The following is a 115,343-nucleotide window of genomic DNA, read 5'->3' as shown; positions in this document are numbered from 1 at the left end:
TTTAGCGCCACGGTCTCCGTGGCGCTTTTTTTTGCCCGTCGTTTTCCTGTCGCAGGCCGGCAAGCCCGCCACCAGGGCCCGAACGCCGCGGTTGCGCCACAGCGAAGTCTACCGCGTCGCCAGCCATCCTCCCCCGAATCGCCGCGTCGTTCGGCGCCGGACCCTCGTTTCCGTCATTTCGATCATCGGCTGGCCGCGCCGCCGGCATGCCCGCGCGGTGTGCGCCGATCGTGCGGCAAACGATGCCCCCGTTCGCCGGGGACCCCCTATGCAAAAGTAGGAGGGTGACCCATCCCGGCCTTGCGCGCGCGTCCGCAGAATGCCGGTACGGGCCGTGAAAGCTTCGCGGCCCGCGTCTGCAGCAGAGCATGACGTCCAGCGCGTGTCGCTGGCGGACCCCTTGGATGGAGGTCATATGTTCAGTACCCGCGCGTGTTGCAGCAGTGTGGCGGCACTGTTGCTCCTGATGTGCGCTATTCCATCGTTTGCCCAGTCGTTTCGCGTCCAGTGCCCGTCGACCACGCCGTCCCACCCGACCGCGCTGGCGCCCGGGGTCGGCGAACCCGCCTACACGAAGCCGACCTATACCGGCCAGAATTCCACGTCGACCGGCGCCGTGAACGGCGCGATCAAGTGCCAGCAGATTTCGGGTGGGGACGGCTACGCCACGATGGCCAATGGCGTGCAGACCTACCTGTTCGCGTTCGGCCCGCTGTCCGGGCTCGCGGACATCAAGGCCGGGCTGCCCGGCACGGAGCTCGCGTCGGTGTTCAACACCGTCGGCGACCCCAGGACGGACCCGACCTACAACGGCGCGGTCGGCCTCGCGCCCGATCCGGATGCCGGCGGCGCACTGACCGGCCACGTCGATCCGCGGCCGATCATGGACATCGGCGTGATGAACGGCAACCAGCCGGCGCCGATGATGGCGATCGACGAGGACGACGAGTTCTTCCTCACGCTCACGAACGTCGGGATGATCATGCGCCCGGACCTGTTCGAGCGGCACACGGTGCACTTCCACGGTTATCCGAACGCGTCGTCGTTCTATGACGGCGTACCGGACGCGTCGGTCGCGATCAACATCGGCGCGAGCTTCACGTACTACTATCTCGCGCCGGATGCGGGCACCTATTTCTGGCACTGCCACATCACGCCGCCGGAGCACTTGCAGATGGGCATGGTCGGCCAGATCTACGTGCGGCCGCGCCAGGACCGGGTGCCGAAAGGCCTGTCCCTGTACCAGGCGCTGGTCACGCAGCAGTCGGACCTGCGCACGCGCTGCGGCAACGACATTCTGTGCTCGACGCCGCTGCCGAAGCAGAACAACGGCCTCGTGCGCGCGGCCAACGCCAACATTCCGGCGACCACGCCGGAAACGCTGTCGCTCTACGCGTACAACGACGGCGACGGCTCGACCGCGTACGACGTCGAGTATCCGATCCAGATCCACGGCTTCGATCCGAACTTCCACTTCGTCGGCATGACGTTCAATCCGGAGCCGTTCACCGACATGAAGGACAAGTTCTTCCTGCTGAACGGCCGCAGCTATCCGGACACGGTGACCGAAGGGGCGATGTCGACACCCGCGTCGGACAGCACGATGCATCCGTCGCAACCGCTGTCGACGCTGATCAACATTCCGGCCGGCGGCCGGGCGCTGTTGCGGATCTCGGATCTCGATGTCACCGAATACCAGACGCTGGCATCGCTCGGCATCCCGATGCACGTGGTCGCGATCAATGCCCGCCTGCTGCGCGACATGGCCGGCAACAACCTGGCCTACGACACGAACTCGATCACGCTCGGCGGCGGCGAGTCGCTCGACCTGATTCTCGACGCCAGCGACAAGACGAAATACCACTCGGGCCAGATTTTCTATCTGTACACGCCGAACCTCGATCACCTGTCGAACGATCAGGAAAACTTCGGCGGCCTGATGACCGAGGTCCACATCTGCCGCACGGTGGATCCGGTCACGAAGCATTGCACTCTTTGAAGACCGGGGCCTGCCCGTGTCATCGGGCGGGCCCGGCCGGGAAGTCCTGCCCTAGGAGAAAAGCCGTGGGACACATCACTCATCATGCGTGGACCGCGACGCTCGCCCGTCTCGGACGGCTCGCGCGCGTCGGCGTCGCGACGCTCGCCGCGTTGCTGTCGATGCACGCGCAAGCCGCGGCGCCGGGCATCACCGGCAAGGTATTCAACCTCACTGCCCAGGAGGCGCGCATCACCCAGCCCGATGGCACGAGCGTTTATTCATGGGGCTACGGCTGCGCAGCGACCAGCGCGACGCCGCTCGTCTTCTCGCCGTCGACGATTACCGGCGCGACCTGTCCGACGATGCAGATTCCCGGTCCGACGCTGATCGTCAGGCAGGGCGACATCATCACCGTGACGCTCACCAACAACCTGCCGGCGGCGGCCGGCAACACGTCGATGCTGTTTCCCGGCTTCGTCGTGTGCACGGGCACCTTGAGCCCGGACGGCAAGACCTGCAGCGGCACCTCCGGCGTTGCCGGGCTGCTGGCGCAGGAAGCGCAGCACGGCGCGACGGTCACCTACTCGTTCGTCGCGGCGACGCCGGGCACGCATACGTACTACAGCGGCACGCAGGGCGACCTGCAGATCGAGATGGGGCTGTACGGCGCGATCATCGTGCTGCCGAATACGGCGGTCAACACGGCGGGCTGCATGGCGCTGCCGGATTCGGGCAGGCCGTTCGGCCAGCACGATTTCCGCAACGCTGTGGCGGCATACGACAACAGCGCCGCCTGCTACGATCGTGAGTATCTTTTTCAGTTCTCCGAAATGGATCCGCGCATCCATCAGCAGGCGGAGCAGCAGGTCGCCGCGAATACGTCGTGCACCAAGCCGACCGGCTGCATGACCGTCGAGACCGAGCCTTATCACCCGGCGTATTTCATGGTCAACGGCCGCTCGATGCCGGACGACATGGATCCGAACTACGCGCCGCAGTACCCGCACCAGCCGTATAACGGCAACCCGCACATGCATCCGGGCGAACTGGTGCTGCTGCGGATCATCGGTACCGGCCGCTGGCAGCATCCGTTCCACGAGCATGGCAATCACGTGCGCGTGCTGGCGCGCGACGGCAACCTGTTGCTGAGCCCGGCCGACCCGAACCACCCGGCGAATCCGCGGCTGCCGGCCGGCCCGCTGCTGTTCACGACCACCACGACGCCCGGCGCCACGATCGACGGGATTTTCTACTGGACCGGCAAGGGCCTGAACTGGGACGTCTACGCGCACTACGCGGGCGACGGCTCAGTCTGCGTGCCGGACGCGAACGGCTACTACACGACGGCGTCGAATCCGCCGGCCCCCCGCGACGCGCCGAATTACTACGAGTGGTGCCAGGACCACGGCAAGGCGCTCGAGAAGGCGCCGTTCGGCAAGGTCGGCAGCGGCGGGCCGGTCACGTTGCCGGACTCGAACATCCTGACGAACGGCTTCTGGTATGGCGGCAGTCCGTATCTCGGGCCGGACGCGACCGTGCGTGCGACGGCGCCGACAGGCACCTCGCCGCCGAGCAACACGATCTTGAACCCGCCGGCGACGGAAGCAGGCTTCGCGTTCATGTGGCACTCGCATAACGAGCGCGAGATCACGACGAACAACATCTTCCCCGGCGGAATGATGATGATGATGCTCGTTGATCCTCCGGTATTTCCGATCGACGAATCCAATTAGGGGTGGGGAGAAAGGCGATGAGATCCACCAAGCTCACGGCGACGTTCCTTGATCTGTTCAAGGCGGGGGTCGCGGCATCCATCTTGCTGACGGCAGGCGAGGCATGTTTCGCGCAAGCGGTCGTCAATCTCACGGCGAAGGCGTCCACGGCGTTGATGCCGGACGGACAGTCCGTGCCGATGTGGGGCTACAGCTGCACGCCGGCCGGCGTCGCGGCGGCGCCAGCCGTGAATGCCACCTGCGCGGCCGCGAACACGACCGCCGGCGCGAACTGGTCGCCGGTGGTGATCACCGTGCCGGCGGGGCAACTGCAGATCAACCTGACGAACAACCTGCCGGCGCCCGTGCCGACCTCGCTCGTAATCGTCGGGCAGTTGGGCGGCGGTCTCGGCGACAAGCCGACGACCATGCCAAGTCCGGTCCATCCGACGCAGACCGCCACGACCTGGCCGATCGTCACCGCGACTTCGACCGCGCCGATGGCGTCGTTCGTGCCGCCCGCGCAAGGACCGCGCGTCGAGTCGTTCGGGACCGAGGTGCCGGCGTCGACCGATCCGAAATCGCACACCACGCTCACCTGGCCGAACCTGAAGCCCGGCACCTATCTGCTGGAGTCGGGCACGCATCCGTCGATCCAGGGGCCGATGGGCCTGTACGGCGTGCTGGTCGTGAAGAGCCCGGCCGTTGCCAGCTCGACGTGCGCATCGACGAAGCTGGCGTATCCGAATTCGGCGTCCTGCTATGACGCCGACGTGCCGCTCGTGATGAGCGAGATCGATCCGGTGCAGAACGCGGCGGTCGCCGCGGCCGTCGCGACCAAGGGCTTCAGCGAAACTGCCGCGTGGTCGGGTCAGCCCGGCGGGTGCGGCGACTCGAAGTCGATCACGTTCGGCACCTGCTATCCGCCGGTGGTGAACTACGATCCGCGCTATTACCTGATCAACGGCGTGGCCTTCGATCGCACCAACCCGAACGCGTCGGCGTTCCGGCCGAGCGTGAACGTGCCGCCGTCGACCGGGCAGGTGCTGGTGCGCCTGGTGAACGCCGGCCTGCGCATGCACGTTCCGGCCGTGGTCGGCGCGCAAACCGGCAATCCGTCGGTACCCGGGTTCGCGCTGGTCGCCGAGGACGGCAACGTGCTGCCCGGCACGCAGCGCATCCAGAACTCGGTGTTCATGGCTGCAGGCAAGACCTACGACGTGATGGTGAACGCGCCGGCCGCCGGAGCGATGCCCGTGTACGACCGCGAGCTGAGCCTGTCGACCAACAATCTGCGCGACGGCGGGATGCAGGCCTACATTGCGGTCAACAACGCGCAGCCGTCCGCGACCGCCGGTATCGGCGAAACGCCGACCGCCACGGGCGCGAACTACTACTTCGTGCCGGGCACGACACTCGCCGTGTCGGATCCGGCCAAGGGCGTGATCGCGAACGACTCCGGCGTCTACGGCGTGAAGGTCCAGACGCCGCCTGCCAGCGGCACGCTGAAGCTGAACACGGACGGTACCTTCACGTACCTGTCGAGCAGCGCGACGAACGACAGCTTCGTCTATCAGTCGACGAACGGCACGCCGCCGGTGACGGCGAAGGTGACGTTGACCGCCTGCACCACGAGCAACAAGTGCCTGTCGATTCCCACGGCGGGCAATGCGAGCTTCTCGAGCAACATCGCGTCGCAGGTTCAGATCGGCGCGCCCGGCGTGCTCGCCAGCGCGAGCGATCCGGCCGGGCTGCCGCTCACCGCGCAGATCGTCGCGTCGAGCGCGAAGAACGGCACCGTGACGCTGAACCCGGACGGCTCGTTTACCGCGATGCCGACGACGCCGCCGATGGCCGGCGCATCCGCGCAGACGATGTCGTTCCAGTACAAGGTCACCAATACGCAGAACCAGACCAGCGCGAACGCGGGGACCGTGACCGTGACCTTCAATCCCGGCAGCGGGCTCGTCGTGAACGTGATGGATGCGCCGAGCATGGCGCCGGATGCGGTCGCGCCGAACAAGATGGTCAAGCTCACCGACTATCGCTGGATCATCGAGGAAGACCGCACGATGCAGATCGATCCGGCCTGCCAGGTGAACTCGGCGACGTCGCGGCCGGCGAACTGCCCGCCGCTGCCGGTGCCGAGTCTCGGCACGAACTTCCATACGAGCTACATGCCGGTGGTGGCGGCCGGCTGTGTCGGCACCGTCGCGTGCGAATCCGGGCAGACCGTGTACGACCCGGTCTCCAACACGCACCTGCCGACCGTGTGCGACGTCGGCAACGGCGCGTGCCGCACCGGCACCAACGTTTCGCAGCAGACGCCGGTCGATCCGAAATACGTGGCGCTCGATCCGACCAAGCATTACTACATCTCGATCCTGCCGGGCGACGCGGGCAACACGTTCGTGAATGGCGGCGGCGTGCCGCCCGCCAACACCACGCGGCAATTCAGCATCGCGCTCGACTGCCCGTCGGGCCCGAGCGGCGCGGATTTCGCGCCGGGCACCGGCAAGTGCGGCCACAGCATGGGCGGTGCGCCGATTTCGCCTGCGCAGATCGCGGCCGCGAAGGCCGGGCAGACCGCGGTGGGCCAAGCCGGACAGCTCAACGTGCTGCTGACGGAAACCCCGTACCAGACTGCGAAGCTGTCGGTGTTCGTGTTCGAGGACGATGCGCCGCTGAACGGCGAAGTGGATGTCAGCGGCGGGACCGACGGTTTCGGCACCGCGCGCGAGCCGGGCCTCGGCGGCTTCGAGATCAAGCTCTGGGACGACGCCGGCGGCACCGGCGACCCGACCGGGCAGATGACCTACGACATGTTCAACATGCCGCTGTCGAATTCGCTGCAGGGCACCATCGACCCGCTCACCGGACTCAATGCGTGCCCGATCACGACGGCGACCGACGGCCTGGTCGGCATGATCCCGACCTGCCCGAAATTCGAATCGGACGGCAAGACGCTGTCGCCGCTGGTCGGCCAGGCGGTCATCGCCAACCTGATGCCGGGCCGCTACGGCGTGATCGCGACGCCGGCGGCCGACCGGATCGGTCGCGGCGAGGAATGGCTGCAGACCAACACGCTCGACGGCCAGAAGGCGCATGACGCGTTCATCAAGGTCGGCGGGCCCGCGTACTTCCAGGAGTTCGGGCCGGCCGGCTATCACGTGTCGATCGGCTTCGCGAATCCGAAGACGATCAACGCGCGGCGCACCAACGCGGCCAAGACGGGGCTGTGCGACACCGGCGCGTGCCCGAACACGCTCACGGGCCGCGTGACGAACCTGCACTACGGCCGTCCGCCGAACGAGAATCTGTACAGCAGCGGGTCGCACGATTCGCTGGCGTTCTCGCAATGCTACGTGAGCGTCGGCGATCCGGACGGCGAGGATTACGGCTTCACGAAGTGCGACAGCCAGGGCCGCTTCACGATCAGCGGGTTGCCGAGCGGCACGACGCGCATCACGGTCTTCGATCAGTGGAACGACCAGATCGTCGACGGGCTGGCGAAGGCCGTCCAGCTGCCTGCGGCCAACGGGAGCACGACGGTCGACGTCGGCGATCTCGCCGTGCTGCAGTGGCAGACGAACCTCTATACGCGGACCTTCATCGACCTGCACGGCGACGGCATCTCGCACCCGGACGATCCCGGCATCGCGCTGGCGTCGACCAACCTGCGGTTCCGCGACGGCAGCTTCTCGAGCTTCAACAACACGGACGGCAATGGCTACGCGCCGTTCAACGAAGTGTTCCCGTTGTTCAACTGGTACGTGGTGGACGACGACCAGACGCGCTACAAGTCGAGCGGCACGCACGTCGTGTACGACGCGGGCGGTCCGGTCGACAGCACCGGCGTGCCCGGCAGCGGCAACTCGACGATCGCCGGGAATTTCGCGAACACGGTCGAAACCTTGCCCGTGCCGCCGAACCTGCGGGTGCCGGGCGCGCGCTACTGCGCGGACGCGGATTGCACGTCGACCGGCAGCGGCTCGACGGGCCGGGTCGATCCACCGTGGGTGAACTCGGAGGCATGGCAGGGTTTCTCCGGGCAGAACTCGTTCATCGAGTTCGGCAAGACGCCGTTCGCGAAGGGCGAGAACGGCGGGATTCGCGGCGAGGTGATCTATGCGTCGACGCGGCCGTTCGACGATCCGACGCTGCTGATCCACACGAAGTGGACGCCCAACGTGCCGAACGTCACGGTGAACCTGTATCAGGAGGGCACGGCCACGGACGGCACGACCAACCTGACGCTGGTGGACACGACCAAGACGGCGAGCTGGGACGACTGGGCGCAGGGCTTCCGCGCGGACGGCGTGACGCCGAACATGAACTGCCCGGGCCAGGATCCGAACGACCCGTTCTACTTCACGCTGAAGAACAGCACCAACTGGCTCGATCCGCTACATCGGCAATTGCCGGCGAACGCGCAGTTCAAGTGCTACGACGGCATGCACGTGTTCAACCAGATCCAGCCGGCGCCGTATGACGGGATGTACAAGTTCCCGAGCGTGACGGCGACGGACGCGAGCGGCAAGCCGGTCGCGTCGAACTGCACGATCTGCGTCGGCAAGAACCCCGTCGACGGCACGCCGATGCTGCCGGCCGGCAAGTACGTGGTCGAGATCATCGTGCCGCCGGGCTACGAACTGGTGAAGGAGGAGGACAAGAACATCCTGATCGGCGACAACTTCATCGCACCGGTGACGCAGCAGTTCGGCGGGATCGGCGCGATCTTCATCCTGCCCGACCAGGCCGCGGTGAACTCGACGTACAACAGGAACAACGCACAGAACATGACCACCGACCTCGGTTCGACGCCGCACGGCGAAGGCGACACCGGCAGCGTCGAGCGGTTCTGGCCGTGCGTCGGCGAACTGCGCATCGTGCCGGACTACATCAGCCTGTTCCCGGGATCGAAGGAAGTCGCGCCGTTCGCGGGTGCATCGCGGCATCTGTGCGATCGCAAGGAGGTGATGCTGACCGACGAGGAATCGGTGCTGGCGAAGTTCTGGATCTTCAGCTCGACGCACGTTGCGGCGCACTACACGGGCTTCATGCTCGACGACTTCTCGTCGGAGTTCGACCCGTATTCGCCGCAGTTCGGCGAGAAGTTCGCGGTGCCGAACGTGCCGGTCTCGTTCAAGGATTTCTCCGGCAACGAAACCTCGCGCACTTATTCGGACCAGTGGGGCATCTACAACGGGCTGACCTTCTCGACCTGGGAAGTGAACCCGCCGAACCCGACCGGTTATGCGCCGACGATGATGGTCACGTGCATGAACGACCCGGGCCCGATCCCCGATCCGAATCATCCGGGCAAGATGATGACCGATCCGCTGTACAACCCGGCCTACAGCCAGTTCTGTTACGAGATTCCGTTCATGCCCGGACAGACGCAGTACATGGATACGCCGGTGGTGCCGGTGCAGGCGTTCGCCGACGGATACAACCAGCCCGACTGCGCGTATCCGGATGCGACGCCGGCAATCTCGAGCGTGACCGGCGATGCGATCGGCGCGGGCGCGGGCCCGTGGGTCAGTGCGCCCGGCAAGACGCTGACGATCAAGGCGCTGGGCGACCAGCAGGTGCCGAACCACGCGTACACGGGGCCGAGCCAGAGCGCGGCGCCGTTCAACCAGAAGTTCATCACGCGCCACTACGGCTTCGGCGGCACGCAGGGCACCGGTACGGTCACGATCGCGGGCGTCAAGGCACCGGTCGTGTCGTGGAGCGACACGCAGATCGTCGTCACCGTGCCCGACCTGAGCATTCCGACGCTGCCGGGGCTGACGGCGCCGTCGACCTGCACGATCCAGCAGATGGGCGCGCCGGCGACGCAGTGCGGTGAGCTCGTGGTCACGGCCGGAAACGGCAAGCGCTCGATCGACGCGATCACGGTGACGGTCGGCGGCAAGACGCCGACCTACGTCGGCGGCGAGAACGGCGCGAGCAACGCGCTGCAGACCGCGATCGACAATGCGAGCGCGGGCGACATGATCGTCGTCGGCCCGGGCACGTACAACGAGATGCTGGTGATGTGGAAGCCGGTGCGGCTGCAAGGCGTCGGCGCCGGGTCGGTGACGGTCAACGCGAACACGCATCCGTCCGGCAAGCTCGATCCGTGGCGCAGGCTGATCTCGTGCCTGTTCGGTACGTCGCTGGACGGCGGGATGATTTCGGCCGCGTACGACCCGACGAAGCCGATCTCGCCGACCAACAACCCGTACGATCCGTCAGGCAGCTATCAGTGCTCGACGCAGATGCAGGGGCACGCGGATCCGATTCCGTTCGAGCCGACGGTCGGCTGGGACGGTACGCTGAACGGCAACCTGGGCGAGCTGCTGATGGAGCCGTCGCTGCTGGGCGCGTATGAAGGCGCGGGCATCACGGTGCTGGGCAAGGGCGTGAAGCCGAGCGCAAACTGCACCGCGAACGGTGTCTGCACGCTGCTGACGCGGCACGACTGCACGACGGATCCGAACAACCCGAACTACAGCAACTTCCTGTGCAACCCGTCGCGCATCGACGGGATCACGGTCACCAACAGCTCGCAGGGGGGCGGCGGGATCTTCCTGCACGGCTGGAACCATTACACGGAGGTCTCGAACAACCGGGTGACCGGCAATGCCGGCACGCTGTCGGGCGGCATCACGGTCGGCCAGGTGGAAGTGCCCGACGGCAACATCGCCGCGGACGGCGTGACGCAGCTGCCGTTCATGTACAACACGTTCGTCAACGTTCATCACAACGCGGTGACGGGGAACGCGTCGTACGGCGACGAGATCAACTCGACCACGCCGTCGTCGGCAGGTGGCGTGACGCTCTGCTCGGGCGCCGACTACTACAAGTTCAACTACAACTGGGTATGCGGCAACATCAGCAGCGGTGACGGCGGCGGCGTCGCGCACTTCGGGTTCAGCTACAACGGCGACCTGTCGCACAACGTGGTGCTGTTCAACCAGAGCAACAACCCGACGTTGCCGACGTACGGCGGTGGCATCATCGCGCAGGGCGTGCCGCCCGACGGCACGTTCTGCGAGAACAGCCTCGTCGACGTCGACTGCGCGCCGCAGCTGTCCGACGGCATCGGCCCGGATCTGGTGATCGACGGCAACCTGATCATGGGCAATACCGCGGAGAGCGGCAAGGGCGGTGGCCTGCGGCTGCAGAGCGTCAACGGCACGGACGTGCAGCGCAACCTCGGCAACCCGAACAAGTGGTACAAGGTGCGCGTGATCAACAACATCATCGCGGACAACGTGGCCGGCTGGTCGGGCGGTGGCGTGTCGCTGCAGGATGCGGTGCGCGTGGACTTCATCAACAACACGGTGATCGCGAACGATGCGACGGCGTCGGCGGGCGTGCTGTTCAATACGCCGGCCGCGTCGCAGTCGAACGTGCCGCCGCCGGGATGCACGAGCAGCCCGAACAGCGCGGACTCGACGTGCACGAGCTTCATCGAGGCCTCGACGCAGCAGCCGGCCGGGCTGGAGACGACATCCCATACGCAGAACCTGCTGGCAGCGTTCGTGCCGCCCGCGAATTTCAGGGGGAACGTCAGGTGTCCCGCGGATGAGCCGAACTGCACGAAGTTCTCGAACCCGGTGCTGACCAACAACCTGTTCTGGCAAAACCGCTCGTTCTACATCTCGGTGAGTTCGCAGCCGAACCCGAACATCCCCGGCGTGCAGAACGCGGTCACGTTGAACCCGGTCCTGAACCAGCAGGGGAAGTCGACAGGCTTCTGCGTGACGGGCGGCACGACCCCGCCGTTCTATTGGGACATCGGCGCGTGGGGCGACACCGGGCCTGCCAATCATCAATCCGGGCTGACGATGAATCCGCAGCATTCGATCATGACCAGCACGGCGGGCTACGCCACGACCAACATCGCGGCGGATCCGCAGACGGTGGGCCAGTACTGCAACGGGTCGCGGGTACCGCCGGAAGCCGGCGGGAACGGCTTCGCCGTGCCGCCCGGGATCGCCGACGCGGTGCTGCCGAATCCGCTGTTCGGGTTGATGCCGACGGCCACGCCCGATGAAGGCAACCAGTGGATCAACATGTCGTATGGGCCGCTGTCGCTGTTCAACGAGGCGCTCACGCCGGGCAGTGCGGGTTACAACGTGATGATGGGCAACTACTCGATCAAGGGCACATCGCCGGCGATCGGGGCGGCCACCGGGCGCGGCGCACCGAATCACGACATCTTCGGCACGCCGCGGCCGCAAGGCAACGGCTACGACATCGGCGCGGTCGAGTACGTGACGCCGGGCCTGCTGGGCGGCCTGCTCGGCGGCGGGCCGACCGATCCGCTGGCGTTGGGCGGGAACCAGCCGGCCGGCGTGGCGGGTTTGCTCGCCGGGCTGCCGGGCGCCGGTGGGATCCAGGGCCTGCTCAACGGCCTCCAGCCGCTGACGCAGATCCAGGCGCCGGCGTTGCGGCGGCCGCTGGCAGGCGCGCCGCGGCTCGCACCGGCGGCGCGGCCGCGGCCGGCCGGTGCGCTGACGCAGTCTCCGGCGCTCGCGCGGCCGCCGTCGAACGTGCTGCTGCAGGCCCGACCCAGACGCCGCCGCGCAATCGCACGCAGACGCAGACCCGTACCCAACCGGGTACCGCACCGCGCCCGCCGGCGCCGATTCCGGCGCAGGCGGCACCCCGCCACGCTCACCGGGCGCTGCGGTGAAACGGGCCGCGTGGCGCACGGCAGCGGCGCTGCTGCTCGCGGGCGGCGCGTGCGTTGCCGTGGTGGTCCTGCCTCGGCCGGCCGCGGCCGGGCAGGACGCGCCGGCCGAGGCCGCGCACCGGCGCTCGCCGTACGTGCCGGTGAGCCTGCCGCGCGAGGCGAAGGCCTATTACCAGATGGGGAAGGGCATCGACGACCTGCACGTGCGCAGCACCGCGTCGGGCAACCTGATCCGCTTCAGCTACCGCGTGGTCGATCCGGACAAGGCGCGCCTGCTCGCCGACACGAAGTCGACCGTCTACCTGTACGGAGAAACGAGCCACGCGATGCTCGTGATTCCGGTCATGGACCAGATCGGCGCGCTGCGGCAGACCGGCCAGCTGATAGCCGGTCAGGAGTACTGGATGGTGTTTTCCAACAAGGGAGGGCCGATCAAGCGCGGCGAACGGGTCAGCGTCCTGATCGATTCGCTGCATATCGACGGGCTGGTGGTCGAGTAATCACATAAACGCGTGCCGTCGCGCATCGGCAACGGGCGGCCTGCATGCGGGGAGAGCAGTCATGAACCGGTTTCTTTTCAAGTCGATTTCGGCGGCGTGCGCCGCCGTCTTTCTGACTTTCGGTCAGGCCGCCTTCGCGGCCTCGGCGGCGGGGAATGCACAGGCGGCATCGGCCGCGCACATGGACGCGGCGCAGATCGCCGCGCGCAATGCCGCGGCGCGCGGCGGGTTGCAGGCGTGGCGGGCGGTGTCGACGCTCAGGATGACCGGCCAGCTCGATGCGGGCGGCAAGAAGAACGTGAAGCTGCCGTTCACGCTGACGCTGAAGCGTCCGCGCAAGAGCCGGCTCGAGATCCAGTTCGAGCAGCAGACCGCGCTGCAGGTGTACGACGGTTCGCAGGGCTGGCTCGTGCGGCCGTACCTGGGCCGCAACGACGTCGAGCCGTATACGCCGGCGCAGCTCAAGTCGGCCGCGTCGTCCGCCGAGCTCGACGGCCCGCTGATCGACTACGCGAACAAGGGCACCACGATCGAGACGCTTGGCACCGAGCAGGTGGAAGGGCACCGCGCGTACGTGTTGAAGCTGACGATGAAGGACGGCGCGACGCGGCGCCTGTGGGTCGACGCGTCGAGCTTCCTCGAACTGAAGATCGACGGCGAACCGCGTGTACTGGACGGCAAGACGCATAGCGTCGCCATCCTCTATCGCGATTACCGCAAGGAGAACGGGCTCGTCATGCCGCACACGCTCGAGACCGTCGTGAGCGGCGTCAGGCAGACGCACCGGATCACGATCGAGCACGTCGCGCTCAACGAGACGGCCGACGACGCGCTGTTCGGCAAGCCGCCGCTCACCGTCGCCCGGGTGGCGAGCCACCCGACGGACAGCCCGACGAGGTGACGGCCATGGGACGAATCGGATCGTGGGTGCTCGCCGGCTGCGCGATGGCGGCCCTGTGCGCGTGCGGGCAATTGCCGGGACAGGGCCTGACCGCGGACCAGGTCGTCGAGAAGAACATCGCGGCGCGAGGCGGCCCCGATGCATGGCGCAAGATCCAGACGATGGTCTGGTCGGGCCATGTGGACAGCCCGAACGCGCCCGTGCGCGACATGCCGTTCATCCTCGCGATGAAGCGGCCGAACAAGACGCGCTTCGAACTCACCGTGCTGAACCAGAAGGCCGTGCGCGTGTTCGACGGCCGCGAAGGCTGGAAGCAGGGCGCCAGCAGCGGGGCGAGCCTGCGGCCGTATACGCCGGGCGAGCTGACGTCCGCGCGCGACGAGCAGGTGATCGACGGGCCGCTGGTCGACCATGACGCGAAGGGCATCGGCGTGGCGCTGGACGGCGTCGAATCGCTCGGCGGTCACGACGCGTACCGCCTCGCGGTGAAGCTGCCGTCCGGCGCGATGCGCCACGTGTGGATCGACAGCCATACGTTCCTGGACGTGAAGGCCGACCGCGTGGTGCGCGGGCCCGCCGGCCCGATCACCGTGGAAGTGAACTACAGCAACTTCAAGCGCGTCGACGGCCTGCAGATTCCGATGAAGATCGAGAGCGGCACGGCCGCTGCAGCGACCAAGGACACGCTGTTCATCGACAAGGTGTCGCTGAATCCGCCGCTCGACGACGCGATCTTCGCGCGGCCGGCGTCGCCGGGCGGACGCCGTCCGGTGGCGATCGATGCGAACGCGTGGCCGATACTGCCCGGGGTCGGCGGGCCGACGGTACGGCCATGAACGGCATCCGGGGGCGGCTGAGCGCCCTCGCGGGGGCGTGCCGGCCTGCGTCGCGCAGGCGGCTGGCGCGGTGGATGCTGCTGGCCGCGCTGGGCGCGAGCGCAGGGCAGGCGATTGGCGAAGAGCCAGCGCCCGCCGTGCCGACCGCGGCCGCTGCACCATCTGCATCGGCCGAGCCGGCGGACGCGGACGCGGGCGAGGCGATCTACCGGCGCGGCATCCTCGGTTCGGGCGCGCCGCTCGAAGCGGTGCATCAGGACGGCGTGCGTCTGCGCGGCGCCGCTGCCGCCTGTATCAATTGCCACCGGCGCAGCGGCCTCGGCTCGAAGGAAGGCAACAATACGATCCCGCCGATCACGTGGCGCTACCTGGCGCATCCTCGCGCGCAAACCGGCGAGGATCTCGACATTCCGTACGTGCCCGGCATGCGCACCGATCGCGAACCGTACACGGAAGACCGGCTCGCGCGGGCCGTGCGCGAAGGGCTCGATTCGGAAGGCCGGCCGCTCGGCAGGCTGATGCCGCAGTACGCGCTCGACGATGCCGACATGGCAGCGTTGAGCCGCTATCTGAAACGCCTCGACCGGCGCAGGCTGCCGGGCGTGACCGACACGATGCTGCATTTCGCGACGATCGTCACGCCCGATGCGGACCCGGTGAAGCGGGCGGGCATGCTCGACGTCCTGCAGCACTACTTCGCGGACAAGAACGCGTTTCCGTTCGGCGCGACGCCGCCGCTGCGCTCGACGCGAAAAATGATGTTCATGGTCAATCGGCGCTGGGAGCTTCATGTGTGGTCGCTCACCGGGCCGCCCGACACGTGGCATGAGCAGCTCAGGCAGTATTTCGCGCGACAGCCGGTGCTGGCCGTCGTGTCGGGGCTCGGCGGCAGGAACTGGGCGCCCGTTCACGACTTCTGCGAACAGCAGGCCGTGCCGTGCCTGTTTCCGAACGTCGAGGTGCCGGTCGAGACCGATCACGATTTCTACTCCGTGTACTTCTCGCGCGGCGTGCTGCTCGAGTCGGACCTGATCGCGAAGCGCATCCTGGATGAAGCCGCGGCGCGGCCGGTGAAGACGGTCAGGCAGGTCTATCGCGCGGGCGACAACGGCGAGCGGGGCGCCCAGGCGCTGGCCGCCGCGCTGAAGGCGCACGGCATCGCGGTGTCGAATCGCGCGCTTGCGCCTCACGAGGATGTCGCACATGCGTTGCACGGGATGCCGCGCGACGATGCGCTCGTGCTGTGGCTGCGGCCGCCCGACCTCGCGGCGCTCGAGCATGTGCCGCCCGCGTCGGACACGGTGTTCATGTCGGGGCTGCTCGGCGGGCTCGACAGCACGCCGCTGCCGACGCGCTGGCGCGGCGTGACGCGCGTCGCCTATCCGTTCGACCTGCCCGAGGGGCGGCGCGTGCGCGTCGACTACGCATTCGGCTGGTTCACGATCCGGCACATCCCGATGGTCGCGCCGCAGGTGCAGGCCGACACGTATCTCGCATGCGGCCTGCTCGCCGAAACGCTGAGTCACATGGTCGATGCGTTCGTGGGCGAGTATCTCGTCGAGCGCATCGAGGACATGCTCGAACGTCGCATCCTGACCGGCTACTACCCGCGCCTGACGCTCGCGCCCGGGCAGCGCTTCGCGTCGAAGGGCGGTTATATCGTGCGGTTCGCCGGGCCGGATCGCGCGAAGCTTGCCGCCGACGGAGGCTGGATCGTTCCCTGAGCGGCCGCGCGCGTCGAGATGGAGTAGGAATCAGACCGCGAATGGAGGAAGTCTCCCCATGCCGGGTCTCGCGGGCGCTTCGCACAATGAAGGCATCGCGCGACGTTCCGGCGCAGCGCGGGCCACACGGCGTGAGGAGGGAAACCGCCATGACAACGTTTCTTGTCGGGCATGACACGCGTCATCGCTGGGCGCATCGCGGCGGGATGGTCGTGATCGCGGCGCTCGCGCTGCTGCAGGCGTCCGTCGGGCAGGCGCTGCCGATCTTCGCGCGCCAGACCGGGCAAAGTTGCGTCGCATGTCACGCCGGCGGCCAGTTTCCCGAACTGACGCCGTACGGGCGCATGTTCAAGCTGAACGGTTATACGTTGGGCGAGCGCACGATTCCGCTCGCGGCGATGGCCGTCGCCGACATGAGCAAGACGCGAGCCAACAGCGACGCCAGCGGCAATCCGGTCACGCCGAAGAACGGCCTGCCGATCTTCGACTTCGCGAGCGTGTTCCTCGCCGGGAAGATCACCGACCATCTCGGCGGCTTCGCACAGTTCACCTATGCGAACTACGATCATCAGGATGCCAACGGAAAATGGAAAGGCTGGTGGGCATCGGACAACACCGACTTTCGCTTCGTCGACCGGATCATGTCTCCGGCCAACGATCTGATCCTCGGCCTGACGCTGCACAACAACCCGACCGTGCAGGATGTATTCAATACCGCGCCGGCCTGGAGCTATCCGTATATCGGCTCCGCGATCAGCCCGGTGGCCGGCGTTCCGGTCACGCCGATCATCGAGGGCGGTCTCGCGATGCAGGTCGTCGGCATGGGCGGGTACCTGTACTGGAACAAGACGGTCTATGCGGAGCTGACCGCCTACAGCACGGCCGACGGCATCTGGTCGTTCCTGAGCAAGGGCAACCACGCGGGCAACCCGGACCACCCGCAGGTCTATCTGCGCGGCTACAACCCGTATGCGCGCATCGCGCTGACGCGCGAATGGGGGCCGCACAGCCTGATGGTCGGCGCGTTCGGGCTGAGCGTCAACGTCTATCCGAACGACCCGAACAGTTTCCCGATCTTCGGCACGGGCGTGACGCGCTATCGCGACTACGGTTTCGACACGCAGTACCAGTACCTGCTGGAGCCGCACACGATTACCGCGCAGGCGCGCTACGTGCGCGAGAACATTCACGATCCCAACAACTTCGTCGTGAGCGACAACACGGCGGCGAACCTGAATTCGTTGCGGCTCAAGGCGTCGTACATCTACCAGGCCAAGTACGGCGTCAGCCTGTCGTTCTTCAATACGACGGGGACCGCGGACAGCGCCGCCTATGCGGCAAGCGCGAACTTCCATCCGAATACGCAGGGGTGGACGCCGGAAATATTCTGGATACCTGATCAGCACGTGCGAATCGGTATCCAGTACACGCACTTCACCAAGTTCCTCGGCGCGACGACCAACTACGACGGCAACGGACGCAATGCAAGGGACAACGACACGCTGTTCATCTATCTATGGCTGGCTTCATTCTGACACCCGGCGGGGCGACGGACATTGCGGCAGGGAGAGCGCTGACATGAACAAGGTGACCCATTTCGCTTGGCTTGCGCTGGTGCTGGCGGCATCGGGTTGTCACGACCTGGAGCGGTCGCGGGAAGTCGACAATCCGGCCGTGTCGGGCAAGACCATTGCGTTGCAGGTGTGCTCGAACTGCCATGGCGCGACCGGCGTGTCGGTATCGCCGATGTTTCCGAAGCTCGCCGGGCAACGCAAGGAATACCTCGTCGACCAGTTGACCGACTTCAAGCATCACGCGCGCGCCGATCCGAATGCGAAGCGCTACATGTGGGGCTTCACGCATCTGACCGATGCGCAGATCGAGCAGCTCGCCGATTATTTCTCGAGCCAGCCGGCGGTGCTCGGCGAGGTCGGCGATCGCTTGCTGCTCGACATGGGCAAAGCGATCTTCGTGTCGGGACTGCCGGACAAGGGTGTATCGGCCTGTGTCGGATGTCATGGCCAGCATGGCGAGGGCATGACCGGGTTCCCCCGGCTCGCCGGCCAGCACGCGGACTACGTGATGAAGCAGCTGAGGGTTTTCCGGGAAACCGACACGCGGCCACGCGGCGCGATCATGAAGTCCGTGTGCGCGAACATGACCGAACAGGACATGCGCGCGGTCGCGGCCTATGTCGAGGCCTTTCCGCCGGAAGCCGACGCACCGGCGAGCCCGTCGGTCGAGCAATGAGCCGCCGGCGCCGAACCGGCGTCACATGCGGCAGGTGCCGCGGGGCGGGCAGACGAGCGGCGCCGGCGGCGATCGTTTAGGTGTCTCGTCTCCCCCGGGGCGGGGCGCCTCTTTTTATTTGCATCCGATGGTTCCATCCTGGTGACGCTCATGAAAGCCATTCAATCGTCCCGCGGCGGCATGATGTCCGTTGCCGCGTCGCTGTATCGGCTGCCTCGACGACTTCGCGCGCCGGCCGCGGTTCGCGCGTGCGGGCCGGGCGACGACCGTCCGTTCCTCGCACGCCTGTCGGTCATCGACTGGCTGTTCGCCCTGGCACTCGTGGTCGGCGCGGGCTATGCGTTCGTGCATTACAACGAACACATGAATGACTACGACAAGGCGGTGATGATCGGCACCGTGCCGGCGCTCGTCGTGCTCGGCTGGCGCTGGAAGCCCGCGCGGCTGATGATGGCGTCGATCCGACCGCGAGACCGCGCTGCGGATGTGGACCGAATACGTGACGTGGTTCTCGAACGAGGTCGGCAAGAAAGGGCGCATCGCGGTCGGGCAACTGGCCGACGTGGTCGTTCCGGATCGCGATTTCTTCGCGTGCGCCGAGGACGACATCGCGGGCACGACCGCACTGCTGACCGTGGTGGGCGGCAAGATCGTGTGGGGCGCGGGCCCGTTCGCGTCGCACGATGCGCCGATTCCGCCCGCGATGCCGGACTGGTCGCCGGTGCGTGAGTATGGCGGCTACGGCGGTTGGGGCGCGACGCAGCGCAGCGGCGCACCGCTGCAACGCGCGGCGGCCGCCGCGATGTGCGGCTGCGCGAATGCATGCAACGTGCACCAGCATGCGCACGCGAGTGCGTGGGGCAGCGCATTGCCGACGTCGGACGCGAAGGGCTTCTGGGGCGCGTTCGGCTGTTCGTGCTGGGCGGTCTGACATGTCGACGACGATCGGCCGGTACAGCCCCGCGTGGATCCGTGTCCTGCTCGCGCAGCCGTGGGTCGGCGCGCTGGTCCGGCTTGCACTCGTTTCCGCCTTTGTGATCGGCGCGTCGCGAAGGCGCTCGACTTCGACGGCGCGGTCGCGAGCAGGCGCATTTCGGCCTGCACCCGCCCGCGCTATGGGCTTGCGCTGGCGGTTGTCGTCGAGATCGGCGGTTCGCTGTGCGTGTGTTTCGCCGCTTCACGTGGCTCGGCGCCGGCAGTCTCGGCATGCTGACGCTCGTCGCGATGCTGGTGGCGAACGACTTCTGGAACCAGACGGGCGCGGCGCGTTTCATGGCGCTCAACGGTTTCTTCGAGCACCTGGGCCTGATTGCAGCGCTCGTCCTCGTCACGATGCTGGGCGATGCCCGGGATACGCAAGGGGACGGTCGCGCCTGAGGGCATGAGCCGCGCATTGCGACGGAACGCAGATTCCATCACCAGGCGGCTTTCCCCGTTGCGCCTTTGAAAGAGGCGCAACGGGGATTCCTTTGCGCGACGCGTTGCAGGCGGTGGGGCAATTTGGGGCACGCGCGCCGTTGCCCATCGTGCTCACCGGCGAAATCACTTTTGATCTGAAATCACGAATCGGCGGCCGATTCCGTCGCCAGCCTTGTCGGGCGGGGCCGCCGCGCGAACGGACCCTCCGGACGCGATATCCGCCCACCCCTTCAGACCACGTTTTAGACCTCCAGGGACTCAACTTTGTCGAATTCCGTCTTGGACAGACTTAACCCGTCTGCCTAGACTGAACTCGCTTTCCCTCACCCCTGGAGAAAATGATGAGTCTCAAAGACACGCTGCCCGGTAACAAGATCCTTGGTTTCGGTACTGCCCCGCTCGGCAACATGTTCCGCAACATCCCCGACACGGAAGCCGCGGCCACCGTCGAAGCGGCATGGCAACACGGCATCCGCTATTTCGATTCAGCCCCGTTCTATGGCGCCGGCCTCGCGGAAATCCGCCTCGGCGACGCGCTGGCGAATCACCCGCGTGACGAATACGTGCTGAGCACGAAGGTCGGCCGCGTGATCCTCGACGAAGTCGAAGACGTGTCGGCGCGCGATCTCGGCGAGAAGGGCGGCCTGTTCGAACACGGCCGGCCGAACCGCATCGTCAACGACTACACGGCCGACGCGACGCTGCGTTCGATCGAGGACAGCCTGAAGCGTCTGCGCACCGACCGCCTCGACATCGTCTGGGTGCACGACATCGCACAGGACTTCTACGGCGACGAATGGCTCGCGCAGTTCGAAGTCGCGCGCAAGGGCGCATTCCGCGTGCTGAGCAAGCTGCGCGAAGAAGGCGTGATCAAGGCGTGGGGCCTCGGCGTGAACCGCGTCGAGCCGATCGAGCTCGTGCTCGACCTGTCCGAACCGCAACCGGACGGCATGCTGCTCGCCGGCCGCTACACGCTGCTCGATCACGAGCGCGCGCTGCAACGCGTGATGCCGGCGGCTGCCGCGCAGAACGTCGGGATCGTCGTCGGCGGCCCGTACAGCTCGGGCGTGCTTGCAGGCGGCACGCACTTCGAATACCAGAAGGCTTCGCCGGAAATCCTCGCGAAGGTCGAGCGCATCAAGGCGATCGCCGCGCGCTACGACGTGCCGATCAAGGCCGCCGCGCTGCAGTTCTCGATGTCGCATCCGGCCACCGTCGCGGTGATTCCGGGCGCGAGCCGTCCGGAGCGGATCGCGGAAGACCAGGCTGCGCTGAACGTGGTGATTCCGGCCGACTTCTGGCGCGAAATGCGTGAACAAGGTCTGATTGCGGCCAATGCGCCGCTGCCGACCGATCGTTGATCCTGAAAGGTGATGACATGGCACAGGCCAATGCAAGCATCGAGATCGCGGCTTCGGCCGACACGGTCTGGACACTGATCGGCGGCTTCGGGTCGCTGCCCGACTGGCTGTCGTACATCCCGGCGAGCGAGCTGAGCGAAGGCGGTCGCGTGCGCAGCCTCGCGAACCCGGACGGCGATGCGATCGTCGAGCGGCTGGTCGCCTTCGACGACGCGGCACGCAGCTACACGTACGCGATCCTCGAAGCGCCGTTCCCGGTCGTGAACTATCGCTCCACGCTGCGCGTGCGCGAGAACGGCGCGAACGCGGCGACGGTCGAGTGGTCGGGCACGTTCACGCCGCACGGCGCGACCGACGACGAAGCGATCCGCCTCTTCCGCGGCATCTACGAAGACGGTCTCGCCGAACTGGCGAAGCGGTTCGCGGCGTGACGGTGTCGTGGCTTAGCGGCGCGATCGCGTGACGGTGTGACGATGTCGCGCGCGGTGAACGGGTGCCGGTCGTGCCGGCACCCGCCGGCGCCGTGCGTCGTGGCGGGTTTTCATCCGTGACGACGCGCGGCACCCGCGCCGCCGCGCGTGCATCGTCAATCGTCGTATGAACGTGCCGGGCGGTCGTCGGCGTTGCGGTTGCACCGTTCGTCGTCCGGCCGCCGCGGCGGCATGCGATGGACGCGGAACCCGCCCGCATGCGGTGGCGGGGCAACGACCGATAACGCGCGGTTATACCGGTATCACATCCTGTCAATTGTCGCGCGGGGGCGGACTCCGTATGCTGGCCCATTGCGCGGCTTTCCGGCGCATTTCGGACGTGCGCGTCAGTCGGTGCGCCGCCGGCACGCGCTGCGCGGGCGCGCGCGCACGGCATTCCAGGAACAAGGCAGATGAACCTGAACATTGAAGGCCGCTGGGCGCTGGTTTGCGCAGCGAGCAAGGGGCTCGGCAAGGGGTGCGCGCAGGCGCTCGTCGCCGAGGGCGTGAACGTCGTGATCACCGCGCGCGGCAGCGACGCGCTCGACGCGACCGCCCGGGAACTGCGCGCGCTCAATCCTGCCGTCACGGTGATCGCGGTGGCCGGCGACATCACGACGAGCGCGGGCCGCGCGGCGGCGCTCGCGGCCGCGCCGCACGTCGACATCCTCGTGAACAACGCGGGCGGCCCGCCGCCGGGCGACTTCCGCGAATGGACGCGCGACGACTGGATCGCCGCGCTCGACGCGAACATGCTGACCGCGATCGAGCTGATCAAGGCGACCGTCGACGGGATGACCGAGCGTGGCTTCGGCCGCATCGTCAACATCACGTCGAGCGCGGTGAAGGCGCCGATCGACGTGCTCGGCCTGTCGAACGGCGCGCGCACGGGCCTGACCGGCTTCGTCGCGGGCATCGCGCGGCAAAAGCGCATCGCGACGCGCAACGTGACGATCAACAACCTGTTGCCGGGGCTGTTCGACACCGATCGCCTGAAGAAGGCGACGGATGCGTCGGCGAAGGCGGAAGGCAAGGATTACGAAGCGATGCGCGAAGCGAAGCGGCAGGCCGTGCCGGCCGGGCGCTTCGGCTCGGCCGACGAGTTCGGCGCGGTGTGCGCGTTCCTGTGCAGCGCGCACGCGGGCTACCTGACGGGCCAGAACGTACTGCTCGACGGCGGCGCGTATCTGGGTACGTTCTGATCGTTCGAGGCGCCCACCGACGCACCGACGATGCGGCTCGACGGCAATGCACCGTTGTCGGGGCCGGGTGATGCGAGCCCGGCATCGAGCGCCCCGCCGCACGGATTCGAACAGCCCGGCCCATTCACGGCGACGCGACAGGCGCGCCGGCACGACAAACAACACACAACACCTATGCGAGCCCGTGATCGCACGGCGTTCGCCCCCGATCCATCGACAGAGGAAACGAACATGACACTCGCAGGCAACCTGCTGATCGGCTCGCGCGCACGGCGCGGCACGAACGGCGACACATACGCGGTCAACGCATCCAGCGGCGAACGCATGGCGCCGGCCTTCGGCGGCGCGAGCAGCGTCGATCTCGATGAAGCATGCGCGCTCGCCTGGGCCGCGTTCGACACGTATCGCGAAACGCAACCCGACGCGCGCGCGACGTTCCTCGAGACGATCGCGGCGAACATCCTCGCGCTCGGCGACGAACTGGTCGAGCGCTGCGTCGCGGAAACGGGCCTGCCGCGCGCCCGCGTCGAAGGCGAGCGCGGCCGAACGGTCGGCCAGCTGCGGATGTTCGCCGACGTGGTGCGCGCGGGCGACTACCTCGACGCGCGCATCGATCCGGCGCAGCCGGCACGCCAACCGGCGCCGCGTCCCGACCTGCGCCTGCGTCATATCGGCCTCGGGCCGGTCGCGGTGTTCGGCGCGAGCAATTTCCCGCTGGCATTCTCGGTCGCGGGCGGCGATACGGCGTCCGCGCTCGCGGCCGGCTGCCCGGTGATCGTGAAAGCGCACCCGGCGCATCCGGGCACGTCGGAACTGGTCGGGATCGCCGTGCAGCGGGCGGTGAAGACGTGCGGGATGCCGGAAGGCACGTTCTCGCTACTGTTCGACACCGGCCTCGAGATCGGCCAGGGGCTCGTGCGCGATCGGCGCATCAAGGCGGTCGGCTTCACCGGTTCGCGCCATGCCGGCACCGCGCTGATCGCACTTGCGAACGCGCGGCCCGAGCCGATCCCCGTGTACGCGGAAATGAGCAGCATCAATCCGGTGCTGCTGTTCCCGAACGCACTCGACGCGCGCGGCGACGCGATCGCGCAGCAGTTCGTGCAGTCGCTGACGCTCGGCGCCGGGCAGTTCTGCACGAATCCGGGGTTGATCCTCGCCGTGGACGGGCCGGCGCTCGAGCGCTTTACCGCCGCGGCGGCGGAGCGGCTCGCGCAGGCCGCGGCGGCGACGATGCTCACGCCGGGCATTCACCAGGCCTTCGAGCGTTCGGTGGCCGCGCTCGCGCAGCATCCGCAGGTGCGCACCGTCGCGCGCGCGCATGCGCCGGCCGGCGCGAATCAGGGGCAGGGCGCACTGTTCTCGACGAGCGCGGATGCGTTCCGCGAGTCGAAGGCGCTGCATGAGGAGATGTTCGGCGCGGCGTCGCTGATCGTCCGCTGTCCGGACCTCGACACGATGCGCGATCTGATCGAGTCGCTGGAAGGGCAGTTGACGACGGCGCTCCATATCGACGAAGCCGACTACGCCGCCGCGCGCACGTTCCTGCCGGCGCTGGAGCGGCGCGCGGGCCGCGTGCTCGTCAACGGTTTCGGCACCGGCGTGGAAGTCGCGCATGCGATGGTGCACGGCGGCCCGTATCCGGCCACCGCGGACGGGCGTACGACGTCGGTCGGCAGTCTCGCGATCCGTCGTTTCCTGCGGCCGGTCTGCTATCAGGACATGCCGGAGGCGCTGCTGCCCGAGGCGCTGAAGACATCGAATCCGCTGGCGATCAACCGGCTGATGGACGGGAAGGTCACGCTCGCGAACTGACGCGCGAGCGGGGGGAAGCCGGCATCAGGTATCGCGCATGCAATCGCATGCGGACCGATGCCGGCTCGATCGATTTCAGCCGGAATCGTGTGGGGGGATGCGGACGGCATGACGGATTCCCTGTCTTTGCCGGCGATTGCGTCGATCCGGATCGCGAGTCTTCATGTTGAGGCACGGCGACACGGCGACACGGCGACACGGCCGCGCCATTCGATGTGCGGGCAACGACGCCGCGCGCGGCGCGCGTCGCGAGCACACCACGCGCGCCCCGTCTCGTCACTTGACCGTCGCGACCACATCCTCGCCGGTCAGAATCTCGCGGAACACGCCGACCAGCGGCCGCAAGTTGACCTTGTGCCACGCGGCCCACAGCGGCGTGCGATAGCTGAACCACGGCAGCTCGCGCAGCACGACGCCTTCCGGCACCTGGTGACGCAGGCTCTGCTGGATCATCGTCACGCCGAGCCCGGCGGCGACGAGCCCGAGCGCGGCGAGCGGCTCGCTCGCCTCGACGGAAATATCCGGCGAGAAACCGGCCTTCGCGCACGCGGCGACGAACGCGCCGTGACGCGGCGCGCTTTCCTGCTGCGTGACCCCGATCCACGGCTGCGTCGCGAGGTCGTCGGCGACGAGCGTCTTCTTCTTCGCGAGCGGATGGCCTTCGGGCAGCGCGAGCAGCATCGGGTCGTTCAGCACGCGCATCGATTCGAGTTCCGGATCGTCGGGCGCGGGCGGCTCGGTCACGAGCGCGATGTCGAGACTGCGCTCGCGCAGGCCTTCGAGCTGCGCGGCGGACGTGTAGTTGTACAGCGCGATGTGGACGGCCGGGCGGTCCGCGCGCAACGTCTTCAGCGCGCGCGGCAGCACGCCCGAGTGCGTGGCCGTTTCCAGGTAGCCGATGCAGAGCCCGCCTTCGTCGCCGCGACCGAGCCTGCGCGCGAGCGATTCCAGCCGGTGCGCATGGCGCAGGAATGCCTGCGTCTCGCTGAGGAACGTGCGGCCGTCGCGCGTCAGACGAATGCGCTGCTGGCTGCGTTCGAACAGCGTCAGCCCGAGCTTTTCCTCGAGCTGCGCGATCTGGCGGCTGAGCGGCGACTGCGAAATGTGCAGCCGTTCGGCGGCGCGGCCGACGTGTTCTTCCTCCGCGACCGCGATGAAATATTGAAGCTGGCGGATGTCGAGCATATAAGACCTCGTGGGACTCAAGTTTGATGAATTATGTCTTGGACAGACATAACCATGCAACCTAGACTGGACGCACTTTTCCGTGACCTGTGGAGAAATGCATGCGTCTCAAAGCCACGCTGCCGGCCGACAACACGCTCGGTTTCGGCGCCGCCCCCCTCGGCAACATGTTCCGCGACATCCCCGACGACGAAGCCGCCGCGACCGTCGAAGCCGCGTGGGCGCGCGGGATCCGCTACTTCGACACCGCGCCGTCGTACGGCGCGGGGCTGGCCGAGTCGCGTCTGGGCGACGTGCTCGCCGGCCATCGGCGCGACGACTACGTGATCAGCACAAAGGTCGGCCGCGTCGTGCTCGACGAAATGGAAGACGCGAGCGCGCGCGACTACGGCGAGAAGACCGGAATCTTCGCGCATGGCCGCGCGAACCGGCTCGTCAGCGACTACACGGCCGACGCGACGCTGCGCTCGATCGAGGGCAGCCTGAAGCGCCTGCGTACCGATCGGCTCGACATCGTGTGGGTGCACGACATCGCGCAGGACATCTACGGCGACGAATGGCTCGCGCAGTTCGAAGTTGCGCGCAAGGGCGCGTTCCGCGTGCTGGGCAAGCTGCGTGAAGAAGGCGTGATCGGCGCGTGGGGGCTCGGCGTGAACCGCGTCGAGCCGATCGAGCTCGTGCTCGATCTCGACGAACCGCAGCCGGACGGCATGCTGCTGGCCGGCCGCTATACGTTGCTCGATCACGAGCGCGCGCTGCAGCGGGTGATGCCGGTGGCAGCCGCGCTAGGCGTCGGGATCGTCGTCGGCGGCCCGTACAGCTCGGGCGTGCTGGTCGGCGGCGCGCACTTCGAATACCAGAAGGCTTCGCCGGAAATCGTCGCGAAGGTCGAACGCATCAAGGCGATCGCCGCACGCTACGACGTGCCGGTCAAGGCGGCCGCGCTGCAGTTCGTGCTCGCGCATCCCGCGGTCGCGTCGGTGATTCCCGGTGCGAGCCGTCCGGCGCGCATCGCGGAAGATGTCGACGCGCTGAACGCGACGATTCCCGCCGACTTCTGGCGCGAGATGCGCGAGCAGGGGCTCGTCGCCGCGAACGCGCCGCTGCCGATCGCTCGCTGATCGGGCCGGTCGACGCGAGTCGATAAAAAATGCCCGCGCAAGCGGGCATCGTCGGGACGGTGCGGTGCGGCGCGCCGTTCGGGCGCGCGCTTGGTCGTTCAATTAGAATCTCTAACAAAATGGACGGATTGGGCTGCCAACCTGTCGCACGCTCTGCTCACCACTTCGTTGTTTCGCTGACGACGAGACCATGGCAAAACCGATACTCGATGGCGCATTGCGGTCACTGATCCAACCGCTGCGATATTTCGTGCGCGAATGACTGGTTTAGCACTTGCTTGCCGTTGCGGTCATCGCTGACAAAGGCTACGACTCGAACGCCTTTGTGGCGAGTATCCACTCTCCGCGTGCGAAGGCCGTCATCCCGCTTCGCTCGAACAGAAAAACCAAGCGTCGCTATAGCCGCGTGCTGTATCGGATGAGCTTTATCGATGATCGCTCTGCCCCTGAACAAGCCGCTTGACTTCCTCGATCACCTCGTCTGCCAGCGTCTCGGGTACGCCCCAGTAATCGAAGATACCGCCATCCGCATGATTCTGTCCGCACGTCACAAATACGCCGGTGCCAAATCGATTCTTGAGATGGGTAGCCAGCCAGCCAACGAAGCCACTATTGTCTGCCCCTGCCGGGAAGTGGAATCGAAAGATGCCGAACTGTTCCTGGTGTGAGCCGTCACTCGGCACAAGCTGACTCCACACGTTGTCGTCTCGCACCAAGGCAAGTGCGTCGGCCCGCACAGCGCTTGGGAATTGATCCAGCGGAAATTCAATGAACGTGTACGTGCCGGAGTAAATCCGTAGGCGTGCCTCGGTGATGACTCGTCGAAGGCGACGCTCAGTTTGTTCGACGGTCTCACGTGAAATATCAACCATGTCTACTCCGAGAATGAGGCGGTTACAGGTCAGATCATCAATGCAAGCAGAAACGAACTTCATCCTACCAGCATGTGACGCAATCACCGGCGAATAGTCGCCCGAACCGAGCGGACCGGATGACCCGACAACCCGCACAAATGTAAACAGACCCTGGAGCTGCCCGGAGCAGGCGTTTGGCGGACAAACAGGTCGCTCAACATCACCCTGCACTCGAATCGTCGATCGCGGCCTGCGCCTGTCTTGTCATTCCGACTCCGACTCCGATGGCGAGGCGACGAAGCGCATGCCAGCCAAGCCTGTGGAGCCGGCTACTGCTGCATCACGGCGCCTGCGCTGGCACCGATGACAAACAACGTGCCGATACTTTGCAGCAGGGTCATGGGCTGCCCGAGTACCGCAAATCCGATTGCCGAGGCAATCGCAGGCTCGACGCTCATCAGGATGCCAAACGCCGACGCCGTCATGCGCCGTAACGCAATCATCTCCAGAACATAAGGCAAGAGCGGGACGAGCACGGCGAGACCGGCAGCGTCGATCAATTGCCCGGCCGGAAAATGCCCGCCGCTTTCTGCGAGGCCGAATGGCACGGTCACGAGCGCCGCGACGATCAGCGACGTGGACAGGCCTTGCAGACCATCGAACAGCGACCCGACGCGCTTCATCATCAGGATGTAGGCGGCCCATCCGAGCGCCGAGCCGAGCGGGAATACGAGCGCCGCAACGGGCACGATCCACATGTCGTCCTGGCGCGCGAGCAGCACGATTCCTGCCAGGGCGAGCGCGGGCCACGCGAGCATCCGGATCTTGCGTACGCCGATGGTCGCGACGCACAGCGGCCCCAGAAAATTGATCGCGACCGCGAGCCCGAGCGGCACGCGCTTGACCGCCTCGAAGAAGCACAGTGTCATGCAGGCCATCGCGCAGCCGAGCGCGATGGCGGCGATCCAGCGCTGCCGGGAATAGCGCCGGACGGGCGGGCGCACGATCACGGCCAGCGCGAAGGCGGCGAAGCACAGGCGCAGCCAGGTCGTGCTGAACGTTCCGTACTCGATCATCGCGGGCCGCGACAGCGCAGCGCCGAGCTGGACGCTGCACATCGACACCACGGCGAACCCGGGTGCCAGAGCCGCCTGGAAGCGTCGTGTCCGCGACGCGCCAAAGGCCGCATTCGCCGTGAACGCGTCGCGCGCAACCGGTGTGGAAGCGGTCGTGTGCCGGCCGGCCCGGATGCTTCCGGTTTCTTCGTTCATGCAGTGCTCCATGATGGCGATGCGGCGATGTTAACCACGCATGTTCGTTTGGTATAAGCTCGAATTTTTTATGGGCGCTTCAAGAATATTTATGGCTCGGGATCTCGACAGCGGCTTGTTGCGCACCTTTCTGATCGTGGTCGAAACCGGTAGCGTGAGCGAGGCGGCGCAGGCGCTGCATCGCACGCAGGCCGCCGTCAGCATGGCATTGCGCCGGCTGGAAGAATCGGTCGGGCAGCGCCTGCTCGAACGTTCGCCACGCGGCATCAAGCCGACAGCGGCGGGCAGCGTGCTGCTGCCTTACGCGCAGCGCATGCTCGACATCGGGATCGCGGCGCGCGCTGCGCTGAATGCAGGTGAGATTTCAGGGACGGTCCGGCTCGGCCTCCTCGAGGACATCGCTGTTGGCCATCTGCCGCACACGCTGCGTGATTTTGGCGCGTCGTTCCCGAATGTCGCCGTGGAGATCGTCGTCGATTCGAGCAAGGCGCTGTCGCAGGATTTCATGAATGGCTCGCTCGATTTCGCGATCATCGACCCGACGTTCATCCATGCGGAACCGCTCGTGCGGTGGCGGCATCCGCTGTTCTGGGCGGCTGGCCTTGCGTATGACGGAGATGTCCGCCACGGTCCATTGCCGTTCGTCGCATTCGGCGGTGCGTGCCCGTGGCAAGACAGGCTGTATGCGTCATTGCGCGATGCTCGGGTCGCATGGAAAGTCATCTGCACGAGCACGAGCCTGGCCGCCATTCAATCCGCAGTCGAGGCAGGGCTGGGGGTCACGGTCCTGCTCGAATGGAACGTCCGGCGCGATTCGATGCGCGTGCTCGATCCGGCTGCCACCGGATTGCCGCACCCGCCATCGGCGGAATTCGGCTTGTTCAGCCATGCGGATGGCAGCGATCGCATGTCGGCGGTACAGGCCTTGCAGCGCTTTCTCCTTCGCGAGTTGCGCGATGCCGCAACGCTCCAGGAAGCGCTGACACAATGAGTTTGGAAGCCGTCGCCAGCAGATGATGCAAGCGGCGATCTTCATGAACGCTTCGTGGATCGCCGCGAGGCGTTCGAACCGGATGCGCAGTCGCCCGAAGTTGTGCAGCCAGGCTGTTGCCAGTCGCGCAGTCTGCGCCAGCAGCTCATGCCCGAGCCGCAGCCCGTTTCCTGCGGAAGCATTTTCCAGGAAATGCCGGACTGCGGCACGAACAGAATGCTGGTCAGCACCCCGGGTATCGCGCGCGACGTGGTTTCGGTGGTTGCAGCATCGGTTGGATCAGTGACCACAGTTCGCCATCGAGTATCGGTGTTGCCATGACCTCCTCGTCAGCGAAACAACGAAGAGGTGAACGGCGCGTGCGGCAGGTGAGCAGCCGCATCAGTTCATTTTGTCGGAGCTTCCTAGCCGTGCGTGCGCGGCCGGTAGTCGATCAGGCTGGAGAACACCGCGATCAGCACGGCCATCGCGACGAAGAACAGCAGCGCGAGGAAGTACGAGCCCGACCACTGGACGATCAGCCCGATCAGGATCGGCACCACCACGCCGACCATGCTGCCGCAGAAGTTCATCGTGCCGCCGAGCACGCCCGCGCGCTCGGGGCCGCCGACGATCGCGGGCAGGCTCCAGTACATCCCGCAGAAGCGGATGAAGAACATCGCGATGCTGAGCAGCAGCACGACCGCATTGGCGTTCGCGATGTACGCGGCGGCCAGGATGCACGCGGCGGCGATCAGCGACGAGCCGCTGAACATCGTGCGCATCACGAGGTTCGGCGACGCCCCCGACGCTTTCCAGCGGTCGCCGATGGTCCCGCCGATCAGTTCGCCGACGAAGCCCGACATGAAGATGACGAACGTTGCGCCGCCCGTCGTCGCGATGTTGAAGCCGTAGGTCTTGTGCAGGTAGCTCGGCATCCACGTGAGCAGCCCGTAGAACACCGCGAGGATGCAGCTGTAGCCGGCGAACATCGCGAGCACCGAACGGTCCTTCACGAGTTCGCGCAGCGGCACGCGTTCGGCCGCGGCCTGTGCCGGCGGGTTCGCGTGCGTGATGTGCTCGAGCTCGGCCGCGTTGACGCCCGGATGCTCGGACGGATGGTTGCGGATATAGCGCCACACGAGCACGCCCACCAGCATCGTGCCGATACCGGCGATCACGAATGCGATGCGCCACGAGCCGAACCACGCGATCAGCGCGGAGATCAGGATCGCGCCGAGCGCGCTGCCGAGCGGTGCGCCGCCGTCGACCAGCACGGCGCCGCGGCCGCGCTCGTGCGGCGTGAGCCACGAGCCGATCAGCTTCGCGCCGGCCGGAAACACCGGTGATTCGGAGAAGCCGAGGCCCATGCGCGTGAGCATCAGCAGCAACCAGTTGTGCGAGGCCGCACCGAGCGCCTGGAACGCGCCCCACGCGAGCGTCGCGGTCGCGATGATGCCGCGCGTGTGATAACGGTCGAGCATCACGCCGACCGGGATCTGCATCAGCGCGTACGACCAGAAGAACGCGCTGAGCATTAGCCCTTCGAGCGCGGGCGACAGATTGAATTCCGGCGCGATCAGCGGCATCGCGACCGACAGCGACGCGCGGTCGATGTAGTTGATCGCGACGAGCAGCAGCATGAGCAGGAAGATGCGCCAGCGGACGCTGGTCGGCCGGGCCGCCGCGTCGAGCGACGCCGATGCGGCAGGGGAATGCGAGAGGGGCATGGTTGTCTCCGTCGTTATGGTTGCGGTGCGATGACGCGTTCCGTGCAGCGACTGTAGGGCGGCCGCCGCGTCTTGCCTAATGACGCTTCGTGATCGCGTGATAACCAAACGGCGCGGCGTGCGGGGGAATAAGCGGCCGTTATCGGGCGATCCGGTTTTTTCATTACCGGCGGCGATCGGCCGCTTGTAGTGTCTGGTGCGGAGACTTCACACGGAGAAAGCACCATGAACCCATTCCAATACTTCTTTCCCACCACGCTGAAATTCGGCAACGGCCTCGCGCGCCAGGCCGGCGAACTGCTGAAGCCGCTGTTCAGCGGAAAGCTGCTGGTCGTGACCGACGAAGGCCTGATCAAGAGCGGCGTGCTCGAAGGATTTCTCGCATCGCTGCGCGACGCGGACGTTGCGTACGCAATCTTCTCGGGTGTCGAGGCGAACCCGAGCACAGCGGTGCTCGACAGCGCGCTGACGTTCCTGAAGGAGCACCGCTGCACCGCGGTGATCGGCGTCGGCGGCGGCAGCAGCATCGATACCGCGAAGGGCGTGGCCGCGATGGCGACCAACGGCGGCACGATCCTCGATTACGAGGGCTACAACAGGATTCCCGACGAACCGCTGCCGATCTTCGCGATCCCGACCACGTCGGGCACCGGCAGCGAGTGCACGGCATCGACGGTGTTCACGAACCAGGAAACGCTGTTCAAGACCGTGATCGTCAGCCACAAGATTTTCCCGAAGCTCGCGATTCTCGATGCGGAACTCACGCTGAAGTTGCCCGCGCCGATCACGGCGGCCACCGGGATGGACGCGCTGACCCACGCGATCGAATCGTACGTGTCGAAGCAGGCGAACCCGGTCAGCCAGTCGCTCGCGCTCGGCGCGATCCGCCTGATCGGGCGCAGCCTGCGCACCGCGTTCTACGTCGGCTCCGACCTCGCCGCGCGTGAAGACATGCTGCTCGGCTCGTTCCTCGCCGGCGTCGCGTTCTCGCAGTCGAAGCTCGGCAACGTGCATGCGATCTCGCACACGATGGGCGGCGTGTTCAACATTGCCCACGGCATCGCGAACGCGGCGCTGCTGCCGTACGTGATCGACTTCAACCGCCCGGCGTGCCCGGCGCTGTTCCGCGACATCGCGGAAGCGCTCGGCGGCGACGTGGCCGGCCTCGATGCGGAAACGGCCGCGCGCGCGCTGGTCGAGCAGATCGTCGAACTCAATCGCGCGCTCGCGATTCCGTCGAACATCCGCGAACTCGGCGTCGATCTCGCGCACCTGCCGCAGATGGTGGCCGACTCGATGCGCAGCGGCAATGTGCTCGTCAATCCGCGCCTGACGACCGCGCGCGACGTCGAAGCGATCATCCGCGCCGCATACGCCGGCGAGATCTGATCGCGCGGCGCTTCATGCGCGCGCCTCCGATTCCCCGATTCCCCGATTCGATTCAACCAGGAGCAGTCATGTATTACGAAATGCGGACCTACACGGTCCAGATCGGCAAGATGAACGAATACCTGCGGCACTTCGAGAAGGAAGGCCTGCCGGTGATTTCCCGCTATGCGACGCTGGTCGGCTGGTGGTACACGGAAATCGGCGAGCTGAACCAGGTCGTCCACATCTGGGCGTACGACAGCCTCGATGACCGCATCAAGCGGCGCACCGCGCTGTACGAGGATCCGGACTGGCTCGAGAAGTTCGTGCCGAAGGCGTTCCCGATGCTGGAAAAAATGGAGTCGAAGCTGCTGCGTCCGGCCGCGTTCTCGCCGATCAAGTAGGCAGCGGCTGCTGTAGCGTCTCGACGAGCATGCGCGCACCGGGTGTCAGGTGCGCGAAGGTGCGGGCCACCACGCCGAACGGCTCGTCGAGCGCGGGGATCGCGACCGGCAGGCACGCGACGAGGCCGAAGCGCTCGCCGAACTCGGCGACTTCGCGTGGAATCACCGCGACCAGTTCCGGGTTCGCCTGCAGCAGCGTCAGCGTCGCGAACGTCGACGCCGTCTCGATCGGATAACTCGGCACCTCGATGCCGGCATCCGCGAGCGCGCGTTCGAGCGCGAGCCGCATCGGCGTGTTGACCGGATACGCGACCCATTCCGCGTCGGCGAGATCGCGCAGCGTCAGCGCGTCGCGTTCGGCCAGCGCATGCGTGCGCGCGGTCACGACCGCGAGCGGTTCGGACTGCAGCGGGATAGAGTCGTAGGCTTCCGGGCGCCGGTTGTTGCCGTTGCGGCAGATCGCGAGATCGATGCGGCCGTCGTCGATCAGGGCGAGCAGGCTCGCGCTGGTGCCTTCGACGATCTCGACCGACAGGTGCGGCTGGCGCCGGCGCAGGTCGGTCAGCGCGCGCGTGAGCAGCGGCACCGCGCCCATGATCACGCCGACGGCCAGATGGCCGCCATGCCCCTGCGTGATCGCGAGCACTTCGGTATGCAGGTGTTCGAGGTCGCTGTAGATGAGGCGCGCATAGCGCGTGACGCAGCGGCCGAGGTCGTTCGCGACGAGGCCTTTCGGCTGCCGCTCGAACAGCGGCATGCCGAGGATGTCCTCGATCTCGCGCAGCACCTTGGTCGCGCCGGGCTGCGAGATCGCGATTTCTTCGGCGGCCTTGTGCAGCGAGCCATGGTTTTCGAGCGCGATCAGCAGCTTGAGCTGCTTCAGGCGAAGGCGCGACGCGATGTTCGCGAGAGAGGGAACGGCCAGCGGTTTCATGGCGACGACCAAACCGAAAGCGGCGATTATAGCCCTGCCGGGCCGAAAACGATCTTGAGGATCGCTAATGCAGAACCGGTTCACGCGCGTGCGGCGAAGCGGCCCCGCACGCGACGCGGCCCGTGATGTCCGTCGTCAATTCCCGTACATGTCGAAGTCGAAGTATTTCGACTGGATCCGGTTGTACGTGCCGTCGCCGCGGATCTGCGCGATCGCGCGATTCAGTGCGTCGCGCAGGTCCGCATCGGCCTTGCGCACGCCGGCCGCATCGCCGTTGCCCATGATCTTCGGGTCGAACACGACCCCGCCCGCGAACGAGAAGCCCTTGCCGCGCGGCGTCGCCAGGAAGCCGAGCTGGCCCTGCACCGCATCCATCAGCACGCCGTCCACGCGGCCGGTCACGAGATCCGCATAGGCCTGGTCGTAGCTCGGATACGGCACCACCTCGACCTTCGCCGCCGCCCATTTTTCGCGCGCGTAGGTTTCCTGGATCGTCCCCTGTTCGACCGCGACCCGCTTGCCGGCGAGCTTCGCGGCGTCGGGCAGCAGCCCGGAGCCGGTGCGCGCGATCAGGCGCGTCTGGTTGCGGTACAGGCGATCGGTGAAGTCGATCTGCTGGCGGCGCTGTTCGGTCGCGGCCATCGACGACAGGATCACGTCGAACTTGCGCGCCTGCAGCCCGGGAATCAGCCCGTCGAAGCTGCTCGACACCCACACGCATTTCGCGTTGAGCTTCGCGCACAGTGCGTTGCCGAGATCGATGTCGAAGCCCTGCACGCTGCCGTCGGTCGCGGTCGATTCGAACGGCGGGTAGGTCGGGTCGACGCCGATGCGGATCGTCGTCCATTCCTTCGCCGAGGCGAGTGTCGCGAAGGCCATCGCGGCCGCGGACAGCAGGATCGTGATGCGCGTCTTGTTCTTCATGGTCAGGCTCCGTTCGTGTGGGCAAGCGTGGGTGTGCGCGGGCCGCGCTTCAGCTCGGGAATTCGCCGCGCCGGAAATCGTTCGACAGTTCGAGGGTGTCGGCCATCTCGCCGACGGTGACCGGTTTGATCGGCGCGCGGATCCGGTAATGGCCCACGTCGCCGACGCCGCGCTGCTGCACGTCGGCAATCAGTTCGCCGACCGTCGTGCCGCACCAGCGTCCCTGGCACGGGCCCATCCCGCAGCGCGTGAATGCCTTCATCTGGTTCGGCCCCTGGCAGCCGAGCGCCGCGAGCGCGCGGATCTCGCCGGCCGTGACCTCCTCGCAGCGGCAGACGATCGTGTCGCCGTCGGGGCGGCGCAGCGCGGCGGGCGGCGTGTACAACGCGTCGAGTAGCGGGCGCACCGCGAGATGGCGGCGCCACGCACGCAGCGCCGGGCGCTCGCGTTCGGCTTGCCGGCGACGATCGAGTGCGCCGAGCGCGGCCGCGATGTCGAGCGCTGACACTTCGCCCGCGCGGGCCGCGGCTTGCGCGCCGCCGATGCCCGCACCGTCGCCGGCGATCCATACCTGCGCGACGCTGCTGCGGCCGCGTGCATCGCAGGTCGGCCGCCAGCATGCCGCGCGTTCGTCCCATTCATGCGCGCAGCCGAGCGAGCGGGCGAGTTGCGTCGATGGAATCACGCCTTGATGCAACAGCACGAGCGACGTATCGAGCGATTGCACGATGCCGTCCGCGTCGCGAAAGCGGATGCGTTCCGCGCGGCCGTCGCCGTCGATACCGATATCGGTTGCGCCGCGATGGACGGGAATGCCTGCGGCGCGCACTGCGCGCAGCATGCGCCAGCCCTTGAGCAGATAATCGGCGCCGCGCAGCGCCGGCAGCGCATGCGGGAGCGCGCGGCGCCACGCATCGCGCGGCGTCGTGTCGACCAGCGCGCGCACGCGCCGGCCCGCATTCAGCAACTGCGCGGCGAACAGCCACAGCAGCGGGCCGCTGCCCGCGAGCACGGTGTCGGCCGCCGGCGCGAGCCCCGCCGATTTCAGCAAGGTCTGCGCGGCGCCGACGCCCATCACGCCCGGCAGCGTCCAGCCGCGCACCGGCCACGGGCGTTCCTGCGCGCCGGTCGCGATCAGCACCGCGCGTGCGCCGATGTCGAGCGTGCCGCCCGATGGACCGCTCTGCGTGAGCATCGCGACCGGCTCCGGTTCGAACGCGACCTGCCACACCGTGCTGCGCGGCAGATACAGCGCGCCGCTCGCGAGCAGGCCGTCGACGAGCGGCCGGCCGGCCGCGTAATCCTTGCCGAGCCAGCGCGCGAGATCCGCGGGCGCGTCGGCGACGTTGCGATAGATCTGGCCGCCGGGCGCGCGGCCCTCGTCGGCGACGACGACCGACAGCCCGGCCATGCGCGCGGCCGCGGCCGCCGCCATGCCGGCCGGCCCGGCGCCGACGATCAGCAGGTCACACTGGCGGCGCGTCATGCGAGCCTCGCCTTGCCGTGCATCGCACGCACCTGCATGCCGTCGTGCACGGGCGTCATGCAGCCCTGCACGTTCGGCACGCCGTCGACTTCGACGAGGCAGTCGAAGCACACGCCCATCATGCAGAACGGGCCGCGCGGCGCGCTGCTCACGGCGCTCGCGCGGCAGGCGAGGGTGCCGGCGGCGAGCAGCGCGGCCGCGACGCTGTAATGGGCGGGCACGTCGTGCGGCGCGCCGTCGATGTGGATGCGCACGCGTTCGCGCGTCGCGGCGTCGGGGACGATGGAATCAAACATGCCGGGTAGCCGTGGGCGCGGCGAAGCGCGCGGTGTTGAAGGCGGACAGGTCGGCGGGCGCGGCGGCGCCCGCGATCCACGGCGCGACGAGATCGGCATGCGCGGCCGCGAGCGTCACGCCGCTGTGGCAGATCGCGACGAACGCGCCGGGATGCGTGGCCGACGCTTCGTAGACGGGCAGGCCGTCGGGCGTCATGATGCGCAGCGCGCCCCACGCGCGCACGACGCGCGCCTGCGCGAGCGCCGGGAACGCGGCGCGGGCGCGGCGCGCGATATCGACCATCGCGGGGCGCGTCTGGCCGTCGTCGAAGCCGACGTCTTCCGCCGAGTCGCCGAGCAGCACCGAGCCTTCCGGCGTTTGCCGGACGACCAGCGTCGGATAGTCGAGAAACGGTGCAAGCCGCTCGGTGACCATGATCTGGCCGCGCAGCGGCGAGATCGGCGCGTGCAGGCCGACCATCGGCGCGAGCCGCGCGTTGTCGAGGCCGGCCGCGAGCACGACGCGCCCGGCCTCGAGGCGGCCTTCGCGCGTGTCGATCTCGAAGTGTCCGGCGCGCGGACGAATCTCGTCGACCGCGTTGCGCGGCAGATAGACGCCGCCGCACTGCACGAACGCCTGCAGCATCGCGCGCAGCGTGTAGAGCGGATTCGCATGACCGTCGTTCGGCGACCACAGCGCGCCGGCCAGAGCCGGCGACGCGGCGGGAATCCGCTTGCGCAGCGCGGCCGGATCGAGCACTTCGTACGACAGCGCCGCATCCTGGCGATGCAGCGACGCGAGCAGAGCGGTCGCGCTGGCCAGCTCGGCGTCGTGCTCGAACAGTTCGATGCCGCCCGGGCGTTCGAACCCGCAGTCTACGCCGGTCTCGCGCCGCAGTTGCGCGGCGAACGCGCCCCAGCGCGCGGACGATTCGCACGACCAGCGCGCGTAGGGCAGGCAGCGTCCGCCCTTGCCCTGCACCCACACCAGCCCGAAGTTGCCGCGTGCCGCGCGAAACGCGATGTCGTCGCCGTCGCACACGGCGACGCGCTTGCCGAGGCGCGCGATGCCCCACGCGAGCGCCATGCCGACGAGGCCGCCGCCGGCCACGACGACGTCGAAGCCGCGCACGGTCATGTGCGGCTCCGGCGGCATCGGGTCGATGTTTGCGTGTTATGGGGCATGGTGGCGCGGTTCCTTGCGTGTATGACGTTGCTGAACCGATGTTCGGGCAGGCAAAATAGACTGTCCAATACAGCTTGATCAACGATCCATAATCCAGTGTTATGACCATGCCTTCACTCAGGATTCGTCAGATCGAAGCATTCCGCGCGGTAATGCAGCGTCATACCGTCACGCGCGCGGCGCGCGATCTGCATATCTCGCAGCCGGCCGTGAGCCGACTGATCGCCGACCTCGAGGATCGCGTCGGCTTCGTGCTGTTCGAGCGCCAGCAGGGGCGCTTCACGCCGACCGCGCAGGCGCGCGTGCTGTACGAGGAAGTCGAGCGCGCATTCGTCGGGCTCGATCGCGTCGCGCAGGCCGCCGAGCAGATCCGCGCGATGCGGCGCGGCACGCTGCGCGTGGCCGGCTCGCCGGCGGTCGCACTCGACCTGCTGCCGGAACTCGTCACCCGCTTCGCGGGTGCGCATCCGGGTGTCGACATCACGCTGCTTGCGCACAGCGCGTCGACGGTCGTCGACAAGGTTGCGTCGGGGCAATGCGACGTCGGGCTGATCGCCGAGCCGGTGCCGCATCCGGCGGTGCGCGGCGAGCGGCTCGCGGAAAGCGCGATGTGCTGCATCGTGCCGCGCGGGCATCGGCTCGCGCGCAAGCGCGTGGTGCAGCCGGCCGACCTGCGCGACGAATCGTTCATTTCGTTTCCGCCGAGCTTCGAGGCGCGCAGCGCGATCGACCGCGTGTTCGTCGAGGCCGGCGTGTCGCGCGTGCTGTCGATCGAGGCACAGTTGTCGCAGACGATCGTCGCGTTCGTCGCGAATGGTGCGGGCGTCGCGCTGATCGATCCGGTGACGGCCGCGTATGCGGGCCATCGCGTGGCCGTCAAACCGTTCGAGCCGGCCGTGCCCGATCACTTCTACCTGGTAACGTCCGCGTCGCAGCCGCTGTCGATGATCGGCGACGCGTTCTGCACGGATTTGCGGGAGGCGTTTGCGCGAATGCGGGATCGGCGCGACGCATGAGCGGGGAGAGCGGGGGAGCGGATCGCGATTGCGCCGCACCGATTGGGCGTTACCGGTCGATCATGCATGGCCCATATCGCAATGCAGGCGGGTGTTTGCCCACACGTAGCGGAGTGTTCGGCGTGTTGCGGTTGCTCGGGCGAGCGCACAAGCGAGCGTAGGGTGCCACTACGCTCGCTTCAGCGCTCATTGCGAGCGGCTTCATCGACGCGATGACGTGCATTGCCGAAGCACATGATCGGCGCTCGATGAGTGTGTTGCCGCTGATCGAGCCGCGGCGTTATCCGGAATGGTTCATTCCTGAATCAGGAATCGATTCCGGTTCTTGGCATCCTTGATCCATGCGGGCGCGCGGCCACGGCCCGACCAGGTTGCGCCAGTCTTGGGATCGCGATACTTCGCATTCACGGTCGCCGGCTTTTTTGCCGCCGCTCGATCCCGACGAACACCGAAGATGTCTTTTTCGGTAATTCCGTACTCCGCGACCTTGGTACGGATGTCTTCGATTACAGCCTGGAGCTCGGTGAGACGGGCGGTTTCCGCTTTCTCCGCCAGTGCGTCCATTTGAGCCTTCAGTTCCTTGTATGTAGCCATGCTTTCCTCCGCGGGTTGTACTGCAAACATGATATGCGGCTTTTTGCCGAAATGATAATGATTGGCTATGCCTAATTCGCCAAGTTTAAAGCAAATTGAACTTTGGATCGCCCTTGCCTTCGGCGCGAGGAACTGTCCGGCTATCGAATTCTATTTTCATATGATGTGAGTTTCGCTACCGATCGCACTGCCTACGACTGGAAATCGGCGATGAATCCGTTTGTCATCATGCTCGGCGAGCAATTCACGCCATCGTCACGACAAGCAGATCGATCATGAATGTCACCAAAAGCGGAGCAGGACCAGAAGGCTACAACATAGTTACCGAATGGCAACGGAAAGCCGGCAATAACGTCGCGAAACGAAAGATGATCTAAAGAGGACACCTGGTTTATGAACTCCGCCAAAGGCGGCGGGGCGGCTGCGCTTACTCGAACGGCGGGCTTTCGTGCTCTGTTGGCGAAATTGCTTTACGAACGGGGCCCGGATTTCGCGCTCAAGGTTCTTGTGGTGACCACGACGCCGGGTTGGGAAGAAAACAGACGAGCGCAAATTTGCGACATCCTTTCAGATGAGGCGAGGCTTGCGGTTATTCAGCGTATGGCGGCAGCGCAGCAGCCTGAAATCGTAGACCAGACAGCGTCCACAACGGAGATTGACGAAATTGCGAGATTTGCTCTGGAATTCCGGATCGAGTCGAAGCGTTTAAGGCAGGGTGCGGCGAAAACGCTCCGTACGAGGATCTTATCTTCCGCCGGCGATCGATTACCTCGCTGTCAGACCGCGTGATCAACCGCTTTTCCCGTGCGTTTTCGCAGCCACGTTGCGGCCGATGATCGTCCGAGAGGGCGGGCATACCCTACATCAGGTAGCAGGACGCGATCGGCGGAAAGCTTCCGCCGAGCCCGTCCTCGCCGTTCATGTACTCGGCGCGTCACGCGATCGAGCGCGAGGAACGCGCGGCACCTCCCGCGCGCGGGCGGGACGATCGTACGCGTTGCCGCTCGAGTTCGGACTCGTGCTTGCGCTCGTGCTAATGCACACGCACACGCACACGCTCAGGCGAGCGCGGTATCCGTGGTGCGAGAAGCCGACACGCCGGCCCCGCTGGACGAAGACGTACCGGCCAGTGCAGCGCCGGCCAGACGCCGATAGCGCGCGAGCGCCCACAGCGGGAAGTACGCGGTATAGCCGTGATACTTCAGATAGAAGATGCGCGGAAAGCCCGGCGCATTGTGCGAGCGGTGCCACCAGAAGCCGTCGTCCTGCTGCACCGATTGCAGATACGCGATGCCGCGTTTCACCGAGTCGGATTCGCAGTCGCCGAACGCCATCTGCGCGAGCAGCGCCCACGCGGTGAAGTTCGACGTGCTTTCGCCCGCATTGGTGCCGGCGAGCGCCGGGTCGATGTAGCTGTCGTTCGTCTCGCCCCAGCCGCCGTCCGCGTGCTGACGCGCGCGCAGCCAGGCCAGCGCGCGGGCGATGTACGGCTGCGCCGGGTCTTCGCCCGCGAGCGCGAGCCCGGCCAGCACGCTCCACGTGCCGTAGATGTAGTTCGTGCCCCAGCGGCCCCACCAGCTGCCGTCGGGCTGCTGCGTGCGCTTCACGTAGTCGATCGCGCGCGCGAGCGACGCGCGGTCGGCCGCGCGCTTCGTGACACCGAAGCACAGCAGCACGCGGCCCGATACATCCTCGGTCGGCGGATCGAGCAGCGCGCCGTGATCGGCGAACGGGATCGCGTTCAGGTACATGCGGTCGCAGTCGGCGTCGAACGCCGCGAAGCCGCCGTTGCGCGATTGCAGCCCGCGCATCCAGTCGAGTGCGCGCGCGACGCGCGCCGCATACGGGTGCGAGCCGTCCGCGTTGCGGTGCGTGCGGCCACGGCGGTCGAGCATCGCGGTGACGACCGCGGTGTCGTCGATGTCGGGGTAGTACGGGTTCGCATACTGGAACGCCCAGCCGCCCGGTTGCGTGTCGGCGGGCGCGTTCTCGATCCAGTCGCCGCGCAGGTCGTTCACCTGGCGCTCGGCGAGCCAGTCGTATGCGCGGGCGATGCGTGCGTCGAGTTCATTCAGTGAGCCTGCCGGCTCGCCGGCGTCGGGCGCGGCCACGCCACGCGCCTGCTCGAGCGCCATCGTGCTCCACGCGGTGTCCCATACCGGCGACAGGCACGGCTGGCAGTACACGCTGCCGTCGGGCCGCGTGACCAGCAGCTTTTCGAGCGCGTTCTCGCAGTCGCGGCGCAGCGGATGATCGTCCGGGTAGCCGAGCACGTCCATCATCTGGTAGCTGTACACGATCGGCGGAAAGATCCCGCCGAGCCCGTCCTCGCCGTTCATGCGCTCCGCGCACCACGCTTCCGCATGCCGGATCGCACGTTGCCGCAGGCGTTTCGGCAGCAGCGGCTCCACGTGACGCACCACGCGATCGAGCGCGAGGAACGCGCGGCGCATCCCGCGCGCGGGCGGGAAGTACTGGCGCTCCTGGTCGGGCGGCGTGACGAACAGCTCGGGGATCGCGATGTTGCGCGGGTTGCGCGCACGCGCCTTCAGCGAGCACAGCACGAGCAGCGGCACCATCGTCGTACGTGCCCAGTACGCGACCTTGTACATCGAGATCGGCACCCACTTCGGGAACAGCACGAATTCGACCGGCATGAACGGCGCCGCGCGCCACGGCACCTGGCCGAAGGTCGCGAGCAGGATGCGCGTGAACACGTTCGCGCGTGCCGCGCCGCCGAGCTTCAGGATCGCGTCGCGCGCGCGGACCATGTGCGGCGCCTGCTCGCTGTCACCGGCGGCCTTCAGCGCGAAGTACGCCTTCACGCTGCACGACACGTCCGGATCGCCGTCGACGTACAGATCCCACCCGCCATGCGTGTCGAGCCGCTGGATCGCGCGCAGGTAGCGCGCCATCTGCTCCTGACGCGCGTCGTCGATCTTGTCCATGAAATGCATCATCAGGATGTATTCCGCGGTGATCGTCGCGTCGGATTCGAGTTCGAAACACCAGCTGCCGTCGGGCTGCTGAAGACGCATCAGCGCGTCGCGGCCGCGGGCGATCGCGGTGTCGAGCGCGGACCAGGGAGAAGGGGCAGGTTTGTTCATGCGGCGGATCATACCATCCAGCCGGAATGTTTATATCGAGACCGCGGGTGCTAACATCGCCGCCATGAAGAAACGCCCCGAACCCGCTTTGCACGACATCCCCGCGCCCGTCGACACGGCCGAACCGGCCGGCCCGCAGGCGTCCGGCGCACCGGCTGTGCCCGGTTCCGCGCCCGGTTCCGTGCCTGATTCCGCGCCCGTCGCCGGCGTGCGGCGTAAAAAGGCGCCGGAACAGGTGCGCGCGCAACTGCTGGAAGCCGCGTCGGAAATCGCGACCCATCACGGCGTGGCCGCGTTGACGCTCGACGCGGTTGCCGAGCGCGCAGGCGTGACGAAAGGCGCGCTGCAGTATCACTTCGCGAACAAGCAGGGCTTGCTCGACGCGCTGTTCGGGCAGGCGACCGAGCGCTTCGCGACGCAGATGGCCGCACGCCGCGCGGCCGATTCGCACGGCGACGGCGCGGCGGCGCGCGCGTATCTGCATGCGGTGCTCGACACCGCGCAGCCGGCCGCGAGCACCGACGTGCTGCGCGTGCTGGTCGCGTCGATGATCACCGAGCAGGAGACGCGTGCGCGCTGGTCGGTGCCGATGCGCGAGTGGACGCGGCCGGACCCGGTGCCGCTCGAACGGGCGGCGACGCTGATGATCTGCCGGCTCGCGGCCGACGGGCTGTGGATCTCGGAACTGCTCGACAGCGTGGAGATTTCGGCGGAACTGCGCGCGGAGATCGTCCGGCAACTCGACCGGATGACCGCGGCCGAGCCCGCGGGCACCGGCACGATCAAGGGTGAGCGCGGCCGGCGCCGCTGAGTATTCAGTCGCCGAACAGCGCGACGAGATTGGCAATACGCCGCACGCCCGTCTTCGCGAAGACCGCCTTGATCTGGCTGCGCACGGTGCGGATCTGTACGCCGTTGCATGCCGCGTGCTCGGCCGGCGCCAGGCCGCCGGCAATGCCGGTCGCGACGGCCGGTTCCGCGCGGGTGAGCGAGAACGGACGCCGGTGCCGGTGCGCGCGTCGCGCACGAAGCAGTTCGCCGCTCGCGCGTCGGCTAGCGCCATGAGGGCCTCGAGCGCGACGTCCCATGTTCGCGATCGACGGCGGCCGTGCAGAGCGCCGCGATCGACTCGTCGGCCGCGCAAATCCTCGCGTCCCCGTTCCCCGTTTGCCGCACGCGCTACGTTGCGCGTGTTGCCGCATCGCGTTTGCCGGATCTGGCATGCCGGCGTGTCGCACGGATGCGGTGCGATCGACTTCGGCAGGCATCCTCAATTTTGGGGATGCCGCCGCGACGCAGAGTGTCTACGATCGGCAACGAAGAGAGGGGCCATGGACGTGATGCGTGCGGTACGACATCGATCCGACGATATGAAGAAAATCGTCGTGCTGCCGGGTGTTTTTCTGACATACGACGCGCGTACCGTGAAGCGAAACGAGGACGACGCGTCGAGCGAAAGGACCATGCGGCGATGCGCCGATGAAGACAGGCCGGGTGCTGTGTTTCGGGGAGTGGCAAGCACATGCTGACGAGAGACTATGTGGAGCGCGAGCTCTCTCATATCGAGAGAATGGTCGCGCTGCTGGAAAGCGATGCCGATACCGGCGCGGCGGTGATGCCGGTTGCGATGCGCGTGAGTCACCCGAGTTACTGGCGCGAGCGGATCGAGGCGCTGCTGGCGATCCCCGGCATGCCGCGCCATCTGACGAAGCTCGGCAATGCGCTGCTCGCGAAGATCGACGGGATGGAGTCGCGGCCGGCGCCGGCGAAGCCCTGAACGGATGGACGCGCGCGGCCCGGGCCGTGCCGCGCGCGCCCGCCTTTATCCATTATCGAGATAGTCCGTATTCCGGATATCGCGTTGCGGGATAGCACGCGTCGCCGCCACACTTGCGCAAAATCAATCCCAACCGGAGACATTCATGCGTACGCAAGTCGGCATCATCGGCGCTGGGCCCGCGGGCCTGCTGCTTTCCCATCTTCTTCATCTGCGCGGTATCGAGTCGGTCGTGCTCGAGTCGCGTAGCCGCGAACAGATCGAATCCACCATCCGCGCCGGCGTGCTCGAACAGGGCACGATGGACGTGCTGACCGAATCGGGCGTCGGCGACCGGATGAAGGCGGAAGGCGCGCTGCATCACGGGTTCGAACTGGCATTCGAAGGCAAGCGCCGCCGCATCGATTTGACCGAACTGACCGGCAAGGCGATCACCGTCTATGCGCAGCACGAGGTGCTGAAGGATCTCGTGGCCGCGCGCGTGGCGGCCGGCGGCGCGCTGTACTTCAACGTGTCCGGGACGACGATTGCCGGCATCGAGACCGATGCGCCGTCGATCCGTTTCGTGCACGACGGCGTCGAACAGACGCTCGACTGCGACTTCGTGATCGGCTGCGACGGCTCGCAGGGCGTGTCGCGCACGATGATCCCCGCCGCCTTGCGGCAGGACTACGAGCGCGTGTTTCCGTTCGGCTGGTTCGGCATTCTCGTCGAGGCGCCGCCGTCGTCGGACGAGCTGATCTATGCGCGCCACGAACGCGGCTTCGCGCTCGTCAGCACGCGCTCGCCGAACGTGCAGCGCATGTATTTCCAGTGCGACCCGAAGGATTCGGTCGACCAATGGTCCGACGATCGCATCTGGGCCGAGATGCACGCGCGCGTCGACTCCGCCGATGGCCGGCAGGTCGTGGAAGGGCGGATTTTCCAGAAGAACATCGTCGGCATGCGCAGCTTCGTGTCGACCACGATGCAGCACGGCCGCCTGTTCCTCGCCGGCGACGCTGCGCACATCGTGCCGCCGACCGGCGCGAAGGGCCTCAACCTCGCGGTGTCGGACGTGCGCATCCTGACGTCCGCGCTGCAGGCGTTCTACGACGAAGCGCGCACCGACCTGCTCGACGCGTACAGCGAAACCGCGCTGCGCCGGATCTGGCGCGCCGAACACTTCTCGTACTGGATGACGCGCATGATGCATCGTCTCGACGACGCGTCGCCGTTCGAGCAGCGTTTGCAGGTGGCCGAACTCGAGCACGTGACGACGTCGCGCCCGGCGGCGATGGCGATGGCCGAAAATTACGTCGGCGCGGTCGCGGTCTGACGCGCGGCGATCGAGCCGGCTGTTGCGGTCGCGGCGTTCGGGAGCCGCGATTGCGCGCATCGCCCGCACCGCGCCCGTTCACGAGCGGCCCGGCATCAGGTCGCGATGGGCCGCTTCCCTGAACTCGCCCGGCGTCAGGCCGGTCTGCTTGCGGAAATAGCGGCTGAAGTATGCGCTGTCCGCAAACCCCATCTCGTGCGCGATCTGCTTCACGCTCAGATTCGAATAAACCAGATCGCGCTGCGCTTCGCGAATCAGATGCGCGTTGACGACCGCCGTCGTCGAGATGCCCAACTCCTCCCGGCACACGCGCGCAAGCTGCGCAGCCGTCACGCCGAGCCGGTCCGCATAGAATTCCACCGGCCGATGCTCGCGAAAATGCGTGTCGATCAGTTCGCGAAACCGCCGCAGCAACGTGGCGCGCCGATCGGTGCCGGCATGCGACGGCGCGGCCGCGAGATCGCTCAGGCGCGCGACATGCACGACCAACGCCACCAGCAACGCCATCCCGGCCGCGCCGCGCCCGCGTGAGGTGCTGCGGAATTCCTGTTCGAGCAATGCGAACAGCGGCATCAGCATCGACGCGCTCGCGTCCGGCTCCCTGACCGGAATCACCGCCGCGCGTTGCAGGATCGACAGCGCGCCCGGCGCGGCGGTCTTGACCAGCGTTTCGAGCGCGCGCTGCACGACCGTGATCACGAGGCCGTCGATCTGCGGCGAGAACTCGAACGCATGGACCGTCTGCGCGGGCAGCAGCACGAGGCACGGCGGTGCGAACGTGTGCTTCCCGCTCTCGATCACGACATGCCCCTGCCCGCCGCGGATGTACAAAATCTGCAATAGCGCGTCGTGACGGTGCGCGGCGATATGCCAGTCGTTCGGCTGGCTGCGCTCCGGTATCCATTCGAAGTTGAACGCGTCGTACCAGGGCGGACGCGCCGATTCGCCATACAGATCGTAGTTAGGGATTCTCCTCATGCCGCACGGCCTCCTGTGTACAAATTGTCCTGTTGCTTGCGGCGTTTGTCCAATTTTCGCGCAATGCGCGCTTCTATACTTTTCCCATCGACGTAGCGCTTGCCACTGACGCAGCGCGCGACGTTCGGGTAGCGTGTGCCGGATCGAGCCGGATCTCTCCAGCCTATTTCAAAAGGATACCTAATGATATCGCAAGCGAACACTCAACAGCAGGACTGGCTTCGTCTCGACGGGCAGGTGTGCGTCGTGACGGGGGCCGCGGGCGGCATCGGCGCGTCGATCGTCGAAACGTTCGTGGCGGCCGGCGCGCGGGTCGCGCTGCTCGACCGCGACGCGGACGGCACCATCGCGATCGCCGAGCGGCTGCGCGCGGCCGGCGGCGACGTCGTCGCGATCGGCTGCGATATCGGCGACGCCGCCAGCGTGACCCAGGCCGCCGAACGCGTCGAGCGCGATCTCGGTCCCGCCGACGTGCTCGTGAACAACGCCGGCCTGTTGCGTGCCGGCGGCATCGAGAGCATCGGCCTCGACGCATGGAACGCGATGCTGCAGGTCAATCTCACCGGCTACATGTTGTGTTCGCAAGCGTTCGGGCGCGCGATGCTCGCGCGCGGCTCGGGTGCGCTGGTGCATGTCGCGTCGATCGCGGCGCGCCACCCGCAGACGTACAGCGGCGCCTACAGCGCGAGCAAGGCGGCGGTCGCGATGCTCGCGCGGCAACTGGCGGCGGAGTGGGGGCCGCGCGGCATCCGCAGCAATACCGTGTGCCCGGGAATGATCCGCACGCCGCTGTCCGAGTCGTTCTATGCGAGCGGCGACATCGAGGCACGCCGCAGCGCGATGACCGCGAGCCGCCGCATCGGCCGGCCCGACGACATCGCGAACGTCGTCGCGTTTCTCGCGAGCCCGCGTGCGGCATACGTGAATGGCGCGGAACTGGGGGTCGACGGCGGCCTCGACGCGATGCTGATGGATCTCGTGCCGCGGCCCGGCTACGACGCCGGTGCCGGCGCACGCTGATTCGGCGACCTTGCCGTGCTGCACGCACGACGCGCAGCGCGAGCCCGGCGACGCACAGTTATTCAAGAGATGGAGGAAGACATGATGAACGATCAGCAGCGTTCGAAGCACGTCACGTGCGATCTGCTCGTGATCGGATCGGGAGCGGGCGGCCTGTCCACCGCCATTACCGCGCGCAAGGCGGGGCTCGACGTGATCGTGGTCGAGAAGGAAGCATGTTTCGGCGGCACGACGGCATTTTCCGGCGGCGTGCTGTGGATTCCCGGCAATCGCCATGCGCGCGCAAACGACGTGCAGGATACGCGCGAAGCGGCCCGCACGTATCTGCGCGGCGAGACGGGCGCGTTCTACGACGATGCGGCGATCGACGCGTTTCTCGAGCACGGCCCGCGCATGCTCGATTTCTTCGAGCGCGAGACTGACGTGAAATTCGTGCCGACGCTGTATCCCGACTATCACCCGGACATGCCCGGCGGCGTCGACATCGGCCGCTCGGTCGTCGCCGCGCCGTACGATGCGCGCGGGCTCGGGCGCGATCTCGAGCGCCTGCGTCCGCCGCTGAAGACGATCACGTTCATCGGGATGATGTTCAATTCGTCGAATGCGGACCTGAAGCACTTCTTCAACGCGACACGCTCGCTTCGGTCGGCGTGGTACGTGACGAAGCGGCTTGCCGCGCATCTGAAGGATCTCGCGCTCTACCGGCGCGGCGTGCAGATCACGAGCGGCAACGCGCTCGCCGCGCGCCTCGCGAAGTCCGCGCTGGATCTCGGGATTCCGATCCTGACGAACACGCCCGCACGCGAACTCGTCGCGGACGGCGCACGCATCGCCGGCGCGACGGTCGGGGCCGACGGCGCGACGTATCGCATCACCGCGCGCCGCGCGGTCGTGCTCGCGAGCGGCGGCTTCTCGCACGACGTCGCGCGCATCGCGCGTGCTTATCCGCACGTGGCGCGCGGCGGCGAGCATGTATCGCCGGTGCCGGCCGGCAACACCGGCGACGGCGCGACGCTCGCCGAGCGCGCGGGCGGCCGCGTCGAGATCCGCTATCCGCAACCGGCCGCATGGATGCCCGTCTCGCGCGTGCCGCTCGGCGACGGCCGCTTCGGTGTGTTTCCGCATCTGCTCGATCGCTACAAGCCCGGCGTCATCGGCGTGACCCGCCGCGGCACGCGTTTCACGAACGAATCGAATTCGTATCACGACGTCGGCGCCGCGATGATCGCAGCATGCCAAGGTGAGACCGAGACGGCGATGTGGCTCGTGTGCGATCACGCGACGATCCGCAAATACGGGCTCGGCTTCGCGAAACCCGCACCCGTGCCGCTCGGGCCGCTGCTGCGCAACGGCTATCTCGTGCAGGGGCGCACGCTGGCCGAACTCGCGCAGCGCGCCGGCCTCGATGCGGCGAATCTGGAAGCGACCGTGCGGCGCTACAACCGCGAAGCCGCGCGCGGCGAGGATCCCGAATTCGGCCGCGGCACGACGTCGTTCAACCGTTATCTCGGCGACGCCGACCATCGTCCGAATCCGTGCGTGGCGCCGCTCGGCGACGGGCCGTATTACGCGCTGAAGGTCGTGATGGGCGACCTCGGCACCTTCGACGGCATCCGGACCAACGTGGTCGGCCAGGTGCTCGCCGCCGACGACCGGCCGATCGCCGGCCTGTATGCGGTCGGCAACGATCGCGCCAGCATCATGGGCGGCAACTATCCGGGCGCGGGGATCACGCTCGGGCCGATCATGACGTTCGGCTATCTGAGCGCACGCCATATCGCGGGGCTTGCCGACCTCGGTGACCTGCCCGACCTTCGTGACCGACTCGATCTTGCCGAGCCGACATCATCCGCCGCCGAGCCGACGCCACCCGCCGCCGCACGCGTGACCGCCTGAACCCGGAGCCGACCATGACTACCGCTAAATCCTTCATCGACCATCGCATCTATACGATCCGCCCGCGCGGCATGGCGGAGTTCATCGAGATCTTCGACCGGCTCGCGATGCCGATCCAGGTCAAGTATCTCGGCGCGCCCGTCGGCTTCTACATGAGCGACATCGGCGCGTTGAACCAGGTCGTCCATCTGTGGGGCTACGACAGCATCGCCGACTACGACGCGCGGCGCACCGCGCGCGATGCCGATCCGGACTGGCCCGCGTATCTGCAGGCGTCCGGCCACCTGATCGTCGCGCAGGAGAGCCGCATCATCCGCCGCGTCGAGTTCGCGAGTCTCGCGTACCTGACGCGCTGAGCCGATGACGATGAAACCCGGACCCGACACGGACGACACCCCGCTCGCGTGGCGATCGTCACGGGCGGCGCGGACGGCATCGGCCGGGCATGCGCGATGCGGTTGGTCGCCACGGGCTGCCGCGTCGTGCTCGCCGGCCTGCAAGGGCGCCGGGTTCACGACGAAACCATGACCATGAACAGGTCCGCGCGCGGGCGGTGCATTGCCACCGTCGTGCGACCGGACCGAAGGAGACATACGATGAAAACCCCCCCGCGTACGCTCGACGTGCAGTCGTTCATCGACGCCGAGCGCTTTTCCCCCTGTCAGTGGCTGATCCTGATCCTGTGCTTCCTGGTCGTGGCCGCCGACGGCTACGACACGGCCGCGATCGGCTTCATCGCGCCCGCGCTCACGCACGACTGGGGCATCGCGCGCAGCGCGCTCGGCCCGGTGATGAGCGCGGCGCTGGCCGGGCTCGGCATCGGCGCACTCGCCGCCGGCCCGTGCGCGGACCGGCTCGGCCGCAAGACCGTGCTCGTGCTGTCGGTCGCGTGTTTCGGCGCATGGAGCATGGTGTCCGCGCATGCACAGTCGATCGAAGCGTTGACTGCATTCCGCTTCCTGACCGGGCTCGGCCTGGGCGCGGCGATGCCGAACGCCGTCACGCTGATGTCGGAGTACGCGCCGGCCCGGATCCGCGGTGTGGCCGTCAACGCGATGTTCTGCGGTTTCTCGTGCGGGCTTGCGGTGGGAGGCGTCACGTCCGCATGGCTGATTCCGCAGTTCGGCTGGCAAAGCGTGCTGACCGCGGGCGGCATCGGGCCGCTCGCGCTGGCGGTCGCGCTCGTGATGCTGCTGCCCGAGTCCGCGCAGTATCTCGCGGCGCGACCGGGCACGCATGCGCGCATCGCGCGCATCCTCGCGCGGATCGCACCGCGCGAGCGCTTCGACGACTGCACGTTCGTGGCCGCCGGCGCGCGAGCGCAAACGGGCGGGGCGTCCGCGCTCGCGCAGGTCGTATCCGCGCAGTTCCGTTCGCGCACGCTGATGCTGTGGGCGGCCTATTTCATGGGACTGCTGATCTATTACCTGCTGACCAACTGGATGCCGACGCTGCTTCGCGACGCCGGTTTCAGCGCCGAAGGCGGCGCGCTGATGACCTCGCTGTTCCCGCTCGGCGGCGTGCTCGGCAACCTCGGCGCCGGATGGCTGATGGACCGCTTCAATCCGAACCGGACGATCGTCTGCGCGTATGTCGTGGCGGCGCTGCTGGTGCTCGTGGCGAGCCGCACGATCGGGCATGCCGCGTGGCTCGGCACGCTGATTTTCCTGTGCGGTACCGTGGTGACGAGCGCGGTGACGTCGATGTCGGCCTATGCGGCGAGCCTGTATCCGACGCGCTGCCGCGCGACGGGCGTGGCATGGATGCTCGGCATCGGACGAATCGGCGGCGTGGCCGGCGCATTCGCCGGCGCGCTGCTGATGGGGCTCGGCTGGCACTTCGGCGACGTGTTCAGCCTGCTGGCGGTGCCGGCGCTCGCCGCGGCCGGTGCGTTGTACATCATCGGCCATTGCCGCACGGAGATCACGGAACAGGAGCGCGCGAGCGGGGCGGCCGTGCAGCAGCACTGATCCGGCAGGTGCGCGATTGCAGCGCAGAGCGCGAATGAAAAAAGCCACGGAGGGTTCCGTGGCTTTTCGTTTTCGTCACGCAGCCGGTTCATGGCTGCGTATCGAACGGTTTCGTGCGAACGCGCTTACGCGATGCTCTTCGACCAGTTCGCATACCAGTTGCGGAACAGCGTGTACTGCGCTTCCGCGTAGTTGCGCTGCGCGTCGCTCAGGGCGTCGGTTTCGTTGAAGTGCAGCGTGTATTCCTTGTCGCCGTTCAGCACCATCAGGTGCTTGTAGAACAGGACCAGGTCGCAGCCTTCGTCGAACGACGACAGCACGGCCAGCGCCGCTTCCAGTTCCTTCGCACGCACGCGCGCCACGGCGTCGCCTTGCGCGGCCTTCTTGCACAGGTCGACCAGTTGCAGCACTTCGCGCGGCAGCGCGTTGCCGATACCGGTGATCGCGCCTGCGGCGCCGCAGTTCACGAAGCCGTGGAAGACCTGCGTGTCGACGCCGGCCATCAGCGTCACGCTGTCGTCCTGCGACGTGATGTTCTCGGCTGCGTAGCGCATGTCGGCGGCGCCGCCGAATTCCTTGAAGCCGATCAGGTTCGGGTGCTGGCGACGCAGTTCGAAGAACAGGTCGGCGCGGGTCGCGAAGCCGTAGTACGGGCTGTTGTAGATCACGGCCGGCAGGTTCGGCGCGGCGTTCAGGATCGCGGCGAAGTGCGCCTTCTGGGCCGCCGGCGCCGCGCCGCGCGACAGCACGCGCGGGATCACCATCAGGCCGTCCGCGCCGACCTTCGCGGCATGCGCGGCGTGCGACACGGCTTCCTTCGAGTTCACCGCGCCGGTGCCGACGATCGTCGGGACGCCGGCTTCGACCAGGCGCGCGACGCCTTCCTGGCGCTGCGCTTCGGTCAGCAGCGGCCAGTCGCCCATCGAGCCGCAGTACACCACCGCGCGCATGCCGAGTGCAATCAGTTCCTTGCCCTTCTTCACCAGCGCGTCGAAATCCGGCTGACGGTCAGCGGTGCACGGCGTCATCAGGGCCGGAATGGTGCCGGTAAAAATGTTGTCGCTCATCTCGTTTCCTCACATTCAGATAGGGTCAACTGCCATTGCTGGCAACGTGGGCTGTACGCGCGCTCGCCGTCTCGTCGGTGCTGCATGCGATCCGGACGGCGGCTGGCCGCCTCTTGTTTGCCTCGGTGCCGAAACGTTGCCTCCGGTTTCGCCCGAGAGTCAGCCATCGACGGAAGTCATTCTAGCCAGTTCGAATATTTTATACAATATAAAATAAAAAGGGCGTGACGAAGGTCGTCGTGCCGGAGCCGCGGGGAGGGTGGCGAACCGCGCCGCAGCGGCTTTGGGCTGGGGCGACGGACGATCCCATCGACGCCGGAAAATTCACGCCACGCCCCGCCCGTCGGCCCGCGGGCCGTGATTGGCACCCCATAGACGGGCCCCCGCCGTACTTTCCTCTGATCAGAAACATCGCGCTCGCAGGCTCGGAACCTGACGGCCGGATGCCGCCCCGCATGTCGCATTTCTGCCGAAACCTTTTTGAGATTGCGTGGATTGTGTATTGGATATTGTATAAAATCTTTCGACGTGCTTACGCGCGAACCCGGCCCGCCAAGGGAAATGGAAGACAACGAGAGGAGATACGGAGATGACAAGTCAAGTCGGCGAGGCAGTCTCGCCCGGTAGTGCAGCAGCCGTGCCGGACACGGCGTCGAAGCGGGAATTGAAGCGGGTCGTCGCGGCGTCGATGGTCGGCTCGGTGGCGGAGTGGTACGAGTTCTTCCTGTATGGAACGGCGTCGGCGCTGGTGTTCGGCACGCACTTCTTCAAGAAGACCGGCAACCCGATCGACGGCCTGCTCGCCGCGTTCGCGCTGTATGCGGTGGGATTCGCCGCGCGCCCGATCGGCGGGCTGGTGTTCGGTTACTACGGCGACAAGTTCGGCCGCAAGTATCTGCTGCAGGTGAGCCTGATCGTGGTCGGCGTCACGACCTTCCTGATGGGGTGCCTGCCGACCTTCGATGCGATCGGCTACTGGGCGCCGGTGCTGCTGGTGTCGCTGCGCCTGATCCAGGGCTTCGCGTTCGGCGGCGAGTGGGGCGGCGCGATCCTGCTGGTCAGCGAACACAGCCCGGACAACCGCCGCGGCTTCTGGGCCAGCTGGCCGCAGGCCGGCGTGCCGGCCGGTAACCTCGTCGCGACGATCATCCTGCTGGTGCTGTCGAGCTCGCTGTCCGAGGCCGACTTCCTGGCGTGGGGCTGGCGCGCGGCGTTCTGGTTCTCGGCGGTGGTCGTGCTGATCGGTTTCTGGATTCGCCGCAAGGTCGACGATGCGCCGATCTTCAAGGAAGCGCAGGCGCGCCGCGCGCAGAAGCAGGAAAAGCAGCTCGGCGTGGGCCACGTGCTCAAGTATCACTGGCGGCAGGTGCTGATCGGCATCGGCGCGCGGTTCGCCGAGAACATCCTGTACTACATGGTCGTCACGTTCTCGCTGACTTACCTGAAGCTGGTCGTCGGCTTCGACACCACGCGGATCCTGAAGCTGATGTTCGCCGCCAACGCGATTCACTTCTTCTTCATCCCGCTGATGGGGCTGATGTCGGATCTCGTCGGGCGCAAGCCCGTGTACCTGACGGGCGCCGTGCTGACCGCCGGCTGGGGCTTCGTCGCGTTCCCGATGATGGATACCGGCAACGACTGGATCATCATGGCCGCGATCGTGCTCGGCCTGTTCATCGAATCGATGACGTACTCGCCGTATTCGGCGCTGATGACCGAGATGTTCCCGACCAACGTGCGCTATACCGCGCTGTCGCTGTGCTACCAGGTCGCGCCGCTGATGGCCGGCTCGCTTGCGCCGCTGATCGGGCTGTCGCTGCTCGAGCGCTATCACTCGTCGACGCCGATCGCGTTGTATCTCGTCGCGGCCGCGCTGATCTCGATCGTGTGCGTCGGGCTTGCGAAGGAAACGCGCGGCAAGTCGCTGCGCGAGGTCGATGCGGAGGCGAGTCGGCGCACGCACGTGTGAGGCGGTGATCGACGACTGATTGCACGCACGGAAGCCACCCGCGAGGGTGGCTTTTTTTGTGGTTCATCGGGGATGTCCGGGAAGCGCGGGGAAGACGGTCGGTGTTCGGTTCACTACGGTCGTCACTGATTGCGCCCGGCAGCGGCCGTCGACGGGTGCTGGTCGAGGGGGGATCGAATCTGCCGTAGCGCACTGCACTGCGTTCGCTCGTTCCCGGTGATGTCGCGCATGCCGTCGGATGGCGACGCGTCGGCAACGGGCGTAGCATTCAGACATGCGACCGGCCGCGATGCTCACTGCCTGATCGGCGGCACGCCAGGTCCGGCCGCGGCCGGCCACCCATGACGGCCCGGCAAAGGAGCCTCGATGCGCTCGCAAGCAACGTCCGTCCCACGCCTGAGACGCTACGGGATCGCGGCTGCGATCGTCGTCGCCTGCCTGATCGTCGTCGGGCGCGTCACCGGTCTCCTGGTCGACTGGCTCTGGTTCGCGTCGATCGGCTATGCCGGCGTCTTCTGGACGATCCTGTCCGCGAGAGTGCTGCTGTTCGCCGCGGTGTTCGCCGTGTCGGCGGCCGCGATCGGCGCGTCGGGGTGGCTCGCGCATCGTCATGCCAGGCCCGTCGATGTCTGGCAGGTAGCGGACGCTTCGTCGACGCGTGCGGAGGATGTCCTGCGCGCGCTGGCGGGGGAGGTCGCGTCGCGCATTCCCTGGCGCGCGGTCATTGCCGCGGGTGCCGTCATTCTCGGGCTTGCGATCGCCGCCGGTGCGATGTCGAGCTGGGATGTCGCGCTTCGTTTCCTGCAGCGGGTGCCGTTCGGCGCGCACGATCCGATCTTCGGCAAGGACATCGGTTTCTATCTGTTCGCGCTGCCCGTCTGGATCGTGCTGAAGAACCTGCTGCTGCAACTGGTCGTCTGCTGCGCGATCGTCGCGGGTGGCGTCTACTGGCTGCGCGGCGACATCATGCTCCGCCCGCCGAAGGGGCTTTCGTCGGCCGCCGCGGTTCACGGGTCGGCGCTACTGGCACTGTTCTTCCTGCTGAAAGCCTGGTCCTGGTGGCTCGAACGCTTTCTGCTGCTCTACGACAACAACGGGGTCGTGGTCGGCGCCGGTTATACGGATGTCCACGTGATGCTGCCGGTGCTGTGGCTGCTCGTCGGCCTCGCCGTTGCGTCGGCCGTTGCGATGCTGGTCAACCTGCGCCGGCCCGGCTATCGGTTGCCGGCCGCCGCGATGCTGCTCGTGTTCGGCACTTCGTTCGCGCTCGGCATCGTCTATCCCGCGCTGTTCCAGCGCTTCTACGTCAAACCGAGTGAGCTGCAGCTCGAGACGCCCTATATCCAGCACAACATCGCGTTGACGAGGCAGGCTTACGGTCTCGCGCGGATCGAGGTCAAGCCGTTCGCGGCCGAGCAGGGCCTGAACATCGCGTCGCTGCAGGCCAATCGCGCGACCGTCGACAATATCCGCCTGTGGGATGTGCAGCCGCTGATGGATACCTATGCGCAGTTGCAGGAGATCAGGACTTACTACAAGTTCTTTTCCGTGGATATCGATCGCTACCGTCTCGACTCCGGCTACCGGCAGGTCATGCTGTCGGCGCGCGAACTGGAGCAGTCGATGCTGCCGGAGAACGCCCGAACCTGGGTGAACCTGCATCTGCTGTTCACCCACGGCAACGGCATCGTGATGTCGCCGGTCACGGAGAAATCCACGGAAGGCTTGCCGTCGCTCTATCTGCACGACATTCCGCCCGTCGCCGATGGCGGGCCGGCGATCGACGAACCGCGCATCTACTTCGGCGAAGGCGGGCAGGGCTATGTGATCGTGAAGGGCAGCGTGCCCGAATTCGACTACCCGAAGGGGGACAGCAACGTCTACACGTCGTACAGCGGGCGCGATGGTGTCGCGATCGGCGGCGCGGTGCGGCGCAGCCTGTTCGCATGGCAGTTCGGCGATCCCAACATCCTGCTGACGCACTACATCACGAACGAGAGCAGGATCCTCTTTCACCGCAACATCCGGGACCGGATCCGCACGATTGCACCGTTTCTCGCGCTCGACCACGACCCCTATGTCGTGGCAAGCAACGGACGCCTGTTCTGGATGCAGGACGCCTATACGACCAGCCAGTGGTTTCCGTATGCGCCGCCCGGCACCGGCGATGGCGCCAACTACATTCGCAACGCGGTCAAGGTGGTGGTCGACGCGTACAACGGCACGGTCGACTTCTACATCAGCGATCCTTCCGATCCGCTGGTGCGGACTTACGCGCGCATCTTCCCCGGCATGTTCAAGCCGCTCGACGCGATGCCGCAGGATCTTCAACGGCACATCCGCTACCCCGAGGATCTGTTCCTGATCCAGGCGAACCTCTACCGCGTTTATCACATGGATGCACCGGAAGTGTTCTATAACCGCGAGGACCTCTGGCAGTTTCCTCGTGCGCTCGGCGACATCGACGGGGGCGACGCCGCGAACCGGCAGATGGCGCCGTACTACACGATCATGCGGCTGCCCGGCGATGCGCAGGCCGGCTTCGTGCTCATGCTGCCGATGGTGCCGAGCCAGCGCGAGAACATGATCGCGTGGCTGGCCGCGCGTTGCGATCCGCCCGGGTACGGCAAGCTGATCGTCTACGCGTTCCCCAAGGAAAAGCTGATCTACGGGCCGTACCAGATCGAGGCGCGCATCCAGCAGAGCACGGAAATCTCGCAGCAGATCTCGCTGTGGAACCAGATGGGCTCGCGCGTGATCCGCGGACATCTCGTGGTCGTTCCGATCGAGCACTCGATTCTCTACGTGTCGCCGCTCTATCTGCGCGCGTCGTCCGGCCAGTTGCCCGAGCTGAAACGGGTGATCGCGGCCTATGGCGATCGCGTCGTGATGGAGGAAAACCTGGGCGAGGCGCTCGCGGCGCTCTTCAAGGAGACGAGGCCGGGGCCGGTGGCGGCGCCGGCCGGCGGCGCGGCGGATACGCGCGCCCGCGACGCGCTGGCCCATTACGATCGTGCGATCGAGCGGCTGAAGGCGGGGGATTGGGCCGGCTTCGGCGCGGAACTCGATGCGCTCCGACCGTTGCTCGAAGCGCTGGGCGCCGCTCGCGCGGATCACAAGCCGTGAGTGAGGCGCGGCTGAGCGGGCGTGGGCGTGATCGACCGCGGTCAAGCAGTTGTCGTGTCGTTCCGGGCGCGCGCGTTGGCCTGAACCGGGACCGCGCGCGGAAAGCGGGCCGGCAGCCGGCTCGTCTTCCCATGGATCGAGCGAACCGGCCAACCCGTCAGGTCAGCGGCGGCGCGTGCCCATGATCCTCCAGACTTCGCGCGTCGTCGTATTCCCGCGAAATATCCTTGTTCGTGTAGTCGCCGAGCTTCGATGCGGCGACCAGGCTCAGCACCGCACATATCAGCACGTACACCGCGATCGCATACCCCGAATGGTAGTAGGCAAACAGCGCGGTCGCGATCAGCGGTGCCGGGCCGCCCGCAATGACCGAAGCGAGCTGATAACCCATCGACGCACCGCTATACCGCAACCGCCCGGTAAACGACTCGGCGATCAATGCCGCCTGCGGTCCATACATCATCGAATGCGGGACCAGCGACAGCACGATGGCCGCGAAGATCCATGCCGGATTCCGGCTGTCGACCATCGCGAAGTAGAGGAATCCGAATACACCGACGGAAACCGCACCGATTATGTACATTCGCCGCCGCCCGATCAGATCCGACACGTGGCCGAACAGCGGAATGGTGACGAATTCGACCACGGAAGCCACCAGCACCGCCGTCAGCAGCAGTTCTCGCGTGACGCCCAGCGCCGTGATCCCGTAAGTGAACACGAACGCCGTGAAGATATAGAACGGCGCCTGTTCGGCCATCCGCGCGAACGCCGACAGCACGATATCCGTCGGCTGCTTGCGCAGCACTTCGAGCATCGGCGCCTTCTCGATCCGGCGCTCGGCCAGCAGTTTCGCGAAGATCGGCGTCTCGAGAATGTTCAGGCGGATATAAAGCCCGATCGCGACCAGCAGGATGCTGAGGACAAACGGCACGCGCCAGCCCCACGTGAGGAAACTGCTGCCGGACAACCAGCTCATGGCCAGCACGGCGAGGTTGGCGAGGAACAATCCCGCCGGCACGCCGAACTGCGGCCACGACGCGACGAAGCCGCGATGCGCATTGGTGCGCGCCCACTCCATCGACATCAGGACCGAGCCGCCCCATTCGCCGCCGACGCCGACGCCCTGGATGAAGCGCAGCACCGTGAGGAGAACGGCGCCCCAGATGCCGATCGTCGCGTAGGTCGGAACGAAGGCCACGGCGAACGTCGCGAGCCCCATCAGCAACAGGGTCACGATCAGCGTGGCCTTGCGGCCGATGCGATCGCCGTAGTGGCCGAAGATCGCCGCGCCGACCGGCCGCGCGACAAAGCCGACGGCATAGATCAGGAACGCCTGAAGCGTGCCGACGAGTGGATGGGATTGGGGGAAATACAGCTTTGCGAAGACCAGGCCGGTGACCGTGCTGTAGAGGAAAAAGTCATACCATTCGATCGTGGTGCCAATCGTGCTGGCGATGACGGCGCGGCGCAACTGGCGCCGGGCTTCCTCGTCGGAGAGGGGCGTGGCCGCGGATTGCATGGCAGCCATTTTGGTATCTCCCGGAAAAGGGCGATAGAGAAATAAACCATACGCCCGGCGACAGGTTTCAGCAAGCGCAGGCCACGAATGGATTGCAGGGCGCTCAAGACTTTCAATAAGAAGTCCTGATATATAGCCAGATCAACCGCCCGCGCGCGCATGCATGTCGATGAACGCGCGGGTGCACGATGGCTCGGTGATTTCCGTCCATTGAAGATGCGCGTATTTGCGGTACGCGATCCGCAGCGATTGCCAGTTTCGTGAGAAGGCCCGGCGCGGTGCCGGTCGAAACGGCGGCCGTGGAATCGTGGAGTAGTATTCCCACCATGTCCAGGTTATGGCTCGGCCTCCACGGCGCATAGCCAACCCGTCCGCGACGAGGGCGGCAGGCTCGTCAAAGGATTTGGAAGCTGCTTCAACGATACGTATGGTGGCGTCGGCCGTGACGACGGCATTGAGGGGAGTGCGTCATGTCAACCGAGTGGAAGCAGCGCGTCAGACTGTTCATCCAGCGCTTCTGGCAGCCGACCAGTGCGTGCATGACCTGCATGCCGGGGAGCTGGGGCAACATCATGAGCCTCGCCCACTGGTCGATTGCATTTCATACCGGTCTGTTTACCGGACTCCTGGCTGTACTGCTGACTTTCACGCCCGCGGCGAAACTCTACGCGCATCGATACGGCAATGCGGTGATCGTCGGCGTCCTGACGACGTTGGGCGACGCCTACTCGCACACGAGTCACTACCCTATCCCGTATGTCGAGCACATCGTGACGGGTGCGATTTCAGGTCTCTTGACGCTGGCAGCCTCATATCTGTTCGAAGACCGCGCGCGACGCCTTCGGGCGGTATGGGCCCGGGTGTTCGGATAGGTCGTCCGCTGACTTTCCGAACCCGCCGGGCCGAACGGCAAGAGGCTCCACGGTGCGGCGGCGCTTCGTCGGCGCGCAGCCGCACCCCGCCCGCCGCCAGAGCGGGGACGGTCCTCCCCGACAGGTCGCGTCAGCGCGAAGCCGCGCCGTCGCGCCGTAGCGCGGCGACGATCCTCGACAGCCGACGAGGTTCAGGCTGCTGCCGCGATTTGAACCGAGTCCTGCCGCTCGCCGCCCAGGATATCGACGAGATCGGTCAACATCCGCGCCAATTCACCCGTCATCAGCGTGACATCCGAGTCGAAGCGTTCGTCGTCGTTCTGCGCGGTGGGATCCGACGCCTCCTTGATTACGTCGAGCGGCGTGACACGCTTGATCGTCAGCGACGGCGTCAGCACGAAGGAGATGCGGTCATTCCAGGTCATCGCGAGGCGCATGCATTGTTTGCCGGCCTCGATGTGCCGGCGCATGTCGTTCGCTTCCAGCGCGTGGCCGACGTATCGCACCGTGGCGCCACCTTCGCCGCTCGAGCGCAACTCGGCGTCCTGGTCCACGGTGAATCCGCCCGGCGCCTCGCCGGACAGCAGCCAGTCCGTCATCGCGGCGACCGGCGACAGCGCCACCTGGACGCCGGCGAGCGGCAATTGATCGATCGATTTGACGAGCAGGCCGCGAACGTCGTCGGCAAGTGCCTGTGCGGCCGCATCGATGACGAGCCAGCCGTTCACCGTATCGATCCACACGCGGGTATCGCGGCGAATGGTGAACGCGCGCGGCAGCAGTTCGTCGGTCACCTGCTCCTTGAGTTCGCGCAGCTGTTTTCGCCCGACCTTGAAACCCTGCTGCTCCTCGACCTCAAGCGCCCGGGCCTTGGTCACCTGATTGACGACCGACGCCGGGAGCAGCTTCTTTTCGGCGCGAAACGTCAGCAGCATCTGCCGGTTGATCGAATACACGAGCGCGCCGTCGTCACGCGGCGACGCCCATCCTGAGCGCTGCATCTCGACGCTGGTGCCCGGCTGAAACGCGTGGGGCGCGAGCCATGCTTCCATCTGATCGGGGGTAACGGCCCACGGTGCCGGAAGACGATGAAGCTGAAGATTCTTGAACCACATAGGCGTGCGGGCAAAGCGCGTCATTCTATATGACGGTGACGTCTACCGGCCAGAAGCGCCGGTCGGGATGCAACATCGGCAGGCCGCTTCGATTGCTCGAGCGGCCTTTCGTCGGCATCTCGTCAAGCGGGTTGCGCCGCCGAGAATGCATGTGCCGCGGCCATCGTGTCCAGTGCTTCGCGCAACAGCACGATTTTGCCGTCGCGCGCCACCAGCCGCCCTGCGTACAACTGGCGATAGATTTTCCCCGTCGATGGAACGAGCGCTTCGACTTCATACTCGGCGAATACCTGCTCGGGTGTTTCGATCAGCAGTCGCACATTGCTGAACGCAAAATCCGGCACTTTCGCGAGCAGCGAGGCAATGAAGGCTTCGATCGCACCGGGCCCCTGCGCGCGCGCGTCGATACCCAGTGACTTGAGATACGGCAGTTCCAGCACACCGTCGTCGGCAAACAGTGCGCCAGCCGCGCGTGGATCGCGAATCGATTCGAGGTAAGCGAAAAGCAGTTGTTTGGCGTTGTTCATGATCGGCTCGATAAAAGCGTGAATGGAAGCGATTCATTGCAGGCGCGTCGTCAACGCAGTCGCCACCTGCTGCATGGCGGCTTGCGGCGTGATGTCGTGCAGCCGGTGGAAAGGAGAATACGGTCCGGACAATATTTGCGAAACAGAATCGTTTGAAAACCATCGTTGCATGAATGCAATGATGGACGCCGGCCGATCAATCGCGCCGACACATCATTTCGGCCATCGCCAGGTCGGCTCGGAAAGGTGCTCGGCAAGATAATCCGACAGCGCCGCGACTTTCGCGGGCCGCGCGCGCGCCGAGGGCGTGACGAAGTAAATGCCGCCCTTCGTCAGCGACCAGTCGGTCAGGATCGCTTCGAGACGGCCGTCGGCCAGGTAATCGCCGGCGATGAACTCGGGCAGTTCGGCAATCGCCAGTCCGGCGAGCAGCGTGGGCAACAGCGCATCGGCGTTCGTCACGCGTAGCGGGCCCGCCGGCATCACCGGCTCTTCTTCGCCTGCGTCGTTCGTGAAGCGCCATACGGCGCTACGCGCGCGGTATGCGTACGAGAGACAAGGACGATCCGCGAGCTCGCGCGGATGGGCGGGCCGTCCTTCACGCGTCAGATATTCCGGCGACGCCACCACGAATTGCGTCACCGCGCACAGCCGCCGCGCGACCAGCGACGAATCCGGAAGCGCGGCGATCCGCAGCGCGGCGTCGAACCCGTCGGCGACCAGATCGACCGACGCATCCGACAGATGCAGGTCGATCGACACTTCCGGATACGCGCGAAAGAAGCCCGGCAGCAACGGCGCGACCCAGCGCAGCCCGTACGACATCGGCACGGCCAGACGCACCAGCCCGCGTGGCCGCACCGACATTTCGCGTGCCGAGCTTTCCGCCTCCTCGGCCTGGCGATAGATCTCGCCGGCTTGCTCGCTGATCGTGCGGCCGAACTCGGTGAGCGAGAGCTGACGCGACGTGCGATTGAACAGCCGCGCGCCCAGCCGGTCCTCCAGGCGGGCCACGCCGCGCGAGACGGTCGCGACCGACACGCCGGTCGCGCGCGCCGCGGCGGCAAACGAACCGTGCTCGGCCACCTTCGCGAACATCGCGAGCCCCTCGAAATCGGGTAGTTGAGCCATCTTCCCTCATCTTTGCATTTTTGCAACGTTTGTTTTCAATCAATTCTATTTCGAAAGGATGAGGCCGTCGATATTCTCCTCACATCGCAGTACGCGATGCAACGCAACCCACACCGACCCAACGAAAGGAGCAATACCATGGCACGCAAACTCGACAACAAGATCGCACTCGTCACCGGCGCAACCAGCGGCATCGGTCTCGCCACCGCCGAACGCTTCGCGGCAGAAGGTGCGCACGTCTATCTGACGGGCCGCCGACAGGCAGAACTCGATGCCGCCGTGAAGGGCATTCGCGAAGCCGGCGGCAAGGCGACCGGCGTACGTTCGGATTCCACCAAGCTCGATGAGCTCGACGCGCTGTATGCGCAGATCAAGGAAGAACAGGGCCGCCTCGACGTGCTGTTCGTGAACGCCGGCGGCGGCTCAATGCTGCCGCTTGGCAGCATCACCGAAGCACACTACGACGACACCTTCGAGCGCAACGTGAAGGGCGTGCTGTTCACGGTACAAAAAGCGCTGCCGCTGCTTGCCGAGCGTGCCTCGGTGATTCTCACCGGCTCGACGGCGGGCAGCGCGGGCACCGCGGCGTTCAGCGTGTATTCGGCTTCGAAGGCAGCGGTGCGGGCCTTTGCACGCAGCTGGATTCTCGATCTCAAGGAACGCGGCATCCGCGTGAACACGATCAGCCCGGGCGCGACCCGCACGCCTGGCCTGCTCGATCTCGCCGGTGACGATGCCGCGCAGCGCCAGGGCCTCGCCGATTATCTGGCGGCCCAGATCCCGATGGGGCGCCTCGGCGAGCCTGGCGAGATCGCGAGCGCGGCGCTGTTCCTGGCCTCGGACGACGCGAGCTTCGTGAACGGCATCGAATTGTTCGTCGATGGCGGCCAGCAGCAGATCTGAGCGTAGCCACGGCGCGCGGGTGCGGAAGACGCCGTCTGCGACGATCGCGATCCGCGCCCGGCGTACTCGAACCGGGCTCCGTCATGATTGAACATCGGCCTTTTCTTGTGCTTGGCGCAATCCGGCGCGGCCGTGTCGACATTCGCCAGCATTTCCGCATCGGCGAATCCGGGCGCGCCGACGATGCGCCGCTCGGTCCGCTCTACATGTGGAGCGACGTCGAGTTCGCGCCGTGCTCGGGCCTCGGCCCGCATGCCCACCGCGACGTCGAGATCGTCACGTGGGTGCGGTCGGGCGCCATCACGCATGAAGACGACGCAGGCAATCGCGTGCGTCTGGTCGCCGATTCCGTCCACGTGACGAGTGCCGGCACGGCGATCCATCACGCCGAGCGCAACGACGAGAATATGCCCGCGCGGCACTTCCAGATCCGGCTGCGGCCGCGCACACCTGGCGGTACACCGCGCTGTGCGACGCGAGTCTGTTCGTCCGGATGTCGCGAGGGTCGATTCGTGACGCTGGCGAGCGGCGATCCGGAGGATGTCCGCGCCGGCGCGTTGCCGATTCACGCCGATGCACGCGTGCGTATCGCGACGCTGCGTGAAGGCACGGCGTTGCGGCACGCGTTGCCGATGCCCGGTTCCGCTTATCTGGTTGTCGATCATGGCCGGCTGGACGTAGGGCCGATCAGGCTGGCGCAACGCGACGGCGTTGCCGTTCGCGATGAAACGTGGCTCATGTTGCGGGCGCGGGACGACACGGACGTCATGATCGTCGAGCGCTTGTGCTAGCGCGCATGCTCGATCAGCGCGCGGCCGCAGCCTGGTTCATTGCCGTGCCGACTTCGAGAAAGCGCGCCGGTGAGCGTCCGGTGGCCGTATTGCGGGAACACCGGACGTCGATGCCGACGTCGCCTGTGGCGGCGACCGCCGACGCTCGCCCGCAAGGCCGCTCTGCTAATATCGTAGAAAGTATGCAATATCCAGCGCCGCGTCGGCGCTTGCCTGACCGCCATCCCCAGTCCGAACCGCAACATGAACGAGAAACGCCCCGCTCTTGTCTACGCCACGCGCGCCGAAGCCGCAGCCAATGAACTGCGCCGCCGCATCCTGACGGGGGAATACGTCGACGGCTACCAGCTTCGCCAGGATGCGCTGGCGACCGAGCTCGGCATCAGCCGGATCCCGCTGCGCGAAGCGCTCGTGCAGCTCGAGAGCGAAGGGCTCGTGAAGATCCTGCCGCACAAGGGCGCGATCGTGTCGGAGCTGTCGCCGGAGGACATCACCGAACTGTTCGAATTGCGCGCGCTGCTGGAGCCCGTGCTGCTGAAAAAGTCGATTCCGAAGCTGACCGCCGAGGATTTCGCGCGGCTCGATGCGATCCTCGACGAATACAGCGCGGTGCTGCACGCGAGCCAGTCCGGCCGCTGGGGCGAACTGAACACCGAGCTGCATCATCTGCTGCTGTCGCGTGCCGACCAGCCGAAGACGGCGGCGATCGTCGCGTCGCTGCTGCAGCAGACCGACCGCTACACGCGCGTGCAACTGTCGCTGTCCGAGGCCGCGCGCGACGTGGCCGAATCCGAGCACGCGGAACTCGTCGCGCTGTGCCGCAAGGGCGATGCGCGCGCGGCGGCGTCGCTGCTCAAGCGCCACATCGAGCATGCGGGTGGCGAGTTGAATGCGTTTCTGCGGGACCGGCGGCTCGGGCGTTGAGGTCGTTCGCGCGCCGCGCGGATACCCGATTCCGGTCAATCGCGGCGTTGCAGCGCGGTCGCATGCGATCCGTGGCCCGTCCGGGCGCCGCACGGCGCCGAAGGCGGCCTGCACGCATCGCCTCCGTTTGACCGTCTAGCCGCCGCCGATCCCTTGCAATACCTTGCCCGTCCCGCCGCACACCGCGCATGGCTGTCCTTCGACCATCCCGGTGCCGCGGCACACGCCGCATAGATCCTCGCCGACGCCCGGTGCATCGGGCGGCCCTTCGTCGCCCGGATTCAACGGCGTGTCCTGACGCTGTCCCGCCCGCGTTCTGGTCGTCTGCATCGCACACCTCCTTGCGTGTTTTCGATGTCGCGGCAAGCGCGCATCGCGCGTGCCTGCCGCGACGCCCCGCATGACCGCGGGGGCAACGGCATCGTCACGTCGTCATTACAACGACGGCGCCCGCCTCGAACCGGCCGTCGCCGACTGCAGTCAGTCATCCTATGACTGTAGAAATAGAAACGAAAGAGAGCATCCGGCTCCGGAAAACGACACGTCACCGCGCCGGCTCAAACGCAGCCTCATTTCCGGAAAACGTTTCGCCGGCTACGCGCTGAACAGAGAAGGCTTTTCCCTTCGCCTCGCCGAAAAGCCTCTACAGAAGCGCCTATAGGGTATGCACCAAGTGAGTTAAACGATTAACCGACGTACATTCGCTTCCACACGTCATACAACGTATGACTGCGATTCAGCGAAGGCCGTGCCCCGACTGATGCGCAAGCCGCCCGGATCGCCGCCAGACGACGAACAACCATCAAGGAGACTGACGATGAAGCACCGATTCACCCGCTCCCGTACCGCCCTGGCCGTCGCGCTGATGGCCGGCTTCGCGGTGTCCGCGCAGGCCCGCGTGTTCCGCTCGGCGGACGTGCACGGCGACAGCTTCCCGACCAACATGGCGGTCAAGTACATGGGCGACGAGCTGTCGAAGCTGACGGGCGGCAAGGACTCGATCAAGGTGTTCGGCAACAGCGCGCTCGGCTCCGAGAAGGACACGGTCGACCAGGTGCGGATCGGCGCGATCGACATGGCGCGCGTGAACGGCGCGTCGTTCAACGAGATCGTGCCGGAGTCGCTGATCCCGTCGTTCCCGTTCCTGTTCCGCGACGTCGACCATTTCCGCAAGGCGATGTACGGCACGGCCGGCCAGAAGATCCTCGATGCGTTCGCGGCGAAGGGGATGATCGCGCTGACGTTCTACGAGAGCGGCGCGCGCTCGATCTACGCGAAGCGCCCGGTGCGCACGCCGGCCGACATGAAGGGACTGAAGGTGCGCGTGCAACCATCGGACCTGATGGTCGACGAGATCAAGGCGATGGGCGGCACGCCGACGCCGATGCCGTTCGCCGAGGTCTACACGGGCCTGAAGACGGGCCTCGTCGATGCGGCGGAAAACAACCTGCCGTCGTACGAGGAAACCAAGCACTTCGAGGTGGCGCCCGACTACTCGGAGACGCAGCACGCGATGACGCCGGAAGTGCTGGTGTTCTCGAAGAAGATCTGGGACACGCTGTCGCCGCAGGAACAGGCCGCGATCAGGAAGGCAGCAGCCGATTCGGTGCCGTACTACCAGAAGCTGTGGACCGCGCGCGAGGCATCGGCGCAGCAGACGGTGACGAAGGGCGGCGCGAAGATCCTGCCGGCCGCGCAGATCGACCGCGCGGCATTCGTGAAGGCGATGCAGCCGCTGTGGGCGAAGTACGAGAAGACGCCGCAGATGAAGCAGATCGTCGACGAGATCGAGGCCACCAAGTGACCCGTCGCGCTTCCCTGAACGGCGCGGCGGCCGTGGGCGCATCGGACGCGGCGGCCGCGGACGGTGCGGCGCCGTGCCGGCCGCATGCGGCGGCGCCGCGCCTGCGCTGCGTGAACGACCTGCTGTTCCGTGCGCTGGCCGTGGTCGCGTCGCTGTGTCTCGCGGCGCTCACGGTGCTGGTGTTCTATGCGGTCGTGATGCGCTACGCGTTCGAGAACGCGCCCGATTTCGTCGAGCCGATCGCGCTGCTGCTGGTGATCGTGATCGCGATGTTCGGCGCGGCGATGAAGGTGCGCGACGGCGGCCACATCGGCCTCGACTCGCTCGTGCGGCGCCTGTCGCCGGGCCCGCGTACCGTGGTGATCGCGATCCAGCACCTGAGCCTGATCGCGTTCGCGATCGCGATCATGGTCGGCTGCGGCAGCATGGCGGCGGAGACGATGGGCGACCGCATTCCGATCATCGGGCTGCCCGAAGGCGTGCGCTACCTGATCACGATTCCCGCGGCGATCGCCATCATCCTCTTCTCGCTCGAGCACCTGCTCGCGCTTCGTCGTTCTTCGTCGGGACAATAACGCCATGGAACTCGCGATCCTGTCCGTCAGTTTTCTGGTTTTCCTCGTGCTCGGCGTGCCCGTCTCGTTCGCGCTCGGCATTTCCTGCGTGCTGACCTACCTGGTCGAAGGGCTGCCGATCGCGACCGCGATGCAGGCGATGATCTCGGGGATGAACGCGTTCTCGTTCCTCGCGGTGCCGTTCTTCATCTTCTCCGGCGAGCTGATGCTGCACGGCGGCATCGCGGACCGGATCCTGCGCTTCGCGCAGGCCACCGTCGGCCATTTCCGCGGCGGCCTCGGGATGGCCAACGTCGTCGCGTGCACGCTGTTCGGCGGCGTGTCGGGTTCGCCGACGGCCGATACCTCCGCGATGGGCGGCGTGGTGATTCCGCTGATGAAGCGCGAAGGCTACAGCGCGGCGTACGCGGTCAACGTGACGACCCACGCGTCGCTCGCCGGCGCGCTGATGCCGACGTCGACCAACATGATCATCTACGCGTTCGCCGCGCAGGGGATCACGGGGGTGCTGCACGGCCAGCCGGTGAGCGGCGTGTCGATCGGCGACCTGCTGTTCTCCGGCCTCCTGCCGGTGCTGTGGGTGATGGGCTTCGTGCTTGCGGCCGCATACTGGCAGGCCGTGCGCCACGGCTATCCGCGCCGCGAGGACGGTTCGTCGGCGCTGCCGTCGTTCCCGGGCTGGTATGCGGTGCTGCGCAGCTTCGTCGGCGCGGTGCCGGGCCTGATGGTGATCGCGATCATCCTCGTGTGTGTCGCGAAGGGGATCGCGACCGCGACCGAAGCCGCCGCGATCGCCGTCGTGTACTCGCTCGTGCTGACCGCGCTCGTCTACCGGACGCTGACGGCCGAGAAGCTGCGGCGCGCGCTGTCGCATGCGGCGCGCACGACGGGCGTCGTGCTGCTGCTGATCGCCGTGTCCAACATGCTGCGCTTCCAGATGTCGTACCTGGAGATTCCGGATGCGATCGAAGGGCTGCTCAAGCAGTCGACCGCCGCGCCGTGGCTGATGCTGCTGTACATCAACATCATCCAGGTGTTCCTCGGCACGTTCGTCGACATGGCCGCGCACATCCTGATCACGACGCCGCTGTTCCTGCCGATCGCGATGGCATGCGGCGTCGGGCCGGTGCAGTTCGGCATCATGCTGCTGCTGAACTGCTCGCTCGGCCTCGTGCACCCGCCGATCGGGTCGGTGCAGTTCGTCGGCTGCGCGATCGGCAACGTGTCGATCGGCGAGACGACGAAGATGGCGTGGCCGTATTACCTCGCGATCTTCAGTGCGATCAACATCGTCACGTACATGCCGTTCTTCTCCACCTGGCTGCCGAGCCTCATCAGCGGGCACGCGGTGTTCTGAGCGCGCGTTTCACCCGTCGCGGCGCCGGACGATCCGAGGTCGTCCGGCGCCGCAGTCATGTCGGCGGTTGCTTCACGCGCGGCGTGGCGCGCCATCGCGGCGGCCGCACCGGCGCCGGCCGCGTCGCGCGATTGGCGTCGTGCCGGCCGCGCGGCGCAAGTGCGCGATGCGCTGCGTCGCGGCACGCGCGGCAGTCACCCGCAACGGCGGCAACCTGTGCGATGATTCGCCGCTTCGCGTTCGTCGCAGAACGCCGCGGATCGCGACGCCCGTTGCCGGGCCGCCGCTCACCGCCCACCGCATTGACATCCGGAGACGACATGCCCGCACACATCGTTCATGGCAGCACCCTGCATTACCAGGATCACGGCAGCGGATTTCCGGTGCTGTTCGGGCACAGCTATCTGTGGGATGCCGCGATGTGGGCGCCGCAGATCGACGCATTGTCGAGCCGGTATCGCGTGATCGTGCCGGACCTGTGGGGACATGGCGCGTCGGGCCCGCTGCCTGCCGGCACGCAGACGCTCGACGATCTCGCCGCGCACGCGAGCGCGTTGCTCGATGCGCTGGAGATCGGGCAGTGCGCGGTCGTGGGGCTGAGCGTCGGCGGGATGTGGGGCGCGCGGCTCGCGTTGCGCGAACCGCAGCGCGTGCGCTCGCTCGTGCTGATGGACGCGTCGCTCGAGGCCGAACCCGACGCGACGCGGCTGCGCTACTTCGGGATGCTCGATGCGATCGCCGCCGCCGGCTGCATCGCGCCGCCGCTGCTCGATGCGATCGTGCCGCTGTTCTTCCGGCCGGACGTGAACCTGGCCGACCCGGTGCCGCGCGCCTTTCGCGCGGCGCTCGCGAACCTGCCGGCCGACCGGCTGCGGGAATCGATCGTCCCGCTCGGCCGGCTGATCTTCGGGCGGCCGGATACGCTCGCCGCACTCGCCGGGCTGGATGCCGAACGCACGCTGCTGATGTGCGGCGCGGGCGACATGGCGCGCCCGCCGTCGGAGACGGTGAAGATGGCGAGCGTGATCGGCTGCCGCCATGCGCTGGTGCCGGACGCCGGCCATATCTCGAACCTGGAGAACCCCGCGTTCGTCACGCGGATGCTGCTCGACTGGTTCGACGAGCAGCAGCTCGCGGCGGGCTGAACGCCGCACGCGATGCCGGCGGCGGGCGCCGCGCGGCATCGCGTAACGACGCAACGACTTGCGTTGCGACGTGACTGCGGCATAGCGACATTACCGCGTCATGCGCGTTCGCCGACCGGCGTGAACCGGCGGTCGCGCACGCGGCCCGCGTCGGCACCGCGGCGAATCAGGTCCTGCGCCTCCGCACGGCTCGCGACGCACGGTGCGGAGCCGGGCAGCGGCCGGCGTGCGGATTCGCGCAGCGCGAGCACCGACACGATGCCGATGAACGACGCGCCCATCAGGTAGTAGGCCGGCATCATCAGGTCGCCGGTGCGATCGACGAGCCACGCGGTGACGAGCGGCGTCGTGCCGCCGAACAGCGATACCGACACGTTGAAGCCGATCGCGAGCGCGCCGTAGCGGATCCGCGTCGGGAACAGCGCGGGCAGCGCGGACGGCATCACGCCGGTAAAGGTCGACAGCAGCGTGCCGTAAATCAGCATCCCGCCGAACACCGGCAGCATCCCGCCGGTGCGGATCAAGAGCAGCGCGGGCACCGACAGCACGAGCAGGCCGACGCAGCCGAACATCATCACCGGCTTGCGGCCGAGCCGGTCCGACAGATGGCCTGCGTAGAGCGTCATCGGCATCATCAGCACCATCACGAGCAGCACCATGAACAGGCCGTGCGTCTCGTTGAAGTGCAGCGTCGCCGACAGGTAGTTCGGCAGGTACGACAGCGCCATGTAGTCGGTCACGTTGAAGATCAGCACGAGGCCGACGCACTGCAGCAGTGGCTTCCACTGTTCGACGAGCAGCGTGCCGAACGACTGCTTCGGGCGCGATCGTTGGTCCGCTTCGCGCGCTTCGGCTTCCTTCTTGAACGCGGGCGTTTCCTCGAGCTTGAGCCGCACGTACAGGCCGACGAGGCCGAGTGGGCCGGCGATGAAAAACGGCACGCGCCAGCCCCACGACAGCAGCGCTTCCTGCGACAGCGTCGCCGTCAGGATCGCGACGGTGGCCGCGCCGAGCGTGTAGCCGATCAGCGTGCCGAACTCGAGGAAGCTGCCCATGAAGCCGCGGCGCTTGTCGGTCGCGAACTCGGCGATGAAGGTGGCGGCGCCGCCGTATTCGCCGCCGGTCGAGAAGCCCTGCACGAGGCGCGCGACGAGCAGCAGGATCGGCGCCATGATGCCGATCGACGCGTAGCTGGGGATCAGGCCGATCGCGAAGGTGCCGACGGCCATCATGATCATCGTGGCGGCGAGCACGCGCTGGCGGCCGATGCGGTCGCCGAGCGGGCCGAACACCATGCCGCCGAGCGGACGCACGAGGAACGCGGCCGCGAACGTGCCGAAGGTCGCGAGCAGCTGCGCGGACGGGCTGCTGGACGGGAAGAACACTTTACCGAGCGTGACGGCGATATAGCTGTAGACGCCGAAGTCGAACCATTCCATCGCGTTGCCGAACGCCATGGCCCCGACCGCGCGCTTGAGGACGGCAGGGTCGACGATCGTGATGTCATCCAGCTTGAGGGCCTTGCGCGAAGACCGGGCTTTCGCGGGGTGCGCTTGCGATGAACTCAATGAACGCTCCTGGAAGGCGCCTTCGCGGCCGGCCGAGCGGGTGCGCAGCGGGGCGGGCGCGGGACCGTCGGGGACGAAGGCGGTTGTCTCGGGATCGCCATGATGTCGGTGATGCGGCGCGCGGCACGCGACACCAGGCAAGTGGGTTGGTGTGAATCAGTGTAGAGAAACGGGGAACACGGACTATCGGTCATGCGCCCGGAAACCGGTCGAAAACGACACGGATGGCGCAGGCGGGCAAGTCGCCATGCCGCGCGGCGGCGCGTATGCGGCGGCAAGGCGGTACGGGTTGCGACGGCGGCGGTCTATGCCGCGATCACGGCGTGGACGGATGCGGCACGGTGCGGATCGTGTGGGCGTGACGGCGTGACGGGCAAGACGGACGTGACGGGCGGCCGGAGCGTCGCACGCGCATCCGCCCGCAACGGAAGCCGCGCCGAAACCGGATGCATCGCCGCAGGCCAGAATCGGCGAAAAACGATTCGGAGTGCGAATGCAGCGGGGCGGTGGTTCGATACAGCCACCACCGCCCGTGCATCAGAACATGTGGCGGATCCCGAGGTTCGCGCCGACGGTCGTGCCGGTGACCGCGTAAAGCGCGTTGGTGATCCCCAGCCCGGTGTTCATCGCACCGTGGTTGTTGACCATCGCGACCTGCGCGTACAGCGCGGTCGCCTTCGACAGGCTGTAGGTCGTGCCGAGCGCCGCGAGCAGCGAGTGATTGGCCGTGTCGTTGCGATCGCTGGTGAACCAGACGCCGCCGTTCAGGTCGACGGCCGGCGTCGCCTGGTAGTCGAGGCCGCCGCCGTACACGTTGTTGCTGAACGAGCCGCCGACCTTGTAGCTCGTGAACGACGCCTTCGCGGTGACCGGGCCGAAGCGGTAGGCGGCGCCGATCGTGCGCCCGACGAACGCGACGGTGCTCGGCGTCGGCGTCGGGTTGGTGCCGTCGTTGCCGTCGTAGAACGCGGCGTCGATCATGAAGCCGTCGTGCTCGTACTTGAGGCTCGCCGAATACTGGCGGCCGGCCTGGAAGTCGCCGGCCTTGCCGCCGAACGCGAACATCGCGCTGCCGGTGAGGCCTGCGATCGTCGGGCTCGTGTACGACACGGCGTTCGGGTTGAACAGGCCCGTCACCAGCACGTTGTCGACGTAGTTGATCAGCCCGCTGCCGAAGTGCGAGAAGCTGCGCGGATCCGAATCGAAGATCGCGAGCAGGAACGGCGAATACTGCACGCCGGCCTTGACCGTGCCGAACCCGCCGTCGAGCCCGACCCACGCCTGGCGGCCGAAGAAATTGCCGTTCGAATGCGCGAACGCGCCGTTGGTGACGGCGAAGCCGCTCTCGAGCTGGAATTTCGCCTTGAGGCCGCCGCCGAGATCCTCGGTGCCGGTCATCCCGAACGTCGTCGGCGTCATGCCGGTGTCGGTCATCGCGAACTGATGGCCGGCGTTCGCGCCGGTGGCCGCGTCGCGTGTCTTGCTGGTGTACAGCAGCGCGGCGTCGAGGTTGCCGTACAGCGTCACGCTGCTCTGCGCGAAGCCGCTGCTACTGGCCAGCGCGCCTGCCAGCGCCGCGCAACCGATCACGATTCTGCTTTTCATTGAGGTGTCTCCAGTGTTGTTGTACGTCGATGCATCGAACAAGGGGATGCGGCGGATGCCCGCGTGGCGGTGTCCGTCGCATGAGCCGCGCACGCAGGGTGGGGCGCGGCGGGACGCACGTGCGCGGCCGGGTGGCGGCCGCGTGCGACGCGTTCAGGGCGGGGATGGTCGCCCGAACGCGCGTGTGTCGACAGTGTCGGGTGCGGCCGGTGCCGGCCGCGTCATTCAGAGCGACCGGTTGAGCTGCTCGAGGATCGCCGGGTTCTCGAGCGTGGACGTGTCCTGCGTGATCGCCTCGCCCTTCGCGAGCGAGCGCAACAGGCGCCGCATGATCTTGCCCGAGCGCGTCTTCGGCAGGTTGTCGCCGAAGCGGATGTCCTTCGGTTTCGCGATCGGTCCGATCTGCTTGCCGCCTTCGATGCGCCGACGATGTTGTTGATCAGCAGCTGGCGATCCATCGATGCAATCGAGTTCACCTGGACCGGCTGGTAGTCGATGACGATGAACGCCGCGTTCTGCGGGGTGAGCAGGTGGTCGTTCGCGGGATCGCGAATCGGTTCGCTTGCCATGGTTCTCTCCAGATCAGGGTGGTGGGCGGCTGGGGATCACGATCGCGCCGCCCCGTCGTGCGGGCGCGATGCGATTCTGCTGTGGTGCGGTGCCGCGACGATCGAAGCGCGACGGTGCGGCGCGACCTCGACGCGGCGCGCGCCTGGCGATTCGCCGGATTCGGGTGCCGGCGAGTGTCGTCAGCTTATGCGATTCGCGCGGCGGTGCGTAGCGCGCGCGGACAGAACATAGTGTTCTCGTTCATCGAACGGCATGCGGGCGCGACCGGGCGCAGCGTGCCGCTACCATTTTCGGCATGATCAGGAGCACTGACAGGTGTGAAGGAGACGGTTGCCGCGCATGCGGCGATCGAGCGGCGTGGCGGCCGGCCCGATCCGGCGGTGCGGATCGGGGGAGTCGAAGCGGGCGGCGGGAGCGGGTGACGAACGAAACGCGCGGCCTAGCGCCGCGCGCGTGCCTTGCCGGCGGTACGCATGGCCGGCGCCGCGCCGCCGGCGGGCGCGGTGTCTTCCAGCACGAGCCGTGCGGTGGCGGCGAAGTGCGCGCGCAGCAGCTCGCACGCGCGATCGGCGTCGCGTGCGATCACGGCCTTCACGATCTCCTCGTGCTCGCGACCGACATCGCGCGTGTCCGCATGCTGGCTGCGCAGCGACTGATGCCGATAGCGCGCAGTCTGCGTGCGCAACGTCGCCGCGAAATGCTTCAGCCATTTCGAACGACAGCCGGCCAGCAGCGTCGCGTGGAAATGGTCGTGCGCGCGTTCCCAGTCGGGGTTCATCCGCGGCGGCTCGTCGACGACGGTCGGCAGGCTGTTCACCAGATGGAACGCGGCGAGCACCGACGCCTCCCATTCGAGGTTGCCGCTCTCGATCGCGTCGCGCAGCGCCTCGGATTCGATGCACTGCCGCACCGACGTGATGTCCTCGAGATCCGCGCGGGATACCGGGGTCACGCGAAAGCCGCGCTGGTCCTCCGCCTCGACGAAGCCGCTCATCGCGAGTCGCGACACGGCTTCGCGCAGAGGGATCACGCCGGCCTGATAGCGGTCGGCCAGCTCCCGGATCTTCAGCTTGGAGCCGGGGGCGAGCGCACCCGACACGATGTCCCGAAGAATGGTGTCGGCCAGCACCGACGCCATGGTTCGCGAGCCGCCGGTTACTGCGTCGTCAAACGTCATGTCCACGAATATTTCCCTCCAGATGGCCAAATTATATGCAGAACTGGAGGACGTATGCGAAGGCTAGGGTAAACATGCAAAGACGAAAATATATATATTTTCTAAATTTGTATCTAAATCGCGGCCAGCCCGGCGGCGACCCCTTGATCTGGAGATGTCATGCGTTACGTGAATTTTTCGCCCGATGGCCGCAAACGGATGCTCGGCGTGCAGCGCGACTCGACCATCGTGTCGCTCGGCGATGCGACGCTCGAACAGTTGCTCGCGAGCGGTACCGACCTGGCCGGCTTCGCTGACCGGCAGACATCGGCCGGGCCGACCTTCCACGTCGACGAGGTGACGTGGCTGCCGCCGCTCACGCGGCCCGGCAAGATCATCTGCGTCGGGTTGAACTATGCCGACCACACGAAGGAAAGCCCGTACGAACAGCCTTCCTATCCGACGCTGTTCCCGCGCTTCACGACGAGCCTGATCGGCCACGGTGCGCCGATGATCAGGCCGCGCGTGTCCGATTCGCTGGACTTCGAGGGCGAGCTGGCGGTCGTGCTGAAAAGCGGCGGCCGTCACGTGCCGAAGGCGCGCGCGCTTGATTGCGTGGCCGGGTATTCGGTGTTCAACGACGGGTCGGTGCGCGAATACCAGTTCAAGGCGCCGCAATGGACCGTCGGCAAGAACTTCGACGGCACGGGTGCCTTCGGCCCCGCGCTCGTCACCGCCGACGAGCTGCCGGCGGGCGGCGCCGGGCTGCGGCTGGAAACGCGGCTGAACGGCAAGATCGTGCAGTCGGCAAACACGAGCGACATGCTGTTCGACGTCGCGACGCTGATCGCGATCGTCAGCGAGGCGATCACGCTGGAAGCGGGCGACGTGATCGTCAGCGGCACGCCGGCCGGCATCGGCTGGGCGCGCGACCCGAAGCTGATCATGCGCGACGGCGACGTGTGCGAGGTCGAGATCGAAGGGCTCGGCATCCTGCGCAATCCGGTGCGCGACGAAGACGCGGCGCAATGAACGCCGGCCGTTGAACGGACCCAATCAAGAGACTGAGGAAGACATGAGACAGATTCGAGTTCCGGTGTTGGTGGTCGGCGCAGGGCCGGCCGGGCTGACGACCGCGGCATTGCTCGCGAAATACGGCGTCGAGGTGCTGGCGATCACGCGTTATCCGGGCACCGCCCATTCGCCGCGCGCGCACATCACGAACCAGCGCACCGTCGAGGTGTTCCGCGATCTCGGCATCGAGGCGCGCGTGCAAGCGCTCGCGACGCCGAACGAGCTGATGACCAACAACGTGTGGGCGACCAGCTTCGCGGATCGCGAGATTGCACGGTTGCAGACCTGGGGCACGGGCACGAAGCGCAAGGCCGACTACGAGGCAGCCAGCCCGTCGCAGATGTGCAATGCGCCGCAGCATCTGCTCGAGCCGGTGATCCTCGGCGCGGCTCGCGAGTACGGCGCGCATATCCTGTTCAACACCGAACTCGTGTCGATTCGTCAGACGGACGACGCGGTGATCGCGCAGCTCGTCGACGTCGTGACGCGCGAGGAGATCGAGGTGATCGCCGATTACGCGGTCGGCGCGGACGGCGCGCAAAGCCTCGTGGTCAAGCAGATCGGCTTCGAACTCGACGGCGAAATGGGGCTCGGCTGCGCGGTGAACTGCTGGCTCGAGGTCGACCTGGAGAAATACACCGCGCACCGCCCGGGCGTGCTGTACTGGATGAGCCAGCCGGGCAGCGACTACTGGGTCGGCAGCGGCACCTACATCTGCGTGCGGCCGTGGAACGAATGGGTGCTGCTCTTCATGTACAACCCGAAGGACGGCGAGCCCGACCTGAGCCACGACGCGGTGATCGCGCGGGCGCGCGCGACGATCGGCGACCCCGAGATCCCGATCCGCGTGAAGGCGGTGTCGAAGTGGACGATCAACCGGATGGTCGCGCGCACGATGGTGAAGGGCCGCGTCGCGATCGCCGGCGACGCCGCGCACCGTCATCCGCCGGCGAACGGGCTCGGCTCGAACACGTCGGTGCAGGACGCGTTCAACCTCGCGTGGAAGCTCGCGATGATCGTGAAGGGGCAGGCATCGCCCGCGCTCTTGCAGACCTATTCGGACGAGCGCCAGCCGGTTGCCGAGACGGTCGTGAATCGTGCGATCAAATCGGTCGGCGAGATGCTGCCGATCGCGAAGGCACTCGGCTTCTCGGAAGGGCAGAGCGCGGAAGAAGGCTGGGCGTCGCTCGACGGGCTGTTCGCCGAGGACGACGCTGGCCGGAAGCGCCGCAAGGCGCTCGCCGATGCGGTCGAACTGCAGAACTACCAGTTCAACTGCCATGGCGTCGAACTCGGGCAGCATTACACGTCGTCCGCGATCGTGCGCGACGGCGCGACATTCCCGATTCCGTCGCGCGACCCGGAGCTTTACTATCATCCGACGACGACGCCGGGCGCATCGATTCCGCATGCGTGGATCCAGCACGGCGGCGAACGGGTGTCGACGCTCGACCTCGTCGGCCGCGGCGCGTTCACGGTGCTCACGGGCGCCGGCGGCCAGGCGTGGCTCGATGCGGCGCAGCGGGTCGGCGACGAATTCGGCATCGAGATCCGCGCGGTGTCGATCGCGCACGGCACGCGGACCTTCGACGTGTACGGCGACTGGGCGCGGCAGCGCGAGATCGAGGATCACGGCTGCGTGCTGGTGCGGCCCGACCGCTTCGTCGCATGGCGTTCGGAAGCGCTGGCCGACGATCCGGCCGGCGCGCTGCGCCGCGTGCTGTCCCGGATTCTCGGCGGCACCGGGCAGGCACGCGCGCGGGCCGACGCGGTCGCGCTCGCCGAAGCGTAACGGAGGCCGGCATGACGACTGAAACGACGACGACGGCTGCGGCGAATGCGACACGCAAGCGTGCCGCATTCGGCATCCACAGCATCGACCATTTCTCGCTCGACGTGCCGGGCCTCGCGGACGCCCGTCGGTTCGTGACGGCATTCGGCTTCGACGTCGAGGAAGCCGGGCACGCGCTGCGGTTGCGCACGGAATCCGGCGGCCACGTCTGGGCGACCCTGCGCGAAGGGCCGCGCAAGCGGCTCGCGTATCTGTCGCTGAACTGCTTCGCCGACGACTTTGCGCCGCTGCGCACGCAGATTCTTGCCGCGGGCGGGGGCGCGGCGGCGGCGCCGGCAGGGCAGGCGCCGGACGACGGTTTCTGGTTCGAGGACCCGGACGGCAACCTGCTGCAGTTGAAGGCGGGGGCGAAGACGACACCCGCATGCAAGCCGGCGCCGCCGCGCGCGACCGGCATCCGGCCGCAGCGCGGCGCGCTGTTTCGCGGTGACGCCCCGATCGTGCATCCGGCGCGGCTGTCGCACGTGCTGATGTTCACGCCGGACATCGGCCGGGCGATCGCGTTCTACGAGCAGGCGCTCGGCCTCGGCCTGTCGGACGGCGCCGCCGGCATCGTCGCGTTCCTCCACGCACGCCACGGCAGCGACCATCACCTGATCGCATTCGCGCAGGGCACCGCGAAGGGCTGGCATCACAGCGCATGGGATGTGCCGGCCGTCGACGACGTCGGGCTCGGCAAAATGCAGATGCAGCGGGCCGGTTACGTGGAAGGCTGGGGCGTCGGGCGCCACGTGCTGGGCTCGAACTACTTCCAGTACGTGCGCGATCCGTGGGGCTCGTTCTGGGAGTATTCGGCCGACATCGACTATGTCGGTGCGGGCGTCGAGTGGCCGGTCGGCGATCACCCGCCAGAGGACTCGCTGTACCTGTGGGGGCCGGACGTGCCGGGCTATTTCTTCGAGAACACCGAAGCCGGCTGAATCGTCGCACCGCATGCCGCCGGCTTGCGCCGGCGCGCGCTCGTCGGGCCGCCCGGCCCGACGCGTCAGGCATTTCATTCTCGCCATATCAATCAGTATAACGAATTACATTTGGAGATCAGGATGGTCAGCAAGAAGACCTGTGCAATCGGCGTGCTGGCGCTCGGGCATGCGTGCGCGGCATCCGCGCAGAGCAGCGTCACGCTGTTCGGCCTGCTCGATGCAGGCGTGAGTTATGTGAGCAACGAAGGCGGTCACGGCGTCGCGAAATTCGATGACGGCATTTTCACGCCGAGCATGGTCGGGCTGCGCGGCAGCGAGGATCTCGGCGGCGGCATGCATGCGATCTTCCAGCTCGTCAGCCAGATCGCGATCGGCTCGGGCACGACGATCGGCGACGGGCTGTTCGCGCGCACCGCATTCGTCGGCTTGCAGCACGACCGCTACGGAACGGTCACGCTCGGCAACCAGTACGAGTTCATGGCCGACACGCTGTTCTTCGGCGGCGTCGACGCGGCGCGCGACGTGGGCGGCCTGTACAACCTGCGCAACGGCCCGTTCCAGAAGCTCGCGTTGCCCGGCAACCCGACCGGCGCGTTCGACTGGGACCGGATGGCCGGCAGCCGGCGCGTCGCGAACGCGGTCAAGTACGTGAGCCCCGTGGTCGGCGGGCTGAAATTCGGCGCGCTTTACGGCTTCGGCGGCGTGCCCGGCAGCATCGGCGCGAACAACACCGTGAGCGTCGGCGCCGACTATTCGATCGGCACGTTCGGCGCGGCCGCCGCCTATACGAACGAGAAATACGGTGCGCAGGCCGGCTCGCCCGCGACCAGCGTGCGCAACTGGGGCGCCGGGCTGCGCTACGGATTCGGCGCGGCCAACCTGAGCGCGCTGTTCACGACCGTGCGCAATGCGGCGTCGGGCGGCGCCGCATGGATGAGCGAGGTCGGCGGCACATGGAAGCTGAACGGCGCGACCACGCTTGGCGCGGACTACATGTACATGAAGGGCAACGCGACGCTCGATGACAACCACGCGCACCAGCTGACCGCCACGATCCAGTACCGCTTGTCGAAGCGGACGATGGTCTACGCGAGCGGTGCGTGGCAGCGCGCGAGTAGTGGCGCCCATGCGCAGATCAACGGCGTGCTCGAGCCGGACGGTGCATCGTCCGGCGCGAACCAGGCGATCGCACGCATCGGCATGCATACCGTGTTCTGACCGCGCGGCACGCGCACCCCTTTGGAGAAACCAGATGAATCACGCACGCGTGTCCGACCGGGACACCTCGTACGAATGGAAGATCGTCGCGCTGCTCGCGCTCGGATTCGGGCTCGTCGGCGTCGACCGCTTCATGATCATGCCGCTCTTTCCCGTGATGATGCGGGACCTGAAACTCGACTACCAGGATCTCGGTCACATCACGGCGGCGCTGTCGGTCGCGTGGGGCGTGTCCGCGCTGCTGACCGGCAACCTGTCCGACCGCTTCGGTCATCGCAAGGTCATCATTCCGGCGATGCTCGCGTTCTCGCTGCTGGCCTGCGCGAGCGGGCTCGCGTGGGGCGTCGGCAGCCTGATGGCGATCCGCGCGGTGATGGGCTTCGCGGAAGGGGCGTACACGCCGTCGAGCATCACCGCGACGCTCGATGCGTCGGATCCGGCGCGCCACGGCCGCAACGTCGGCATTCAGCAGGCGGCGCTGCCGCTGCTCGGCCTGGGCATCGCGCCGGTCGTCGTCACGCAGCTGATGCGCGTCGTGCCGTGGCACTGGATCTTCGCGATGGTCGCGGTGCCGGGGCTCGTTGTCTGCGCGCTGACGTGGAAGGTGCTGCGCGATACCAGCGCCGAGCGCGCGGCCGCGCATACCGGCACGGTCGATGCCGGCCGTCATCGCTGGCGAGACGTGCTGCGCTACCGCAACGTGCCGCTGTGCTTCGTCGGGATGCTGTGCTGGCTGACCTGCCTGATCGTGCTGAGCGCGCTGCTGCCGAACTACCTGACCGACTACCTGCACCTGGGCCTGCAGCAGATGGGTTTCGTGCTGTCCGCGACCGGCATCGGCGGCACGCTCGGCGGGCTCGCGATGCCGGCGCTGTCCGACCGGATCGGCCGCCGGCCCGTGATGGTGCTGTCGGTCATCGGCGCGTTCGTGTCGATGTGGGTGTTTTCGCGCACCGGCGCCGAGCCGGCCGCGCTGTTCGCGGGGCTGCTGGCGACGATCTTCTTCGTCTTCGCGATGATCACGCTGACGGTCGGGCCGATCAGCGCGGAAGCCGTTCCGGCGCAACTGATGACCACGGCGTCCGGGCTCGTGATCGGCGTCGGCGAGATCTTCGGCGGCGGCATCGCGCCGTCGGTCGCGGGCTACGTCGCGAAGCACTTCGGCATCCAGTACATCATGCAGCTCGGCATGGGCGCGTTGGTGCTCGGCCTGTTCGTCGCGCTGGCACTGAAGGAAACCGCGCCGGCGCGGGTCACGAGGACGGTTTCGCTCGCGGAGTCGTGACGGCGTGACGGACCGGCCGGCCGTCGCTGCGCTTGGCGCGCGTCGTTACGGCGTTGCCGTGCCGGCGCGCACGTGCTCCGTGCGCGGTGGCGTGTCGCCGAGGAATTCCGGCAATGCCCGCGGCGGCAGCGAAATCACGAAGCGGGCGCCGCCGAGCGGCGAATCCTCGAGCCGCACGTCGCCGCCGTGCACGAGCGCGACGCGTCGCACGATCGCGAGCCCGAGGCCGAACCCGCCCGTCTGCCGGTCGCGGCTCGAGTCGAGCCGCTGGAACGGTTCGAACACGCGCGCGCGTTCGGCGACCGGGATGCCGGGACCGTCGTCGTCCACGCTCAGCACCAGCGCGCCGGACGCGTCGTGCGTCGCGGACAGCAGCACGGTGCGCGACGCATAACGTGCGCCGTTGCGGATCAGGTTCAGCAGCGCCCGTGCGACGAGTTTCGGATCGCACACGTGGGTGGCGGGCGCACCGGTCGTCGACACGCCGAGCGTGAGGCCGCGGTCGGCGACGTCGTTCGCGACGTTGCCGGCCACGCTGTCGATCAGCGCATCGACGGCGACGTCCATCGGCGCGAGTTCGCTTGCGCCTTGTTCGAGCCGCCCGATCGTCAGCAGCTCGGTCACCAGCTCGTCGAGTTCGCGCACGTCGCGCCGCAGTTCGTCGCGGCGCTCGCGCATGCGGCCGCTTTCGTCGGATTCGGCGAGCAGCGCGAGCCCGAATTCGAGGCGCGCGAGCGGCGTCTTCAGCTCGTGCGAGATGCCGTGCATCATCTCGCGCTGCTGCTTGATCGACGCCTCGATCCGCTCGGCCATGTCGTTGAATTGCTGCGACAGCGCGTAGATGTTCGAGCGCCCGGACAGCTTCACGCGCGTCGACAGGTTGCCCGCGCCGAACGCGTGCGCGGCGGCCTGCAGCTTGCGCAGGTCGCGCCAGTGATACGAGGTCCACAGCGCGACGGCGAACAGGGCCGCGAGTGCGGTCATCCCGTATGCGTAGATCTGGATGTCGAGGTCGGCCGGTGCGATCGGGCGGGCATGCAGGACCGAGCCGTCCGCGAGCGGCATGTAGTAATTCCTGCGGTCGTAACTGATCGCGATCCGGCCGGCGTCCAGATCGCGCAGCGGCCCGCCGCGCAGTTGCGCACGGGCGTCGGCCATCGTCACGAAACCGAATCGCTCGTTGCCGTGCTGCGCGAGTTCACGCAGCGCGAGGCTGCGCTTGCCGCCCGGATGGCGTTCGAGGTAATCGTTCAGCACGAACGCGTAAGTGGTCAGCGCGTTGCGCTGCGCCTGCGCCACGCGCTCGTAGAAAATCCTGTTGAACGACCATTGAATGAATACGATCGAGGCGGCACAGCACAGGATCACGATGAGGTACAGCTTGATCAACGGGCGCAGCATTTAGTCGTCCCACGCGGAAGGGCTGAACAGGTAGCCGCGGCCCCAGATCGTCTTGATCCGTTGCGGCTCCGACGAAGCGTCCTCGAAGCGCCGGCGCAGCTTCGAGATGCCCGAGTCGACCGAGCGGTCGAGCCCGTCGAATTCGATGCCGCGCAACTGCTTCAGGATGTCGTCGCGACTCAGCACGGTGCCTGCCGCTCGCGCGAGGATCAGCAACAGGTTGAACTCGGTGGTCTTCAGGTCGACGAGTTCCCCGCGCCACGTGACCGTGCGGTTCGGCGGCGAGATCGTCAGCTCGCCGAACACGAGGGCGTGCGGCTGCGTGTGGGCCGCCGGTTCGGACGCGGCAGGCTGCGCGCGGCGCAGCAGCGCACGGGCGCGTGCGACGAGCACGCGCGGCTCGATCGGCTTGGTCACGTAATCGTCGGCACCGGTTTCGAGGCCCGCGACCTGGTCGTACACGTCGGCGCGCGCGGTGAGGATCAGCACGGGCACGTTGGTGAACGCGCGAATGCGCCGGCAGACTTCCATCCCGTCGAGGTTCGGCAGCATCAGGTCGAGTATCACGAGCGCGGGCTGATGCTCGCGCACCGCGGCGACCGCGAGATCGCCGCGCCGTATGACCGTCACCGCGAATTCATAGTTGTCGAGATATTCGCGCACGAGCTGCGCGAGGCGGTCGTCGTCCTCGATCAGCAGCACACGGTATTTGAGCGGATTGTCGTTCATGGTCTCCTCGGTTGCGCGCGTTCAGCCTCTCCATGCCGATGAATGCGCGGCCGGCGAATTCTATCCGGCGTGGCGGCCGCCGGGGCCGCGATACGACAATCGGGAACAAACGATCACAATTGAGCACACATTTGCCGCAGATTCAGGACAGTGCTGCCGCGCCGTCGTACCTAGACTTCGGGCTCCGTCACTCTTGTCTCGACATCGTGAGTCCATCCTTCCGCTCGCTGCGCTCGTTGCGCTATTGCATGCCGCTTGCCGGCCTGACCCTCGCCGCCGTCGCCCACGCCGAAAACCAGTACGCGATATCGCTCGGCGGCGGGTTCGCGCCGCGCTACCAGGGCAGCAACCAGTATCGCGCCGTCGTCGCGCCGTCGTTCTCCGCGATGTTCGGCAACGGGTTCTTCATCGACACGGCAGCAGGCGCCGGCTACCGTTTGAACCTGCCGAACGGGGCGTTCGTGTCGGCAGCGCTCGGCTATGCCGCTGGCCGTTCCGACGAAAACCGTTTCGACCTGGCGGGTTCGGATCACCTGAAGGGGATGGGCCGGATCCCCGGTTCGGTGCTCGTCGGCATGCGTGCGGGCGTGCAGCTGCTCGATGGCGGTGAACTGAGCGTCGCCATCGATGCGCCGGTCACGCATACGTCGCGCGGCTTGTCCGGCCACGTCGATCTCGCGGTGCCGGTATTCAAGGCCGGCCGCCACGATATTGTCGTGACCGGCAGCGTGCATGCCGGCACCGGGCGCTACATGCAGACGTTCTACGGCGTGACCGACGCGCAGTCGGCGACGAGCGGCTTCAGGCCGTATTCGACGAGCGGCGGGGTCGACAGCGCAACGCTGTCGCTCGCATGGAACTGGGGCGTGTCGCGGCACTGGTCGGTGCATGCGACCAGCGGCTTCACGCGGCTGCTCGGACGCTATGGCGACAGCCCGATCGTCCAGACGCGCAGCAACTACTTCGGCATGGCCGGCGTGACGTACAAGTTCTGACGCGGCCGGCATGATTCGCCAGCGCCCCGTCCGGGGAGCACGACTTCGCCGCGGATCGGTGCGGTAACATGAAGGCGGCTTCGGCTTCGGCTTCGGCTTCGGCTTCGGCTTCGGCGTCAGGCTGTCGAGGCGACTGCGCGGAGCCGATTCGACTCGAACGGATCGCGCAATACGGTGCCTTACCGGCCGGTGGCGCGCAGAACCCATCATGGATCCAACGCCCGGTGCGTGCGCGCATCCCGCACCTGCCGCGCCGGGCCGCGACAGGGAGAAACCGATGAAGAACACGATCGCGATGCTCGCGGCACTCGTTGCGAGAGCAACCTTTGCGGGATGTGCGGACATGAACACGAAGCACCCCAACGCCACCGCCGGCGGCGCGGTGACGAACCCCGCGCCGTCGAGCGCCGTGAACGCGTGCAAGGCGGACGCCACGCCGGACGACGCGCTGATCGGCAAGACCGAGGCCGATGCGGCCGCGCTGCTCGACGGCTGCCTGTGGCGCGTGCTCGAGCGCGATGGCCAGTCGTTGCCGGGCACGATGGACTATCGCGAGGAGCGCCGCGACCTCGGCATTCGTGACGGCAAGGTGATCTGGGTGCGGCGCGGGTGAGGGATCGGGCCGGCCCGAGCGTTACTTCGAGATGTACCAGAGCGCGTCGGTGCTGACGCGTGCGCCCTGCTTCGTCGCAGCGGGCGCCTGAGGTGTCGCAACCGGCGGCGGCGTGTTCGACGTCACTGCGGTGGGCCACGTCGCAGGCGTGTTCGACGCGGTCGATGCCGTCGACGTATTGGCCTGACTCGAGGTTGCTGCCGAACCCGACGTGGACGCCGTGTCGATATACCAAAGCGCATCGGCCGATGCGGTGCGCTTGGCCGCTGCATCGGCGGTGTGTCTGGATGCGGGCGCTGCCGTCGCCGTCGCCGCCGTGGCGGCCGTCGCCCCCGAACGCTGCGTGCCCGCTGCGGGTGCCGCGCCCGCCTGAGCGGTCGTCCCCGTCGCGCCGCGCTGCGCGCGCGCCTCGAACGGCCCGAGCTGGAAGATCAACGTTTGCGCGGGACGCGTCAGAACGGCATACGGGAACTGCAGTTCCCACGACATCAGCACGCGGCCCGACGACGTCTCGGTGAAGATCGCCGGCACGTGCTTCATGTCGCTGAACTGCACGTAGATCCGCGCGCCGTCGTCGAACACCTGGGTCGGCTTGGCCTGGTCGGCACCCGTGACGGTCCAGCCGAAGTTGTACGTGCCGGCCGGGCCGGCCGGCCCGCCTTGCGGTTGCGGCGGCGGCGCGGCAGGCGCGAGCGTGCGGGGCCGTGCGACCGGCGGTGCCGACACGCTCAGGCTGGCGAACGGGTTGTACGCCTGCACCTGTTGCGGCGGCGTGAAGGAGGGCGGAAGGATGGGCATGGGAGTATCCGGCGAATCCGGCATGGTCCGGATTGCATCATAGACCTTGCGCGCATACGCGAGGCGCTTGTCGGGCGACGCGGCGTTGTACGCGCCGATCGCGTTCCAGTTGGCGCCGAGCTGGCGGATGTTCTGCGACAGGATCCACGCGCCGACGTACGCGTTGGTGCACGCATCGAACAGGCTTTCCCGCGTGATGCCTTCGCGCGCGAGCGTCGGCAGCCAGGTGCTGTTGATCTGCATCAGGCCGATGTCGACGGTGCCGTTCGTGTTGGTGTTGACGGCGTTCGGATTCATCCCCGATTCGACCTGCGCGATGCCGCGCAACAGGCTCACGCTCACTTTCTGGAACGTGGCCGCGTCGTCGAGGCAGTCGGCCCGCGCGAACCCGTGCAGCGCGCACGACAACACGATCGTCGCGGCGATCTTCGGCGTGGCTTGGCTGATCGAACGGGCGGTCTGACGCGGCATGGCAGGATGGGGCGGAATCCGGCCGCCCGGTGCAAGGAAATTACGCAGACGCGAAGTGTGCCATAGCGCGCAGGCAAATGGCTCGCGTCAAACTTTCCTTTGCATTTGCCGGCGGATTTGTCGCGGATTTTCGCCGGCGCCTGTATTCACGTGCGACAGGATGGAATCGGTAAAAAGGGCCGATTATCGTGCGCATGCCGGCGTGCGGCCGCTATCGAAATACTGACGCCACGCGTCAGTTGCGCGGCGAATGCGGCAATGAATGGTGCAGCGAAACGGACGATAAAAGGCGCGCCGGTGCGCGGGTCATAGAAACGACGACGGCGGCCGCAGCCGCCGTGTCGATGCATCCTCGACTCCCGAAATCCGGTATCGACCGGCCGGCCGCGCGATGCCGCACGCAGCCGGCCATCGTCGATCAGAAGCGGTGACGCAGGCCGAGGTTGACCATCGTCTGCGAGCTCGTGCCCGCATAGCCGTACGAACCGATCGACGCCTGCGCGGCCATCGCCCCGCCGTTGCCGTCGCCGGTCTGGCCGCTCGCGTGCTGGTACGCGGCGGTCAGGTACACGTCGGTGCGCTTGGACAGCGTATAGTCCGCGCCGGCCGACACCTGGTGATAAGTCGCCGACGTATCGCCGCCCGAGCGCGTGTAGCTGTAGCCGAGCCCGACGAGCAGCGCATTGGTCGCCTGGTAGTTCACGAAGCCTTGCCCCGTGTTGTAGTGCTCGTTCGAGTTGAACACCGAGCTCGCGTCGCGGCGGTACTGCGCATTGCTGTAGCCGAGGCCGAACGTGAACGGGCCGGCCACATACTGGCCCGCGATGCGGGCGATGCCGATCGAATGCGCGCTCGCGTAGCCGGTGTTGATCGGGCCGTCGAAGGTGCCGTCCGACGAGCTGGTCCAGCCGTTGCGCAGCCCGTTCGACGCGGGGCTGTTGGTCGCGTGGAAGTACCCGCCCGCGACGCTGAACGGCCCGTTGTTGTACGACACGGCGGCCGAATACGACTGCGCGGCGCCGGTGCTGCCGGCGATGCCGCCGAACGAGTACATCGCCGAGAACTGCAGGCCCGAATACACGGCCGACGTGTACTTCACCGCGTTGTCGACGCGGAAGCTGTTGTCGTAGTTGTCGACGTCGCCCGGCGTCGCGAACACGCTGCCGAGATAGTTGTCGGCGGTGATGCCCTGCACGAGGTCGATGAGCGGGTCGTACTGGCGGCCGAACGTGAGCGTGCCGTAGCGGTCGCTCGACAGCCCGACGAACGCCTGCCGGCCGAACAGGCGGCCGCCCTGGCCCTGCCGGCCGCTGCTCGGGTCGAAGCCGTTCTCGAGCTGGAACAGCGCCTTCAGCCCGCCGCCGAGATCCTCGCTGCCTTTCACGCCCCAGCGGCTGCCGGAGAGATTGCCAGCGCTGCTGTTGCCGAGCATCCACGCGTTGTCCTTGCCCTGCGAGTGATTCACGTACGTGATCGACGTGTCGATCACGCCATACAGCGTGACGCTCGACTGCGCATGCGCGGCGGGCATCGCCGCGAACGACGCGAGCGAAATCAGCGAGAGGGTCGTGCGTTTCATTTCATCTCCTTGCGATTGGCCTGTTTTCTTGAACCGGAATGGCAGGAGACTACCGAGCCGCAGACGAACGGCAAAAACGAAATTCTCCGATGTGACATAAAGCCGACAGATGCATGCTGCGGCAAGGTCCATTGAGAGATTCACATTATTGAGAATCGTGCATCAATCGATTTGAATTTCGAGATGGCGCGACTGGCGTATTGCCGGAATCGTGATAATTCCGCGCGATTTCCAGTCGAATTTCGACGACGATGCATGGGTCGTCGATTCATCAATTGATTATTTAACGAATCGAATCGCGCGATGCGGGCCGAGTGTGTTATTGCGCGCACCGCGCGAGCGATTTGGGTGTGACGCAGCGCGCCCGCGCGCGCCGTCAGCGGCGATCGGCACGGAGTGCGAGAATGCTGGCCTCGGCCGGCACGCGTCGTGCCGCTCACCAGGGAACCCGCATGGACAGTCACATCGCTCCGGTGGAGCTGAAGAAAGCCTACCGTCTTCTCAACCACGGCCCGACCGTGCTCGTGTCGGCCCGTCACGACGGCGTCGACAACGTGATGGCCGCCGCGTGGGCCTGCGCACTCGATTTCCTGCCGCCGAAGCTGACGGTCGTGCTCGACAAGTCCGCGAAGACGCGCGAGCTGGTCGAGCGCAGCGGCACCTTCGTGATCCAGGTGCCGACGGCCGCGCAGCTCCAGCTCACGCACGCGGTCGGCAGTCACAGTCTCGCCGAGCGGCCGGACAAGCTGCGCGAGGCGGGCGTCACGCTGTTCGACGTCGCCGGCCATGACCTGCCGTTCGTCGCCGGCTGCTCGGGCTGGCTCGCGTGCAAGCTGATTCCCGAGCCGCACAACCAGCAGGCCTACGACCTGTTCATCGGCGAGGTGGTCGGCGCATGGTCCGACACGCGCGTGTTCCGCGACGGTCACTGGTATTTCGAATCGGCCGATCCGGCGCTGCGCAGCCTGCACTACATCGCCGGCGGCAACTTCTATGCGATCGGCGAATCGCTGCACGTCGATCCGGACGCGCAGTAGGCAGAAAGCGGGCTTTCGTTCGCGATTCGGGCGCGCGGTTCACGCGCGCTTGTTCAATTCCGCCAGCATCACGTCGGCGAACGCCTGCGCGACGCGGGACAGCGTGCGCCCGCGCTTCGCGACGAGCGCGATCGGCCGCACGAACGCCGGGTCGTCGATCGGCTTCGCGACGAGGTCGGGCTCCGCGCGCACCTCGCGCGCGGCGGCCGGCAGGATCGTCACGCCGAGGCCGCCGCGCACCATCGCGACGGCCGTCATCATGTAGGTCGGTTCGCACGCGATGTCGGGCGTGCAGCCGGCCGCTTCCAGCGCGGCATCGACGACGCTGCGCACGCTCGTGCCCTGTGCGGTCAGCACGAGCGGCACGGCGGCGACGTCGGCGGTGCGCACGCGCCGCTTGCGCGCGAGCGGATGATCCTTCGGGCACACGGCGACGAGCCGGTCGGCGCCCGCGTACAGCACGTCCAGCGACGCGTCGAACGCGTCGCCGCCGGTCAGCCCGAGATCGGCTTCCTCGTTGCGCACCAGCGCGGTGACGAGGCTCGCGACGCCGTCGCGAATGTCGAAGCCCGCACGCGGCACGTCGCGCCGGAACGACTGGATCAGCTCCGGCAGCAGGCTGGACGCAAACGTCGGCAGGCACGCGAGCCGCACCGTGCCGCTCGCGCCTTCGCCGAGCGCCCGCGCATCGCGCAGCACGCGCTCCATGTCGTCGAGCGAGCGCTGCAGCAGCGGCAGCAGTTCGCGCCCGGTCTGCGTGAGCGCGACGCTGCGGCTGTTGCGGTCGAACAGCCGCGCGCCGACGATTTCCTCGAGCCGGCGGATCTGCACGGTCAGCGCCGGCTGCGACAGGTGCAGCCGCGCGGCGGCGCGCGTGAAGTTGCCGGCCTGCGCGACGGTGACGAACGCGCGAATGTCGCGAAGGTTCAGATCCATAACGGTTCGTGATTGCTGCGATCAAATCATTTCAATTGTGCTATCGCTGCGCCGACCTTACGCTCGTCTCCAACAAAAGACAAGGTAGGAGACACCGATGCTGCCGTTACTCGGGCTGGGCACGATCGTCGTGCTGCTGGCCGCGATTCTGTCGAAACGCATGTCGCCGCTCGTCGCGCTGATCATCGTGCCGATCGCGGCGTCGCTGATCGGCGGCTTCGGGCTGCATACCAGCAAGTTCGTGATCGACGGGCTGAAGGGCCTCGCGCCCGTGGTCGGGATGTTCGTGTTCGCGATCCTCTATTTCGGGACGATCACCGACGCCGGCACGCTCGACCCGATCATCGACCGCATCCTGCGCGCGGTCGGCACGCGGCCCACGCGGATCGTGATGGGCACGACGCTGCTCGCGCTGCTGATCCATCTCGACGGCTCGGGCGCCGTGTGCTTTCTCGTGACGATTCCCGCGGTGCTGCCGCTGTACGACCGCCTGAAGATGGACCGGCGCGTGCTGGCCGCGGCCGTGTCGATGGCCGCGGGGATCAACTTCCTGCCGTGGACGGGGCCGATGATCCGTGCGTCGGCCTCGCTGCACCTGCCGGTGTCGGCGCTGTTCAATCCGCTGATTCCGGTGCAGGCGATCGGGCTCGTGTTCGTGTTCGGCGTCGCGTACTGGCTCGGGCGGCGCGAGGAGAAGCGGCTCGGACTGTCGCGCGACGACGCGTCGATTCCGCTGCCGACCCGCGCGCTCACGCCCGACGAGCAGGCGCTGCGCCGGCCGCACCTGTTCTGGTTCAACCTGCTGCTGACGCTCGTCGTGCTCGGCACGATGGTCGTGATGGGCGAGAAGATCCCGCCGGCGATCATGTTCATGGTCGGGCTGTGTGTCGCGCTGATGGTGAACTACCCGGACGTCGACATGCAGAGGAAGCGCATCGACGCCCATGCGCGCGCGGCGCTGATGATGGCCGGCATCCTGCTCGCGGCCGGCGTGTTCACCGGGATCATGCAGGGCAGCGGGATGCTGAAGGCGATGGCGCAGGCGGCGGTCGGCTTCGTGCCGCCGTCGATGGCCGGCCACATTCCGGCCGCGCTCGGCCTGGCGTCGATGCCGCTCAGCATGCTGTTCGATCCCGATTCGTTCTACTTCGGCGTGCTGCCGGTGATCGCCGAAGTGGCCGGCCAGCTCGGCGTGCCGGCCGTGCACGTGGGGCAGGCCGCGCTGCTCGGCCAGATGACGACCGGGTTTCCGGTCAGCCCGCTGACGCCCGCGACGTTCCTCGTCGTCGGCCTGTGCGGCATCGAGCTGGCCGAGCACCAGAAGTTCACGTTCCCGCTGCTGTTCGGCGCCTCGATCGTGATGACGATCGCGTGCGTCGTGCTGGGCGTCTTTTGATTTTTTTCCCGGCGCGCGAGCGCCGGATCACGGTACCGACATGACAGCAAAGCCATCACACGAACGGCGCGTGCGCATCGGCGCGGGCGCCGGCTACTCGGGCGACCGGATCGAGCCCGCGGTCGAGCTGGCCGAACACGGGCAGCTCGACTATCTCGTCTTCGAGTGCCTGGCCGAGCGCACGATCGCGCTCGCGCAGCAGGCGCGGCGCAAGGATCCGGCGCTCGGCTACGATCCGCTGCTCGACGCGCGCATGCATGCCGTGCTGCCGGCGGCGGCGGACAAGCGCGTGCGGATCGTGTCGAACATGGGCGCGGCGAACCCGCGCGCGGCCGCGCGGCGCACCGCGCGGATCGCGCAGTCGCTCGGCCTCGCCGGGCTGAAGGTCGCGGCGGTCGAAGGCGACGACGTGCTCGACGTCGTGCTGCGCGGCGCGTTCCGCTTCGAGGAGTCGGGCGACGAAGTCGCCGCGTATCGCGACCGCATCGTGTCCGCGAACGCGTATCTCGGCGCCGCGCCGATCGTCGATGCGCTCGCGGCCGGCGCGGACGTCGTGCTGACCGGGCGCGTCGCCGATCCGTCGCTGTTCGCCGCGCCGCTGATCCACGCGTTCGGCTGGCGGATGGACGACTGGGACACGCTCGGGGCCGCGACGGTCGTCGGCCATCTGCTCGAATGCGCGGGGCAGGTGACGGGCGGCTATTTCGCCGACCCCGGCTACAAGGACGTGCCGAATCTCGCGCGGCTCGGCTTCCCGATCGGCGAGGTCGCGGCCGACGGCTCGGTCGTGATCACCAAGGTGCCGCACGCGGGCGGCCGCGTGAGCGCGGCGACCTGCAAGGAACAGCTGCTGTACGAGATTCACGATCCGGCGCGCTACCTGCAGCCCGACGTCGTCGCGGATTTCACGCGCGTGGCGGTGGCGGAGGAGGCGCCGGACCGCGTGCGCGTGACGGGCGGGCGCGGCAGCGCACGCACCGGGACGCTCAAGGTGTCGGTCGCGTACGTCGACGGCCATATCGGCGAAGGGCAGATCTCGTACGGCGGGCCGGGCGCGCTGGAACGCGCGCGGCTCGCGCTCGACATCGTCCGCGAGCGGCTCGCGCTGACGGGCGTGGCCGCGACCGAACTGCGTTTCGATTTGATCGGCGTGGATGCGCTGTACGGCGACGCGACGCCCGCCGTGCGCGGCGAGCCGGCCGAAGTCCGCGTGCGGGTGGCCGGCCGTGCGGCGAGCGCCGCCGAGGCCGCGCGGATCGGCAACGAAGTCGAGACGCTCTATACGAACGGGCCGGCCGGCGGCGGCGGTGCGTTCAAGTCGACGCGCGAGGTGATCGCCGTGCAGTCGGTGCTGCTGCCGCGCACGGCCGTGACGCCGTCGTTTTCTTTCGTGGAGGCATGATGCAATTGCGTGAACTGGCGCATGCGCGCACCGGCGACAAGGGCAATACGCTGAACGTATCGGTCATCTGCCGCGATCCGCGTCACTACGAACACCTGCGCGCGCATCTCGATGCGGCCGCGGTGAAGGGATGGCTCGCGGGCATCGTGCACGGCGACGTCGTGCGCTACGAGCTGCCGGCGCTTGCCGCGTTCAACTTCGTGCTGCGCGATGCGCTCGGCGGCGGCGTCACGCGTTCGCTCGCGCTCGATGCGCACGGCAAGTCGGTCAGCTCGGTGTTGCTGGCGATCGATGTGCCGGAGCCGGCGTGACGATGTGGCGGCGTGCATCGCCAGCCGGCCGCGTTCGCCGCCAGGTTCATGCTCACGGAATCAGCCACTCGCGACGCCCGTCCGCGTGCTCGATGCGTTCGCCCGCGATGTGCAGGCGCTGATCCGCGCGATAGTCGTAGAGCGCGCGCGACGCGGCGACCTGGTCGAAATCGAGTTCGACCGTGTGGCGCGATTCGCCGTTGCCGGCTTCGAAGATCAGGTTTCCGAACGGATCGGCCGCGAGGCTGCCGCCCGCGAACACGACGTCGTGCGCACCTGGGCCGACGCGGTTCGCGACGACCGCGAACACCTGGTTTTCCATCGCGCGGGCCGAGACCGACGTGCGATGCACCTGACGGTACGGCTCCATGTTGCCGTCGGTCACGAGGATCAGCTGCGTGCCGAGCGCCGCAAGCGCGCGGCCGGTTTCCGGAAATTCGCTGTCGTAGCAGATCAAGAGGCCGATCCGCACGCCGCGCCATTCGACGCTCGCGTAGCGGTCGCCGGGCAGCACGACGTCGCGCTCGCTCAGCCACAGGTGGGTCTTCCGGTAGCGCAGTGCGATGCCGTCCGGCGTGACGAACACGGTCGTGTTGTAGAAGCGCCCGCCGTCGTTCTCGATCAGCCCGGCCACCACCGCGACGTTGCGCGCTCGCGCGGCCGCGATCACCGCGCCGATGCTCGGACCGTCGAGCGGCTCGGCCACGCGCGCGAGATTCGACGGATCGAGAAAGCCGGTGAGCTGCGCTTCCGGAAACATCACGATGTCGGTGCCGGGCGCGCAGCTCGCGATGGCGTCGAGCGTGCGCCGCAGGTTGTACGGTGTGTCGCCGTCGCGGCCGGCGAGCTGCACGATGTCGAGCTTCAGTTTCATGGGCGGGTTCGGTGGCAGTGGCTCGTCGCGCGATGCGGCGCAAGGGTGGGGATGAGCGTCAGTATGCGCCGAACGCGTCGGTTTCCCATCCCGCCGACGCGTTAGCGCTTGCGATGCCGCGCCGCCCGCGCATCACACGTACAGGTAGCGCACGAGGTGGAAGAACACCGGCGCCGCGAAGCAGACCGAGTCGACGCGATCGAGCATCCCGCCGTGGCCCGCGATCATCGAACCCCAGTCCTTGGTGCCGAGCGAGCGCTTCACCGCCGACAGCACGAGGCCGCCGACGAAGCCCGCGATCACGATCGCGAGCGAGATCCCGAACGCCGCGCCGAAGCTGAACGGCGTCACGCGATACAGCGACGCACCGCACAGCGTCGCGAGCAGGCCGCCGCCGACGAAGCCTTCGACCGTCTTCGACGGCGACAGCTGCGGCGCGATCTTGCGGCGCCCGCACAGCTTGCCGACCACGTACTGCAGCACGTCGCTGATCTGCACGACGAACAGGAAGAAGAACAGCAGCAGCGCGTTCTGCCCGGCGTAGCGCGGAATGTCGAGGATCAGCACGGCCGGCGCGTGGCTCAGCCCGTACACGCATACCATCAGCGCCCAGTTGATCTTCGCGTTGCGGCTCAGGAATTCGCGCGTGTCCTGCGTGAGCGCCGACACCAGCGACATCGCGAAGAACAGGTGCACCGGCACGAAGATCGAATACATCCCGTACCAGTTGATCCCGAGCAGCAGGTACTGCACCGGAATCGCGACGAAGAACGCGATGAAGAGCGTCGTATGGTCGCTCGCGGTCGTCGGCGTGAGCGTGATGAACTCGCGCAGCGTCAGGTACGACAGCAGTGCGAACACCAGATACGTGACGTTGTTGCCGAGGCTGATCGCGATGACCATGATCGCGATCATCGCCCACCACGCGCGGATGCGCTGGTTCAGGTTGACGATGGTCGCGCTCGCGCCGCCGCTGCGCGCGCCGAGGATCGCGCCGATCACGGTCGCGAGCACCAGCACGCCGGTGACGCCCGCGACCAGTTCCCAGAAGAGAGTTCGCATGAAGAGGTCCGGAAAAGGGAGAGGAGGGCGCCGCGTTCAGCCGGCCGGCCGCTGCGGCGGCGCGAGTGCGACGATCGCGTTGCGCATGCGGGCGAGGAAGGTCGGCTTGTCTTCGCCGGCGCCGAGCGCGTCGTTCGCGCCGAAGTGCACCTTGCAGATCAGCGGCACGGGCCAGATCGCGCCCTTCGGCATGATGCGCTGCAGGTTCTCCAGATAGACCGGCGCGAGCGCGACGTTCGGAAACTCGGTCGCGAGATGGAACAGGCCGCTCTTGAACGGCTGCGGCAACACGTCGGCGCCGCGCGTGCCTTCCGGGAAGATGATGATCGAGTGGCCTTGCCGCAACGCATCGCGCACCGGGTCCAACGGGTCGCCGCCGCTCTCGCGGTGACGGTCGATCAGCACGACGTTCAGCAGCTTCTGCGCGATGTGGCGCTTCAGGTCGCCGCTGTCCCAGTAGTCGCGCGCGGCGACGGGCCGCACGACCGCGCGCACGTCGCGCGGCAGCGCGGCAAGGATCGCGAGCGTGTCGATGTGGCTCGTGTGGTTCGAGAAGTAGATCTTCTGCGTCGGGGAAGGCGGCGCCTGATGCCAGACCGGATACGCGCCGGCGACGAGCGCACGATCGACAGCAGGAAATCGCGCTGCCAGATGTTCAGGATGTTCATCGGCGCCGCGCCTCCTGCGTGCATGCCCGCGGCGCGCGGGCGCGGCGGGCGGAATCCGGAATGCCGGCGCGGCAGGATGCGCGCGGACGGCCATTGTTCAAGTTTTTTCAAATTCGTGGCTGCCTGTCGCAGGGCCGCGATCATCGGACGATGCGCCGGCAGACGTTGCGCTGCGGCGAATGCGCCGTTCGACGGCGTGATAATCGGCTGTTGCACGAGCGCCCGGCGACAGTTCGAGTGAATTGCTGCGCTCACGGGCCAGCGGATTATCGCGAGTTTCCGTCGAAAACGCCAGATTGCCGGGCGCGGGGGCGCGGCTTGACGCGTCGGGGCCGCTCGGCGACGATTACGACCACCTGTCGAAAGCCGCCGCCGGCGGTTGCGCCGCCCGGGGCATGGCGGCGACGAACGTATCCGAACGTGCCGAAACCATAAAACGATGAGCCTCTACGCACTCAAACCGAAATTCCAGAACCGTCTGCGTCCGTTCGCGGATTCGCTTGCCGAACGCGGCGTCACGGCCAACCAGGTCACGCTGTTCGCGGCCGGCGGCTCGATCGTCGTCGGCGCGCTCGCGGGGCTCGGCGTGTTCGCCCGCGTGCTGTTCCTGCTGATTCCGATCTGGCTGTTCGTGCGGATGGCGCTCAACGCGATCGACGGCATGCTTGCCCGCGAGCACGGGCAGAAGAGCACGCTCGGCGCGTACCTGAACGAGCTCGGCGACATCGTGTCGGATGTCGCACTCGTGCTGCCGTTTCTCGCGATTCCCGCGTTCGCACCGGCCGACGTCTGGCTGTTCGCGCTGACGGCGATCATCGTCGAATGCGCGGGGCTGATCGGCCCGCTCGCCGGCGCGACGCGCCGCTACGACGGCCCATTCGGCAAGAGCGACCGCGCGCTCGCGCTCGGCGCGTTCGCGCTGTGGATCGGCTTCGGCCTGCCGGTCGGCGGCGTCGCCGCATGGCTGTGGCGCGTGCTGATCGTGCTGTCGATCGTGACGGTGGTGCGGCGCGTGCAGGCGGGCGTTGCCGAAGCGGGCGGCTGACGGCGGCTGGCGGCCGCAGCGGGACCGGCGCCGGAGGGCGGCGCCGCATGATTCGAATAACGAAACGAGAGAGATCGCATGAGCGCACGCACGGCCCGCGAGGCCGGCTTCGTCACGCGCGACGGCGACACGCTGTTCTAGCGTCACCGGCCCGCGACGGGCCCGCGCTGCCGCGACGCGATCGTGCTGCTGCATCGCGGTCACGAACATTCGGCGCGCGTCGCGCACCTCGTCGACTCGGCGAGCGTGACCGCGCGCAGGCGCTCGCGCCGCTGCGTGCGTTCGAGCTGCGCGGGCTCGCACAGGCGGTGCCGCCCGGCGGCTATCTCGTCTGCACCGGACAGCCGTGGCATCCGCAGCTGGAATTCATCGCGCGTGCGCTGAACAATCATCGCGGCGAGGCGACCTGGGTGATGCGCCGCCGCTCGCAGGCCGAGATGGACGAACTCGTCGCGCGCGCGGGCTTTCGCAAGCTCGACCAGGGGATCGACGAGTTGGGCATCTTCACGGTCGGCCTCGCGCAGCGGGTCGACGCGTCATGAGCGCGCTCGCGTTGTGCCGCGCCGGCGTGCTGGTCGCGATCGTGCAGTGGATCGTGGTCGGGGTGGCGATCGCGGTGCCGCAGTCCGGTTAGCCGTGCGCGAGCGGCCCGGCTGGCCGAACGGGCCGGGCGTCGCACGTCACGCGTGGCACGCTCGCTGCGTCCGCGTGCGCTTCACCTCGTACATCGCCTGGTCCGCATGCTCGATCAGCGCGTTCATGTCGGTGCCGTCTTCGGGCAGCATCGCGACGCCGACACTGACGCCGAGCCGCAGCGGCTGCCCCTCGAACTCGAACGGTTCGGCGACCTGCCGGGCGAGCCGTGCGCGTTGTGCGTCGATGTCGTCGCGGCTGCCGACGTTCGGCAGGATCACCGCGAACTCGTCGCCGCCCACCCGCGCGACCGTATCCGAGCGCCGCACGGCGCCCAGCATCCGCGTGGCGGCCTCGCGCAGCGCCGCGTCGCCCGCGCGGTGGCCGTAGCCGTCGTTGATCGGCTTGAGCCCGTCCATGTCGATGTTGAGGATGCCGAGCCGGCCGTTCGCGCGCAGCGCCGTGTGCATCGACTGGCGCAGGCGGTCGTAGAACAGCGCGCGGTTCGGCAGGCCGGTGAGCGCGTCGTGCGTTGCGCGCAGGTACAGCTCGTTCGCCTCGTTGCGCGCCGCGTGGAACATCGCGGCGGCGATCAGGTCGGCCGTGAGCCGCAGCGTGCCGGCGTCGGCGGCCGAGAAGCCGTCGACCTCCGGCGACATCACCTTCAGCACGCCGACCGTCGTGTCCGCATGGGTGAGCGGCATCACCAGCATCGAGCGCAGCCCGACGCGGCGGCAGGCATCGCGATCGACGCGCGGGTCGGTTTCCGAATCCGTGCAGCGCAGCAATTCCCCGCGCGTCACGCACAGGCCCGACAGGCTGCCTGAGCGACGCAACCGCAGCCCGAGCATCCCGGCGGCGGAGCCCGACGCGGCGCGGTACACCATGTCGTCGCCTTCGGCGAATTCGACCGCCGCGCCGCTCGCGCCCGTGAGTTGCGGCACCTGCTCGGTCACATAAGCCATCACGCTGCCGAGGTCGAGGCCGAGTTTCGCGATCTCGGTCTGCGTGGCGATGATGCGCAACAGCGTGTCGGGGGACGGGGTGGCGGTGTCGACGATTTGATCCAAGTCAGTTTTCCATGAAGAAAGCCCGGCACGCGGCGCCGGCTTGCGGTAGCATACGCGCCGCCCACGCGGCAGCGCGTTCCGGGCGGCCCGCAAGGGGTCGCATCCGGCATCCGGTATCCGGACGGTTCGCCGGCGCGACGGTTCGCCGATCCGGCAGCGTCGGCAGTATGCCGATCGGTCCGGCCGGCAGCAACGGCGTAATTCTTGCCATTCAGTCGCCGCACGCAGCATTTCCGACCGTATTGAGTTGTTTTTCGCTTCGTCAGCGCGAATCAGGGTGAGTTTTGTCCTGATTTTGAGATAGTGTGACGAATGTGCGAGCGCCGGTGCCAGGCGCGCACCGTCCGATGGACCGGCAGCGGAAGAATGCGCCGCGTCGTTTCGATACATGCATTCAGGCCAGACTTTGAGGGGAAGCAGTGGGGATGTGCACTCACGGGCATAGCTGCTTTGGGCGCGTCGATTGCGGCGCGCTTGATCACCGGACGACCACGACGATGCGGAGCCGCGCATGAAGCCGGCCGTGTCGCTGTTCGTCCTGTCGCTCGCCACGTTCGGCGCGTTTCATGCGGCCGCGTTGTCGGCCGCGCCGATGCCGGTCGCGTCGGCATCCGTTTCGGCGGCCGCTTCGGCGTCCGCCGGCAGCCCGGCCACGCCGGCGCTCGCCAACGGCGCGGCCGTATCGAGCGCATCGGCCGCATCGAGCGCCGCCGGCGCGGCACCCGCTGGCCTGCCGGCGACGACCGTGCACCTGCCGTTCGCGTCGCTCGGCGCGTTCGATCCGGTGCACCTGCGCGGCGCCGACGATGCACGCACGATCCATGCGGGCGTGCGGCTCGACCGCGTGGTCACCGGCGCGCGGCTGCGCCTGACCTATGCGTATTCGCCGTCGCTCGTGTTCCCGATGTCGCACCTGAAGGTTTCGGTGAACGACGAGGTGGTCGCGACCGTCCCGTTCGACGCGACGCGCGCGGGCCGCACGGTCACGCAGGACATCCCGATCGATCCGCGCTACTTCTCCGATTTCAACCAGATCGGCCTGCGCCTGATCGCGCACTACTCGCTCGATCACTGCGAGGACCCGTCGAGCTCGGCGCTGTGGGCCGACGTGAGCCCGACGAGCGAGCTGATCCTCGACGAGTCGCCGGTGCGCCTGCCGAACGATCTCGCGCTGCTGCCCGCGCCGTTCTTCGACCGGCGCGACAACGGGCGCTTGCGGCTGCCGTTCGTGCTGCCGGCGTCGCCCGACTCGGCGACGCTGCGCAGTGCCGGCGTGCTCGCGTCGTGGTTCGGCGCGCAGGCCGACTACCGGCAGGCGCGCTTCCCGGTCGCGGCGACGCTGCCGGCCGACGACCAGGCGGTGGTGGTCGGCACGGCCGCGACCTTGCCGGCCGGCCTCGCGCTGCCGTCGGTCAACGGCCCGCTGCTCGCCGTCGCCGACAACCCGGCCGCGCCGGGCCGCAAGCTGCTGGTCGTGACGGGCCGCACGGCAGCCGAGGTCGACGATGCGGTCGCGGCGCTCGTGCTCGGCCGCGCGGCGCTGTCGGGCCCGGCGGCGACGGTCGCGCACGTCGATCTCGGCGCGCCGCGCAAGCCGTACGACGCTCCGCGCTGGCTGCCGGTGAACCGGCCGATCGCGTTCCGCGAACTGGTGTCGGACCCGCGCGAACTCGAAGTGCGCGGCACGTCGCCGGACGCGATCCGGCTGAACCTGCGGGTGCCGGCCGACCTGCATTCGTGGAACGGCTCGGGTGTGCCGATCACGCTGCGCTACCGCTACACGGCGCCGACCGTGCAGGACAACTCGACGCTTGCCGTCGAGATCAACGAACAGCTCGTGAAGTCGTACCGCCTCGGGCCGGCCCATGCCGAAGACGCGCGCGGGCGCATGCAGCTGCCGCTGCTGGCGGTGCCGGAAGGGCGCGTGACGAGCGATGTCGACATCCCGGCGTTCCGCGTCGGCAGCGGCAACCAGCTGCAGTTCCGCTTCACGCTCGACTCGCAGAAGACGGGGCTCTGCTCGAGCACCGCGACCGAGCCGCAGCGCGCGGCGATCGATCCCGATTCGACGATCGACTTCTCGCACTTCGTCCACTACGCGCAGTTGCCGAACCTCGCATTCTTCGCGAACAGCGGCTTCCCGTTCACGCGCTTCGCCGACCTGTCGCAGACGGCGGTCGTGATCCCGGACCGGCCGTCGCCGCAGGAGCTGGAAGCCTATCTGACGATGCTCGGCCACATGGGGCAGTGGACCGGCTTCCCGGCGCTGCGCGTGCAGGTCGCGCGGCCCGGCGACGTCGCCGCGCTGGCGGGCCGCAAGGACCTGCTCGTGATCGACGGCTCGCCCGCGTCGCCGCTGCTGTCGCACTGGCGCGCGGCGCTGCCGCTGGCGATCGACCAGCAGGCCGGCACGGGCGCGACGCGTGTCGCGTTCTCGGTGAAGGAGCGCTGGCGCAATGGCGTCGGCATGGCCGACGGTGGCGCGCATATCGAACAGACGGGCGCGCTCGCCGCGCTCGCCGGGTTCGAACTGCCTGGCAGCCACGGCCGCAGCGTCGTCGCGCTGACCGCGACCGACCAGACGCGCCTGGCCGACCTGCTCGACGTCTTCGAGAAGCCGGGCCTCGTGTCGCAACTGCAGGGCGACCTCGCGCTGGTGCGGCCGGGACAGGTCGACAGCCTGCGCGTCGGCGATCCGTACGTGGTCGGTTTCGTGCCGTGGTATGCGCGCGTCTGGACGCAGGCGGCGCGGTACCCGGTGGCGCTCGGCGTGGTCGGCGTCGTCGCGGGGCTGTTGCTCGCGCTCGGCGTGTTCAGCGTGCTGCAGAAAATCGCCGCGCGCCGCCGGGGGATGTAACGGATGATGGCTTGGGCATTCGCAAGGCGACGGGCAGCGCGGCCGGCCCGGCGGGGCGGCACGACGCTCGTGCTGGCCGTCGCGGCGGCGTGCGCAGCGGCCGGGGTAGCCGGGACGGCCGGGCGCGCGCAGGCGGCGCAAGGCGGTGCGGCCGACGTGCGGTGCGGCGCGGCGTGGCCGCGCTGGGACGCGTTCAAGCGCGATTTCGTGTCGGCCGACGGCCGCGTGATCGACGTCGGCTCGGCCGATTCGCGCACGGTATCGGAGGGGCAGGCGTATGGACTGTTCTTCGCGCTCGTCGCGAACGACCGGCGCACGTTCGACACGATCCTCGCATGGACCGAGAACAACCTCGCACAGGGCGACCTGAGCGCCCGGCTGCCGGCGTGGTTGTGGGGCCGCGCGCCGGACGGCACGTGGCGCGTGCTCGATGCGAACGCGGCGTCGGATGCCGATCTCTGGATTGCCTACACGCTCGTCGAAGCCGGGCGGCTGTGGCACGAGCGCAGCTACACCGCGCGCGGCGCGCTGCTCGCGAAGCGCGTGCTCGACGACGAGACGGCCAGCGTGCCGGGCCTCGGCCTCACGCTGCTGCCCGGGCCGACCGGGTTCAAGCTGGCCGATGGCCAATGGCGCGTGAACCCGAGCTATTCGCCGCCGCAGGTGATCCGCGGGCTCGCCGCCCGCCTGCCCGACGAGCGCCGCTGGGCCGCGCTCGCGGCCAGTACCGGCCGCGTGCTGCTCGACACCGCGCCGAAGGGCTTCTCGCCGGACTGGGCGTTGTATCGCGCGGGCGCGGGCTTCGGCCCCGATCCCCAGACCCATGCGGAAAGCGCGTACAACGCGATCCGCGTGTACCTGTGGGCCGGCATGCTCGATCGCGCCGATCCGCTCGCCGCACCGCTGCTCGCGCGCTTCGCGCCGTTCGCCGACCATATCGCCGCGCATGGCGCGCCGCCGGAGAAGGTCGACACGACGACCGGCGTCGCGGGGCCGAACGACGGCAATGGCGGCTTCTCCGCGGCGGCCGTGCCGTTCCTCGACGCGCGCGGCCAGCATGCGCTCGCCGATGCGCAGGCGGCCCGTGTCGATGCGCTCGCGCGCCAGGCGGCGCCCGGCTACTACACGAGCGTGCTGACGCTGTTCGGCCTCGGCTGGCGCGACGGCCGCTACCGGTTCGGCGCGGACGGGTCGCTCGCTGCGCGCTGGGAGGACCGTTCATGCGCGGCCCGATGAAGCGCACCGCACCGCGCGTCGCGGGGTTCGCGTGGCTCGCGTCGTCGGTCACGGCGGCGGCGCCGGCCGCCGTCGCCACACCCGCGCCCGCGTTGCCGAAAACCGTCGCGCCGAAGGCCATCTCGGCGCCGGCCACGACCGACCTGCCCGATGCGCAGCGTCAGCTCGCGACCGCCCGCATGTGGGGCGCGAAGCATCGCGACGACCTCGCGCGCGACGCGCTGCGCAAGGGGCTCCTGATCGCGCCGGACGATCCCGAACTGCTCGCGGAACAGATGCGGGTGCTGCTGCGGCTCGGCGACGCGCAAGGCGCGCAGGCCGCGCTGGCACGCCTGCAGGCCCGCGCGCCCGCGGCGCCCGGCACGCGGCGCGCGGCCGACGAATACCGCGTCGCGACGAGCGGGCGCGGCGAGATGGCGCAGATCCGGCTGCTCGCGCGCAGCGGCCGCGCCGACGAAGCGGCCCGGCGGATCGTCGCGCTGTTCCCGAACGGCGCGCCGTCCGGCGCGCTCGGCGCCGAGTATTACCAGATCGTCGCGAATGCGCCTGGTGGCCGAGAATCGGCGCTCGCCGCGTTGCGCCGCGCGGTCGCGGCCGACCCGCAGGACACGAGCGCGGCGCTCGCGCTCGCGCGGCTGCTGAACCAGCGCGCCGACACGCGCGCGGAAGCGAACCGCATCGCCTGGTCGCTCGCGAAGCGCGCCGACGCCGATCACACGGAAGCGATGGCCGTGTGGCGGCGCGTGCTGCAGTCTGCCGGCAGCGATCCCGCGTATCTCGATGCGCTGCACGCGTATCTCGCGCTGGTGCCGGACGACACCGAATTCCGCGATCGCAGCGCCGAACTCGACCGGCAGCGCGACGCGCAGCGCCGGCTCGAACGCGACCCTGACTACATCGCGCAGCAGCGCGGCTTGCAGGCGCTCGCGCGCGGCGACCTGGCCGGTGCCGATCCGCTGCTCGCGCGCGCCGCGCAGGCGCGCGCCGGCGACGCCGATGCGCTCGGCGGGCTCGGCCTGCTGCGCTTGCGCGAAGGCCGGCACGACGAAGCGCGTGCGCTGTTCACGCGCGCCGCGGCGCTGTCGACCGACCAGCGCGGCAAGTGGCAGAGCCTCGCGCGTACCGCGCAGTTCTGGGGGCTGCTCGCGCAAGGCCGCGCGGCGGCGTCGGCCGGGCGGCCGCAGGATGCCGAGCGCGCGGCGCGCGCCGCACTCGCGATGCAGCCCGACAGCCCGGACGCGAAGCTGCAGCTCGCCGACGCGCTGCTCGCGCAGCGCGACTGGGCGCGCGCGGAGCCGTTGCTGCGCGAACTGCTGGCCGCACGTTCGCCGAACGTGTCGGCGGTGCGCGGCACGGCGATGCTGTACGAGAACACCGGCCGCGCGGACCGCGTCGGCCCGCTGCTCGACGCGCTGCAAGGCCGCGTGACGGGCAGCGACGATCGCCGCGCACTCGACGGGCTGCGCGCCGACCTGCTCGCGAGCCAGGCGCGCGCGCTCGCCGACAAGGGCGAACGCGGGCCGGCCGTGCAACGCTACGAAGCGGCCGTGCGCGCGGCGCCCGACGCACCGTGGACGCGTTTCGCGCTCGCGCGGCTGTATCGCGACATGGGGCTGCCGCAGCTCGGCCGCACGGTGATGGATGAGGGGCTCGCGCAAAGCGATACGCCCGAGATGCGCTATGCGACCGCGCTGTATCGCAACTCGCTCGACGACGTCGCCGGCGCGCAGGCCGCGCTCGCGGGTGTCGACGATGCGCGGCGCTCGGACGGCATGCGTGCGCTCGCCCGCAAGCTCGACGCGCAAAGCGCGCTGGCCGACGCGCGCGGCGCGCTCGGCCGCGGCGATCGCGCGGCGTTTGCCGCGTCGCTTGCGCATGCGCAGGCGAGCGCGCCGGACGATCCCGACATGCTGGCCGCGATCGGCGCGCAGTGGATCGACGCGGGCGAGCCCGAGCGCGGCCTCGCGCCGTTGCGCGACTGGATCGCCGCGCATCCGCGCGAGGCCGATCCCGACGTGCGGCTGCGCTACGGCGACCTGCTCGGCAGCGCGGGGCGCGACGACGCGCTCGCCGCGTGGCTCGACACGCTGCGCCGCGAACCGGCGCTGACGCCGGCACAGACCGCGCGCATCGAGGATCAGTCGCTGCGGCTCGTGCTGCGCCGGACGGACGACGCGATCGCGCAGCAGGACTATGCGCGCGCGCGCACGCTGCTCGATCGCGCGAGCCCGGCCGGTCGCGCGGACAAGCGCTACGCACTCGAGCTGGCCGATCTCGAACGCGCGCAAGGTCACTACGACGCGGCACGCGACGCGCTCGCGCCCGTTATCGCGCGCACGCCGGACGATGCCGACACGCAGCTCGCGCTCGCGCGCATCGACGAGGACAGCGGCCAGCGCGCGGCCGCGCTCGCGCGCGTGCAGGCCGTGCTGGCGCGCACGCCGGACGACGACGTCGATACGCGGCTGTCGGTCGTGCGCCGGCTGAACGCGCTGCGCCGCCCGGACGAAGCCGCGCAGGTGATCGACCCGCTGCAGGCCGCGTATCCGGCCCGCGCCGACGTGACGGTTGCCGCCGGGCGCGTGGCCGAGGCGCAGGGCCGCTACGACGATGCCGCGTCGCTGTACCGGCTGTCGCTGTCGCAGGAACGCACGAGCGGCGTGAGCCCGGGCCGCGACGGCCGCACGCCCGCGCAGGCCGCGTTCGCGGATCTCGAACAGCGGCGCGATCCGGAGATCGAGATCGGCTGGCTGCCCGCGTACAAGTCGGGCGACGAAGGGATTTCCGCGTACCGCGCGCAGCAGGTGCCGATCTACGCGCAGATGCCGGTGCGTTACGACGGGCACGCGTTCCTGCAGCTCGACACCGTGCATCTGGACGCCGGCACGCTCGATACGAGCGTGCCGAACGCGTATTCGCTGAAGACCTTCGGCACCTACGGCGCGCTCAACGCGCTGGCCGGCTCGTCGCTGGCGCCGTTGAACCAGCAGGCCGCCGCGTTGATCGCGCATCCGCAGGGCGACCTGCACCAGCCGATGACGGGCGTCGCGCTCGGCGCCGGCTATCGCACGGATGCGTGGCGCGTCGATCTCGGCACGTCGCCGCTGGGCTTCCCGGTGCATTACCTGGTCGGCGGCGTGCGCTACCGCTTCGACGCGGGCCCGGCGAGCTTTACCGTGAACGCGTCGCGCCGGCCGGAAACGAGCAGCGTGCTGTCGTATGCGGGGATGCGCGATCCGTGGACGGGCGCGGTGTGGGGCGGCGTGCGCCGCGACGGCGTGAACCTGCGCGCGGCGCTCGACGTCGGCCGCGTGAACCTGTTCGCGGAGCTCGGCGCGGGCGTGCTGTCCGGCCGCAACGTCGAGCGCAACGCGGAGCTCACGCTGCGCTCGGGCTTCACGGTGCCCGTGTACGAACGCGCGACGATGAAGGTGAGCACGGGGCTCGTCGGCAATGCGTGGCACTACGCGCAGAACCTGCGTTACTACACGTACGGGCAGGGCGGCTACTACAGCCCGCAGCGCTACCTGTCGCTCGGCGTGCCGCTCGAGTGGGCGGGGCGGCGCGACGCGCTGTCGTGGGACCTGACCGTCACGGGCGGGATCTCGAACAGCTACGAGAAGGACTCGCTGTTCTACCCGACCTTCGCGGACCAGCGCGCCGCGCAGGAGGCGGCGGGGCTCGTCTACGCGGGCAGTTCGACGCGCGGCGTGTCGTTTTCGTATGGCGTGAACGGCATCGTCGAGTATCGCGTGAATCCGCACCTGAGCGTCGGCGCGCAACTGCACGTCGACCGGTCGCACGACTACGCGCCGAGTTCGGCGCTCGTGTACCTGCGCTATGCGTTCGACGCACGCGCGGCGCGCAGCTGGCTCGTCACGCCGACGCCGGTGCGGCTTTATTCGGATTACTAGGGGACTGGGAGAACGCGTGAATACGGAACTCGATGCAACCGTCCCGCGCTCGGCGCCGCCGGCCTGCTGGGCCGCCTGCGCGCGCTGCTGCGCACCGGGCCGGCCGGCGGTCGCGCCGGCCCGCTGAGCCGGCTCGCGATCGACGGGCTGCCCGACACGTGGACGCAGCTGGAAGCGGCGGCTGTACGCGACGATGCCGCCGCCGGCACGCCGCGTGCGACGCGCTGGTGTGGGAAAGCGCGCGGCAGTCGCGCACGCGCGACGTGACGTCGTGCTGTCGGCGCGCCCCGCGCCGCGTTGCGCGCAGCTGCAGGCGCGCGGTTCTGGGCGGCGCCAGCGGGCGGCTGGCCGCGCCATCAACTGCTGGCGATGGCGCCCGCGCCGCGGCGGGACGGCGATGCGGCGCGGAACCCGTGCGCCGCGCCGTGCCGCGCCCCGGCGTTCGCGCGGCTCACGGCGCTTGCGCGCGATGAAGCGCTACGGCTTTCGCGCGCGCTCGCTGTATTTCATCGAAGGCGCGCAACGCTGGTTCAGCTGGGACGATCCGACGGCGCTCGCGGAAGAAGCGCACGCGCTCGCCGACTGGTGCCGCACGCACCGGATCGCGCTGGTGCTGCTGGTCGATCCCGAGATCGTGCGCACCGGCGCCGATCCGGACACCGATGATCCGCCGCTCGTGCGCGACGCGAATCGCGCGCCGCGCAGCGGCTTTCACGGCGTGTGCGCGGGCGTCGCGCAGCTGCAGCGCACGCACGGCGAGCTGCTGTGGGTCGTCGATTTCTGGCGCGCGGGCGAGACGCTCGCGGCCGGCGAAGTGCGGCCGCTGCGCTTCGCGCCGGGCGGCCGGCTCGCGGCGATCGTCGACGGCGCCGCCGCCGAACCGCTGCGCCGGATGAAGCTCGCGACCGACGAGGATCGCGTCGTCGTCAGCCGCGCGGTGCTCGACGAAGGCGGACGCGTGCCGGCCGACTGGGAAATCGTCGACGACAACGCGGCGGTCGTCGCCGCCTGCGCACGCGCGCAGGCCGCGACCGCGGTGCTGGCGTTCCGCTCGCATGCCCAGCTCGAGGCGCTGTGCGCGGCCGTTCACACGCTGCGCCGGCAGTGCGGCGGCGCGTTGAAGATCGCCGTGGTCGAGCGCGGCGAGGTGCTGCGCCAGCAGTTCGAGATGCTGGTGCTGAGCGTCGGCGCGAACCGCGTCGTCGCGCGCGACCTGCCGGTGACGCGGATGCACGCGGCCGTGCACGCGCTGCGCGGGCAGCTCTATGCGCGGCCCGTCGCGCCCGACTATCGCGCGGCGCTCGCGGCCGCACTCGGCGATTCGGTGCTCGGCTACCTGCCGGTCGGCGCGTTCTGCCTGCGGATTCGCGCGGTGCTCGATCGCGGCGCCGTGCTCGCGCTGCCGCATACGCTCGCGAAGATCGCGCTGCTGCCCGGCGTGTCGCACGTCGATGCGCTGCGGCATTGCCGGCCGCGCCGCGCGGGCGACGTCGTGACGGCCGATGCCGGGCACCTGTACGTGTTCCTGTTCGCGTGCGAGCCGGCCGATGCCGAGGATGCGCTCGCGCGTATCTTCGACGTGCCGGTCGAGACGCTGTCCGATCGCGTCGTGTGTCTCGGGCAGGGCAGCATCGACACCGAGCTCGATGCGCTGAAGGCCGAGAACCGGCGCGCGCCGATCGCCGACTACAGCGACCTGTTCGCGACGGCGCAGCCGGCGGATGCGGCACGCGCGCCGGGCGAACGCGCGGCGGATGCCGCGGCGCGTGCCGAACCGGGCGCCGACGGCGCCGTGGGCGGCGAGGGCGGCGCGGGCGCCGCGGGCGGTGTGGCCGACCGGCACGTCGATGCGCCGCCGCACGCGGTTCACGCCGACGATGCGACGCCGGCCGCCGACATGCCGGGCGATGCGCCGGCATTTCCTGCATTTCCCGTCGCGCACACGCGCGGCGCCATCCGCAGCGCGATGCCGCTGCGCAAGCCGGAGGGCGCATGATCGCCGAACTCGTCATCGGATTCATCGTCGGCATCGCGATCGCGGTGCCGGTGTGGCTCGTCGCGCAGCACCTGGGCCTCGGCCGCGGCTTTCATGCGCCGCGCGGGCTGCAGCGGCGCGACGCGGTGCCGTGCGAACTCGTGCCGGTCGCGCTGCGCGGGCGCCTGCTGCCCGATGCCGACCACGCCGGCGAGGCCGCGCCATGAAGACGATCGCCGTCACGTCGACGACCGGCGGCGCGGGCCGCACGACGCTCGCCGGCGCGCTCGCGGTGCTGCTCGCCCGTCGCGGCCGGCCGGTCGTCGCGGTCGAGTTCGACGCGCAGAACCTGATGGGCGCGACGCTCGGTCTCGACACGCTGGCCGAGCACGGGCTCGCGCACAGCCTGCTCGGTGACCCGGGTAACGCCGCGCCGTGGCACGCGCATACGTGGCGCAATGCCGACGGCGTGCTGTTCGTCCCGTACGGGCAGGTCGACGCGGCGGGCGCCGCCGCCTGCGATGCGCGGCTCGCGGCCGATCCGGCCTGGCTGTCGCGCGCGCTCGACGAGATCGCGCTGCCGCCTGACGGCGTCGTGCTGGTCGACACCGCGCGCTATCCGTCGCCGCAGGCCGAGCAGGCGATTCGCCGCGCGGACCTGACGCTCGTCGTCGTGCCGCCCGAACCGGCCGCGTGCGCGACCGTTGCCGCGCGCCTCGACGCGCTGCGGGCCGGCGGCGGCGACCTGCAGATCGTCGTGAACCGGCTGAACCCGGCGCGCGACATGCAGCGCGATGCGCTCGCGATGCTGCGCGCGGTCGCGGGACCGGCGTCGATGCTCGAGCAGCGGATTCACGTCGATGCGGCCGTGCCCGAAACGCTCGCGCGCGGCAGCTGGATCTTCGACGACGCGCCGTATTCGCAGGCGTCGCACGACCTGAACGGCGTCGCGAACTGGGTCGACGCGTGGCTCGCGGCGGCCGCGGCCGGCCGCACGGGAGCGCGGCGATGAAGGCCGGGTTCGCGTCGCGCTGGCGTGCCGCGGCCCAGCGCGCGACCGACTGGTGCGCGCGCGGGATCGGGCTGCCGGCCGAGCGCACGCTGCTCGACTGGCTCGTGCGGCTGTTCTTCCACGCGCCGCCGCCCGGCCGGCCGATCCGTGCGCCGCCGGCACGCATCGCCTTCCTGTGGCTCGCGCGGGAGTGGGCGTGCTGCAGCCGCTGAGCCCGCGGAATGGCTGTGGCGCGCGATCGTGCGCGCGCCGCGCGCAGCCGATGGCCGGCCGCGCGCGATCCGCTCGCGTGGTTCGACACGTTCGTCGTGCCGGCCTACGTCCGCGGCGCGCGCGCTCGGCCGGCGCCTCGACGCGTTGCTCGCGCGTCTGCCGTGGGCGCGCTGGGGCGGCTGGCTCGACGCGCGCGCGCACGGCGTCGGCCGGCACCGCTGGCTCGCGCCGTGCTGCTGATCGCCGGCGCGCTGATGTGGGCCGCGCCGGGATGTCGCCGCTGATGCCCGGCGCGCAGTTCGCGTTCTTCGCGATCGTCGCGGTGCTGGCGCTCGCGCTGCGCCGCCTGCCGGGCCATCTGCCGACCCTCGCGCTCGCGTCGCTCGCGCTGCTCGCCACCGTCCGCTACGTGTGGTGGCGCACGACCCAGACACTAGATTTCCGCAGCCCCGTCGAGGCGTTCGCCGGCTACCTGCTGTACGGCGCCGAAGCCTATACGTGGATGATCCTGCTGCTCGGCTTCGTCCAGACCGCGTGGCCGCTCGACCGGCCGATCGTGCCGCTGCCCGACGACCCGGACACCTGGCCGAGCGTCGACGTCTACATCCCGACCTACAACGAACCGCTGTCGGTCGTGAAGCCGACCGTCTTCGCGTCGCAGAGCATCGACTGGCCGGCGGCCAAGCTGCGCGTGTACCTGCTCGACGACGGCCGGCGCCCCGAGTTCGAGGCGTTCGCGCGCGAGGCGGGGATCGGCTACCTGACGCGCGACGACAACCGCCACGCGAAGGCCGGCAACATCAACCGCGCGCTGCCGAAGACGCACGGCGAATACATCGCGATCTTCGACTGCGATCACGTGCCGACGCGCTCGTTCCTGCAGACCTCGATGGGCGTGTTCCTGCGCGACCCGAAATGCGCGCTGGTGCAGACGCCGCACCATTTCTTCTCGCCCGATCCGTTCGAGCGCAACCTCGGCACGTTCCGCGAGATCCCGAACGAGGGCAACCTGTTCTACGGGCTCGTGCAGTCGGGCAACGACCTGTGGAACGCGACGTTCTTCTGCGGGTCGTGCGCGGTGCTCAAGCGCACCGCGCTGGAGGAGGTGGGCGGCGTCGCGGTCGAGACCGTGACCGAGGACGCGCACACCGCGCTCAAGCTGCACCGCCGCGGCTACACGTCGGCGTACCTGCCGACCGTGCAGGCGGCCGGCCTCGCGACCGAGAGCCTCGCCGGCCACGTGAAGCAGCGCACGCGCTGGGCGCGCGGGATGGCGCAGATCTTCCGCATCGACAATCCGTTCCTCGGGCGCGGGCTCGGCTTCATCCAGCGGATCTGCTACGGCAACGCGATGCTGCATTTCTTCTACGGGATCCCGCGGCTCGTGTTCCTGACGATCCCGCTCGCGTACCTGTTCTTCCACCTGTACTTCATCAATGCGTCGTCGGTCGCGCTCGCGAGCTACGTGATCCCGTACCTGGTGCTCGCGAACGTCGCGAACTCGCGGATGCAGGGGCGCTATCGCCACTCGTTCTGGGCCGAGGTCTACGAATCGGTGCTCGCGTGGTACATCGCGCTGCCGACCACCGTCGCGTTCTTCAGCCCGCAGCACGGCAAGTTCAACGTGACCGACAAGGGCGGCAAGATCGACGAAGGCTACGTCGACTGGTCGACCTCGAAGCCGTACCTCGTGCTGTTCGCGCTGAACGTGCTCGCGATCGCGGCCGGCCTGTGGCGGCTCGTGGCCGACCAGGGCGACGAGGCGTCGACGATCCTGATCACGCTCGGCTGGACCGTCTACAACCTCGCGATGCTCGGCGCGGCCATGGCCGTCGCGCGCGAGACCAAGCAGGTGCGCGTCACGCACCGGATCGCGATGCGCGTGCCGGCGACGCTGCTGCTCGCCGACGGCTCGACGGCCGCATGCTTCACGAGCGACTACTCGACCGGCGGCCTCGGCCTCGAAGCGGTGCCGGGGCTGCCGCTCGCGGTCGGCGACACGCTGACGGTGTGCGTGACGCGCGGCGACCGGCCGTTCCCGTTCCCGGTGCGCGTGAGCCGCGTGACGCCGACCCACGTCGGCGTGAGCTTCGAGGCGCTGACGCTCGAGCAGGAGCGCCAGCTCGTGCAGTGCACGTTCGGCCGCGCGGACGCGTGGCTCGACTGGCACGCGAGCGCGCGCGCGGACACGCCGCTGCGCGGGCTGAAGGAAGTGCTGCGCGTGGGCCTGGACGGTTACGTACGGATGTGGAAAGGTGCGGCGCGCGGCGTGCAGTCGATGCTGGCACCGAAGCTCGATCGGGCGCGCGACTGACGCGGCGCCCATCACGGAGTGGTTTAGATGACGTTCTGGAATCTGTATTTCATCCTGAAGTTCGCGCTGTTCGCGACCGGCCACCTGCAGCCGCTGTGGCTCGCGAACCTCGCGTTCGCGCTGGCCCTCGCGGCGAGCGCGCCGATCCGCGCGCGCGTGTGGCGCATCGTGCGGCAGCTCGCCGCGCTCGCGATCGCGGTGCCGCTCCTTGCGCGCGAGCTGCATGCGCCGCCGCTCGCGCGCCTTGTCGATGCCGCGCGCGAGGTCAGCACGTTCCGCCTCGACTACTGGATGGAGCTGCTGCCGCGCCTGTTGCCGCCGCTGCTGGTGCTGACCGTGGCGGGTGTGCTGATCGTCTATTTCATCGTCAACCGCTGGGTGCGCGTCGCGACCTTCGTGCTCGCCGCGCTGGTCGTGATGCCGCTGTGGCAGGCCGGCAACGGGCTGATGGCGCGCGTCGTCGCGCCGCTCCCGCAGCAGGCCGACGCGACGGGCGGGCGGGCCGGCCAGCCCGAGGACCACAACGCGGCGCTCGCGACGTTCCGCGCGCAGGAGTCGCAGCGGCAGGTCGCGTTCGGCCACCTCGGCAACGATCCGGCCGCGCAGTTCGACGTGATCGTGCTGCACGTGTGCTCGCTGTCGTGGGACGACCTCGATGCCGCGAAGGTGCGCAATCACCCGATGCTGAGCCACTTCGACTACCTGTTCAACAACTTCAGCACGGCTGCGAGCTACAGCGGCCCGGCCGCGATCCGCGTGCTGCGCGCGAGTTGCGGGCAGGAAGCGCACGCGGACCTGTACAAGCCCGCGCCGCAGCAGTGCCACCTGTTTTCGCAACTCGCGTCCGCCGGCTACACGGTGCAGTCGCTGCTGAACCACGACGGGCACTTCGACAACTTCCTGCAGGTCGTTCACGACAACATCGGCGTGCCCGACGCGCCGATGATCTCGAACGCCGCCGCCCCGGTCGCGATGCATGCGTTCGACGGCTCGGCGATCAAGGACGACTACGGCACGCTCGCGAACTGGTACGCGCAGCGCGCGTCGGTGCCGGGCCCGGTCGCGCTGTACTACAACACGATCAGCCTGCACGACGGCAACCGCGTGGTGGGCAGCTCGCTCACCAGCATCGATTCGTATCCGCAGCGCGTGACCCGGATGATGAACGACTTCGACCGGCTCGCCGACCTGATCGCGCAGTCGGGACGGCGCGCGGTGATCGTGTTCGTGCCCGAGCACGGCGCCGCGCTGCGCGGCGACAAGAACCAGGTGGCCGGCCTGCGCGAGATCCCGACGCCGAGCGTCGTCCACGGGCCGGTCGGCGTGCGGCTCGTCGGCTTCACCGGCAATCACGGCACGACGACCGTGATCGACCAGCCGACGAGCTTCCTCGCGCTCGCGCAGCTGCTGTCGAACCTCGTGTCGAACAGCCCGTTCAAGCCGGGCGCGACGCTTGCGCAATATTCGGCCGACCTGCCGCGCACGCGGATGGTCGGCGAGAACGAAGGCACGGTGACGCTGCAGACGAGCACCGGCTATGCGGTGAAGACTCCGGACGGCGTATGGATCGACGAACAGTAAACATCGGCGAAGGCGACGACGATCGCCTGTCGCAACCGAACGACGTGCTCGGCCTCGCGCGGCACCTGCCCGCGCTGGATCCGGCCCGCTACGTCGACGAGCAGGCGCGGCGCGCATTCGTCGAATCGCTCGAGCGCTGGCCCGTGCTCGCGAAGCTGATGGGATTGAAGCCGTAAACGCAAGGCGGCCGGCGTGAATGCCGGCCGCGCTGCATCGATGCGCCGACCGCTATCTGCTCACCGCGGGCTCACTGCGGGCTCACTGCGCGCGGCGCTCCGGCTGGCGCGTCCATTCGTTTTCCTCGCCCGGCACCTTGCCGAAGGTCTGCTCCGCCCACGCGTGGCGGGCCGCCTCGATTTTCGCGCGCTCGCTCGACACGAAATTCCATTCGATGAACCGCTCGCCCGGCAGGTGCGCACCGCCGAGCAGCATCACGCGCGCGCCGTTCGCGCTGGCGAGCGCGACGTTCGTGCCGGGTTCGAGCACGGCCATCGTCGCGGGGGCGAGCGGCGTGCCGTCGATCGTGAGGTCGCCGTCGACGAGATACACGCCGCGCTCGTCGTGTTCCGCGTCGAGCGCGAGCTGCCCGCCCGCGGCGAATTCCACATACGCATAGAGCGTCGGCGAGAACACCGCGACCGGCGACGTGAGCCCGAACGCGGTGCCCGCGATCACGCGCACGTGCGCGCCGTCGCGCGTGAACGACGGCAGCGTGTCGGCCGCGTGATGCACGAACGCGGGCGCGGTGTCCTCGTGCTCGACCGGCAGCGCGACCCAGGTCTGGATCCCGTGCACCGGTTGTTCATGCGGGCGGTCCTCGTCGGGCGAACGCTCCGAGTGGACGATGCCGCGCCCGGCCGTCATCCAGTTCACGTCGCCGGGCACGATCTTCTGCCGG

Annotated in this window: 85 protein-coding genes and 13 pseudogenes (1 of these 98 running past the window's edge); 62 read left to right on the top strand and 36 right to left on the bottom strand. The window is 68.0% G+C overall.

Translation table 11 applies throughout. The features are described 5' to 3' along the window. Positions 1-415: 415 nt before the first annotated feature. The 15 genes and pseudogenes from PL79_RS23755 (at position 416) to PL79_RS23680 (ending at position 24,863) form a co-directional block, all read left to right on the top strand. Positions 416-1,999: a multicopper oxidase domain-containing protein gene (locus PL79_RS23755; RefSeq protein ID WP_044848929.1), complete on the top strand. Its 1,584-nt coding sequence runs from the start codon at positions 416-418 to the stop codon at positions 1,997-1,999. 65 nt (positions 2,000-2,064) lie between these two features. Then, positions 2,065-3,714, top strand: a complete 1,650-nt coding sequence (locus tag PL79_RS23750; protein ID WP_044848928.1) for a multicopper oxidase domain-containing protein — start codon at positions 2,065-2,067, stop codon at positions 3,712-3,714. Positions 3,715-3,731: 17 nt separating this feature from the next. Continuing rightward, complete coding sequence (locus PL79_RS23745; protein WP_235879317.1) at positions 3,732-12,893, top strand: choice-of-anchor Q domain-containing protein; 9,162 nt, start codon at positions 3,732-3,734, stop codon at positions 12,891-12,893. Positions 12,894-12,946: 53 nt separating this feature from the next. Beyond that, complete coding sequence (locus PL79_RS23735) at positions 12,947-13,786, top strand: outer membrane lipoprotein-sorting protein (RefSeq protein ID WP_193759870.1); 840 nt, start codon at positions 12,947-12,949, stop codon at positions 13,784-13,786. 5 nt (positions 13,787-13,791) lie between these two features. Continuing rightward, on the top strand, positions 13,792-14,622 hold the full coding sequence (locus tag PL79_RS23730) for a hypothetical protein (protein ID WP_044849255.1): 831 nt from the start codon (positions 13,792-13,794) through the stop codon (positions 14,620-14,622). Continuing rightward, complete coding sequence (locus PL79_RS23725) at positions 14,619-16,346, top strand: c-type cytochrome (protein ID WP_044849254.1); 1,728 nt, start codon at positions 14,619-14,621, stop codon at positions 16,344-16,346. Before PL79_RS23730 ends, PL79_RS23725 begins: the two co-directional genes overlap by 4 nt. Before the next feature lie 149 nt (positions 16,347-16,495). After that, the gene (locus PL79_RS23720) at positions 16,496-17,881 is read left to right on the top strand and encodes a cytochrome C (RefSeq protein ID WP_235879316.1); all 1,386 of its coding nucleotides are present in this window, start codon (positions 16,496-16,498) and stop codon (positions 17,879-17,881) included. Between the two features lie 43 nt (positions 17,882-17,924). Further along, the gene (locus tag PL79_RS23715) at positions 17,925-18,596 is read left to right on the top strand and encodes a c-type cytochrome (protein ID WP_044849252.1); all 672 of its coding nucleotides are present in this window, start codon (positions 17,925-17,927) and stop codon (positions 18,594-18,596) included. Positions 18,597-18,779: 183 nt separating this feature from the next. Further along, positions 18,780-19,058, top strand: a pseudogene (locus PL79_RS23710) (c-type cytochrome biogenesis protein CcsB); the annotation flags it as partial. Between the two features lies 1 nt (position 19,059). Then, positions 19,060-19,527 (top strand): annotated as a pseudogene (locus tag PL79_RS23705) (amidohydrolase family protein); the annotation flags it as partial. A 1-nt stretch (position 19,528) separates the two neighbouring features. Further along, positions 19,529-19,973, top strand: a pseudogene (locus tag PL79_RS23700) (DoxX family protein). 383 nt (positions 19,974-20,356) lie between these two features. Beyond that, positions 20,357-21,376: an aldo/keto reductase gene (locus tag PL79_RS23695; protein ID WP_044847194.1), complete on the top strand. Its 1,020-nt coding sequence runs from the start codon at positions 20,357-20,359 to the stop codon at positions 21,374-21,376. 17 nt (positions 21,377-21,393) lie between these two features. After that, positions 21,394-21,807: an SRPBCC family protein gene (locus PL79_RS23690; protein WP_044847134.1), complete on the top strand. Its 414-nt coding sequence runs from the start codon at positions 21,394-21,396 to the stop codon at positions 21,805-21,807. A 452-nt stretch (positions 21,808-22,259) separates the two neighbouring features. Then, positions 22,260-23,048, top strand: coding sequence for an SDR family oxidoreductase (locus PL79_RS23685; protein WP_044847135.1), 789 nt, complete (start codon positions 22,260-22,262; stop codon positions 23,046-23,048). Positions 23,049-23,279: 231 nt separating this feature from the next. Continuing rightward, positions 23,280-24,863, top strand: a complete 1,584-nt coding sequence (locus PL79_RS23680) for an aldehyde dehydrogenase (NADP(+)) (protein ID WP_044847136.1) — start codon at positions 23,280-23,282, stop codon at positions 24,861-24,863. Between the two features lie 276 nt (positions 24,864-25,139). Here the strand turns inward: PL79_RS23680 and PL79_RS23675 are convergent, their stop codons facing one another. Then, a complete protein-coding gene (locus PL79_RS23675; protein ID WP_044847137.1) occupies positions 25,140-26,048 on the bottom strand; it encodes a LysR family transcriptional regulator in 909 nt (302 codons plus the stop codon). Positions 26,049-26,149: 101 nt separating this feature from the next. Here PL79_RS23675 and PL79_RS23670 point away from each other — a divergent pair, with 101 nt between their 5' ends. After that, positions 26,150-27,169, top strand: a complete 1,020-nt coding sequence (locus tag PL79_RS23670) for an aldo/keto reductase (RefSeq protein ID WP_044847138.1) — start codon at positions 26,150-26,152, stop codon at positions 27,167-27,169. Between the two features lie 271 nt (positions 27,170-27,440). Next, positions 27,441-27,608: pseudogene (locus PL79_RS23665) on the top strand (IS5/IS1182 family transposase); the annotation flags it as partial. Here the strand turns inward: PL79_RS23665 and PL79_RS23660 are convergent. Beyond that, on the bottom strand, positions 27,595-28,041 hold the full coding sequence (locus PL79_RS23660) for a DUF6196 family protein (RefSeq protein ID WP_044847195.1): 447 nt from the start codon (positions 28,039-28,041) through the stop codon (positions 27,595-27,597). The pseudogene PL79_RS23665 and the gene PL79_RS23660 sit on opposite strands and share 14 nt — an antisense overlap. A 311-nt stretch (positions 28,042-28,352) precedes the next feature. Continuing rightward, complete coding sequence (locus tag PL79_RS23655; protein WP_082088677.1) at positions 28,353-29,294, bottom strand: EamA family transporter; 942 nt, start codon at positions 29,292-29,294, stop codon at positions 28,353-28,355. Positions 29,295-29,385: 91 nt separating this feature from the next. On the opposite strand from PL79_RS23655, the gene PL79_RS23650 reads away from it, so the two are divergent. After that, positions 29,386-30,285, top strand: a complete 900-nt coding sequence (locus PL79_RS23650; protein WP_044847139.1) for a LysR family transcriptional regulator — start codon at positions 29,386-29,388, stop codon at positions 30,283-30,285. Positions 30,286-30,300: 15 nt separating this feature from the next. Here the strand turns inward: PL79_RS23650 and PL79_RS37235 are convergent. The 3 genes and pseudogenes from PL79_RS37235 to PL79_RS23640 form a co-directional block, all read right to left on the bottom strand. Continuing rightward, positions 30,301-30,399, bottom strand: a pseudogene (locus tag PL79_RS37235) (IS5/IS1182 family transposase); the annotation flags it as partial. Continuing rightward, positions 30,393-30,604: pseudogene (locus PL79_RS36720) on the bottom strand (transposase); the annotation flags it as partial. The pseudogenes PL79_RS36720 and PL79_RS37235, both read right to left, overlap by 7 nt. Positions 30,605-30,689: 85 nt before the next feature. Further along, positions 30,690-31,994 carry an MFS transporter gene (locus PL79_RS23640; protein ID WP_044847140.1) on the bottom strand — a complete coding sequence of 435 codons (1,305 nt, stop codon included), beginning with the start codon at positions 31,992-31,994 and terminating at the stop codon, positions 30,690-30,692. A gap of 225 nt (positions 31,995-32,219) precedes the next feature. Here PL79_RS23640 and PL79_RS23635 point away from each other — a divergent pair, with 225 nt between their 5' ends. Together PL79_RS23635 and PL79_RS23630 are read left to right on the top strand one after the other, a co-directional pair. Next, positions 32,220-33,383 (top strand): iron-containing alcohol dehydrogenase, encoded by a 1,164-nt coding sequence (locus PL79_RS23635; protein ID WP_044847141.1) that lies wholly within the window; start codon positions 32,220-32,222, stop codon positions 33,381-33,383. A 68-nt stretch (positions 33,384-33,451) separates the two neighbouring features. Further along, positions 33,452-33,766: an NIPSNAP family protein gene (locus tag PL79_RS23630; RefSeq protein ID WP_044847142.1), complete on the top strand. Its 315-nt coding sequence runs from the start codon at positions 33,452-33,454 to the stop codon at positions 33,764-33,766. Here the strand turns inward: PL79_RS23630 and PL79_RS23625 are convergent. From PL79_RS23625 to PL79_RS23605, 5 genes are all read right to left on the bottom strand, one after another. Beyond that, positions 33,759-34,700 carry a LysR family transcriptional regulator gene (locus PL79_RS23625; protein ID WP_044847143.1) on the bottom strand — a complete coding sequence of 314 codons (942 nt, stop codon included), beginning with the start codon at positions 34,698-34,700 and terminating at the stop codon, positions 33,759-33,761. The two genes, PL79_RS23630 and PL79_RS23625, sit on opposite strands and share 8 nt — an antisense overlap. 135 nt (positions 34,701-34,835) lie before the next feature. Beyond that, positions 34,836-35,624, bottom strand: a complete 789-nt coding sequence (locus PL79_RS23620) for an ABC transporter substrate-binding protein (RefSeq protein WP_044847144.1) — start codon at positions 35,622-35,624, stop codon at positions 34,836-34,838. A gap of 49 nt (positions 35,625-35,673) precedes the next feature. Beyond that, entirely contained in the window at positions 35,674-37,110 is a 1,437-nt protein-coding gene (locus PL79_RS23615) for an FAD/NAD(P)-dependent oxidoreductase (RefSeq protein WP_044847145.1), read from the bottom strand. Continuing rightward, positions 37,107-37,406 (bottom strand): (2Fe-2S)-binding protein, encoded by a 300-nt coding sequence (locus tag PL79_RS23610; protein ID WP_044847146.1) that lies wholly within the window; start codon positions 37,404-37,406, stop codon positions 37,107-37,109. The genes PL79_RS23615 and PL79_RS23610 overlap by 4 nt, the downstream gene beginning before the upstream one ends. After that, complete coding sequence (locus PL79_RS23605) at positions 37,399-38,523, bottom strand: NAD(P)/FAD-dependent oxidoreductase (protein WP_044847197.1); 1,125 nt, start codon at positions 38,521-38,523, stop codon at positions 37,399-37,401. The genes PL79_RS23610 and PL79_RS23605 overlap by 8 nt, the downstream gene beginning before the upstream one ends. Positions 38,524-38,672: 149 nt before the next feature. Between PL79_RS23605 and PL79_RS23600 the strand changes: the two genes are divergently transcribed. After that, positions 38,673-39,587 (top strand): LysR substrate-binding domain-containing protein, encoded by a 915-nt coding sequence (locus PL79_RS23600; RefSeq protein WP_044847147.1) that lies wholly within the window; start codon positions 38,673-38,675, stop codon positions 39,585-39,587. Between the two features lie 294 nt (positions 39,588-39,881). On the opposite strand, the gene PL79_RS23595 is transcribed toward PL79_RS23600, so the two are convergent. Beyond that, positions 39,882-40,181 (bottom strand): H-NS histone family protein, encoded by a 300-nt coding sequence (locus PL79_RS23595; protein ID WP_044847198.1) that lies wholly within the window; start codon positions 40,179-40,181, stop codon positions 39,882-39,884. Between the two features lie 393 nt (positions 40,182-40,574). Between PL79_RS23595 and PL79_RS23590 the strand changes: the two genes are divergently transcribed. After that, entirely contained in the window at positions 40,575-40,970 is a 396-nt protein-coding gene (locus tag PL79_RS23590; protein ID WP_135801128.1) for a hypothetical protein, read from the top strand. 269 nt (positions 40,971-41,239) lie between these two features. On the opposite strand, the gene shc is transcribed toward PL79_RS23590, so the two are convergent. Beyond that, positions 41,240-43,300: a squalene--hopene cyclase gene (shc, locus tag PL79_RS23585; protein ID WP_044847148.1), complete on the bottom strand. Its 2,061-nt coding sequence runs from the start codon at positions 43,298-43,300 to the stop codon at positions 41,240-41,242. Positions 43,301-43,352: 52 nt separating this feature from the next. Here shc and PL79_RS23580 point away from each other — a divergent pair, with 52 nt between their 5' ends. Next, a complete protein-coding gene (locus PL79_RS23580; RefSeq protein WP_044847149.1) occupies positions 43,353-44,099 on the top strand; it encodes a TetR/AcrR family transcriptional regulator in 747 nt (248 codons plus the stop codon). A gap of 4 nt (positions 44,100-44,103) precedes the next feature. On the opposite strand, the gene PL79_RS23575 is transcribed toward PL79_RS23580, so the two are convergent. Beyond that, complete coding sequence (locus tag PL79_RS23575; RefSeq protein WP_044847150.1) at positions 44,104-44,376, bottom strand: helix-turn-helix transcriptional regulator; 273 nt, start codon at positions 44,374-44,376, stop codon at positions 44,104-44,106. A 434-nt stretch (positions 44,377-44,810) separates the two neighbouring features. Between PL79_RS23575 and PL79_RS23570 the strand changes: the two genes are divergently transcribed. Both PL79_RS23570 and PL79_RS23565 read left to right on the top strand, forming a co-directional pair. Then, the gene (locus PL79_RS23570; RefSeq protein ID WP_044847151.1) at positions 44,811-45,065 is read left to right on the top strand and encodes a hypothetical protein; all 255 of its coding nucleotides are present in this window, start codon (positions 44,811-44,813) and stop codon (positions 45,063-45,065) included. A gap of 145 nt (positions 45,066-45,210) precedes the next feature. Beyond that, a complete protein-coding gene (locus tag PL79_RS23565) occupies positions 45,211-46,383 on the top strand; it encodes a 4-hydroxybenzoate 3-monooxygenase (RefSeq protein ID WP_044847152.1) in 1,173 nt (390 codons plus the stop codon). Positions 46,384-46,461: 78 nt separating this feature from the next. On the opposite strand, the gene PL79_RS23560 is transcribed toward PL79_RS23565, so the two are convergent. Further along, positions 46,462-47,361: a helix-turn-helix domain-containing protein gene (locus PL79_RS23560; RefSeq protein ID WP_044847153.1), complete on the bottom strand. Its 900-nt coding sequence runs from the start codon at positions 47,359-47,361 to the stop codon at positions 46,462-46,464. 183 nt (positions 47,362-47,544) lie between these two features. Here PL79_RS23560 and PL79_RS23555 point away from each other — a divergent pair, with 183 nt between their 5' ends. From PL79_RS23555 to PL79_RS23540, 5 genes and pseudogenes are all read left to right on the top strand, one after another. Next, positions 47,545-48,381 carry an SDR family NAD(P)-dependent oxidoreductase gene (locus PL79_RS23555; RefSeq protein ID WP_044847154.1) on the top strand — a complete coding sequence of 279 codons (837 nt, stop codon included), beginning with the start codon at positions 47,545-47,547 and terminating at the stop codon, positions 48,379-48,381. 81 nt (positions 48,382-48,462) lie between these two features. Further along, positions 48,463-50,277, top strand: a complete 1,815-nt coding sequence (locus tag PL79_RS23550; RefSeq protein ID WP_442861569.1) for an FAD-dependent oxidoreductase — start codon at positions 48,463-48,465, stop codon at positions 50,275-50,277. A gap of 14 nt (positions 50,278-50,291) precedes the next feature. Further along, positions 50,292-50,633 (top strand): NIPSNAP family protein, encoded by a 342-nt coding sequence (locus PL79_RS23545; RefSeq protein ID WP_044847155.1) that lies wholly within the window; start codon positions 50,292-50,294, stop codon positions 50,631-50,633. 48 nt (positions 50,634-50,681) lie between these two features. Continuing rightward, positions 50,682-50,783 (top strand): annotated as a pseudogene (locus PL79_RS37230) (SDR family NAD(P)-dependent oxidoreductase); the annotation flags it as partial. A 90-nt stretch (positions 50,784-50,873) separates the two neighbouring features. Further along, positions 50,874-52,247, top strand: a complete 1,374-nt coding sequence (locus PL79_RS23540; protein ID WP_044847156.1) for an MFS transporter — start codon at positions 50,874-50,876, stop codon at positions 52,245-52,247. Between the two features lie 125 nt (positions 52,248-52,372). On the opposite strand, the gene PL79_RS23535 is transcribed toward PL79_RS23540, so the two are convergent. Next, positions 52,373-53,314, bottom strand: a complete 942-nt coding sequence (locus PL79_RS23535) for a dihydrodipicolinate synthase family protein (protein WP_044847157.1) — start codon at positions 53,312-53,314, stop codon at positions 52,373-52,375. 589 nt (positions 53,315-53,903) lie between these two features. Between PL79_RS23535 and abaF the strand changes: the two genes are divergently transcribed. Further along, positions 53,904-55,283: a fosfomycin efflux MFS transporter AbaF gene (abaF, locus tag PL79_RS23530; RefSeq protein ID WP_044847158.1), complete on the top strand. Its 1,380-nt coding sequence runs from the start codon at positions 53,904-53,906 to the stop codon at positions 55,281-55,283. Between the two features lie 366 nt (positions 55,284-55,649). After that, positions 55,650-58,409, top strand: a complete 2,760-nt coding sequence (locus tag PL79_RS23525) for a UPF0182 family membrane protein (RefSeq protein WP_044847159.1) — start codon at positions 55,650-55,652, stop codon at positions 58,407-58,409. A 157-nt stretch (positions 58,410-58,566) separates the two neighbouring features. On the opposite strand, the gene PL79_RS23520 is transcribed toward PL79_RS23525, so the two are convergent. Further along, positions 58,567-59,937, bottom strand: a complete 1,371-nt coding sequence (locus PL79_RS23520) for an MFS transporter (RefSeq protein WP_044847160.1) — start codon at positions 59,935-59,937, stop codon at positions 58,567-58,569. 461 nt (positions 59,938-60,398) lie between these two features. On the opposite strand from PL79_RS23520, the gene PL79_RS23510 reads away from it, so the two are divergent. Beyond that, on the top strand, positions 60,399-60,800 hold the full coding sequence (locus tag PL79_RS23510; RefSeq protein WP_044847161.1) for a hypothetical protein: 402 nt from the start codon (positions 60,399-60,401) through the stop codon (positions 60,798-60,800). 191 nt (positions 60,801-60,991) lie between these two features. Here PL79_RS23510 and PL79_RS23505 read toward each other — a convergent pair whose 3' ends face one another. The 3 genes from PL79_RS23505 to PL79_RS23495 form a co-directional block, all read right to left on the bottom strand. Continuing rightward, positions 60,992-61,915 (bottom strand): recombination-associated protein RdgC, encoded by a 924-nt coding sequence (locus tag PL79_RS23505; RefSeq protein ID WP_044847162.1) that lies wholly within the window; start codon positions 61,913-61,915, stop codon positions 60,992-60,994. Between the two features lie 122 nt (positions 61,916-62,037). Beyond that, on the bottom strand, positions 62,038-62,442 hold the full coding sequence (locus PL79_RS23500) for a nuclear transport factor 2 family protein (protein WP_044847163.1): 405 nt from the start codon (positions 62,440-62,442) through the stop codon (positions 62,038-62,040). A 213-nt stretch (positions 62,443-62,655) separates the two neighbouring features. Further along, positions 62,656-63,573: a LysR family transcriptional regulator gene (locus tag PL79_RS23495; RefSeq protein WP_044847164.1), complete on the bottom strand. Its 918-nt coding sequence runs from the start codon at positions 63,571-63,573 to the stop codon at positions 62,656-62,658. A gap of 138 nt (positions 63,574-63,711) precedes the next feature. Between PL79_RS23495 and PL79_RS23490 the strand changes: the two genes are divergently transcribed. The 3 genes from PL79_RS23490 to PL79_RS23480 all read left to right on the top strand — a co-directional run bounded on the left by PL79_RS23490 (position 63,712) and on the right by PL79_RS23480 (position 66,191). After that, on the top strand, positions 63,712-64,476 hold the full coding sequence (locus PL79_RS23490; RefSeq protein WP_044847165.1) for an SDR family NAD(P)-dependent oxidoreductase: 765 nt from the start codon (positions 63,712-63,714) through the stop codon (positions 64,474-64,476). An 83-nt stretch (positions 64,477-64,559) separates the two neighbouring features. Next, on the top strand, positions 64,560-65,267 hold the full coding sequence (locus PL79_RS23485; protein WP_044847166.1) for a pirin family protein: 708 nt from the start codon (positions 64,560-64,562) through the stop codon (positions 65,265-65,267). A gap of 243 nt (positions 65,268-65,510) precedes the next feature. Beyond that, positions 65,511-66,191 carry a GntR family transcriptional regulator gene (locus tag PL79_RS23480; protein ID WP_044847167.1) on the top strand — a complete coding sequence of 227 codons (681 nt, stop codon included), beginning with the start codon at positions 65,511-65,513 and terminating at the stop codon, positions 66,189-66,191. 135 nt (positions 66,192-66,326) lie between these two features. Here the strand turns inward: PL79_RS23480 and PL79_RS23475 are convergent, their stop codons facing one another. Further along, the gene (locus PL79_RS23475) at positions 66,327-66,521 is read right to left on the bottom strand and encodes a hypothetical protein (RefSeq protein WP_044847168.1); all 195 of its coding nucleotides are present in this window, start codon (positions 66,519-66,521) and stop codon (positions 66,327-66,329) included. 487 nt (positions 66,522-67,008) lie between these two features. Between PL79_RS23475 and PL79_RS23470 the strand changes: the two genes are divergently transcribed. The 4 genes from PL79_RS23470 to PL79_RS23455 all read left to right on the top strand — a co-directional run bounded on the left by PL79_RS23470 (position 67,009) and on the right by PL79_RS23455 (position 71,072). After that, complete coding sequence (locus tag PL79_RS23470; protein ID WP_044847169.1) at positions 67,009-67,995, top strand: TRAP transporter substrate-binding protein; 987 nt, start codon at positions 67,009-67,011, stop codon at positions 67,993-67,995. Then, the gene (locus tag PL79_RS23465; protein ID WP_044847170.1) at positions 67,992-68,570 is read left to right on the top strand and encodes a TRAP transporter small permease; all 579 of its coding nucleotides are present in this window, start codon (positions 67,992-67,994) and stop codon (positions 68,568-68,570) included. The genes PL79_RS23470 and PL79_RS23465 overlap by 4 nt, the downstream gene beginning before the upstream one ends. 4 nt (positions 68,571-68,574) lie before the next feature. Beyond that, on the top strand, positions 68,575-69,927 hold the full coding sequence (locus tag PL79_RS23460; protein ID WP_044847171.1) for a TRAP transporter large permease: 1,353 nt from the start codon (positions 68,575-68,577) through the stop codon (positions 69,925-69,927). A 320-nt stretch (positions 69,928-70,247) separates the two neighbouring features. After that, a complete protein-coding gene (locus PL79_RS23455) occupies positions 70,248-71,072 on the top strand; it encodes an alpha/beta fold hydrolase (protein WP_044847173.1) in 825 nt (274 codons plus the stop codon). Positions 71,073-71,170: 98 nt separating this feature from the next. Here the strand turns inward: PL79_RS23455 and proP are convergent, their stop codons facing one another. The 5 genes and pseudogenes from proP to PL79_RS23430 form a co-directional block, all read right to left on the bottom strand. Next, the gene (gene proP, locus PL79_RS23450; protein WP_044847174.1) at positions 71,171-72,640 is read right to left on the bottom strand and encodes a glycine betaine/L-proline transporter ProP; all 1,470 of its coding nucleotides are present in this window, start codon (positions 72,638-72,640) and stop codon (positions 71,171-71,173) included. A gap of 537 nt (positions 72,641-73,177) precedes the next feature. Beyond that, complete coding sequence (locus tag PL79_RS23445) at positions 73,178-74,245, bottom strand: porin (RefSeq protein WP_044847175.1); 1,068 nt, start codon at positions 74,243-74,245, stop codon at positions 73,178-73,180. 225 nt (positions 74,246-74,470) lie between these two features. Continuing rightward, positions 74,471-74,662: pseudogene (locus PL79_RS23440) on the bottom strand (AMP-binding enzyme); the annotation flags it as partial. After that, positions 74,653-74,814: pseudogene (locus PL79_RS23435) on the bottom strand (hydrolase); the annotation flags it as partial. The pseudogenes PL79_RS23435 and PL79_RS23440, both read right to left, overlap by 10 nt. A 440-nt stretch (positions 74,815-75,254) precedes the next feature. Continuing rightward, positions 75,255-75,992 carry a GntR family transcriptional regulator gene (locus tag PL79_RS23430; RefSeq protein ID WP_044848413.1) on the bottom strand — a complete coding sequence of 246 codons (738 nt, stop codon included), beginning with the start codon at positions 75,990-75,992 and terminating at the stop codon, positions 75,255-75,257. A 159-nt stretch (positions 75,993-76,151) separates the two neighbouring features. Here PL79_RS23430 and PL79_RS23425 point away from each other — a divergent pair, with 159 nt between their 5' ends. The 5 genes from PL79_RS23425 (at position 76,152) to PL79_RS23405 (ending at position 82,323) form a co-directional block, all read left to right on the top strand. Next, entirely contained in the window at positions 76,152-77,003 is an 852-nt protein-coding gene (locus tag PL79_RS23425; RefSeq protein WP_044848414.1) for a fumarylacetoacetate hydrolase family protein, read from the top strand. Between the two features lie 43 nt (positions 77,004-77,046). Continuing rightward, positions 77,047-78,837: an FAD-dependent monooxygenase gene (locus PL79_RS23420; RefSeq protein ID WP_044848415.1), complete on the top strand. Its 1,791-nt coding sequence runs from the start codon at positions 77,047-77,049 to the stop codon at positions 78,835-78,837. 11 nt (positions 78,838-78,848) lie between these two features. Then, positions 78,849-79,817, top strand: a complete 969-nt coding sequence (locus PL79_RS23415) for a VOC family protein (RefSeq protein ID WP_044848416.1) — start codon at positions 78,849-78,851, stop codon at positions 79,815-79,817. Between the two features lie 123 nt (positions 79,818-79,940). Beyond that, on the top strand, positions 79,941-81,038 hold the full coding sequence (locus PL79_RS23410) for a porin (protein WP_044848417.1): 1,098 nt from the start codon (positions 79,941-79,943) through the stop codon (positions 81,036-81,038). A gap of 34 nt (positions 81,039-81,072) precedes the next feature. Then, positions 81,073-82,323 (top strand): MFS transporter, encoded by a 1,251-nt coding sequence (locus PL79_RS23405; RefSeq protein ID WP_044848418.1) that lies wholly within the window; start codon positions 81,073-81,075, stop codon positions 82,321-82,323. A gap of 45 nt (positions 82,324-82,368) precedes the next feature. Here PL79_RS23405 and PL79_RS23400 read toward each other — a convergent pair whose 3' ends face one another. Continuing rightward, positions 82,369-83,724 (bottom strand): ATP-binding protein, encoded by a 1,356-nt coding sequence (locus PL79_RS23400; RefSeq protein WP_044848419.1) that lies wholly within the window; start codon positions 83,722-83,724, stop codon positions 82,369-82,371. Further along, the gene (locus PL79_RS23395; protein WP_044848420.1) at positions 83,725-84,453 is read right to left on the bottom strand and encodes a response regulator; all 729 of its coding nucleotides are present in this window, start codon (positions 84,451-84,453) and stop codon (positions 83,725-83,727) included. It lies immediately after the preceding gene. A gap of 248 nt (positions 84,454-84,701) precedes the next feature. Here PL79_RS23395 and PL79_RS23390 point away from each other — a divergent pair, with 248 nt between their 5' ends. Both PL79_RS23390 and PL79_RS23385 read left to right on the top strand, forming a co-directional pair. Beyond that, complete coding sequence (locus tag PL79_RS23390; protein WP_044848421.1) at positions 84,702-85,448, top strand: MipA/OmpV family protein; 747 nt, start codon at positions 84,702-84,704, stop codon at positions 85,446-85,448. 277 nt (positions 85,449-85,725) lie between these two features. Then, on the top strand, positions 85,726-86,061 hold the full coding sequence (locus PL79_RS23385; protein ID WP_044848438.1) for a hypothetical protein: 336 nt from the start codon (positions 85,726-85,728) through the stop codon (positions 86,059-86,061). Positions 86,062-86,082: 21 nt separating this feature from the next. On the opposite strand, the gene PL79_RS23380 is transcribed toward PL79_RS23385, so the two are convergent. Together PL79_RS23380 and PL79_RS23375 are read right to left on the bottom strand one after the other, a co-directional pair. After that, positions 86,083-87,330, bottom strand: a complete 1,248-nt coding sequence (locus PL79_RS23380) for a lytic transglycosylase domain-containing protein (protein WP_044848422.1) — start codon at positions 87,328-87,330, stop codon at positions 86,083-86,085. A 418-nt stretch (positions 87,331-87,748) separates the two neighbouring features. Next, a complete protein-coding gene (locus tag PL79_RS23375) occupies positions 87,749-88,909 on the bottom strand; it encodes a porin (RefSeq protein ID WP_044848423.1) in 1,161 nt (386 codons plus the stop codon). 452 nt (positions 88,910-89,361) lie between these two features. Between PL79_RS23375 and PL79_RS23370 the strand changes: the two genes are divergently transcribed. Continuing rightward, positions 89,362-89,946: a flavin reductase family protein gene (locus PL79_RS23370; protein WP_044848424.1), complete on the top strand. Its 585-nt coding sequence runs from the start codon at positions 89,362-89,364 to the stop codon at positions 89,944-89,946. Between the two features lie 39 nt (positions 89,947-89,985). Here the strand turns inward: PL79_RS23370 and PL79_RS23365 are convergent, their stop codons facing one another. Beyond that, positions 89,986-90,882, bottom strand: a complete 897-nt coding sequence (locus PL79_RS23365; RefSeq protein WP_044848425.1) for a LysR family transcriptional regulator — start codon at positions 90,880-90,882, stop codon at positions 89,986-89,988. Positions 90,883-90,979: 97 nt separating this feature from the next. On the opposite strand from PL79_RS23365, the gene PL79_RS23360 reads away from it, so the two are divergent. From PL79_RS23360 to PL79_RS23350, 3 genes are read left to right on the top strand one after another with little or no spacing between them, the layout of a single operon-like run. Further along, the gene (locus PL79_RS23360) at positions 90,980-92,278 is read left to right on the top strand and encodes a CitMHS family transporter (RefSeq protein WP_044848426.1); all 1,299 of its coding nucleotides are present in this window, start codon (positions 90,980-90,982) and stop codon (positions 92,276-92,278) included. A 40-nt stretch (positions 92,279-92,318) separates the two neighbouring features. Beyond that, complete coding sequence (locus PL79_RS23355) at positions 92,319-93,680, top strand: acyclic terpene utilization AtuA family protein (RefSeq protein ID WP_044848427.1); 1,362 nt, start codon at positions 92,319-92,321, stop codon at positions 93,678-93,680. After that, a complete protein-coding gene (locus tag PL79_RS23350; protein WP_044848439.1) occupies positions 93,680-93,991 on the top strand; it encodes an AtuA-related protein in 312 nt (103 codons plus the stop codon). The genes PL79_RS23355 and PL79_RS23350 overlap by 1 nt, the downstream gene beginning before the upstream one ends. A gap of 52 nt (positions 93,992-94,043) precedes the next feature. On the opposite strand, the gene PL79_RS23345 is transcribed toward PL79_RS23350, so the two are convergent. The 3 genes and pseudogenes from PL79_RS23345 to PL79_RS23335 all read right to left on the bottom strand — a co-directional run bounded on the left by PL79_RS23345 (position 94,044) and on the right by PL79_RS23335 (position 96,595). After that, positions 94,044-94,865, bottom strand: a complete 822-nt coding sequence (locus PL79_RS23345) for a carbon-nitrogen hydrolase family protein (protein ID WP_044848428.1) — start codon at positions 94,863-94,865, stop codon at positions 94,044-94,046. Between the two features lie 132 nt (positions 94,866-94,997). Continuing rightward, positions 94,998-95,927, bottom strand: a complete 930-nt coding sequence (locus PL79_RS23340; RefSeq protein ID WP_044848429.1) for a phosphatidate cytidylyltransferase — start codon at positions 95,925-95,927, stop codon at positions 94,998-95,000. A gap of 36 nt (positions 95,928-95,963) precedes the next feature. Then, positions 95,964-96,595 (bottom strand): annotated as a pseudogene (locus PL79_RS23335) (lysophospholipid acyltransferase family protein). A gap of 439 nt (positions 96,596-97,034) precedes the next feature. Between PL79_RS23335 and PL79_RS23325 the strand changes: the two are divergent. Further along, positions 97,035-97,640 carry a CDP-alcohol phosphatidyltransferase family protein gene (locus PL79_RS23325; protein ID WP_044848430.1) on the top strand — a complete coding sequence of 202 codons (606 nt, stop codon included), beginning with the start codon at positions 97,035-97,037 and terminating at the stop codon, positions 97,638-97,640. Between the two features lie 287 nt (positions 97,641-97,927). Next, positions 97,928-98,182, top strand: a pseudogene (locus tag PL79_RS23320) (class I SAM-dependent methyltransferase family protein); the annotation flags it as partial. Between the two features lie 138 nt (positions 98,183-98,320). Here PL79_RS23320 and PL79_RS23315 read toward each other — a convergent pair. Beyond that, on the bottom strand, positions 98,321-99,343 hold the full coding sequence (locus PL79_RS23315) for a sensor domain-containing diguanylate cyclase (RefSeq protein ID WP_044848432.1): 1,023 nt from the start codon (positions 99,341-99,343) through the stop codon (positions 98,321-98,323). A gap of 511 nt (positions 99,344-99,854) precedes the next feature. Here PL79_RS23315 and bcsB point away from each other — a divergent pair. The 9 genes and pseudogenes from bcsB (at position 99,855) to PL79_RS23270 (ending at position 114,621) form a co-directional block, all read left to right on the top strand. Continuing rightward, a complete protein-coding gene (gene bcsB / locus PL79_RS23310) occupies positions 99,855-102,200 on the top strand; it encodes a cellulose biosynthesis cyclic di-GMP-binding regulatory protein BcsB (RefSeq protein ID WP_044848433.1) in 2,346 nt (781 codons plus the stop codon). 6 nt (positions 102,201-102,206) lie between these two features. Further along, positions 102,207-103,436, top strand: a complete 1,230-nt coding sequence (bcsZ, locus tag PL79_RS23305) for a cellulose synthase complex periplasmic endoglucanase BcsZ (protein ID WP_044848441.1) — start codon at positions 102,207-102,209, stop codon at positions 103,434-103,436. Next, a complete protein-coding gene (locus PL79_RS23300) occupies positions 103,421-107,350 on the top strand; it encodes a cellulose synthase subunit BcsC-related outer membrane protein (RefSeq protein ID WP_044848434.1) in 3,930 nt (1,309 codons plus the stop codon). Before bcsZ ends, PL79_RS23300 begins: the two co-directional genes overlap by 16 nt. Positions 107,351-107,366: 16 nt before the next feature. Further along, positions 107,367-109,346 (top strand): annotated as a pseudogene (bcsE, locus tag PL79_RS23295) (cellulose biosynthesis protein BcsE). After that, positions 109,343-109,552, top strand: a complete 210-nt coding sequence (locus PL79_RS23290) for a hypothetical protein (RefSeq protein WP_044846132.1) — start codon at positions 109,343-109,345, stop codon at positions 109,550-109,552. Before bcsE ends, PL79_RS23290 begins: the two are co-directional and overlap by 4 nt. Further along, the gene (gene bcsQ, locus PL79_RS23285) at positions 109,549-110,337 is read left to right on the top strand and encodes a cellulose biosynthesis protein BcsQ (protein WP_044846131.1); all 789 of its coding nucleotides are present in this window, start codon (positions 109,549-109,551) and stop codon (positions 110,335-110,337) included. The genes PL79_RS23290 and bcsQ overlap by 4 nt, the downstream gene beginning before the upstream one ends. Then, a pseudogene (gene bcsA / locus PL79_RS23280) lies at positions 110,334-112,864 on the top strand (UDP-forming cellulose synthase catalytic subunit). Before bcsQ ends, bcsA begins: the two are co-directional and overlap by 4 nt. A 27-nt stretch (positions 112,865-112,891) precedes the next feature. Then, positions 112,892-114,445, top strand: a complete 1,554-nt coding sequence (gene bcsG / locus PL79_RS23275) for a cellulose biosynthesis protein BcsG (RefSeq protein ID WP_044846130.1) — start codon at positions 112,892-112,894, stop codon at positions 114,443-114,445. Continuing rightward, positions 114,427-114,621 carry a hypothetical protein gene (locus PL79_RS23270; protein ID WP_044846129.1) on the top strand — a complete coding sequence of 65 codons (195 nt, stop codon included), beginning with the start codon at positions 114,427-114,429 and terminating at the stop codon, positions 114,619-114,621. The genes bcsG and PL79_RS23270 overlap by 19 nt, the downstream gene beginning before the upstream one ends. Before the next feature lie 82 nt (positions 114,622-114,703). Here PL79_RS23270 and PL79_RS23265 read toward each other — a convergent pair whose 3' ends face one another. Further along, positions 114,704-115,343, bottom strand: partial view of a pirin family protein gene (locus PL79_RS23265; protein ID WP_044846128.1) — the 3' portion only. It continues 245 nt past the right edge of the window; only the last 640 of its 885 coding nucleotides appear in the window; its start codon lies off the right edge, out of view; its stop codon occupies positions 114,704-114,706.

Source organism: Burkholderia sp. USMB20, from assembly GCF_000949135.2.
Classification (GTDB): domain Bacteria; phylum Pseudomonadota; class Gammaproteobacteria; order Burkholderiales; family Burkholderiaceae; genus Burkholderia.
Note: the sequence above shows the minus strand (reverse complement) of the source record. Positions and strands in the feature narration are given on the sequence as shown.

Coding starts and splice junctions, on each gene's coding strand:
- bcsZ (WP_044848441.1), top strand. CDS start 102,207: ATGGCTTGGGCATTCGCAAGGCGACGGGCAGCGCGGCCGGCCCGGCGG.
- PL79_RS23675 (WP_044847137.1), bottom strand. CDS start 26,048: ATGCTCGACATCCGCCAGCTTCAATATTTCATCGCGGTCGCGGAGGAA.
- PL79_RS23485 (WP_044847166.1), top strand. CDS start 64,560: ATGATTGAACATCGGCCTTTTCTTGTGCTTGGCGCAATCCGGCGCGGC.
- PL79_RS23690 (WP_044847134.1), top strand. CDS start 21,394: ATGGCACAGGCCAATGCAAGCATCGAGATCGCGGCTTCGGCCGACACG.
- PL79_RS23535 (WP_044847157.1), bottom strand. CDS start 53,314: ATGAGCGACAACATTTTTACCGGCACCATTCCGGCCCTGATGACGCCG.
- PL79_RS23510 (WP_044847161.1), top strand. CDS start 60,399: ATGTCAACCGAGTGGAAGCAGCGCGTCAGACTGTTCATCCAGCGCTTC.
- PL79_RS23565 (WP_044847152.1), top strand. CDS start 45,211: ATGCGTACGCAAGTCGGCATCATCGGCGCTGGGCCCGCGGGCCTGCTG.
- PL79_RS23270 (WP_044846129.1), top strand. CDS start 114,427: ATGGATCGACGAACAGTAAACATCGGCGAAGGCGACGACGATCGCCTG.
- PL79_RS23370 (WP_044848424.1), top strand. CDS start 89,362: ATGGACAGTCACATCGCTCCGGTGGAGCTGAAGAAAGCCTACCGTCTT.
- PL79_RS23380 (WP_044848422.1), bottom strand. CDS start 87,330: ATGCCGCGTCAGACCGCCCGTTCGATCAGCCAAGCCACGCCGAAGATC.
- PL79_RS23395 (WP_044848420.1), bottom strand. CDS start 84,453: ATGAACGACAATCCGCTCAAATACCGTGTGCTGCTGATCGAGGACGAC.
- PL79_RS23660 (WP_044847195.1), bottom strand. CDS start 28,041: ATGGTTGATATTTCACGTGAGACCGTCGAACAAACTGAGCGTCGCCTT.
- bcsG (WP_044846130.1), top strand. CDS start 112,892: ATGACGTTCTGGAATCTGTATTTCATCCTGAAGTTCGCGCTGTTCGCG.
- PL79_RS23415 (WP_044848416.1), top strand. CDS start 78,849: ATGACGACTGAAACGACGACGACGGCTGCGGCGAATGCGACACGCAAG.
- PL79_RS23340 (WP_044848429.1), bottom strand. CDS start 95,927: ATGCGAACTCTCTTCTGGGAACTGGTCGCGGGCGTCACCGGCGTGCTG.
- PL79_RS23525 (WP_044847159.1), top strand. CDS start 55,650: ATGCGCTCGCAAGCAACGTCCGTCCCACGCCTGAGACGCTACGGGATC.
- PL79_RS23725 (WP_044849254.1), top strand. CDS start 14,619: ATGAACGGCATCCGGGGGCGGCTGAGCGCCCTCGCGGGGGCGTGCCGG.
- PL79_RS23430 (WP_044848413.1), bottom strand. CDS start 75,992: ATGACGTTTGACGACGCAGTAACCGGCGGCTCGCGAACCATGGCGTCG.
- PL79_RS23730 (WP_044849255.1), top strand. CDS start 13,792: ATGGGACGAATCGGATCGTGGGTGCTCGCCGGCTGCGCGATGGCGGCC.
- abaF (WP_044847158.1), top strand. CDS start 53,904: ATGACAAGTCAAGTCGGCGAGGCAGTCTCGCCCGGTAGTGCAGCAGCC.
- PL79_RS23715 (WP_044849252.1), top strand. CDS start 17,925: ATGAACAAGGTGACCCATTTCGCTTGGCTTGCGCTGGTGCTGGCGGCA.
- PL79_RS23405 (WP_044848418.1), top strand. CDS start 81,073: ATGAATCACGCACGCGTGTCCGACCGGGACACCTCGTACGAATGGAAG.
- PL79_RS23625 (WP_044847143.1), bottom strand. CDS start 34,700: ATGAAACCGCTGGCCGTTCCCTCTCTCGCGAACATCGCGTCGCGCCTT.
- PL79_RS23720 (WP_235879316.1), top strand. CDS start 16,496: ATGACAACGTTTCTTGTCGGGCATGACACGCGTCATCGCTGGGCGCAT.
- PL79_RS23400 (WP_044848419.1), bottom strand. CDS start 83,724: ATGCTGCGCCCGTTGATCAAGCTGTACCTCATCGTGATCCTGTGCTGT.
- PL79_RS23685 (WP_044847135.1), top strand. CDS start 22,260: ATGAACCTGAACATTGAAGGCCGCTGGGCGCTGGTTTGCGCAGCGAGC.
- PL79_RS23575 (WP_044847150.1), bottom strand. CDS start 44,376: ATGGGACGTCGCGCTCGAGGCCCTCATGGCGCTAGCCGACGCGCGAGC.
- PL79_RS23630 (WP_044847142.1), top strand. CDS start 33,452: ATGTATTACGAAATGCGGACCTACACGGTCCAGATCGGCAAGATGAAC.
- PL79_RS23605 (WP_044847197.1), bottom strand. CDS start 38,523: ATGACCGTGCGCGGCTTCGACGTCGTCGTGGCCGGCGGCGGCCTCGTC.
- PL79_RS23550 (WP_442861569.1), top strand. CDS start 48,463: ATGATGAACGATCAGCAGCGTTCGAAGCACGTCACGTGCGATCTGCTC.
- bcsB (WP_044848433.1), top strand. CDS start 99,855: ATGAAGCCGGCCGTGTCGCTGTTCGTCCTGTCGCTCGCCACGTTCGGC.
- PL79_RS23480 (WP_044847167.1), top strand. CDS start 65,511: ATGAACGAGAAACGCCCCGCTCTTGTCTACGCCACGCGCGCCGAAGCC.
- PL79_RS23505 (WP_044847162.1), bottom strand. CDS start 61,915: ATGTGGTTCAAGAATCTTCAGCTTCATCGTCTTCCGGCACCGTGGGCC.
- PL79_RS23385 (WP_044848438.1), top strand. CDS start 85,726: ATGAAGAACACGATCGCGATGCTCGCGGCACTCGTTGCGAGAGCAACC.
- PL79_RS23410 (WP_044848417.1), top strand. CDS start 79,941: ATGGTCAGCAAGAAGACCTGTGCAATCGGCGTGCTGGCGCTCGGGCAT.
- PL79_RS23325 (WP_044848430.1), top strand. CDS start 97,035: ATGAGCCTCTACGCACTCAAACCGAAATTCCAGAACCGTCTGCGTCCG.
- PL79_RS23470 (WP_044847169.1), top strand. CDS start 67,009: ATGAAGCACCGATTCACCCGCTCCCGTACCGCCCTGGCCGTCGCGCTG.
- PL79_RS23355 (WP_044848427.1), top strand. CDS start 92,319: ATGACAGCAAAGCCATCACACGAACGGCGCGTGCGCATCGGCGCGGGC.
- PL79_RS23635 (WP_044847141.1), top strand. CDS start 32,220: ATGAACCCATTCCAATACTTCTTTCCCACCACGCTGAAATTCGGCAAC.
- PL79_RS23425 (WP_044848414.1), top strand. CDS start 76,152: ATGCGTTACGTGAATTTTTCGCCCGATGGCCGCAAACGGATGCTCGGC.
- PL79_RS23460 (WP_044847171.1), top strand. CDS start 68,575: ATGGAACTCGCGATCCTGTCCGTCAGTTTTCTGGTTTTCCTCGTGCTC.
- PL79_RS23595 (WP_044847198.1), bottom strand. CDS start 40,181: ATGGCTACATACAAGGAACTGAAGGCTCAAATGGACGCACTGGCGGAG.
- bcsQ (WP_044846131.1), top strand. CDS start 109,549: ATGAAGACGATCGCCGTCACGTCGACGACCGGCGGCGCGGGCCGCACG.
- PL79_RS23735 (WP_193759870.1), top strand. CDS start 12,947: ATGAACCGGTTTCTTTTCAAGTCGATTTCGGCGGCGTGCGCCGCCGTC.
- PL79_RS23615 (WP_044847145.1), bottom strand. CDS start 37,110: ATGACGCGCCGCCAGTGTGACCTGCTGATCGTCGGCGCCGGGCCGGCC.
- PL79_RS23360 (WP_044848426.1), top strand. CDS start 90,980: ATGCTGCCGTTACTCGGGCTGGGCACGATCGTCGTGCTGCTGGCCGCG.
- shc (WP_044847148.1), bottom strand. CDS start 43,300: ATGATCCGCCGCATGAACAAACCTGCCCCTTCTCCCTGGTCCGCGCTC.
- PL79_RS23745 (WP_235879317.1), top strand. CDS start 3,732: ATGAGATCCACCAAGCTCACGGCGACGTTCCTTGATCTGTTCAAGGCG.
- PL79_RS23300 (WP_044848434.1), top strand. CDS start 103,421: ATGCGCGGCCCGATGAAGCGCACCGCACCGCGCGTCGCGGGGTTCGCG.
- PL79_RS23390 (WP_044848421.1), top strand. CDS start 84,702: ATGCCGCTTGCCGGCCTGACCCTCGCCGCCGTCGCCCACGCCGAAAAC.
- PL79_RS23610 (WP_044847146.1), bottom strand. CDS start 37,406: ATGTTTGATTCCATCGTCCCCGACGCCGCGACGCGCGAACGCGTGCGC.
- PL79_RS23455 (WP_044847173.1), top strand. CDS start 70,248: ATGCCCGCACACATCGTTCATGGCAGCACCCTGCATTACCAGGATCAC.
- PL79_RS23350 (WP_044848439.1), top strand. CDS start 93,680: ATGCAATTGCGTGAACTGGCGCATGCGCGCACCGGCGACAAGGGCAAT.
- PL79_RS23500 (WP_044847163.1), bottom strand. CDS start 62,442: ATGAACAACGCCAAACAACTGCTTTTCGCTTACCTCGAATCGATTCGC.
- PL79_RS23540 (WP_044847156.1), top strand. CDS start 50,874: ATGAAAACCCCCCCGCGTACGCTCGACGTGCAGTCGTTCATCGACGCC.
- PL79_RS23680 (WP_044847136.1), top strand. CDS start 23,280: ATGACACTCGCAGGCAACCTGCTGATCGGCTCGCGCGCACGGCGCGGC.
- PL79_RS23650 (WP_044847139.1), top strand. CDS start 29,386: ATGGCTCGGGATCTCGACAGCGGCTTGTTGCGCACCTTTCTGATCGTG.
- PL79_RS23345 (WP_044848428.1), bottom strand. CDS start 94,865: ATGAAACTGAAGCTCGACATCGTGCAGCTCGCCGGCCGCGACGGCGAC.
- PL79_RS23475 (WP_044847168.1), bottom strand. CDS start 66,521: ATGCAGACGACCAGAACGCGGGCGGGACAGCGTCAGGACACGCCGTTG.
- PL79_RS23590 (WP_135801128.1), top strand. CDS start 40,575: ATGAACTCCGCCAAAGGCGGCGGGGCGGCTGCGCTTACTCGAACGGCG.
- PL79_RS23670 (WP_044847138.1), top strand. CDS start 26,150: ATGCGTCTCAAAGCCACGCTGCCGGCCGACAACACGCTCGGTTTCGGC.
- PL79_RS23580 (WP_044847149.1), top strand. CDS start 43,353: ATGAAGAAACGCCCCGAACCCGCTTTGCACGACATCCCCGCGCCCGTC.
- PL79_RS23555 (WP_044847154.1), top strand. CDS start 47,545: ATGATATCGCAAGCGAACACTCAACAGCAGGACTGGCTTCGTCTCGAC.
- PL79_RS23445 (WP_044847175.1), bottom strand. CDS start 74,245: ATGAAAAGCAGAATCGTGATCGGTTGCGCGGCGCTGGCAGGCGCGCTG.
- PL79_RS23620 (WP_044847144.1), bottom strand. CDS start 35,624: ATGAAGAACAAGACGCGCATCACGATCCTGCTGTCCGCGGCCGCGATG.
- PL79_RS23655 (WP_082088677.1), bottom strand. CDS start 29,294: ATGAACGAAGAAACCGGAAGCATCCGGGCCGGCCGGCACACGACCGCT.
- PL79_RS23755 (WP_044848929.1), top strand. CDS start 416: ATGTTCAGTACCCGCGCGTGTTGCAGCAGTGTGGCGGCACTGTTGCTC.
- PL79_RS23520 (WP_044847160.1), bottom strand. CDS start 59,937: ATGGCTGCCATGCAATCCGCGGCCACGCCCCTCTCCGACGAGGAAGCC.
- PL79_RS23600 (WP_044847147.1), top strand. CDS start 38,673: ATGACCATGCCTTCACTCAGGATTCGTCAGATCGAAGCATTCCGCGCG.
- PL79_RS23375 (WP_044848423.1), bottom strand. CDS start 88,909: ATGAAACGCACGACCCTCTCGCTGATTTCGCTCGCGTCGTTCGCGGCG.
- PL79_RS23365 (WP_044848425.1), bottom strand. CDS start 90,882: ATGGATCTGAACCTTCGCGACATTCGCGCGTTCGTCACCGTCGCGCAG.
- PL79_RS23570 (WP_044847151.1), top strand. CDS start 44,811: ATGCTGACGAGAGACTATGTGGAGCGCGAGCTCTCTCATATCGAGAGA.
- PL79_RS23695 (WP_044847194.1), top strand. CDS start 20,357: ATGAGTCTCAAAGACACGCTGCCCGGTAACAAGATCCTTGGTTTCGGT.
- PL79_RS23560 (WP_044847153.1), bottom strand. CDS start 47,361: ATGAGGAGAATCCCTAACTACGATCTGTATGGCGAATCGGCGCGTCCG.
- PL79_RS23545 (WP_044847155.1), top strand. CDS start 50,292: ATGACTACCGCTAAATCCTTCATCGACCATCGCATCTATACGATCCGC.
- PL79_RS23640 (WP_044847140.1), bottom strand. CDS start 31,994: ATGCCCCTCTCGCATTCCCCTGCCGCATCGGCGTCGCTCGACGCGGCG.
- PL79_RS23495 (WP_044847164.1), bottom strand. CDS start 63,573: ATGGCTCAACTACCCGATTTCGAGGGGCTCGCGATGTTCGCGAAGGTG.
- PL79_RS23490 (WP_044847165.1), top strand. CDS start 63,712: ATGGCACGCAAACTCGACAACAAGATCGCACTCGTCACCGGCGCAACC.
- PL79_RS23420 (WP_044848415.1), top strand. CDS start 77,047: ATGAGACAGATTCGAGTTCCGGTGTTGGTGGTCGGCGCAGGGCCGGCC.
- PL79_RS23290 (WP_044846132.1), top strand. CDS start 109,343: ATGATCGCCGAACTCGTCATCGGATTCATCGTCGGCATCGCGATCGCG.